Raw genomic sequence first — 81,736 nt, 5'->3', positions numbered from 1 at the left:
CTTTTTGAGCATAAAAAAAAGACTGTCTCACTTTTGAGACAGCCTCTTTTATTTTACCGTTCTAAAGTGTTATTGAAAAGGGTAAGTCTTCAAATGGAACTCTACTTTTGTACAGTTTTTTTCTAATATGAAAATCGAAAAAATAAAATTTGTAGGTGTTAATGGATATAACAGCACAGATTGGTCGGATAAATAAAAATGAAAATAATTTATATATTATTATTTTTTACAATAATAATTTCCTGTAAGGCACAAACAATTTCTTTAGATCAGCTATCACAATGTGAAAACGGTCCAGATTGTCCAGATTATGTATACTTAAAGGATACCAGTAACAGATTAAATAAATTTGTTGGAATTTGGAAAGGAACCTATACCGATGGTAGAACTTATTAACTAAACAATAACTTTAATAATTATTTCAATTATGAGCATATCAGAAATAGCGGGGATCATTTTTATTTTAGCTATTGTTACATTTCCAGCAATCAAAAAATATCTTATTAAAGAGAAAAGTTTGGAAGAGAAAATCAAAGAATTGAAGGAAATATATCCTAATTTTTTTGAAGAGTTTCCCAATCTTAATAATCAAATTGATGCAAGTGGTTTTGAAAAACAAATACTTAGTATTATGAAGATTATAAAAGAAAATCAAAATTTAAAAAAGCATGAACGTGCCTATATAGAATTATCTAAATTAGTTTTTCACTATTAGACTTTTCTTTCAATATTTTAATTAATAAAAAAAACCGCGGAATATTCCGCGGTTTTTCTATTTTTGTGCATCTAATATATTTGAAATGTCTGAAACAGAGAATCAACAATCACAAAATATTAAGAATAATCCGAAGATAATGAAAGCTTGGGCGGTTTATGACTGGGCCAATTCTGTGTATTCTTTGGTTATTACTTCTACTATTTTCCCTATTTATTATTCTATTCTTACCACAGCTTATGAGAAGAAGGAATATGTGGCAGAAACAAAACAGTGGATTGATGTTCCCGTAAGACATTTAATCAAAATCTTCGGAAAAGAATACCAGCCGGATGCAGTATATGGATATTCACTGACGATATCATTCTTTATCGTCGTTTTATTGTCCCCGTTTTTGTCTTCATTGGCAGATACCATCGGAAATAAAAAATCATTCCTGCAGTTTTTCTGCTATCTGGGAGCCACCTCTTGTATGGGGTTGGCGATGTTCACCGGGATGCATAACGTCTTTCTGGGACTGCTCTTCAGTATTACGGCCAGTGTGGGATTCTGGGGGAGTTTGGTATTTTATAATTCATTTTTACCGGATATTGCTACCCGGGATAAGCAGGATGCCCTTTCAGCAAAAGGATATGTTTACGGATATATAGGCTCAGTGGTTTTAGTGGTGATCTGTTTGGTATTGATTCAGGTATTTGCAAAAGGAGCTGCCCAGCAATTATTGTTCACAAGAATCAGCTTCTTGTTGACAGGTGCATGGTGGTTTGGCTTCTCACAATATACCTTCAAGCATTTGCCACAATTTGGGAATGTTAAAGATAAGCTTCCTAAAGACCTTGTTTTATTAAACTATAAGAACATATTTAAAAAGCATGAAGAACAGGGGGGCTTCTTTGAGGTCTTTAAAGACAATATGAGCTTTTATAAAGATATTGCTAAAGAAAGCTTCCATGAATTATTTAAAGTAGGAAATGAGCTGTTTAAAGACAAAAACCTTAAATTTTTCCTTTCCAGTTTCTTCTTTTACAGTGTGGGAATGCAAACCATTTTTCTGATGGCAACTTTATTCGGGAAAAGTGAGATCAACCTTGCCCAGGATAAATTGATTGCCACGCTTTTGGTCATTCAGATTGAAGCGATTATCGGGGCTGTTATATTCTCAAGATTATCCAGAAAAATAGGAAACAAAAACGTGATTTCCATTGCCATTGTATTATGGATTATAGCTTGTCTGTGGGCGTATTTCCTGAACAAAGAAAACCCTACTGTAGAATACCAGTTCTATGGTGTTGCCGCAGTAGTGGGGTTAGTGATGGGTGGTCTTCAGGCGATGTCGAGATCTACCTATTCAAAGCTCTTACCGGAAGATTCTATGGAAAATACAACATTCTTCAGCTTCTACGATGTATTGGAGAAAATAGCTATTATCATAGGAACATTCATTTTTGCTACGCTTATCGAACATTTTAATAATATGCGTATTGCAGCACTTTCAATGACTTTATTTTTTGCGGCAGGATTGATATTGATCCGCTTCCTGAAAGTCAAAGCCCTGAAGGAATAAAAATATTTATGATTTCAGAATCTGACATTAGAGATGCTCTGTTCCTTCTTTTTTTGTTGTCACAAGGTGCTCTCTGCTTCATCTGAGAATCAAACTCTTTACAGAAATCATCAATTTGTACAAAATATTTACAATTTGGTCTTTCAGAATCATAAGTAATAATTCGGATATTTAACCGAATTATTACTTTTTTTATAATTTGATTTCTGTTTTTACCCCAACTCAGGTTAAAATATTTCCATATTCTGCTTTTGGGTCTAGGCTTCAAATTCAATAGAGGAGATATTGGATCATATTTTTTAAATTCTGTTGCTTCCCGTCGCCCATACTTAATGTTATGCGTTTAATGGGAAACCTGTGCCAGTTCTATCAGCTGAATAGGTTCGCTCATCAGTTCATCTATCTGGACTGCAAAATTTTTAAAATGCGTTGTGGCACCGTGCATTTTAAAAGCATTAAGATCTTTAAAGGCTTCCCGCATATAAAAAGTATTGTTTTCAGTTTTATTTTCGAAGAGTATATATTCCAGGCAGCCGTCTTCACTGCGGGTAGGATCTATGAGTTTTAAAAGTTCTTCGAGTAATTTTTCCCGTTTTCCTTCTTTGGCTTTCAATACGGCCATGGTTACATAAATGTTGTTCATCTTTTTTATTATTTACTTTGAATTATAAATGTAAAAGGCGCTTTGCCTTCATCTGTACTGTGCCGGTAAAAGCAGGTTTACCTGAACGCAACACCCTTGGCAAGCGGCTTAAACCTGAAAATGTAAAAGGGTGCTTTGGCCAGATTTTTATCGTTGTTAAAAACAGCACCTAAATGTACCTGTGCCGCCGAAACATACATATAGCCGTCAACAATATTATAACTGATGCCGTCGGGCCAAAGTAAATGATTATCAATGACTATTTTTTGTATGCTTTTGTCTTTCGCAAGGATCACATCCACACTGTTGGTTTCCAATGCTGTCAGATATAGATTACCTGCTGCATCAATGCTCAATCCACCGTTATTGGGCTTGGTAGAATAAGTTTCTATCTTTTGATCCAATTCGGTTAAGGTCAACCTGTTGTTTAGCAGATCATCAATTTTTATACGATATATTTTTTTGCCGTTCAGAGGAGCGTAGTAAAGCCATTCAAAATCTGCATCAGCTGTAATGCCATCACAGCCCACCAAAAGATTTTTCCCTTTTATGGCCAGGGATTTGCCATTGATGACAGTCGGAACATTTTCAGGCAGGGTTGTCCGTGTACCTTCCAGCAACCTGCGGGTAGCACCTGATTTCATATCTACGACAACCAGGGCGGCTGTTCTTCCATCGCCGCCATTCCCAATGCCCTCATCTGCAATTATAAAAACACCGTGTCTGGTATCAACCACCATATCGTTAGGTTGTGAAGTTGATGCAAGCGAAGTTTCGGGTAAGTAATAAATACGTTCCAACTGATTGGTAATTGTATTCCAGCCTACAATTTTTGGGGTAATAGGATTTCTTTGTGCCATATCGAGCATCCATACAATTCCATTTTTATCACTTCTTATTCCCAAAACATTGCTTAAGTAATGGTCGTCTGTAGTACGGGGTGTATTCCACTCTTTATTGGGAAAAGGCTGGGTTGTTTTCGTTTTGGCATCGTATTTTACTACCCGGTGATCGGGGCTGAAAAACGGGTGATGACTATAGATCAGATCGCCCTGACTGGTGTAAGCAATGTTGCCTACGGATTGATTTACCGTTGCATAAACCTCATATTTTACGGTTTGGGAAATAGCGTCTATATTTAACAAAAGGGGCAGTATAATCAGATATTTTTTCATAATGGCAGGTAATTTATTTTTGGCATTTTTCTTTCAGGATATTTCCTGTTATAACTATGGTTTTGTAAGATCAAAAAAAGTATAAATCAAAAAAAATAATTGAAACTATATGTTTGATAGTTACAAAACTAAGTATAGTAAATTAACCTTACAATAACTGTCAAAAACGATAGTATAAAAATGTACTGCATCAACAATTATTTGCCTGTATTTAATTGTTTTGTGGTTTGTTCTGTTTCTATTCCCTATATCATCAAAAATGAATACAGCCTCTTTTTTATTTTAATACCGGTAGGTTAATTGATATTTTTAATAAATTAACAATTTGTGGTGTAAATTTTGAATATATATATGTTTTTATGAATGATAATGTTTGAATTTTATAAATAATTGTAATGTTTAATTACATATTGTTAATTTTTTTTGTTTATTTGTGTTTGGAAAAACAATTCAAATGATAAAAAAAATTCTACTTCTTTGCATTCTGCAATGCTTTTTTATAGGTTTTTCTCAACATTTAAAACCTATACCTCAAAAAATTTCGGAATATCATGATCAGGGCGAAAGCTTTGTCAGATATGATTTATTTGAAATCAATAAAGCTTCAGGGAAAATGGCTGTATACAAAAGAGCAGCAACGGATATTACTGTTCTGAACATCAATCAGACTGAGCTTAAAAAAATCATAAAAGATCAGCCTCATCTTATAGAAATATCATTTCCTTTTGACGGAAATAAGCAGATCACCGTTGAGCTTTATAAGAATCAGATTTTTACAAATGACTTTAAAGTAACCACCAGTAAGGGGCAGATTGTACAATATACTCCGGGAGTTTATTATCAGGGTATTGTAAAAGGAGACCAGAATTCTGTGGTAGCTTTTAGCTTCTTTAATGATGATATTGTAGGAGTGGCTTCCACTCAGGAATTAGGGAATATTGTTTTGGGGAAAGTTAAAAACACGGAAGATTTTGTAAGCTATTCAGAATCAAAATTAACGGGAGCTAATCCGTTTATTTGTGGAGCAGATGAGTTAAAAGAAAATTATGACCAGAAAATACCCTACAATTCTCAGACAGCAGGTAAAACTTTGACACAGAATTGCGTAAGAGTATATTATGAAATTTGTTATCAGCCTTATCTGAATAATAATTCAAATACCAATACAGTCACAAACTGGCTTACAGCAATCCATAATAATATTGCCACCCTTTACAACAATGATGAGATCAGGATAGCGCTGAGTGAGATTTATATATGGACTACCCAGGATCCTTATAATGGAACGCCGGGAGGAAATCTTAACAGTTTCAGAATCAACAGACCTACTTTTAACGGTGACCTTGCCCATTTAGTCAATGCACCTGCTACAACAAGTATTGCTTATCTGAACTCATTATGTACAGGAAATAAATATGCCTATTCAGGAATTTCCCAAACTTATAACAATGTTCCTGTATATTCATGGACTATCCAGGCTATGACTCATGAAATGGGACATAGTTTAGGCTCTCCTCACACGCATTCATGTGCATGGAACGGAAATAATACCCCTATTGATTGGTGTGGCCCAACAGCGATACCTTCTATTATAGTATCTGAAGCGTTGACATGTACAAGCAATGTATTACCTGCTTCGGGGACTATAATGAGTTATTGCCATCTGATGCCCGGTATTGGCATCAATTTTAGTAATGGTTTTGGTCCTCAACCGGCAGCTTTAATTAGAAATACCGTTGATTCTAAAAGTTGTTTGGGAACCAATTGTATTACATCATGTGGAATGCCTGTTACAGCGGTAAATTTTACAAATGCAACTCAAAACTCCATCAATGTAGTTCTTACAGATATTGTTTCAAATGCCTGGAAGTACAAAGTCACTGGCATGGATGGAACGGTCATTACAACAGGAAATACAAATTCACATACTTTTACTATTACAGGACTTCAGCCTGCTACCTACTATAAACTGTATGTTGGAACAAGCTGTTCTTTACCTAATGTCTATCAATCACCAGTATTGTTTCTAACTGATGGGAATTGGTGTGATGGAATTCAATTTACCGATTCAGGAGGAACTTCAACAACCTATGGAAATGGTGAGAATATTGTAAAAACTTTCTATCCGGTTTCTGGTGCAGCTTTGACGCTTACCTTTACAGAGCTGGCCCTGGAGCAAGACTATGACTTTTTGTATGTATATAACGGTCCGTCTACAGCATCTCCGTTATTCAGTAATGGGAGCTTAACAGGAAATACTCTGCCGGGAGCATTCACTTCTACTGATGCCACAGGAGCTGTTACCGTGAAATTTGTTTCCGATCCAGCAATCACTGAGAACGGTTGGAAAGCTAATTTCTCCTGTACTGTTTTAGGAATTGAGGAAGCCGGGACAAAAGATACAACGGTAGGTATTTATCCGAATCCTGCGAAAAATATAATTATAATTTCTTCCGTAGAAAACCTGAAATCATATAAAATCTTTGATGAAGCGGGAAGGCTCGTACTTTCATCATCTTCCCTGAAAGGAAATAAACTTGAGGTGAATCTCTCTTCAATTCAGGCCGGAAATTATGTGGTTTCTATAGAAACTGATAAACAGACGGTAAATAAGAAATTAATAAAACACTAATTCTTCAATTTAAATAAAAGCCTGGTATATTATATCGGGCTTTAATTGAAGTGAAAAAAAATGCAATTCGGCTCGAATTTTGCTTATATTCAGCGGAATAATTTTTAAATTTGTAAAAAGATTTATTGTCAAAATGACGAACCCTCTATTTTATGCGAAAATAATTCTGTTTGGAGAATATGGGATGATAGAAGACTCTCAGGGTCTTGTTGTACCCTATAGCTTCTATAAAGGAACTTTAAAATTTTCTGATCTGGATTCTGAATTTGAATTGAAATCAAATCAGCATCTGCAGAAATATTCAGATTTTCTGGCTGATCTTGATCTTTCCGGTGATTTTAAATTGAATATTGATCGTTTCAAAAATGATATATCAAACGGGCTTTTCTTTGATTCCAACATTCCGCAGGGATATGGGGTAGGAAGTTCCGGAGCTTTGGTAGCAGCAGTTTTTGAAAGATATTCTGTCAAAAAACTTAACCCTGAAAATATTTCAAAAGATAATCTTAAGAAACTAAAGGCCGTTTTTGGTGAAATGGAAAGCTATTTCCATGGTAAAAGCTCAGGAATGGATCCTTTAATCTGCTATATGAACCTGCCTATTCTTATCGAAAATAAAGAAAACCTGGACAGGGTTTCAATACCTCATGGAGAAGAAGGAAAAGGAGCAATTTTCCTGATCGATTCAGGAATGACAGGGGAAACAGGGCCAATGATCCAGATTTTCTTTGAAAAAATGAAGACGGAAGGTTTCCGCAAAACACTCAAAGAAGAATTTATCCGCTACAACAATGCCTGTATAGATTCTTTCCTTAAAAAAGATATGAACCCATTCTTCAGAAATTTAAAAAAGCTTTCCTATTGGGCTTATGAGCATTTCCGTCCAATGATTCCTGAAAGCATTTTCAATGTCTGGAAAAAAGGACTGGATTCCAATGCCTATTATTTAAAACTCTGCGGAAGCGGTGGTGGTGGCTATATTCTGGGATTTACCAAAGATTATGAAAAAGCTGAAAAAATGCTTGACGGTTTCCATAAAGAAGTAATTTACAGATTCTAAAGGGGTTGGGAATGAATTCTGAAAAAGAAACTTTCCAACAGAAAAATTTTATCTCTAAATCTATATTTTACAGATTTTCACAATTCGTGGGCTTTTTACTGGGTGCAAGATTTTTTATAGCCATTCTGCTTACATTTGCTCTCTATGTTTCCACATTTTTCCTTTTCAACCAGGATGAGACATTCCGGAAATTCGTCTTTGATTTCAAAGTTCACGGAATCATTTTCTGTACCGTGTTAACCATTCTTGCCGGTGGTATCATCAACCAGTTTTATGATTTTGAAAAGGATCATATTGTAAAACCTTTCAGAATGAGGCTTCAGAGCTTTATTGCACAAAGATATTTTCTATATGTTTATCTGTTTCTGTGCATTATTTCATTGGGGATAGCATGGCTCATCTCTCATAAAGTTTTTGTCTTTTTTGTGGTTTACCAGTTTTTTATGTGGTTTTACAGCCATAAACTGAGCCGCATCTTAATTCTGAATAATCTTACATTTGTGAGCCTCACTTTATACCCGTTTTTCGGAATGATGGTTTATTACGAGACTTTTTCAAAGAAAGTTTTACTGATGGCGGTCTTTCTCTTCCTTATCCTTTTATGTATTGATATTGTGAAAGATACCCTTACGAAAAGTGTAGATAAAGCATTCGGATATACAACCATTCCTAATTTTTTTAATAATAAAGCAACAAAGGGTATCATTATCTCGCTTCTGATTATTACGATGGCTGTTTCCATGAGACTGATTATGAAAACAGGAATCTCAGGGTTTATGGCCTATTATTTTTCAGGAGGTCTTTTTGTGATGATTCTTTGTGTTTATTTACTTTTAAATTTTTCGAGAAAGAGCAAATTTATAACTCTAAATATTCTGAGATTATGGGTTTTTGTAGGAATTATTGCCATGCTTTTAAACGGGATTGAAAGTAAATTATAAATATTTTTTTAAAAGACATTGGTTATTCTTACCTTTGCGAAACTAAATTTAATAAAAAAGAATGCCCATTTTTAACGATACTAAAGTTGCATTTGCAGATAAATCTGATGCTCAATTAAGAAAGGCGTACTGGATGTTTAAAATGATCGAACAGCCTGCATTGACAAGCCTTGGAACTTCAGTTCTTAATTTCACAGTTCATAATAATTTTCCTTTCGTAACAGGAATTGTAAAAAACACTTTGTTTGAGCAGTTCTGTGGTGGCGAAACCCGTGAAGAAAGCATGAAAGTGGTAAAGCAGCTTTTCAAAAGAGGAGTAGGCAGTATTTTCGATTACTCGATTGAAGGGAAAGAAGATGAAGAAACTTTTGATGCAGTCTGCAAAGAAATTAAAGATATCGTTAAATTTTCAGTAGGAAACCCAGCTATTCCTTTTATTGTATTTAAACCTACAGCTTTTGGAAGAATAGACCTGTATGAAGCAGTGGGGAAAAATGCAGAGCTCACTTCCAGCCAGAAAGAAGAATGGGAAAGGGTGGTAAGGAGATTCGATGAGGTATGTAAACTTTGCCATGAACACGATAAAAAAGTAATGGTAGATGCTGAAGAAACCTGGATGCAGGATGCTGCAGATCATCTTTGTGAAGAAATGATGGAGAAATATAACAGGGAAAAACCTATTGTGTGGAATACCATTCAGATGTACAGAACCGGAAGACTGGAATATATGGAAGGGCATCTTTACAGAGCACGGGAAAAAAACTATTTTATCGGATATAAAATAGTTCGTGGCGCTTACATGGAAAAGGAAAGAGCCAGAGCCGAACAAAAAGGATACACAGACCCGATTCAGCCTGATAAAGAGGCTACCGACAAAAATTACAATGCAGGAATTGATTTTGTGATGAATCATTTAGATAAAGTTTCAGCATTTTTCGGAACCCATAATGAGATCTCTTCAGAGCTTGTAATGGACAAAATGAAAGCAAAATCTCTTGAAACCGGTAATAAGCATGTATATTTCGGCCAGCTTTACGGGATGAGTGATAATATTACGTTCTATTTATCAGATAAAGGCTATAATGTGGCTAAATATCTTCCATATGGGCCTGTAAAAGATGTGGTTCCATACCTTACCAGAAGAGCAAGGGAAAATACTTCTGTTGCCGGACAAACCGGAAGAGAATTGGGGCTTATTAAAAAAGAACTCGACAGAAGAAAAAACAAATAAAATAGTTTTATTCCAAATAATAAAAGCTTCACTCAGTGAGGCTTTTTTTGATCAATCGAACCGATTGTTTATTGTTTTGCAGAATAAAGCTGAATTAACCAGCTTTAAAAATAATTTTTCTTTGCTAACTTTTAAGTTGATTATTGGCTACAGTTTTTAAGGCTCAAAACTTTCAAATTTTCCGTTTTCATAGAACAAAACAATCCTTTTTATTTTATTATATTGATTATCAGTTACTTGATTGATTGTTTGATCGTTGTTTTTTTCTAATCGCTGAGAATCGGTTATTTTTTTCTCAGCCGGACTCTGATCAGGTATAACTGATTCTCCGGCACTTTGTTTTGAAGGAATAATTTGAGTTTCTTCAGCTCCGAAATCTTCATCGGTATTCATCATTGTAAATAAATCCGGAAGCGAGGTAGGTTTGGTTTTTTCTTCTTCAATTTTTTCAGGAATTTCATCGGTTTCCGGTAATTCAGATTTCAGCATTTCACCGTCACCATTGACAAGCCAGTCCCAGAGAATCTCAGGGAAGCGGGATTTTATTTTTATGATAAATTCTAAAGAAGGTTTATTCCTCCCGGAAGTGATGTGTGAAATAGAAGAACGCTGTACATCTATCTCATCTGCAAACTCCGAAGGAGTGAGCCTGGAATATTCTATAACTTTTGAAATTCTCTCATTTAAACTCATAAAAACAAGTTTCATATTGTTTTACAAATGTAAAAATAAAGTTTACAATTGCAAAATACAAAAGTAAACAATTGAAAACTTATCCGATATACAAAAGTAAACAATGCAAATTTGCTGATAAACAAGTATTTATGTTGTTGATAAAATTAAAATTGAATTTTTATTAAACAAATTATCCCCAGAAATTAATTTTTTTGATTCCACTTAAAGTAAAAGATGAGATAAATAATATATTGGTCAATTCAAACGGTACAGGATCAATAAATATCCTATTCATGGTTATTTACATTGTTTTTTACGGATAAAATTCCAAGTATGGAGTAGGAGACAGGTTAAATGACTGATTATACATATTAAATTAAATAAATCTATATGAGAGGGGTGATAATTATTCTTATAAATGGCCATTATAAAGCAGTTTTAACATTAAATTATAAATAGGATTAAGCACTCTATCCGGGATCAGTTTAATGATGAATTACATCTTTTATTTCAAGCTGTATTGAAGCATGATTTGCTGTTAAATTTCTCAGGTAATTAACAATTTACAATTGTATACATGTGTAAATTAACATATCCTTAGCACTTTTCCACGTTTAAGATTATTACACTCATTTGGGGATAAATACGGCTTTTTGTACTTAAAGCAAAGTTAAAAATGTAGTTTAGATATATTATTTAATATATTGATTTATATATAGTTAAATGAAATACTTTGAATTGTTGTTAATCCACAATTTTATTAACAGACATTCTGTCAATTTACAATGTTTAATAAAGTTACAAATGTTAATTTTATTTTCTGCCTGAAAATGATTATTTTTGACTCATGTAAATTATTATCTGATGAATTTTGAACAGATTTATTCTCCCAATCCTAATTTCTCTAATCGCTATATTTCCCCTGAAAAATTATTTTCTTACCTACAGACGAATTTCAGCGATTACATTCAGGAGATCGGAAAATCGTTTCTGGATAAACCTATTTATAAACTGAGTATCGGAAGCGGAAATATCAATGTTCTGGCCTGGTCACAAATGCACGGGAATGAGTCCAATGCTACCCACGCTATGCTTGACCTGTTGACAAGTCTTGATAAAGCTCCTGAAATGCGTGATGATATGTTCACGAAAATCAAACTTGATTTTATCTTTATGTTAAATCCTGACGGATCAGAAAAATGGACCAGACTGAATGCAGCAGATATAGATCTGAACCGGGATTTTCATAATGAATCAAGCAAGGAAATTAGGTTTCTTAAAAATCTGGCTGCTTCCAAAAAATATGATTACGCGCTGAACCTGCATGAGCAGCGGACGATCTTTACAACAGACGGAATTCATCCTGCTACACTCTCCTTTTTAGCACCCTCTGAAAATGTGGAGCGTACCATTACCGAGAACAGGAAAAAATGTATGGCTGTCATTGCTGATGTTTATAATCATTTAAAAGAATTAATTCCCAATCAGATCGGAAGGTATTCTGATGAGTTTTATCCGACTTCTACAGGAGATAATTTCATTAAAGCCGGAATGCCTACGATTCTTTTTGAAGGTGGACATTTTTTGAATGATTATGCCAGAACGGGAACAAGAAAATATTATACAATTGCCCTGTATTATGCACTGAGAGCAATGACTGAATTAAATTCCGGGATTACAGGCTGGGAAATCTATCAGGAAATCCCCGAAAACCAGGAAACCCACTATGATATAGTATACAGAAATGTAAAATTGAACACAGACCATCACTGTATATTGGATATTGCGGTTCAGTACAGGGAAATAAAAGAGGAAGGAAAAGAGGAGATATCATTTATTCCTTTTGTAATGGAAGTGGGAGATGTGAAGAAAAGAAAAGGCTGGCTGGAAATAGACTGTACCGGGAAGAAATTTGTTTGTCCTACTAAATATCCGAAACTGGATGCGGTTGTTGATTTTAAAATAGAGGATTAGAATTTTAGAGAGCTTTTTGCTTGCGATATTCTATTAAAATTTTGCATTTAACATTTTTCAAAATTTAAATGTATAAAAACAAACTGCCCCTGAAAATATAAACTTTCAGGGGCAGCTTTTATAAAGTATCCGGAATTAGTTTACGACTTTAATCCCGTTAGCTACAAATCTGATCTCCTCTTTCGGCTTATTGATCGCATCAATTTCAGACTGAGGCTTTTTAGCATCTTCAGCATAATGTTTCTGCTCATCAATTGAGATTACTTTTCTTTCGGCATTTCCTTCCAGAACTACATTTTTCCCTTTTAAAGCTGTAGGAACGAAGAATGCATAGTCTTTCATTTTTACGAAAAACTGAGAATCATCTTCAGTCTGGATTGTCAGCCAACATCCTTTTTTCTCACAAACATCAGTCACTTTCCCTTTGATGGCTACATTTTCAACTTTTTTATTGTCCTTTTTAAGCTTCTTGCCTAATTTTTCAGCACTGATTGCTTTAGATTCAACAGATGAAGCAACACCTGCTCCATAAGTATCACCAACAATAGCATTTCCTGCGGGTGGGGAAGCTTTTTTCGTTTCTTGTGCAAATGCTAATGTGGAAATACTTACAGCTGCTGCAAATAATATAGCTTTGAATTTCATTTTTAATATTTTTTCCAAAAATACTAATAAAAATTGAATCCAAAACCTATAAATACTTGATAAAAAACAGGTCAATTTCTAAATTTTAAACAAAATTAAAAATCAACTGCATATTTGTTTATATTTGACCACTCTAAAATAATTATGCAGAAAAAACTAAAACTTTGGGATGCCATTATGCTGGTAATGGGCTCTATGATCGGAAGTGGGATATTTATCGTAAGTGCTGATATGATGAGAAACCTAGGTTCAGGATACTGGCTTATCATTGTCTGGGTAATTACGGGAATAATGACCGTTGCCGCAGCGATAAGCTATGGCGAGCTTTCTGCCCTGTTTCCTAAAGCAGGCGGGCAATATACTTACCTGAAAGAGATTTTCGGGAAAAAGATGGGTTTCCTGTACGGATGGGGATTGTTTACCGTGATTCAGACCGGAACAATTGCTGCCGTTGCGATGGCATTCGGAAAATTTACAGCTTATCTGATTCCTTCGCTAAATGATGCAGCTCCGCTTTTTCAAAGTGGTGAATTTAAAATTACCTGGATACAGATTTTAGCTATTGCCATCATTCTGTTACTGACCTATATCAATACAAGAGGAGTAGAAAGTGGAAAACTTTTACAGAATATTTTTACTGGATCTAAAATCATCGCATTATTAGGACTGATTGCTGCAGGATTCATTTTAGTCGACGTTTCCCATCTGACTGGAAATTTTAATTTAGGATTTGAATCTTTTAATAACCTTAAAAAAGACATTAGCGGAAACTTCCTGAAAGAAGGTTGGGAACCTATCGGCGGAATGACTTTATTAGGCGGTATTGCAGCAGCAATGGTAGGTTCGGTTTTCAGTTCGGTAGCCTGGGAAAGTGTAACTTTTGTATCGGGAGAAATTGATAATCCGAAGAAAAATGTTGTAAAATCTATGATCTACGGAACTTCTGCTGTAATGATTCTCTATATAGCCGTAAATTATGTTTATCTGAATGCGTTAGACAGAGATGCCATTGCATTTGCAGCTAATGACAGGGTAGCGGTAGCTGCTTCCCAGAATATTTTCGGGAGTGCAGGAACCATTATTATTGCTTTATTGGTGATGGTTTCGACTTTCGGGTGTAATAACGGACTGATATTAGCCGGAGCAAGAGTATTTCAAACCATGGCAAAAGACGGAATGTTCTTTAAATCTGCTGTTGATAATAATAAAAATGAGGTACCCGGAAATGCTTTATGGATGCAGGGAGTCTGGGCTTCCTTATTATGCTTGAGCGGACAGTACGGAAACCTGCTTGATATGATTTCTTTTGTGATTGTTTTATTCTATATGATTACCGTTTTTGGAGTAATTTACTTAAGGTTCAGACAGCCAAACCTTGAAAGGCCTTATAAAACATGGATGTACCCTATAACTCCGGTTATTTACTTATTGATCGGGTCTGGCTTCTGTATCTTACTTCTGATCTACAAACAGCAGTATACATGGCCCGGATTTGTAATGGTTCTATTGGGACTTCCCGTTTATTATTTCATCAACCGGAACAAAAAAGCGGATGAACAATAACTTGTTTCTCTGACAATGAGAAAAATTTAATACAACTGTATTTTTAAAATAATAATTTACGGCTTTCAAACCAGTTTGAAAGCCGTAAATTTTGAATAATATTTTTTGTGATCCTATAACTTATTATTTCCTGAAAATGTTTAAATTGGTATCTTGTTTTATGCAAAAGAGACCATGAAATAAAATAAAGAAGCTGATCTATGGACACACCAAATTACAGAATGCCTTTTGTACCGTCAACATTAATGTCTGAGGGCGGGAGTATAGATACCTGCGATGTAGGAGAAAGTATTGCCCACAATATTATGTTGCTGATAACCACTAAAAAAGGCGAAAACAGATATGATGATAATTACGGAAACGATGTCTGGAACCTGGAATTCGATAATGGAGTTACCAGTGCTGTCTGGGAAAATGTTTTTATTAAAAGCCTGAAAAGACAAATACAGGAATATGAGCCCAGGATTGTTCAGCCACAAATTGATGCGCATGTACAGCTTGTTGAGCACAGCTATGATACAAAAGAACATACAGAAATCAAGAAGAAAGTAAGAATAGCGATCAATGCTAAACTGGAGGCTACGGGAGAGCGTTTCGGCTTCTCTACAGAATTATTCCTGAGCCCGATGTCAATTGACTAGATATTTAATTGTAATCAGAATTTATGAATTTAGACCAGAATATATATTCCAAAGAATCCGTAAAAGCAAGAATGCTTCAAAACGCAACCAAAGTCTGGGGATTAAAAAGCCCGCAGTCTCTGGATCCGTTTGTTAAATTACTGATTGATGCATTCAGTACGGAGATTTTTAAAGCAAATAATGAAATACAGACGGTAAATGCCCGCATTTTAGAAAAATTGGCTAAACTGCTTACACCTTCTCTTTATACCCATCCCGTTCCGGCACATGCCATAGCCTTCACACAGCCTTATGACTCTTCCGAAGTTCTTCTGGAACATACCGAATTTTTCTTCAGAAAACAGATGACGTCGACGGTAAAATCAGAATCGGATAAACAGCTGAATATTCCTTTTACCCCTGTAGGAAATGTGAGGATCAATAAAATCCAGACTTCCGTAATGTTTGTAGGAAATACCTGCTACAGTATTGATGACAGGCTGAATAAAATCCCCATTGCAAGATTCCAGGGAAAACCTGAAGACTATAGGAAAATTACGATTGGTATTAATGTAAGTAAATATACGAGCGAAAATTTCCCTAAATATTTAAGTATATTTTGTTCAAATCCTGCCTTTGAACATTTGGATTTTGTGTACAAATTATTGCCTTACCTTACCGTTACAAGCAACGGAAACCCATTATTTGTAAGAGAAGGTTTATCTTATCTTAAAAATAACCAGGCGGATGGATATGAGCAGATGTTCCGTGAACAGTCTATCAAAACAAAAACGATTGAAGACATTAAAAGTATTTATCACCATAAATTTATCGAAGTCACAGGAATATCGGGAAGCTTATTTTCTGAACCGGGGAAACTTCCACAGAATCTTGATTTCCTGGGAGGCAGAGAGGATATAGAAAAATATATCGAAGACAAACAATACCTGTGGCTTACTTTTGAATTTCCACCACAGTTTTCGTCAGAAATTTTAGATAACTTCTCATTTGTACTCAATGCTTTTCCGATTTATAACAGAGGCTGGAAAAAAACAGAATACAGCCTTGATATCATGGGAAATAATATTCCGCTGGTTACTGATGAAGGAGAACATTTCCTCTATGTGGATGAGGTTCAGGACGGAGAAGGAAGAAGATATACGGAAATTCCATTTACACCTGCCGATAACCTGAAGAAAGGGTTGTACACGGTAAGAAAAGGAGGAATGGAACGTTTTACAAACAGAAACGCAGTGGATATGATTGCCAATGTTCTTGAACTTACGAGAGACGAAATCGCGGCATTTTCACTTTTAAACAGGGATAATGTAAAAGGGGTCCTGAGTGAGATGTCTGATAAGATGAAGACCATGGTACAGAAAGTGAACAATGCGAAAAGAAATATTAAGCAGGAACTGAATTATGTCATTATGGAACCTGTTGAAAAAACAGATCACACCTATGCTTCTTTCTGGGTTACCCATTGTACTTTGGCCAATCATATGCGTCCGGGAACTGAACTTTCCAATCAGTTGAAATCACAGTCACTCATACTTCTTACCGAAACAATCGGGGGAGCAGAAGAACAAAAAGGAACAGACAGTATTCAGGCTTATAAATATGCTTTAACCACAAGAGATAAAATCATTTCTCTCGAAGACGTTAAAAACTATTGCAGGATGGTTCTTAAAGATGAATTAAAAGAAGTAAGGGTGAAGAGAGGAACGATGATCAGCAACAAACCCAAAGAAGGATTTGTCCGTACCGTTGAGGTGGAAATTATCCCACAAAATTATTCCTTCTACGGAAGAGCATATTGGGAGAACACTGCCAATATCCTTAGAAACCAGATCATACTGAAAGCAATCGACGGAATTGAATATCTCGTGAAAATAAACAATGAGGATACCGATTTTTAAAGAAAAGAAAAAATGATCACCAAAATAAAAAAATATGAAAAAAATTATTGTATTTGTATTGGCCCTTTCATTAACATCGGCCAGTATAAGCTGTAAAAAAGATATAAATAAGCTGGGAAAAACGGTTCTGAATCTTGGCGGTGCAGATGAAGCTAATGCCATTATTGATTTTAACAATAATTTTTTAGATTCCTATAAAAGCACTTCAGGACATGTTGAGGGAATTTTAAAATATGCAGATGCAGCCGTTACTAAATCAAAAGGAGGAGATGTGATGATGATGCCGGTGATTTTGAGTTCTATGGATTATACCCTTCAGAAAATCCAGAAAGTGCCGTCGGGATTTGGAAAAGACCAGGCTTCCATTGAAACAGATTTTAAAAATTATAAGACTCAGAAAGACAATCTTGAAAAAAAATACGAAGAGCTGAAATCTTATATTAATTCTGAAGATTATAAAGATGATAAAGGGGCTAAAGCAGAAACATTAAAAAAAGAGATTGGCGCAGCAGCCCAGACTTTCTTTACTTCAGGAGAAAATATTGTGGCAAAGATCAAACCGGCTACAGATGCTGCAGAGGAAGTTATTCTTAAAGATCATCCGATGAAAGAGTATATTATCTCTTCCAAAAGCCTTATGATCTCACTGGATTCTGTCATGGATGTACTTGATAAACAGGCCGGGGGTCAGTTTAACGAAGCTGAGGCTCAGAAAAAATATGATGAATTTGCGAAAACGGTTGAAAACAATTCAAAATTGGATTTTAATGTTAAAAACCCGCAATACGCTTATAAGAAAACGTTGTTTGAAAATGTCAATAAAAATGCTTCCATATTTTTAGACAGCTACAGAAAGTTGATCCGTGATTCCAAAGCAGCGGGTAAAATACCCGAGAACAATCTCAGGGAAATAGATTCAGCCTATGATTCTGTGCTTAATTCATACAATTCATTTGTAAAATAAAATACTTAATTAAATAAACTATAAAAAGACCGGTAGCTCTGTTACCGGTCTTTTTATTTTCAGGATAAGCAATTCAGTAAAGAATTATTCATATTTATCAGGAATATAGTAATAGACATTTTCCATTCATTTTTTAACACAAAAATTTCATAAAATTCCGTAATTTTGCACATTGTGATTTTCAGGTAAGATCACTTCGAATTATGAGTAAATCAACAGACTATATAGAAGTTTACGGTGCACGCGAGCACAACCTTAAAAATATTAATGTCAAAATTCCACGCAATGAATTGGTCGTTATTACCGGGCTTTCCGGTAGCGGGAAATCTTCACTGGCTTTTGATACAATTTTTGCAGAAGGGCAACGCCGGTATATTGAAACCTTTTCAGCTTATGCACGACAGTTCCTGGGTGGTTTGGAGCGTCCCGATGTAGATAAAATCGAAGGACTCTCCCCCGTAATTGCCATTGAGCAGAAAACAACCAATAAAAACCCACGTTCAACAGTAGGAACAGTGACAGAACTGTATGATTTCCTGCGCCTTTTGTATGCAAGAGTTTCTGATGCCTACTCAATTTCTACAGGGAAAAAACTGGTAAGCTATACGGAAGACCAGATCCTTGATACGATCAAAGAAAACTATAAAGGTGAAAAAATAATGTTACTGGCACCGGTTGTACGTTCCAGGAAAGGACATTATCATGAACTTTTTGTTCAGATGGCTAAAAAAGGTTACGGGCAAGCCCGAATTGACGGCGAATTGCAGGATATTGAGTATGACTTAAAACTGGACCGTTATAAAACCCACGATATTGATATCGTTATCGACCGTTGGATTATCGGTGAAAATGCTTCCGAAAACAGGATGGAGAAATCTCTGAGAACAGCAATGGAAATGGGGGAAGGAATTATAGGAATTCAAAAACTGGGAAGTACAGATATCGAATATTTTTCAAAAAACCTGATGGATGCTGAAACAGGTCATTCACTGGCTTTACCGGAACCGAATACATTCTCATTCAATTCACCGAAAGGAAGTTGCCCGGATTGTAAAGGTTTAGGCACGATAAAAAAAATCAACACCGATTATTTTGTTGATAATCCGAAATTATCGATCAACCAGGGAGCTTTATTGCCGCTGGAAGATATTAAATCCAACAAATGGATTGTAGCACAGATTAAAAATATTCTTGAAATTTTCGGATTAGGTTTAACTACCCCGATGAAGGATATTCCAGAGGAAGCATTGGATTATATTTACAACGGCTGCCATAAAGAGTTCAGTAAAGATCTTAAATATGCAGGAATTACCAAAAAGATAAAGATCAGTTTCGATGGCCTGATTCCTTTTATGGAAGAGATTATTGATGAGAAAGAATCTTATGAAGGTGTTCTGCTGGAAAGACATTTTACGACAGAGGAAACCTGCCCTGAATGTAATGGAACCCGTTTGCAGCCGTCAAGTTTAAGCTTTAAAATTGATGGAAAAAACATTGCTGAGGTTAACGGATTGAGTTTATCTGATCTTAAAGACTGGTTAGTAGATGTAAAAGACAAATTCTCTGAAAAAAATAAAATCATTGCCCACGAGATTTTAAAGGAAATCGAAACCAGGCTTCAGTTTTTATTGGATGTGGGACTTGATTATTTAAGCCTGAGCAGAAGCTCAAAAACACTTTCGGGGGGAGAATCCCAAAGAATCCGTCTGGCTACCCAGATCGGGTCTCAACTGGTGAATGTGTTGTATATCCTTGATGAGCCAAGTATCGGGCTTCATCAGAGAGACAATGAAAGGCTGATCAATTCTTTAAAAAACCTCAGGGATATCGGTAACTCTGTTTTGGTGGTAGAGCATGATAAAGACATGATCCTTGAAGCCGATGAGGTATTGGATATTGGCCCGAGAGCCGGAAAATTCGGTGGTGAAATCCTTTGGCAGGGAAAACCGAAAGACCTGTTGAAAGCAGATACTATAACGGCAGATTACATCAATGGCAAAAGGAAAATCGAAATCCCGGCTGAAAGAAGAGCCGGAAGCGGTAAAAATATACTCTTAAAAGGGGCAACAGGAAATAATCTTAAAAATGTAACCCTTGATATTCCGTTAGGAAAACTGGTGGTAGTAACCGGGATTTCGGGAAGCGGAAAATCTTCTCTGATCAACGGGACTTTATATCCGATCCTTAACAAACATTTTTACAGAGCAGTACAGGAACCTTTACCTTACAAAAAGATCGAAGGCCTTGAAAATATTGATAAAATTGTAGATGTAGACCAGACACCGATCGGAAGAACTCCGCGTTCAAACCCGGCTACCTATACAGGAATGTTTACAGATATCAGAAACCTTTTCGCCGAACTTCCCGAAAGTAAAATCCGTGGTTATAAGCCCGGAAGATTTTCTTTCAACGTAAAAGGTGGCAGATGTGAAACCTGCCAGGGTGGAGGATTGAAAGTCATAGAAATGAACTTCCTTCCGGATGTTTATGTTCATTGCGAAACCTGCAACGGAAAACGTTTCAACAGAGAAACCCTGGAAGTCCGTTATAAAGGGAAATCTATTTCGGATGTATTGGATATGACCATTGATGAAGCGGTAGAATTTTTTCAGCCGATCCCGAAAATCTATAGCAGGGTAAAGACTTTACAGGACGTAGGATTAGGATATATTACGATGGGGCAACAGTCTACTACACTTTCAGGAGGTGAAGCTCAACGGATCAAACTGGCTACAGAGCTGGCAAAAAGGCAAACCGGAAATACTTTATACATCCTTGATGAGCCGACAACAGGGCTTCATTTTGAAGATGTGAAGATCCTGATGGATGCCATTAATCAACTGGTGGAATTAGGAAATTCATTCATTATCATCGAGCATAATATGGATGTAATTAAGCTGGCAGACCATATTATTGATGTAGGCCCTGAAGGCGGAAAGTACGGCGGGCAGATCGTTGCACAGGGAACTCCTGAAGAAATTGTAAAGTCTAAGAAGAGCCTGACCGGGAAGTTTCTGAAAAGAGAGTTATAGAAATTAAAACCGAAATTTTGTCGTTCAGGAAGAATGTAAGCTTTTGCATAATTCTAAGAAGATAAAGATCAAAAAAATAAGGCTGAAAGTAATCATTTCAGCCTTTGTTTTTATCCGTTTCATTTTTAATTTCATCATATATCCTTTCAATATGGTCCCAGTAATCTTTACACATCCATTTGTATATCGAATAATTGGCCTCGACAACAAGATGGGTAAATTGATTTTTTGTGTTGATTCGGGTTGTAATGGTTTCTGTTAACCATTTTTCTTCAAAACCTGTCCATTGGCCGCCGGCTTTCAGTAAATTAGGCTGAAGAACAGAGAAAACTTCATACTTATTGATGATTTTTATTTCTTCCAGCGTATAAGGGCTGTTAAGAAAGATTTCAGCAATATATTTTAAATCCGTTTCCTGCAGTTCCGTATCAAGATAAAATTCAGAAAGTGCCATCCAGATGGGCGCCCGTTCTTCAATAACTAGAGGTGTATGCATACAGACGAGTGGTTATATAGTTTTATCAAAAGTAATCAATTTTTCGGTTGAACGAATAGTAATCTAAAAAGGCTGTTTTAGATGAATATTGCTTGTTTTAACCTTCATTTTTAATTTCCAATGTTAAATTTTCAATTATTTTTTAAATTTATTTATTTGGGAATCAATTATTTATGTTTTAATATTAACTTAATATTAACTCAATGTAAAATTAATATGAATTATTTTATATATCTTTGGTTAAAGAAATAGTAAATAAGTTTAATATAACATTTAAAACCAAATAGTTATGAAAAATAAAATTCAAATATTCGTTGCTTCACTTTTCGTTTTCGGTTGTATGGCTGTTGTTAACACAGCTAAAGCTCAAACTACAAATAATAATACTATTCAGGAGGTACAACTGAATAAGAACGATGCTTTCAGTGAAATAAGGAATCTTCTGATGGCTAATTTTGATTTCACCAATTCTGATTATAAGCAAGGTATTGTAAACTCAGAAGTGAAGTTTGAAATTGCAGAGAACGGGAAAATTGTGAATGTCCATTCCAAAGGAGATTGCAAAAATGTAAGCAAAGAAATTGAAAATGTATTAAGTCATCTTCAATACAAAATAGACGGTAGTAAAATTAATGATAATATGATTGCTTCAACATATGTAATGCCGGTGAGAGTAGATATTAACAACAGGTAATATTCATACAATCTTTTATAACAAAGTCATTCAGATTATTTCTGGGTGGCTTTTATTTTTACACTGTCTGAACTGTAAATAGTGAAAATTTTAAATATTAAACTGTAATAAATTATAATAAAATTCGTTTTATATTTATCAAACCATAAATTAAAACGATATGAAAAATTTAAAGAAGCTAAACAAAGAAGAACTGAAAGCAGTAAACGGTGGAGCACCTAAAAAATACTGTGTATACTGCGAATGGATGAATGCTGTAGTATGCAGTGAAGTTCCGATTTCTCAATGTCCTTAAAAATGTAAAGCTGCCCATTGGCAGCTTTTTTTATTCCTCAGCCCCTGATACAAAATTCTTTAAACTTGTTTTAAGATTACCGGAGCCGTTAATCGTATCAAATTTTATATTGTCAATTCTCCAGCCTTTATCCGGAACATTAATGAGTTGTATGATGTCAGTCCATCGGGTATCAGGAAAATTACTGTTTTCAAGATCAACCGTAACGTTTGCGCTCAACGGTTTACTGTTTTCCTTTACATCAATCGATCTTATCTTGTACGCTGTAAATCCTTCATATAAACCTGTGAAGATTGATCCTTCCAATAGGAGAGGCTTATCTGTCGGATGATCGCTTTTCTTTACCTTTTCAATATCAGCTTTTGAAGTAGCTACAGCTTCCTGAAGTATTTTCTCGAGATCAGCGGAAAACAGGTCTTTTGAGATGGAACTTTCATAAAGTATATCACTGGATTTACCGTAAGTAGTGTAAAATGTTTTTAATTTTTCAGTAATTTCTTCCGAATGATGATCTTTATTTATGCAGCCGGTGAACAGCAAAAAGGCACCTAAATAAATAATTAAATGTTTCATTTTTACACCTATGTTTTTAATCGTAAAATTAATACATTTGATCATATAAATAAACTATTGTGAATCCTATTCTTGATGTAGTTGTTCGCTCACTCTGCGTTTATCTTTTCATGGTAATCGCTATCCGCCTGTTTGGTAAAAATCAACTTTCCCAGCTTAATGCCGGAGATGTGGTTTTGCTGCTGCTTATTTCCAATGCCGTACAGAATGCCATGGTAGGGCCGGATACTTCATTACAGGGTGGGCTTATTGCTGCTTTGGTTCTTTTTGTAGCCAATTTTATTTTAAAAAGACTGATGTTTTCCAACCATGCTTTTGAAACTTTTATGGAAGAAGATCCTGTTATTTTAATCAGGGATGGAGAGGTAGACCAGAAGGCTTTGAATAAAGTGAAAATTACCAGAGATGAGCTGGAAGAAGCCATCAGGGAACACGGCGTTGAAAAGATTGAAAATGTAAAACTATCTGTACTGGAAGTAGATGGGAATATCAGTGTAGTATCCGAAGATGATATAAGTAAGCAAACCCATTATTCAAGAATAAAAAGAAAAAATAAAAGAAAATATCATTAAATACAATGAATTACGAAATAAGAGAAATGCTTCCCGGTGATGAAGCACGCATTCTGGAAATATTCAAACAGGGTATAGATAGTGGAATCGTTACTTTTGAGACTGAGATCCCTAATGCTGAAGCCTGGAATATGGGTTTTTTCAACGATTGCAGATGGGTACTCGAAAATGAAAATAATGAAGTGATCGGATGGAGCGCCCTGAAACCTGTAAGTAAACGGGAGTGTTATAAAGGAGTGGCAGAAGTAAGCATTTATTTCGATAATAATTACCAGGGCTTAGGTTTAGGATCGGTTTTACTTAAAAAGATGATTTTGGATAGTGAAAACCACGGATTCTGGACATTGCAGTCCAATATCTTCCCAGAAAATGAAGCCTCAATAAAATTTCATCAGAAAAACGGATTCAGAACAGTAGGTGTTCGTGAAAAAATTGGAAAACTGAACGGGCTGTGGAAAGATGTCGTTTTGCTCGAAAGAAGAAGTGAAACGGTAATGTGAATTTTTAGTTGAAGAAGGAGGAATTGGGAATTGGGATTTGTGCTATAAATACCAGTTGTTTAACAACATTTTTCCAGCCTCAATCTTCCTGCTTCCTATCTGCGCCCTTAATCTAACTCATGGCTTCTAACCCCTAAATTCTATTTTGGCATCAACCTTGTTTATTCTCATACAGAATTTGAAAAATGAAAATATGAAAGGTTTGATTAAAATGACCGGAGTTATGGTGGTATTGTTGATGATGACATCATGTATAGTTCATGAGCATCATGGAAGAAGGTTGCCGCCGGGCCAGGCTAAAAAAGTGTATGGCGGAAGTGCGAGATATTATGCACCGGGCCAGGTGAAAAAGAGATATTACTATTACGACAAAAGATATGATGATAATCACAGAGGAAAAGGTCATAAAAAACATCACAGAGATTAAAATGCTACAAAAAAGCCCTGACACATTCAGGGCTTTTGCTTTTATAATTTAAAATCTGGATTTTTTCGGATTCAGGAAAGTATTGAAAATCATCACCTTTTGACCGAATCTTTTTTCAATTCTTTCGGCAATATTTACCAGCTCACTTTTAATAAAATCACTTCGGAGTTCTTCATTATCAAAAATTAAAAGCAGGTTATAATTTTTACCTTCCTCAATATAATCACTGTGTACTTCCGAGAGGATATATTTATTTACATCCATCAGGTTATCCGTCATCAGAACCAGGGTTTCATCAATATAATTTTCCCAGTCTTCAATATTGTCTTGGGTGCAGTGGAAAGTTATACTTAATACGCTCATATTTTATGAATTTTTAAGATTTTGTGGATAAATTCTGGGGCAAAAATCGGCAAATTTTTCGTAAATTAGCCCGTTAATAAAAATCAGAAATAAATAATTTTCAGACTCAAAGCTAAAGGTCTGACTATCATTATAATAAAATTTGTTTATGCAAAAAGAAGGAGAAAGACTGATTCCTATCAACATTGTTGATGAAATGAAGTCATCTTATATCGATTATTCGATGTCGGTTATCGTTTCAAGAGCGTTACCTGATGTAAGAGATGGCTTGAAACCCGTTCATAGAAGAGTGCTTTATGGTATGTATGGATTAGGGGTTTTTTCTAATAGAAAATATTTAAAATCTGCGAGAATTGTTGGGGACGTTTTAGGTAAATACCACCCGCACGGAGACTCCTCTGTATATGATGCAATGGTGAGAATGGCCCAGGATTGGAGCTTGCGTTATCCGCAGGTTGATGGTCAGGGGAACTTCGGTTCAATGGATGGTGACCCGCCTGCAGCGATGCGTTATACTGAAGCAAGATTAAAGAAAATTTCTGATGATGTCTTATCAGACCTTGACAAAGAAACAGTAGATTTTCAGAATAACTTTGATGACAGCTTAACAGAACCCACTGTTCTTCCTACAAAAATTCCAAACCTTTTAGTAAACGGAACCTCAGGCATCGCCGTAGGAATGGCGACCAATATGGCGCCGCACAATTTATCGGAAGCGGTAAATGCAATCACTGCCTACATCGATAACAAAGATGTTACGATTGACGAACTGATGCAGCATATCATTGCTCCCGACTTTCCGACAGGAGGTATTATCTATGGATATGACGGGGTAAGGGATGCTTTCCATACCGGAAGAGGTAGAGTAGTTCTCAGAGCTAAAGTCAACTTTGAGGAAATCGGAAACAGGAATGCAATTATTGTTACTGAAATCCCTTATCAGGTTAATAAAGCTGAAATGATTGCCCGAACAGCCGAACTGGTGAAAGATGAGAAAATTCCGGGGATCTATGAAATAAGAGATGAGTCGGATAGAAAAGGTCTTCGTGTTGTTTATGAGCTGAAAAATGATGCAATCCCTAATGTTGTCCTTAATCTATTATACAAATATACATCGCTACAGACTTCTTTTAGCGTTAACAATATCGCTTTGGTACACGGAAGACCTGAGCAGCTGAACCTGAAAGATATTATTCACCACTTTGTAGAGCACAGACACGAAGTCATCATAAGAAGAACTCAGTTTGAGCTTAAAAAAGCGAAAGAAAGAGCTCATATTTTGGAAGGCTTCATGAAAGTGATTGGTACCCAGGATTCTTTAGATAAAGCGATTTCTATTATCCGTCACAGTGCAAATCCACAGGCAGCTAAAGAAGGATTGATTACAGAATTTGATCTTTCTGAAATCCAGGCTCAGGCTATTCTTGATCTTCGTTTGGCTCGTTTAACGGGTATGGAGCTTGATAAGATTCGTGATGAATATGATGCGATCATGAAAGAAATTCAGAATCTGGAAGATATCTTAGCCAATGAAAGCAGAAGATTCCAGATTATTAAAGATGAATTGGCCGAAGTTAAAGAAAAATATGGTGACGAAAGACGAACCGAAATAGACTATTCAGGTGGAGAAATGTCAATTGAAGACATTATTCCGAACGAAGCTGTGGTTCTTACCATTTCTCACGCAGGATATGTTAAGAGAACTTCACTTTCAGAATATAAGATCCAGAGCAGAGGAGGTGTTGGAAACAGAGCGGCTACGACAAGAGATGAAGATTTCCTTGAGTACATCGTTTCAGCGACCAATCACCAGTATATGCTGTTCTTTACAGAAAAAGGAAGATGTTATTGGTTAAGAGTATTCGAAATTCCTGAAGGGTCTAAAACTGCCAAAGGAAGAGCTGTACAAAACCTGATCAATATCGAACCGGATGATAAGATTAAAGCGTATATCAGAACCAACAATTTAAAAGATTCCGAATATGTGAATCAAATGAGTGTTGTGATGGTGACTAAAAACGGTACAATCAAGAAAACATCACTTGAAGCATACTCAAGACCAAGAGTAAATGGAGTAAATGCTATTGAGATCAGAGATAATGACCAATTGTTGGGTGCATACCTTACAAACGGAAGCTCTCATATCATGATTGCTACTAAAAACGGTAAGTGTATCCGTTTCCCTGAAGAGAAAGTAAGAGAAGTAGGTAGAGGATCTATCGGAGTTCGCGGGATCAGCATGGAAGAGAATGACGAGGTAATTGGTATGATTGTTGCGAATGATCTTGAAAACGAAACAGTTTTAGTAGTCTCTGAAAAAGGATATGGTAAGAGAACAGCTGTTTTAGACTATAGAGAAACCAACAGAGGAGGAAAAGGAGTTATTACCCTGAACATTACCGAGAAAACAGGAAATCTGATCGCTATTCAGAACGTAACAGATGAAGACGGATTAATGATTATCAATAAATCCGGAGTAGCGATCCGTATGAATATGGATGAAATGAGAGTAATGGGTAGAAATACCCAGGGAGTAAGAATGATCAACCTTAAGAAAAATGACGAAATTGCAGCCATTGCAAAAGTAGCCATGGATAAAGAGGTAGAAGAAGACTCTGAAGAAATTGAAGAAGGTGCAGAAACTATAGTTGATAACCAGGAAAACAATGCAGTACCTCAGACGGAAAATCAAAATCCGGCAGAAGAAACTGGGAATTCTGATTCAGAAGAATAACATTGTACAATTAATTATAAAATAGTGATTATGAAAAAGCTAATTTTAAGTATAGCGATCATTTCTTCGGCTTTTGTTTTCGGGCAGAATAAAGATGCGAATGCTCAGCTACAAGAAGCTAACAAAGCAGCTATGGATGCATATAATGCAAAAAACTATGCTGTTGCGGCTCCCAAGTTTTTAGAAGTGTATAACTTATTAAAAACAAGCGGACAAGATGAAAAGGTGTATATGTATTATGCAGGTCTTAACTATGCTTTAGCGAATAACGTTGACGAAGCTATTAAAATATATACTGACCTGATCAATTCCGGGTATACAGGAGTTCAGACAAACTATACCGCAAAGGAAAAGAAAACCGGTCAGGTGGCTACTTATGACAAAGCTACCTGGGAAATGCTGAAAAAGTCATCAGATTATTCTGATTTCAAGACAGAACAGACACCAAGCGTAGAGTCGGATCTGTATGAAACCCTTTCTACATTGCTTTTAAATGCTAAAAAGAATGATGAAGCTGTAGCAATTATTGAAAAAGGATTAGCTAAATATCCTAATAACACAAAATTAAAAGAATACCAGAGTACCGCTTATTATCAGTCTGGAAATACAGATAAATTCGTTGCAACTTTAAAAGAGCAGCTGGCTAAAAACCCTAATGATGCTACCAATTGGTATAACCTAGGAGTAATGCAGTCTAAAAACCCTGCAATGGCTGCCGATGCAGAAGCTTCTTTCAAGAAGGCTATCGAATTGAAACCGGATTTTTCCAATGCATACCAGAATTTAGTATATGCAGTAATCGGAGATGATGAAAAAGCCGTTAGCGAAATCAATACCCTTAGAAAAACCAAACCGGATGATGCTACCAAGCTTATTGAAGCAAGAAGAGAAAGATTTAACAAATCTTTGCCTTATGCTGAGCAATGGTATCAGGCTATGCCCAATGATGTGAATGCAGTTTCTATGTTAAAAGAAATCTACAGTATCACTAAAAATACGGCTAAAATGAATGAAATGAAAGCTAAAGAAGCTGAGCTTCAGGCAAAACAACCAAAATAATTTCAGGAAATTGAAATAAATATAGAACCGGAGTATTTGCTTCGGTTTTTTTTATGTCCTGTCAGTTCGGATATTTCTAGTAATAAAATGTGAGAAAATGCTTTGGTATTTGTTGAAATCGACAAAGAAATCCAGTTGAGATATAAGTTATTTTGCCTTTTCTTTCAACGTATTTATAAGAAGGCCTATAGAATTATACATTTTTATTTTGTATTTTTCACAAACAATGTCAACATTCCCTTTTCTCCAGTACCCTTCAGGGCAAACAACTCTCAGTTTCTTTGTTTTAGTGTAAAGCCCGAGCTTCAATAAACTTATTGGACTTTGGGAGGCTGGTGTAAAGTACATAATAATGATATCTGATTTTTCTAGCGCCTCCAGTTCCCATTTTACCTGTTTTCTGAAGTTGGGATCAGTGCTGACAGGTTTCCCAGTCATCTCGTCTCGGATTAAATAATATAATGTTTTTTTCGGATAACTCACTCGCAACTCTGGCCTGCCAGTCTTCAGCTTTACCCATATCAATACTTCCGCCTAAAAATACCTTTAACCTTTTGTCTTTAACGGGTAGGGGCGACGGGGATTTTATAACAGTTACCTTTTGGGCGGATATACTCAGGGATAAAAAAATAAATACCAATGGTAAAAGAATCTGTCTCATCAAAATGTTTTTAAAATATAAATCTTACGTTGTTAAAAGCTAAATTTAATACATCAGCTTTCTTCATTCTAAAATTATAAAAAATATTCAGTACATGATGTTAAGAATGACTTTTCAGAATTAAAAATTACATACCTGTTGATACGCTGTCATTTACATTTTAACCTGTGAAAATTTAAACCGAAAATTCCTGTATATTCTCAGGTTATTATCCTCAAAAATCAATATTAAAATTCTTTGTAATTCCGTATCTTTGAGAAAAATTTTTACAAAAATGATCGAGTGGAAAACTGCCAAAGAATACGAAGATATTACCTATAAAAAATGTAATGGAGTAGCCAGGATTGCTTTCAACAGACCGGAGATCCGTAACGCTTTCAGACCCAAAACGACTTCAGAATTATACGATGCTTTTTATGATGCCTATGAAGATTCTTCAATAGGTGTTGTTTTGTTATCAGGAGAGGGGCCAAGCCCTAAAGACGGTGGCTGGGCTTTCTGTAGCGGAGGTGACCAGAAAGCCAGAGGACATCAGGGGTATGTAGGTGAAGACGGAAGACATCGTTTGAATATTCTGGAAGTTCAGCGCCTGATCCGTTTTATGCCGAAAGTAGTAATCGCGGTAGTTCCGGGTTGGGCTGTAGGTGGCGGACACTCACTTCATGTGGTTTGTGATCTTACTTTAGCAAGTAAGGAGCATGCTATTTTCAAACAGACTGATGCAGATGTTACAAGCTTTGACGGTGGTTATGGTTCCGCTTATCTGGCAAAAATGGTAGGACAGAAGAAGGCCCGTGAAATCTTCTTTTTAGGAAGAAACTATTCTGCTCAGGAAGCTTTGGATATGGGAATGGTAAATGCCGTAATTCCTCACGAAGAATTGGAAGATACTGCTTACGAATGGGCTCAGGAAATTTTAGCAAAATCACCGACTTCAATCAGAATGCTGAAATTTGCAATGAATTTAACCGACGACGGAATGGTAGGGCAGCAGGTATTTGCCGGAGAAGCGACCCGTTTGGCATACATGACGGAAGAAGCAAAAGAAGGAAGAAATGCATTCCTTGAAAAAAGAAAACCTGACTTCGGAGAAAATCAATGGATATCTTAAGATTGTAAAAAGTACAATGTAAAATGTATTCATGATATAACATTACGCTTTTTACATTGTACATCCTACATCCTACATTATACAAAACTATGAAAGATTGGATAAAAGCCGCAAGGCTGAGAACATTGCCGCTTTCTTTAAGCGGAATTATTATGGGGGCTTTTATTGCCAAATGGAGGTTATACGGAGAAGGAGGAATCTGGGACTGGAGAATTTTTGCTTTGGCCCTTCTGGTTACTTTACTGTACCAGATCCTGTCAAACTATGCGAATGATTATGGTGACGGAATAAAAGGTACCGATGCAAAAAGAAGCAGTGAAGCAGAAGCAAGAGCGGTCGCATCAGGGAAAATTACAGCGAAACAAATGAAAAATGCTGTTATTCTTTTTTCAGTACTGTCTTTTGTGGCGACAATTGCTTTACTGTATGTTGCTTTCATTCCGGAATATATGAATGAATTTTATATTTTTATAGGATTGGGAGTAGCAAGTATTTTAGCGGCAATTGGTTATACGGTAGGTAAAAAGCCTTACGGATATATGGGATTGGGAGATCTTTTCGTATTTATTTTCTTTGGCCTGGTTTCAGTATGCGGAAGCTATTTTCTGTTTACGAAAACATTCAGCTGGGATATGTTGCTTCCGGGAACAGCAGTCGGAATGTTGAGTATGGCTGTTCTTAACCTGAACAATATGCGAGACATTGAAAGCGATCGTCTATCAGGAAAAAATAGCTTTGCCCTGAGGTTGGGCTTCAGAAATGCAATGATCTATGAGATGATCCTGTTACAGCTTCCATTAATTCTGATTCTGATATTTTTAGGTTTAAACGGTTTTATACAGTCTCAGAATTATTATGTTTTTATTGTAATGATCCTGTTGATCCCGTTTGCGAAACTGAGAAGAAAAATAATGGCTGTAAAAGAACCCAGAGAATTAGATCCTTTCCTGAAGCAGGTTGGAATCCTTACCTTTATGATGGCGACTCTTACAGCAATCGGGCTTAATTTTTTTAACTAAATCATTTCAATTATGAGTTCTACCATCTATGTTGAAGCGCAAATGCTTATCAGAAAACCGGTTAAAGATGTTTTTGAAGCATTTATCAATCCTGAGATCACAACTAAATTCTGGTTTACAAAATCTACCGGAAAATTAGAAGAAGGCAAAACCGTAACCTGGGAATGGGAAATGTACGGCGTAAAATCTGAGGTAAAGGTTAACAGGATTGTTCCGGATCAGATGATAAAAACAGTATGGGGTGAACCCAAAAGTAATGTAGATTATGAATTCAAAGAAATGGAGAAAGGAACTCTGGTCGTTATTAAAAGCTATGGATTTACCCGGACAGGAGAAGATCTGTTAAAAACAGTAAATGATAACACCGGTGGTTTTACAACGGTTTTGGATGGCTGTAAAGCTTACCTGGAACACGGAATACAATTAAATCTGATCGGAGATAAGTTTCCTTTAAAATAAATCTTCAATGAGAAATACAGTTTATACAATCACTTCTTGTGTATCTGTTATTGTAGCGATATTTCTTATATATGATTTGATTATGGAATTAAACCATGGAATGTCAGTTTTTGAAATTGATCTGATTCCATTTTTAACTGCCTTAATAATAGTTGCAAACGGAGTCATGGCTTCTTTGCTGTTATTGGGAAAAATTAAACCTCGAAGACCATTGTTAATTTTTCAGATCCTGGTTGTAATACCTACGTGCTTATTGTTGTATGATATTGCATTCAACTCAACAGTTTCATGTACTTAAATTAAAATAATAAAATTATGAAAATACAATTCTTGGGACAAAACTGTTTTTTGTTTACCTACAAAGACAAGACTATTTTGTGTGACCCTTTCTACAACTATCAGAAAGAGCAGTCGGGATTTGATATCTCGGCTCAGAAAATTGATTATATCCTGTTGACTCATGCTCACGGGGATCATATTGCTGACGTAGACGAAGTATTGCAGCATTATCCTGACGCTACCGTAATCGGAGTGCCGGAAGTTTGTGCTTATTTTAAAAGTGCAAAAAATAAAGATGATGTGAACTTAGGAGGATCGGCAAAAATCGACGATCTTAAAATTTCCATGGTACCGGCTCATCATACGAGTTCTTTCCCGGATGGAAGCTACGGAGGCGTTCCTGTGGGATATATTTTCAGATTGCCTGAAGGAAAAAACATGTATCTGGCAGGAGATACCGGTGTAATGGCTGATATGGAGCTGTTCCCTAAATTATACGGAAATATTGACCTGTCTATTTTACCGATCGGAAGCCATTATACCATGTGCCCGAGAAAAGCGTCTTTCGCTGCCGCAGAATTATTAAAAACTCCGAAAGTTATCGGATGCCACTTCGATACTTTTCCTGCTATAGAAATCAATCATGAAAGTGCTTTAAAACATTTTGCAGATAAAAATGTAGAACTTATCTTACCTAAGCTGGGTGAAAAGTTTGAATTTTAATTAACGAAAAGGTAATTTGAAAATTAGAATGGATATGTTGAAAAGTATGGAAACAAAAAAAGATAACGATCAAATTACCTTCAATTTTTATCAAAAAAAAATGGCAAGCGATCTACATCACACCGCTACAACCGATTACCTTTGCTGCGTTCCCACCCTGGAGGATTCTCAGGAGCTGGTTGTGTAGGACTTGCCGGTGCAAAGATAGGAATAAATTATAAACTTGAAAATAAAATCAAAGAAAAATAGGCTGAAAAATCCTTTACCAGAGCTAAATTACTGAAATTTAGGCTGATAATTTTTCAAAATTTTTCTAAAAAATTAAATATGACGAAAAGTCCATCCACCTTAGGAATTATACTGTTTATCGCTACTATGATCGTTTTTTTCGTAGTATATTACTTTTTCTCCGGAATCAGTTATTTTGATATATCCCTCAAAATGAATGCATTTGTTCTTCCGGTTTTATATGCGGGCACAGCCTTCTGGTCTGTAAAATCTTATTGGAATACTCATAGAACGGTAAGTTTCAGACAGGCTTTCAAAAGAGCTTTTGTACCCATGTTTATTGGCGGGATCCTTTCAGTTTTCAGCATCTACTCATTTTTAAATTTTGTGGATACCGATGCCAAAAAGTTATTGAATTACCAATATGTTCAGAGACAAAAATCGGAGCTGGATAAAGAATATCAATCCGCCAGAAAAATTTTAAAACATCAAAAAGACATTGATGAATTAGACCAGAAATATAAAGAAAGAGCGGTAAGCTTTTCTCCTGAAGCCGTTAAAGGAAAAGATATGCTTACGGCAAGTCATTTTTCAGGATATTTTGCCGCAATTCTTATATTTTATGTAGTTTTGTCTCTGTTTTTCGGAGCGTTTTTCAGAACGAAAACCATTCATCCGGAAACCATCAATCAAGAATAAATTTTATTAATTTTAAATGAATCTATCTATAATTATTCCGTTGCTTAATGAAGAAGACTCTCTGGAAGAGCTTTTTTCAAGGATCAATACGATCTGCAATACCAGCAATTTATCATACGAAGTCTGGTTTGTAGACGACGGAAGCACGGATTTGTCGTGGAGTATTATCGAAAACCTGAAGATTCAGTATCCTCAGATCCACGGAATCAAATTCTCCAGAAATTACGGAAAATCTCAAGCCTTACATGCTGCTTTTGAAAGAGCAAACGGAGAAGTAATCATCACAATGGATGCTGATTTACAAGACTTCCCTGAAGAAATTCCCGAACTCTACAATATGGTGGTTCAGGATAATTACGATATTGTTTCAGGTTGGAAAAAGAAACGTTTCGACAATGTAATGACGAAAAATGTTCCTTCAAAACTATTCAATGCAGCAGCAAGAAAAGTATCGGGAGTGGAGCTTCACGATTTTAACTGCGGACTGAAAGCTTATAAAAAGCAGGTTGTAAAATCTATTGATGTATATGGAGATATGCACCGATATATTCCGGTTTTGGCTGCCAATGCAGGTTTCAGAAGAATTACCGAAAAAGAGGTGAAGCACCAGGCAAGGCCTTACGGAACTTCAAAATTCGGAACAGAAAGATTTATCCGCGGTTTCCTGGATCTGGTAACCCTTTGGTTTGTAAGTCGTTTTGGCGGAAGACCAATGCATTTCTTCGGAGCAGTGGGAACTCTGATGTTTATTTTCGGTTTTCTGTCTGCTCTTTGGCTGGGCGTTTCAAAACTGATTGACGTTTCAAGAGGAATTTACGGACACCTTATCACCAGTAATCCCTGGTTTTATATTGCTTTAACAATGATGATCATGGGGACGCTACTTTTTATAGCCGGATTTTTAGGCGAAATGATCATCAGAACGAATAGAGAGCATAAGAATTATAATATTGATGAAGTGATTTAATGCTATATGAGTAAAAAGAGCTGTTTAAACTGTGGCCATAAAATCTTCGATGAGTTTTGTCCTCATTGTGGACAAAAATCTGACACGGCAAGAATAACTCCGCACTCTTTGATGACCAGTGATATTTTAGGGTCGATCTGGCATATTGAAGCAAGATTTTTCAGGACGGTAAAGCATATCTTACTGGGTCCCGGGAAAATGGCAATGGATTATATTTCCGGGAAAAGAATTAAATATTATAATCTGTTTTCCCTATTATTGATCCTGTTTGGCTTCAATGTACTGGCATTGCATTTTTACCTGGATCTGGCTTCTATAGATATTAATAAAGAAAACTCGAATGTCATCGGTTTTTTTTCTAAATATTCCAAAGCAAGTTTATTAGGATTAATACCAGTTATGGCTTTAAATGCATGGGCTCTTTTCAAACGGGTTGAATTAAATCTTGCAGAACACATTATTATAGCAACGGTAGGCCTTTGTGGGATTTTAGTGATATTATTGCTGGATGATGCCATTAGTATAATAGGACTCTATCATCCCTTACTGAAACTAACAAATATCATAGACAAAATTTTAGTTTTTAGCCTTATTTTGTTTCCTGCTTTTACCTATTTCAATGCTTTTAAAAGCTCCTATTCCGGATTTGGACTGATCTGGAGAATTGCAGTACATTCTCTGTTAATGCTTATAGAAGTAATATTAATTATTTTAATTTTTTATAAAATATTTTAAATTTCAATGAAAAATATATTATACATATTCATTATTTTTTCGCTTGTTTCCTGTGGTAAAATTTCTCCAAAAGGAAATATTGAAAATAAAGAAGTTCCCGTTGAGAATTTTAAGAATGTATTTTTAAAAGGGAAGTTCCGGGCATTTTTTGTCAGAGGTACCAAAAACCTAGTGAGTGTAGAAACCTATCCTAATATTTATAAAAACCTTCATATTGAAGTAAAGGATGATGGCTTATTTATTACTGAATCACGAGAAACAAAAGGGGTGGATTTTTATAATATTACCATTTATTCAAAATACAGCCCTGAAAAAATAAGTATTTCAGATTCAGCGGAAATGAACATTTCAAGCGAAATAAAAACGGATAATTTTAGACTGAATTTAAAAAATAACGCTACTTTTATGGGATCGATCAATACGAGAAGGGCAGAAATTGAAATGCTGAACCGGAGTAGAGCCAATTTCATAGGGCAAACTAAGGATGCAGTGATCAAAATCTCTGATACAGCAAGCTTAATTGCCCCTTACTGGAAAATTACCAATCTGAATATAGATTCCAGAAATGGGAATTATGCAGAAGTCAATGTTAAAGACTCACTAAAAGGGAAGGTTCAGAATACTGCAAAATTTTTGTATTATAATGATCCGATCCGTGCTTTTAAAATTGATAAAACAACTCATGTTGAGAATAAAAAACTAGACTAGGAAAAGACTGGAAGAGAGAAGCCGGATGATGGAAGGATTAAAAACACATAAATACAATGATGACAAAAATAGTAATCTATGAGTTTCAAATTTGAGAAATTGATTATTTGGCAGAATCAGAAGAAGATTTTAATAAATTATATAGCGAAAGTTATGGTCTTATAAATCAGATTATAGCATTTAGAAACCAAATAAAAGAATAATTAAGCTGGAAGTTTGAAGCTGGAAGACTTCCTGCCCCCATCTTCCAACTTCCGGCCAAGATATAAAATACGAATATGACAACATTAGAAAAAGCAAAACTTTGGTTAAATGATACATTCGATAAGGAAACAAAAGATGCTGTACAGGTATTGATTGACAGCAATTCTCCTGATCTTGAAGATTCTTTCTACAGAGAGCTGGAATTCGGAACAGGCGGGATGCGTGGAATTATGGGTGTCGGAACCAACCGTCTAAATAAATACACTTTAGGCCAGGCTACACAGGGACTTGCGAATTATATGCTGAAGCAGTTTCCGAATGAAGAAATTAAAGTTGCCATTGCTTATGACGTTCGCCACAATTCAAAAGAATTCGGGAAATTAGTGGCTGATGTGTTAACGGCAAACGGAATTAAAGTTCTTCTTTTCAAAGATCACAGGCCAACTCCTGAACTGTCGTTCACTGTTCGTGATAAAAAATGTAATGGCGGAATTGTTTTAACGGCTTCTCATAATCCGCCCGAATACAACGGCTATAAAGTGTATTGGAATGACGGGGCGCAAATTGTACCGCCTCATGATGAAGCGATCATTAATGAAGTATATTCTGTAAAATTTGATGAAATTAAATTTGACGGAAATGATGATCTCATCGAATGGATAGGAGCTGAGCAGGATGATGTGTATATTGATGCCTGTATCGAAAATTCCACTTATCAGAACGTTGGAAAAGAAAATTTAAATATCGTTTTCACTTCAATCCACGGGACAACATATACTACAGTTCCGAAAGCACTGGAGAAAGCCGGGTTCAAAAAAATAGACCTGGTAAAAGAACAGATGATTCCAAGCGGGAACTTCACTACCGTGGAATCTCCAAACCCGGAAGAGCCGGCTGCACTGGAAATGGCCATGGATCTTGCGAAAATTACGAATGCTGATATTGTTATCGGAACCGATCCGGATGGTGACAGGCTGGGAATTGCCGTAAGAAATTTAGATGGAGAAATGCAGTTGCTGAACGGTAATCAAACCAATACAATTCTTACCTATTATATTTTAAATGAATGGAGAAAGCTGGGGAAAATTACCGGAAAAGAATTCATTGGCTCTACGATCGTAACTTCAGATATTTTCTTTGATATTGCCCGGAAATTTGGAGTTGCCTGTAAAGCAGGCCTTACAGGATTCAAATGGATCGGAAAAATGATCCGTGAAGCAGAAGGAAAAGAAAAGTTTGTATGTGGCGGAGAAGAAAGTTTCGGGTTCATGACCGGGGATTTTGTACGCGATAAAGATTCATGTGGAAGTATTGTTTTAGCCTGTGAAATTGCAGCATGGTGTAAAGCCAATGGCAGAACGATGTATCAGTACATGATTGAAATCTACCAGGAAACCGGAATGTATTACGAAGGATTAGTGAATCTTGTCAGAAAAGGAAGAGACGGTGCTGAAGAAATTCAGAATATGATGAAAAACTTCCGTGAAAACCCACCTAAACAATTGGCAGGCTCTTTAGTGGAAGAAGTTAAAGATTTCAAGGAGCAAACCAATTTTGTGGTTTCAAAAAATGAAAAACTGGTTATGAATGATATTCCGAAATCCAATGTATTGATTTATTACACTCGGGACGGAACCAAGGTTTGTGTAAGGCCTTCAGGAACGGAACCTAAAATAAAATTCTATATTTCGGTAAAAGACTCCATAGCATCTGAGGCGGATTTCAGAAGTAAACTGGCATCACTGGATGATAAAATAGAGCAGGTGAAAAATGACCTACAGTTAACATAAAGAAATGGGTCATAACTCATAATTCATAATTCATAACACATAACAACTATAAATAACATAATAAAATAATAAAGTGAAAGTTTCAAAATTAGCGGCGAACCTGATTGGTTCTGAAATTGTAAAAATTGGTAATGAAGTAAATGATTTAAAGGCAAAAGGTGCAGAAATAGCCAATCTTACCATTGGTGATCTGAATTCTAATATCTACCCGATACCTGCAAAGTTAAAGGAAGAGATTCAGAAAGCTTATCAGAATAACCTGACAAATTATCCGCCTGCAAACGGACTTTTATCTTTGAGAAAAGAAGTTTCCAGAGACCTGAAAAACAGATGGAATCTTGATTATGCTGCTAATGATATCTTGATTACGGCAGGTTCAAGACCCTTAATTTATGCAGTTTACAAAACAATCGTAGATGAGGGAGACAAAATAATTTATCCTGTACCATCATGGAATAATAATCACTATGCCTACCTTACTTCAGCCAATGCAATAGAAGTAAAAACTACACCTGAAAATAATTTCCTGCCTACCGCTGCTGATTTAAAACCTCATTTGGATGGAGCCGTTCTTTTAGCGCTTTGTTCACCGTTAAACCCTACTGGAACAATGTTTACAAAAGAGCAGCTTTCAGACATATGCGAACTGATTATAGCTGAAAATAAAAAAAGAGGGGCAGATGAAAAACCGTTATATCTGATGTATGATCAGATTTATTCTAATCTTACTTTCGGAGCCAAACATTTCGATCCGGTTTCTCTTTTCCCTGAAATGAAAGATTATACGATTTATATCGATGGGATCTCTAAATGCCTTGCAGCAACAGGAGTTCGTGTAGGATGGGGATTCGGGCCGGCTCATATTATTGATAAAATGAAAGCCCTTCTTACTCACGTTGGAGCATGGGCACCGAAACCTGAACAGGAAGCAACGGCAAAATTCTTTGAAAATACTGAAAACGTGGATACTTTCGTTGATGATTTTAAAGCAAAACTTGCAGCAAGCTTAAAAGTTCTTCATAAAGGAATCCAGGACCTAAAAGGAAAAGGTTTGGCAGTAGAAAGTATTGAACCGATGGGAGCACTTTATCTTACCATTAAATTAGATTACATCGGAAAAACAAAACCGGACGGAACAGTTATTGAAAACTCTTCAGATCTGGTATTCTACCTGATCAACGATGCCGGAGTAGCATTAGTACCATTCTCAGCTTTCGGAGAAGAAAAATCTGAACCTTGGTTCCGTGCTTCAGTAGGTGGATTAGACATCAACGAAATTGAAGTAATGATGCCGAAACTGGAAAATGCTTTGAATAATCTTAAGTAATACTTTTAAAGTTATAAGTTATTAATTAAGAGTTATGAGTTATGAGTTATGAGTTATGAGTTATGAGTGAAAGTATTGTTGGGAAAAAGAGTTTTGAATTTGCTGTACAAATTGTCAATTTTTATAAAAAATTGAGTGTAGAAAAGAAAGAGTATATTTTATCCAAACAAATTATACGCTCAGGAACCTCTGTAGGTGCTAATGTTAGAGAAGCTTTAAATGCTCAAAGTAGAATGGATTTCATTCATAAACTATCTATTTCTCAAAAAGAATGTGATGAGACGATTTATTGGCTTGAACTTTTATTTGCAACTGATTATATTTCAAAAGAAGAATTTGAAAATTTACAAAAACCAGCAACAGAGATTTTAAAAATAATCCGAAGTATTATTATAACGACCAAGAGTAAAAACTCATAACTCTTAATTAATAACTTACAACTCATAACTATTCTCATTTATGAAAATAATAGCAGTCATTCCTGCCCGTTACGAAGCAAGCCGTTTTCCTGCAAAGCTGATGCAGACGCTGGGAGAAAAAACTGTTATCAGCACTACCTACCAGAATGTTGAGGAAACAGGTTTGTTTGATGAAGTTTTTGTAGCTACGGATTCCGAAATTATTTATGATGAAATTGTCAATAATGGCGGAAAAGCTGTAATGACAGGGCAGCATGAAACCGGAAGCGACAGGATTGCCGAAGCTGTTCAGAATATTGATTGTGATATTGTGATCAATGTTCAGGGTGATGAACCATTCCTGAAGCTGGAACCGTTAAAACAATTGATAGAAGTTTTCAAGGAAGACGACAGTCAGGAAATTTCTTTAGCTTCCTTAAAAATAAAGCTGACGGAAAAAGAAGAGATTGAAAATCCGAATAATGTAAAAGTAATCACTGATAATAACGGATTTGCTTTATATTTCAGCCGTTCCGTTATTCCTTTTAACAGGGACGTTTCCTATGATATAAATTATTTTAAGCATATTGGAGTATATGCATTCCGGAAACATGCTCTATTACAATTTTCAAAACTTGAAATGAAGCCACTCGAAATTTCGGAGAAAATAGAATGTATCCGTTACCTGGAATATGGCATGAAAATCAAGATGATAGAAACCAATTTTATAGGAGTCGGAATTGATACACCGGAAGATCTTGAAAAAGCGAGAAAGCTGATTGGTTAAAAGTACATAAAAACAGTTTTACAATTCAACGATCACCTTTATCGTATTATTAACAAAAGAATTCATTACAAAACCTTATATTTGAATTTATAAATTGATTGAATGAAGAAATTACTTTTAGTGTTCGTCATGGTCTTTTCGCAAATATCTTTTGCACAGACTGCAAAAGAAATTATAGATAAAAATATTGAATTATCCGGAGGATTAACGAATTGGAAGCTTTTAAATTCAGTATTACTTCAAGGAAAAGTAATTCTTGGAATTAAAGATGAATACCCTATAAAAATTTACCAGCAACGCCCGAACCTTACCAAAACAGTTCTTACCATCAACAATAAAGAAACAGCTATTGAAGGATATGACGGAAACAAAGGTTACGGAATGAATTACGGTAACAATAAACTTCAGGAGTATCCTGACTATATTCCGGAAAGCTTTGATAATGATTTTATCGATTGGGAAAATAAAGGCTTTGAGGCTAAATATCTTGGAAAAGAAAAAGTAGGGGACATTTATTGTCATAAAGTTGAGCTTACCAAAAATGTGAATAAAAACCTGTATTACTTCGATACCAAAACTTATATGCTTTTGAAAGAAGTAAAGAAGGATGAAACATTGAATTATTTCGATTACAAAAAAGTAGGAACCCTGGTAATGCCTTTCAGAATAGAATCTGCAAGTCCGAAGAAAGATGGTGATTATGTAATGCTTATCAATAAAATAGATATTAATAAAGTGTTTCCTGCCAATGCATTTAAATTTTAATTGCAGAAATAATCGCGGCAACCCCGCAAATAAAATAGTACTAATGAAAAAGTTTTTTTTACTGCTGCTTTCTCTTATAGCTTTTTTTAACAGCTGTGCCCAAAAGAAAAGTGAATTGTCTAAAGCTAAAACCAAAGAACTTATGGGAAAAACAATATATGATTTCAAAGTGGAAAGCCTTGATGGCAAGGAAATTGACTTTGCAGATTTTAAAGGAAAGAAAATCCTTATTGTAAACACAGCTTCAGAATGTGGTTTTACCCCACAGTATGCGGACCTTGAGAAAGTGTATGAAGAATATAAAGACAAGCTGGTTGTTGTAGGTTTTCCTGCCAATAATTTTGGGGGCCAGGAGCCGGGAACCAATACTGAAATCGGTGCTTTCTGCCAGAAAAATTATGGAGTGACATTTCCTTTGGCGGCTAAAGTTTCTGTAAAAGGAGATGATACAGCGCCTATCTTCAAATATCTGACCGAAAAAGAATTAAACGGAGTGAAAAACACAACGATCCTTTGGAATTTTACTAAATTTTTAATCGACGAAAACGGGAAACTTGTTGATACTTTTGTAAGTACGACAAAACCTACGGATGAAGCAATTACCAAATATCTGAAATAGGAAAAGAGATTAATAAAATTCAACGTTTCGGCTTCATTCAGCAGATATGAATTAGTATTAAAATATCACGCTGAATGAAGCTGAAGTGTTTTTTGACTTCAATTATCAGTTTTTAACCTTCAATTTTCTTCTCTGCAAAGCAGAAAATATTCCCGAGTTTTATACTGGAATAGCCGTAGCTTTTAATTTTTGAAGAGTTAATCATTGCCTTTGCTAATATTTCGGTAGGAAGAGGTTTCTGACTTTCCAGAAGGCCTAGTTTATTGGCAAATTTAATCACTCTGCTCCCTAAAACTTCTCCGGCTCTGTTGGAATCTTTTCTTTCGAGCATACCGGGTTTGAAAATAGTGATTTTATTGAAATGCAGTTGTTTTACGGCCTCTTCCAATTCGCCTTTCATTTTTGAATAAAAGATCTTAGATTTAGGGCTGGCTCCATAAGCAGAAACCAGGATATAATCGTCCACTTCATTTTCTTTGGCAGCTTTTGCAAACTCATACTGATAATCGAAGTCGACCCTTTTCTGCGCTTCTTTACTTCCTGCAGTCTTCAAGGTGGTTCCGAGACAGGAAAAAGCAACATCACCTCTTACAGAATCTTTCCATTCCTCAGGTTTTTCAAAATCCACTATATGAACATTGAGTTTATCATTTTGAATATCCAAAGGTTTTCTCACAAAAATATCTACCTTTTCAAAGTCTTTATCATTAAGTAACTGGTTGACCAGATCTTTACCTGTGGCGCCTGTGGCACCGATTACAAGAGCTTTCATAATAAATGTGATTAGTGTGACGGTTAACTGATGTTTTCCTTTTCTAAATTTACTAAATTTGAAGCTAATGAAAAGGATGTTTTAAAAAGATTAAAAGAATTTGTCTAAACACCAATTATCACCCACAACTCATAACCCATAACCCATAACTCATAACTTATTAAAAAATATGGATGCCAACGAAATACTGGATTATTGTCTTGCAAAAAAAGGAGTTACGGAAAGTTTTCCCTTTGATAATGAAACCCTTGTGATGAAGGTGGGAACAAAAATATTTCTGCTAATGGGGCTCGAAAGGCAGCCTCTTGGTATTAATGTAAAAACCGATCCGGAATGGAGCTCAGAGCTCCGTGAGCAATATCCACAGGTCACGGGAGCATATCATATGAATAAAACCCACTGGAATTCCGTGATTGTAGATGGTTTAAAAAGAGATTTGATCCTGAAAATGATAGATCAGTCGTATGAGCTTGTTTTTAAATCTTTGACAAAAAAGGCGAAAGAGGAAATTGAAAATAGTTAAAATTCAAACCTTTCTGTTAATCTTTTATCTTCATCCAGCCTTTCAATCAGTTTTTCAAGACCTTCAAATTTGATTTCGTCGTGAAGAAAATCTCTGAATTTTACAGTGATGTTTTCGTCATAAATATCTCCGTCGAAATCCAGAATATAGACTTCAACAGTTAAAGATTGTCCATTTACAGTAGGGTTTGTACCTATGCTTAACATCCCTTTATACTGCTGGTCTTTTACATATACTTCAACAATATAGGCACCTTTTTTAGGTAAAAGTTTAATAGAATCTGTTTCTATATTGGCAGTGGGATAACCAATTGTTCTTCCGATTTTCTTTCCGTGAACTACTTTTCCGGAAACAGAGTAGGAGTATCCCAACATCTCATTGGCGTTTATGATATGTCCCGCTAAAAGCGCATTTCTAATCTTCGTAGAGCTGATATTATTTTCGTGAATATTAATCGCTTCCATTTGTTCAACTTCAAAATCCAATTCTTTTGAAAGTTTCTGAAGAAGCTCGAAATTTCCGCTTTTATTTTTTCCGAAAGAATGATCATAACCTATAATAAGATACTTTACATTCAGCTTTTCAATAAGAATCTGACGAACGAACTCTTCTCCCGTAAGGTTTCTGAATTCTTCGTCAAATTCTTTAAGGAATAAATTATGGATGCCATATTTTTCCATCAAAGATTTCTTTTCTTCCAGGGTATTGAGAAGTTTTAAATCTTCATTAGGGTTGAAAACAAACCTTGGATGTGGCCAGAAAGTAAGGACAGCAGTCTCCAGGTTGTTATCTGCACCTACTTTCGTCAATTCATCAATAATACTTTTATGGCCGAGATGTACCCCGTCAAACATTCCTAAAGACAAAGCTAAAGGCGTTTGAGAAGAATAATCATTAAAATTTTTGAAAACTTTCAAAACGGAAAAAATTTTGACTGCAAATATAAAGCCTTTAAAATTATTCATCATAATTTAATTTAAATATTTGTATTATTATGTATATTCAACATATGGTTCATGGTGATGAATTATTTTTAATAAGTATCATTTTATTTTGATTGTTTTTTTATTTTTGAGAAAAACATGATGAATAAAAAATTATTCTTTTGTGCCGTTATTTTAGGAATCAAAATAAGTGCACAGTGCAATTCTGTAAATTTACCTTATACAGAAGATTTTGAAAGTGTTACTACACCAGCATTACCGTCTTGTACTACAATTGAGAATGCCGGATCCGGTACAGATTGGTATACCAATCAAGATACATTTACAGGAATTACCACTAAGGCATTAACGTACAAGAGTAATGAAAATCCTGCTAATACATGGTTTTTTACTCCCGGACTAAATCTTACGGCTGGAGTAGAATATAAAGTAACCTATAAATATTCCGGGACTAATTTTATTTTTCCGGAAAATTTAAAAGTTGCTTACGGAATAAATGCCAATAGTTCTTCCATGACAAACCTGCTGGCAGATCATCCTGATATTGTGAATAACAATATTTCTTCCGGTAATGTAGCGTTTACACCAACTGCAACAGGAGTTTACTATATTGGATTTAATTGTTACTCTAACGGGTACACCTGGCTTTTGACACTTGATGATATTAATGTTACAACTTCTCAATTAAGTACTGCGGAAGTAATCCGCAAAAATGATGCAGTTACAATATATCCAAATCCGTTTGCGGATGTAATCAATATTACTAAAGCAGAGAATATACGGTCTGTTTCAGTTACTGATATTTCTGGAAAAGTAGTGAGAACTATCCATAAACCTTCCTCACAAGTCTATTTAAAGGAATTTATTCCCGGATTATATATGCTGAAAATGGAAATGAAAGATGGTTCGCAAAAAGTGATTAAAGCAATTAAAAAATAATTCCTGCTTTTTTATCGTGATAATATTAAGAATTCAGAACAATCAAAGGAGTTTTTCTTCTTTGGTTCTTTTATGAAAAAGCATGACAAAAATCTTTTTTTTAGCAATTGCGGGTTTATGAAGAATCATTATATTTGCACCAAGAAAAAATTTAGCAATGGCAAACCAAATTAAAGGAAAAATTTCTCAAATTATTGGTCCGGTAATCGACGTAGTATTTACTGATGTGGAAGCAGTTCCAAGTATTTATGACGCGTTGGAAATTACAAAAGGAAACGGTGAAAAAGTAATCTTAGAGGTAGAACAACATATTGGTGAAGATACAGTAAGATGTATCGCAATGGACGCTACAGATGGTCTTACAAGAGGGCAGGAAGTAATCGGATACGGAAATCCTATTACAATGCCAATTGGTGAGGCTGTAAACGGAAGACTTTTCAACGTAGTTGGTGATGCTATCGACGGGCTTCAAAATATTTCTAAGGATGGTGGTCTTCCAATTCACAGACCAGCTCCAAAATTTGATCAACTTTCAACTTCTGCAGAAGTTTTATTTACAGGTATTAAAGTAATCGACTTAGTTGAGCCTTACGCAAAAGGAGGTAAAATTGGTTTGTTCGGTGGTGCCGGTGTAGGTAAAACAGTATTGATTCAGGAGTTGATTAACAATATTGCAAAAGGACACGGAGGTCTTTCGGTTTTTGCCGGAGTAGGTGAAAGAACGAGAGAAGGAAATGACCTTTTAAGAGAGATGCTTGAATCAGGAATTATCAAATATGGTGATGATTTCATGCACTCAATGGAAAACGGAGGTTGGGATCTTTCTAAAGTAGACTTAGAGGCTATGAAAGATTCAAAAGCTGCATTCGTTTTCGGACAGATGAATGAGCCACCTGGTGCAAGAGCGAGAGTAGCACTTTCCGGTCTTACATTAGCTGAATATTATAGAGATGGTGGAGAAAGCGGACAGGGCAGAGACGTACTTTTCTTTGTAGACAACATCTTCCGTTTTACACAGGCCGGTTCTGAGGTATCTGCACTTCTTGGTCGTATGCCATCTGCAGTAGGTTACCAACCGACACTTGCTTCTGAAATGGGGGCAATGCAGGAAAGAATTACTTCAACTAAAAATGGTTCAATTACTTCAGTACAGGCGGTTTACGTACCTGCAGATGACTTAACTGACCCGGCTCCTGCAACTACGTTTGCCCACTTGGATGCAACAACAGTATTGGATAGAAAAATTGCTTCATTAGGTATTTATCCTGCGGTAGATCCATTGGCTTCTACGTCAAGAATCTTAGCTCCGGAAATTATCGGTGAAGAACATTATAACTGTGCTCAAAGAGTGAAAGAAATTCTTCAGAGATACAAAGCGCTTCAGGATATCATCGCGATCCTTGGTATGGAAGAGCTTTCTGAAGAAGATAAATCAGTAGTTTACCGTGCAAGAAAAGTTCAGAGATTCTTATCTCAGCCTTTCCATGTAGCTGAACAGTTTACAGGTATCCCGGGATCATTGGTAGATATCAAAGATACCATCAAAGGATTCAATATGATTATGGACGGTGAATTAGATCACTTACCGGAAGCTGCTTTCAACCTTAAAGGAACTATTGAAGAAGCTATCGCAGCAGGACAGAAAATGTTGGCTGATAACGCTTAATTAAATTAGACATCAAGATATCAGATTATAGACATGAGACTTTAGTGTCTGAAATCTGAAGTCTGAAATCTTTTAATCTAAATTAAAATGAATATAAAAATTTTAACACCAGAATACGTAGTTTTTGAAGGAGAAGTAAACTCTGTATTGTTGCCTGGGAAAAATGGTGAATTTCACATCATGAAAAACCACGCAGGAATTGTTTCTTCTTTAATGGGTGGTAAAGTAAAGCTGTTTGCTAATTCTATTGATGAGGCTTATGCTAAAAATTTTACCAAAGAAAATGAGAAAGACTCAGTTTTTTCTTATCTTATCAAAAGCGGTGTTGTAGAATTTAATCATAATAAAGGAATTATCCTTTGTGAATAATTAAATGAAAAGCTAAATATATTTTCAAAAAGTGTAACTTTGGTTACACTTTTTTTATGTGATGTAGAAATCTGATTTTATGAAGAAAAGTATGATCATGTTGTTTACAGTTTTGGGCATTCTGATCAATGCTCAGAATTTCAAAACCAAAAGAGGTATTGTAAGTCTTGATGGAGTGCACGTAGCCAAAATATCAAATAAGTCGAGTGAATATACCTTTATGGATTTAAAAGAAACTCCCATTTATACCATAGAATTTATAGATAAAAGCATCGTTGATTCTGTAAGAGATAGTTACATAAAGCTCAACAGAGTATACAACCGGGAAAAGTCAATTGAGCTGGATTACATTTCTCCGTCGGCATTTTCCGGGGAGGAAAAATCAGCAGTCTATACCTCCATAAAAGGCCTGAAAATAATCGATAATAAAGGAATCAATATCAAAAATTTAGATGATCTTTTTAAAAATATCCCCAAAAGAAAGCTTGATACCAAGACAAAAGAAGCATATACTACAAGAAGTAAAATTGATAAGCTGAAAATTGAAGTGAATAGTGTCGGGGAAATTCTGAGCAACGGAGTTCCGGTAGGATATTTTACCAATCTGCCGGTAAGTTTCGGCTCAGATGATACCATTGCAGAAAAAACTTTTGTGGATATTGAAATTTATGATGCGAATAGTAAATACATCGGAAAATATATCACAACAACGAAACAATTAAAAACCGCAGGCGGAAAAACTTTTACCCTTTACAGGGAAATGTCAGGAAGGGCCTCTATTCTAAAATTCCCGACTTATAAAGCTATTGCAGAACGAATGGCTATCTTAGATCCGAACTTTATTAAAATTAAAGAAAAAGTAGAAGTTGGTGAAGTGGTAAAAGACGGTGTACAGAAATAAAAATTAAATTTTATCATTAAATCATAAAAACCTCCTGAAATCAATTTCAGGAGGTTTTACTTATAGTTTATTGAATTATTTGTTTTAATTTCCATTTAGTTTTGATTTTCTTGCGTCTTAAAAACAAAAAAGGTTTTCATACATCCTTGCGCCTTTGCGATTAACCTGAGACAGTGATGCAAAACTTTTAGACTGCAACAGCTTTAAAACGCTAGGATTTTTATCGGAGATAAAAATTGATACTGTAATAATGAATAAAACATCTGTTGATCCAGAGCTTTTGTCTCTAAATAATGAATAGTCTGAATGTAATGCTGAGATTCCTACGGAATGACAAAAGTTGTGTGCATATTAAAAAAATTTATAAACTCAAAATAACCCCGTTATCTTTCAGCTGCTGCATAGGTTTTGAGAACCAGAATAATTCAAAATCCTCAAAACTTTCTTCAAACTGAGCCTTAAGTTGTTGAAGGGTAATTTTTTTAGCACTTTCCGTAGAATTTTCTTCAAGTACATCTATCAGCCATTCTGCTTTTTCCTGTTCCAGATCGATCTTGATGATATTTGTTTTTAAATGGAATGTCAATCGTGTATACGGCCATGAGTTTTGTTTTTTTGTTTTTACGTAATTCTCAGCGATTACGTTTTTATCTAAAAAAATCACTTTTGAATTCCCCTTAAAACTAAAATCCTCATTTTCAAAAAGAGCATCATGAATGTAATCGGGATGAATGGTTGTTTTCGGAATTTTAAAATCAAACCAATCCTGTAATGGAATTTCAAAATTAATTCCATGCATATAATTGAAGAGTGATTTCTTCAGTCCAAAACTGAATTGAGTATGGTCGATTCCGGTTTTATCTTTAAAATCGATATCGTTGTTGGCAAACAAAATTTCCTGCTTGATGGGAATAACTCCAAATTCTTCAGGATTTATCCCGACCGGTGAATGGGCTGTCATGGCAAACTGATGCCAGAAACCGCTTTGTAAAATTCCCATTTCAAACATTTGTCTCACCATTTCCAGAGAATCAATAGTTTCCTGAATGGTTTGAGTGGGGTAGCCGTACATCAGGTAGGCGTGAACTATAATTCCTGCTTCGGTGAAATTTCTTGTCACCCGGGCAACCTGTTCTACGGAAACACCTTTATCAATTAATTTTAAAAGCCGGTCACTTGCAACTTCAAGTCCGCCGGAAACGGCAACACAACCGGACAGCTTTAATAAGAAACATAAATCCCGGGAGAAACTTTTTTCAAACCTTATATTGGTCCACCAGGTAACGACTAATTTTCTTCGCAGAATTTCAAGGGCTACTTCCCGCATTAAGGCTGGAGGAGCAGCTTCATCTACAAAATGGAATCCTGTTTCGCCGGTGGTTCTGATAAGTTCTTCCATTCTGTCCACCAGAATTTTTGCGGAAATCGGTTCGTAAATTTTAATATAATCTAAAGAAATATCACAAAAAGTACATTTACCCCAATAGCAACCATGAGCCATGGTAAGCTTATTCCATCTGCCATCGCTCCATAAGCTGTGCATCGGGTTGGCAATTTCAATAACGGAAATATATTGATCCAGATGTAAATCTGTATAATCGGGAGTTCCGATTTCAGCTTGTTTATAATCGTGTTTTTTTGAATTGTTTTTATAAATAACTTTTTGATTTTCAATTAAGAAAGTTCTTTTGTATTCAGCTTCGGCAATACTATTTTGATTGCTGATATTTTCATGAAGTAATTCAATAGGCAATTCGCCGTCATCCAATGTGATGAAGTCGAAAAATTCAAAAACCCTGGAATCCTTAATTTCCCTTAATTCAGTATTTGGAAAACCTCCACCCATTGCTGTTTTTATATCCGGAAAATTTTCTTTGATCAGTTTTGCACATCTGAAAGCAGAATATAAATTTCCGGGAAACGGGATTGAAAAGCAGACCAGTTTGGGATTAACTGTTCCCAGTTTTCCCCGAAGTATTTTTAAGGTGATTCCATCAATAAAAGTTGGCTCACCGGAGATTTTTGAATATAATTCGTTGAAAGAATTTGCACTTTTCCCAAGCCGCTCCGCGTATCTGCTGAAACCGAAATCAGGGTCTATATTTTCAACGATAAAATCGGATAAATCTTCAAGACATAAAGTGGCCAAATGTTTGGCTTTGTCCTGCAGTCCCATATTTCCGAATGCAAATTCCATATCATCCAACTGATTGAAGCGGGAGGCTTCCGGCAAAAAGTTCATACTGCAGATTTGCCTTGCCAGTGTGGGGTTTTTACCCTGCAAAAAAAGAATAACCTGGTCAATGGTTTTTAAGTATTCTTCTCTTAAAGCAAAAATTCTCTGAGCGTTTTCCGAAGTGTTTTTAAGGTCAATTCTATTGTTAAAAACGTCCTGAAGTCCCTCTTTTGAAAATAATTTCAAAATAACCTCAATCCCTAAATCCATCTGGTAGCTGAAAATATTCCGGGTATTTAAAAAACCTTTGATATAAGCAGTTGCAGGATACGGAGTGTTGAGTTGGGTAAAAGGCGGAGTGATAAGAAGCAGATCTTTCAACAGTAAAATTTTTACAAAGTTATCTTAAATTTATGAATGAGCCATCTTTTTACTGCCTGCTAAAACATTCAGAATAACGCCGAAAAGGATTAATGAAATTCCGATGAGTAAATTGAATGTAAATTTTTCATGAAAAATCAAAACGCTTACCATAACAGCAACAACCGGTTCCAGGGCTCCTAAAATTGCCGCCGGAGTTGAACCGATATTTTTAATTGCATATACCAGGCACAGAGTTGAGATGACAGTGGTGAGGAATGCAAAAATGGCAAAGTTGAAAAAGACCGTTATTGATGGAATTTCAAAGGATTCTTTTCCGATGAATGCCTTAATCATAAAAAAAACTGAGGTAAACAACATCGAATAAAAAGAAAGCTTAAAACCGGAAACTTTGATTTTTGATTGGTTGACAATAATAATATAAAGGGCATAGAAAAGTGAGCTTAACATGACAATTCCTAATCCTGTATAATTAATTTCCAATCCTTTTCCCTTTAAGCATAAAACGATTACTCCGGCAAACGCAAGAAGCAATGAGACAACGGAAAGCTTTGTCAGCTTCTCTCTGTAAAAGAAAAACATAATCAATGCTACAATAACGGGATAAATAAAAAGTACGGTAGAAGCGATTCCTGCTGTGAGATAATCATATCCTAAAAACAGGAATTCTGATGAAAGTGCATAGCACATTCCCAGTGTTGCTAAAATTAATCCTTCTTTCTTATTAATGGCAAGATTCTCTTTGGAATACAGTAAATATCCGCCGATCATCAGTGCAGAAAATAAAAACCGATAAAATAAAGTAATGTCTAATGAAAAATGGGCCTGCTTAACGGGTAAGATAAAAATTGGAATCAGACCGTATGAAACCGATGAAATAATTCCTAAAGCATAGCCTTTAAACTTCATTAATATTATTTTATAAAACTTTTAAAACTGATAATAAAAAACCACTGATGGGTTTCAGTGGTTTTTCAAATTTTTATTATTAAATCGGTTTGAAACTTAAACCTTGTTCTTCTAATAATTTTTGTTCCTGCTCTTTATAGTAACCACTTACTAATTTATCGTGAATTGCTTCAAATGCAGAAAGCGTTTCATTAATTTCCGAATCCGTGTGAGACGCGGTAGGAATCAATCTTAATAAAATCATTCCCTTCGGAATTACAGGATAAACAACAACTGATGTAAATATTCTGTAATTTTCTCTTAAATCTTTTACGAGAAGGGTAGCTTCCACCGGGGTTCCCTGCATCATTACCGGAGTTACACAAGTATTGGTGTCACCAATGTTGAATCCCCTTTCTTTAAGTCCGTTCTGCAGTTTATTTACATTTTCCCAAAGTTTTGCTTTGATTTCCGGTCTTGTTCTTAACAATTCCAGTCTTTTCAAGCCACCGATTACCATTGGCATGGTCAAAGATTTCGCGAAGATCTGAGATCTCAGGTTGAATTTCAGATATCTGATAATATCTTTGTCTCCTGCTAAAAATGCTCCAAACCCGGCCATTGATTTTGCAAAAGTTGAGAAATACACGTCAATCTGATCCTGGCATCCCTGCTCTTCTCCGGCTCCGGCCCCAGTTTTACCAAGCGTTCCGAATCCGTGGGCATCATCCACTAAAAGCCTGAAATTATATTTTGATTTAAGCTCACAGATTTCTTTTATTTTCCCCTGCTGGCCTCTCATCCCGAAAACCCCTTCAGTAATTACCAGGATACCGCCTCCTGTTTCTTCAGCAACTTTAGTGGCTCTCTGAAGGTTTTTTTCAAGACTTTCAATATCATTATGTCTGTACGTAAATCTTTTACCGGAGTGTAATCTTACGCCATCTACGATACAAGCGTGGGAATCTACATCATAAACAATCACATCATTTCTGCTTACCAGAGCATCGATGGTAGAAACCATTCCCTGGTATCCGAAATTTAGTAAATATGCTGATTCTTTTTGTACGAAATCCGCCAGTTCCCTTTCAAGCTGTAAGTGCTGTTCTGTTTCTCCGGACATTGCTCTTGCACCCATCGGGTAAAACATTCCGTACTCGGCAGCAGCTTTAGCATCAGCTTCCAAAACTTCAGGATGGTTACACATTCCTAAATAATCATTGGCACTCCAGAAAATTACTTCTCTTCCTTGGAACTGCATTCTGGGACCGATAGGACCTTCCAGTCTTGGGAAAATAAAATAGCCTTCTCCATAATCTGCAAACTGTCCGAGAGGTCCGGGATTTTCTTTTATTCTTTCAAAAATATCCAACATTTTGTATAGTACTTTTTAGTAAAAAAGCCTTTTGTGATCTACAAAAAGGCTTGATTTGTATAAATTTATTTTTTATTTAATGAATTCGGTTTTGAAAACTTCATCATAATTGTGAACGCAATTGTTAACGAAACCTTGCTCAGCCATCCATTGGTCACTGTATACTTTGGTGATATACCTTGAGCCGTGATCCGGATAAATTAAAACAATCACATCATCTTTTGAAAATTCATGAGATTGTGCATATTGTAATAAAGCCTGGGTGACAGCTCCTGTAGTATAGCCACCCATAATAGCTTCTTTCAAAGCAATTTCACGGGTTCTGTAAGCAGACATTTCATCATTTACCCTCACAAATTCATCTACTTTATCAAAAAGGAGAGCGGCAGGAATTAAATTTTTTCCCATTCCTTCAATCTGATAAGGGTGAACGTCTTCCTTGTGTATTTCCCCGGTTTCGTGGTAGCTTTTAAGAATAGAGCCATCAGCATCTACACCGATGATCTTTACGTTCGGATTTTTTTCTTTTAAGAACTTTGCCGATCCGGATAAAGTTCCACCCGTTCCGGTACAGGCAAAAAGATGAGTGATCTTACCTTGTGTCTGTTCCCAGATTTCAGGTCCTGTGGTTTGGTAGTGTGCATCAATATTTAGTTCATTAAAATATTGATTGATGTAAACTGAATTGGGTGTTTCTGAAGCGATTCTTTTGGCAACTTCATAATAAGATCTGGGGTCATCTGCAGGTACATTTGCCGGGCAAATATATACAGTGGCACCGAGAGCTTTTAAATAAGCAATTTTCTCAGGTTTTGTTTTATCACTTACTGCGAGAATACATTTATATCCTTTAATGATACAAACCATTGCAATAGAAAATCCGGTGTTACCGGAAGTAGTTTCTACAACTACAGAATCTTCTTTTAATAAACCTTTTTTTTCAGCGTTATCTATAATATGAAGTGCAATTCTATCTTTAGTGGAGTGTCCAGGATTATATGATTCTAGCTTGGCGTAAACAGTTGCAGGGACATCTTTTGTAACAGTATTTAGCTTTACCATAGGTGTGTTTCCTATCAGGCCAAGGATATTATCATAAACATTACTCATTATTTGTTATTTTTCAATAAAAATCTGACCGCAAAAATACAAAAAAATAAATAATTTCTAAACTTTTGTTTGATTAGTAAGCATTCAATTGAATAAAATTATTTTTTCATTTGCAATCTTAGCCTAACAATATTGACAAATACCACGCCAAATTTTTAAATTTTGTTAAAATCAACATAAAATGAGATAAAAGCCCTATTTTCGCGTAATTGATTTAATACTATGAAAAATTGGACTTTTAGGCAATGGAATACCGCTTTAGGATGGGTGATTTTCATCATTGCATTTTTCACGTACTTATCAACTATCGAGCCGAATTTAAGTTTTTGGGATTGTGGTGAGTATATTTCCTCGGCAGTAAAATTAGAGGTAACGCATGCCCCGGGAGCAGCTTTATTCCAGATTGTGGGTGCTGTGGCAGCCATTTTTGCATTGGGGAAAGGTGAAAATTATTCTATTATAATCAATGCGATGTCTGCATTGTTTAGTGCATTTACCATTTTATTTTTGTTCTGGACGATTACCCATTTTGTAAGAAGGCTGGTGAACAAAGATTTTGAAGAGGTAACTCCGCATCAGGAAATTTCTATCCTTTTTGCGGGAGTAGTCGGAGCTTTGTGTTTCACATTTTCGGATACCTTCTGGTTCTCGGCAGTGGAAGGTGAGGTATATTCGATGGCTTCTATGTTTATTGCCCTTTTAGTCTGGTTAATTACCAAGTGGGAAAATGAATATAAAATGGCAGATAATGAGAGATGGATTATTCTTATTTTCTTCATCCTGGGACTTTCCGTGGGGGTTCACATGATGTGCATGCTGGCGGTTCCTGCAGTTTGTTTAGTATATTATACCAGAAATTATAAATTTACATGGAAAAATTTCATCTGGGCCAACCTTATTACATTAGGTATTTTAATTATTGTATTTAAAATTATCTTCCCGCTGATCATGACGATGTTTGGGAAGCTTGAAATATTCTTTGTGAATGGTTTAGGTCTTCCTTTCCATTCAGGGACTATTGTAGCATTTATATTAATGGTGGTGATCTGCTATTTAATTATAAAATATGCAAGAAGGACTAATAAAAATATATATCAAACGGTTGCCTTGTCCATTGTTTATATGATGATAGGATTTTCATGCTGGATGGTGATTCCGATCAGGGCAAATGCCAATCCACCGATGAACCTTAATGATCCGGATACGGCAATCGGTATGCTGGATTATTACAACAGAGAACAGTACGGAGACTGGCCAACCATTTACGGTCAGAACTATACTGCATTTTTAGATGCCAATGGGATTCAAAAAAATGAAGATGGTAGTTTCAAAACAGAAAAAACCGGAGATATTTACGAAAAAGATGAGAAAACGGGAACGTACAGAAAAACCGGAGACCGTTTTAATTACGTTTTCAGTCAATCCCAGGTAAGCCTGATGCCGAGGATGTTTAATGAAGATAAAGCGGTGATGGCAAACTACATTTCCATGTATGGAGCTCCTGATTTTACTTTCAACTATGGGAATGAAGATGTAGCGGATAATCCTCAGGCCAAACAAATTTTTGATGAATTAAGAAAGAAATATGAAGATAAATCGATTACAGCAGCCGATTATCTCAAAGTAAAACCCTATGACCTGATTAATGTTCAGAAACCCTCTCTGGCCCAAAATATGGATTATTTCATCACGTTCCAGAACGGGTATTATTTTGTAAGATACCTGCTGTGGAATTTCGTGGGAAGACAAAATGACCTTGAAGGAAACATGGAAAACACCAAAGGAAACTGGATTTCAGGATTTTCTTTTATTGATAATGCCCTGTGGGGGAACCAGGATAAAATGCCTGCGAAATTTAAGAACGAAAGTACAGTTGCATTTTACTTTTTACCGCTAATTTTAGGTTTGATTGGATTCTTTTTCCAGTTAAACAGGGATTTCGGAAGATTCTATGCAATATTATCTTTATTTGTAATTACAAGTGTCGGGATTATTTTCTATACAGGTGTGAAACCTTTCGAGCCAAGAGAAAGAGATTACGCCATGGTAGGATCTTTCTATGCTTTTGCCATCTGGATAGGATTGGGAGCAGGTGCTATTTTATGGTTCTTACAGTCAAAAATTAAGTCTAACGCAGCTAATATTTTAGTTGGGGTTATATTATTGGGAGTGCCTTTTATGATGGGATTCCAGAATTATAATGTGCATGACAGGAGTAACAGGTATACGGCTTATGATTATGCCTATTCCGTATTAAAATCGTTGCCGAAAGAAGATATTCTTTTTGTTTATGGGGATAATGATACTTATCCGGTTTGGGCGACACAGGAGACGGAAAGACTGCGTGATGATGTAAAAGTTGTAAACTTCACCCTGTTATCCACCCCCTGGAATATCGATCAGGTGAAAAGAAAAACATACAATGCCAATCCTATTCCGAGCCAATTGACCCATGAGGACTACAGAGATGGGGTAAATGATCAGATCTACCTGATGAAAAAAGAGGACTGGCAGAATATTTTTGATAATCTTCAGCAGCAGGGAGCTCCGGCAACAGAAATGCAGTCATTGAGAAAATATATTACCCAGGATTCCATGACGCTGAAAGAAGCGGTTAATTTCCTTAAAATTAAATCTCCTGAAAAAGATGAAATTTTAAAAATGATTTTCGGGGAAGAGCGTTATGAAAAATACAATTTCCTTCCTGTAAGTAAATTTATCCTTCCTGTTAATAAAGACAATGCTTTAAAAGCCGGAATTATCAATCCTTCTGATCTTCCGAATACTGTCAATCAGATTATGATCGATTATAAAGCGAACACACTTTACAAGAATAATTTAATGATGTTTGATATTCTTGCCAATTTCGACTGGAAGAGACCTATCAACTTTTCTTCCGGAGGGATTTATGACAGTGAGAATATTTTCTATCTTGATGAATATCTCCAGTTCGATGGTTTCAGTTACCGGTTGATTCCTATTCATACACCACCAAGCTCGGATGGAGAAATGGGAAGGGTAGATGCGAATTCTCTATATAATGTGGTGAAAAATTTCAGATGGGGTAATTTCAAGGATTTAAAAGTTCATTTTGATGAAACGGCAACATCTAATATTATCAGCTACAGAAGTTCGGCAAGCAGAGCTGCAGCAGCCCTTTCATTAAGCGGACAAAAAGCTAAAGCCATAGAATTACTGGATCTGGCAGCCAGAGAAATTCCTGCTGAAAAATACAACGATCCTCGCTCATTAAGTTCAATAGTTTACGGATATATTGTAGCCGGGCAAGAACAGAAAGGATTAAAACTGGCGGAAATCCTTAAAAAAGGAATCTTCGAAGAATACGATTACTACTTAAGCCTTGCCCCAGGAGATCAGAGATATTTGAGAAGACAGATGGGAGCAAAACCTATGGAGTATTCTTTAGTGGTATCTGCAGTTACAGATGCCTATACAAAAATCGGTCAGAAAGATAAAGCCTATGATTATCTTGTAAAATCGATTGAGCCTATTGATAAGAAATTTAATGTATTTGTAAAAGACCTTCAGCAAATGGGGAAAGAAAAAGCAATGGCTGAGTCTGAAAATGTACAGAAGATCACACCATTCTACCAATACTTATTTGATATTATGGAACCTTTTGATTCTACATATTCAAAGGAAAAAGAAAATCAGATTACGACAGCAATTATCAAAGCAACGCAGTAAAAAGCAACAACATATTAAGAAAACGGAACTTCGGTTCCGTTTTTTTATTATTGCATTCATCAATTTTAAGATTATCTTTGCGTAACAACATGAAGAAAACAAATGGCTGAAACAAATAACCATAAACTCCCGATGTATGCCGTCATCTTTACGGTGATTTTCAAGCTCTTATTTTTATTGACCCATCATATCCAGGAAGATGCATTTATTACCTGGAGGGTTGCCCAGAATGTAATGGATTATGGAGTAATAGGTTTCAATGGTGATATTAAAATTTCAGCATCTACCACTCATCTTTATGTATTTGTTTCCTATCTGTTCAACCTTATTTTCGGGAAAGAATATTTTGTTGAGCCTATCCTTATTTTTAATTCCATCCTTTTTACAATAGGAAGCCTGTTTCTGTCTCATTTATTACTCAAAAATCCTTGGCATAAAGCGATTTTTATTTTTTTATTCGGAATTTTGCCACCTTCCATCAAGATTTCCATTTTGGGAATGGAATACGGGCTTCTCTTCTTTTTAGAAATGGCTTTACTGTATTATGGGTTTAAAAAAGAGAAAAAGTGGGCTCTTATTGTTTTTCCGATACTGATTTTATTTACAAGAATCGATACTGTAATTTTCCTGGGAATTGTATTTCTGGTAGATATTTTCTGGAATAAAAGACTGCGCTGGAATTATATTTTAGGTGGAGTATTGGGGATCTGCTTTGCACTTGCCTTCAACTGGCTGTATTTTGGTGAAGTGGTGAATAATACGATTACCGCTAAAAAGCTTTTGTATGATAAAAATTTCACACTCAGTCAGGATATTGAATATTTCAGGTTAAACTACGGAAACTTCTGGGGAATGCTGAAAGTTCCCGGAGATTTTAACCCTTTTACAATCCTTGTTCTTATTTTTGAACTGTTGTGTTTCGTATTCCTGATCAGGCAGCAGGAGAAAAGAAACTATTTTCTCTGGATGATTTTCCTTTTTGCATGGGCAAAACAATTGATCTTTCTTTCCCAGAAGAGCCTTTTCGACTGGTATTACTGGGTTCCGCAGATCTTACTTTTTGTTCCGGTACTCATTTTTGTTTTAGAGCAGAAAGTGAAAAGAAACCTGTGGCTGTCTCTATTGATTGTATTTTATATCATCCCAATGGTAGCTTTTCAAACCATTCACTCAATCGCAACAGGAAACGGAGAATGGAATTATCGAAGATCAATAGGTATATTTTTAAACAGCTACGAAAAAGACAAAAACCAATGGATCTTGCTTGAACCGGCAGGATATGTCCCTTATTTTTCCGGATTAAAAACGATTGATGAAGTTGGATTGGTTGACAGGAAAATTCAGGATGAGATCAGGAAAGATAAAAAACATTACTGGATCAATACTGTAAAAGACAGAAAACCTAAATACCTGCTTTCTTACAATGATTTATTTGCAGGGGAAGATGGCGGATATTACAGAACCCACTATCAGCTGCTGAAAGAATACAGGATTAAAGACCATTTAAAAAGTGATCACAAAATTCTGGAAAAGATCTATAAACTGAAACCTTCGGGAACAGATTATAATTTGTATATAAGAATAAGATAATTTAGAGTTATGAGTTATAAGTTATGAGTTATGAGTTATGAGCTGGAAGTTTTAAAGTGGAGGCTGGAAGTTATGAAGGTTTTTTATTGCTCATTATTCATTACCAATTACTATAATCCATAATTCATAACTTATAACTCATAACCCATCATTAATATTATGAAATACTGTGCATTTCTTCGTGGTGTCAACGTAAAAGGAACCAATATGAAAATGGCAGATGTATGCCAGGTTTTTAAAGAAGCCGGAATGCAGGATGTAAGCTCAGTGCTGGCTTCCGGAAATATTGTATTTTCTTCTGATAAAAAAGCGGAAGATTTAAAAAAAATACTGGAAAAAGCAATGTCAGATCATTTCTCGTATGAGGCATTTCTATTCGTAAAAACCCAAAAAGAAACGGAAGCTTTCTGGAACAGCAATCCGTTTGAGAAGAACGATGATTTCCATACTTATGCCTTTGTAGGAAGTATGGAAGTGGAAAATGTTTTGATGAAAGAATTTGATGCCGCCTCTAAAGTCGACCATGAAAAAGGAGAAATCACCAACAATATTTTTTACTGGCAGGTTCCGAAAGGAAATACCCTGGATTCCTCTTTTGGAAAAATATTGGGAAAGAAAAGCCTGAAAGATCAGCTGACCAGCAGGAATATCAACACATTTGAAAAGATCCTGAAAAAAATGAATTAAAATTAAAGTATTTCAGCCTGATTGAATCCATAATAATTTCCGATTGTGAAACTTTATAAGTATTTTTACTGAACTTTTTAATTATAATAAAATGATTCAGTATTTAGATAATATTCAGCACAAAGATTCAAAAAACTTTTTTCTTATTGCCGGGCCTTGTATTATTGAAGGAGAAGATATGGCATTGAGAATTGCTGAAAAAGTAATTGAGCTTACCAACAAATACAATATTCCGTATATATTCAAAGGAAGCTTTAAAAAAGCCAACCGGAGCAGGGTAGATTCTTTCACATCAATTGGGGAAGAAAAATCTCTGGAAATCCTTAAAAAAGTAGGTGATACCTTCAATATCCCGACTACAACTGATATTCATGAAAATGAGCATGCCGCTTTAGCTGCTCAATATGTGGATGTATTACAGATTCCTGCATTCCTGGTACGTCAGACCGATTTATTAGTGGCTGCTGCTAAAACAGGGAAATGCGTTACTTTGAAAAAAGGACAATTCCTTTCTCCGGAATCAATGAAATTTGCCGTACAGAAAGTAACCGATTCAGATAATCAGAAAGTAGCGATTATTGAAAGAGGAAATTCTTTCGGATATACAGATCTTATTGTAGATTACAGAGGAATTCCTACCATGAGAGAATACGCGCCTGTAATCCTTGATGTAACGCATTCTTTACAACAACCCAACCAAAGCTCGGGAGTAACAGGTGGAAGGCCTGATCTTATTGAAACCGTAGCCAAAGCAGGAATTGCGGTAGGAGCAGACGGAATTTTTATAGAAACACATCCTACACCGGAAACAGCTTTATCTGATGGAGCCAACATGCTAAGATTAGATTTATTAGAAGATTTGTTACAAAAATTGACAAGAATTAGAGAATCGATTTTGTAGTTGTTAAAAAATACTTAATTTTAGAAATTCTTAAAACATTTCTTTTGAAAAAACTAGTTTTACCACTAAGCCTTATGGTTCCCATGCTTGTATTCTCTCAAAATAAAAAAAGAGATACAACAACGAAAGTTACAGATATTGAGGAAGTTGTATTCCAGAAAAAAGTGACGGGAAAAACAAGCGACATCACCACTGTAAAAATTTCAGCTAAAGATGCTAAAAATGTAGCAAGCATTTCCGGAGGTATTGAGGGAATTCTTAAAACCCTGCCTTCCGTAAACTCCAATACAGAGCTTTCTTCACAGTATATGGTTCGTGGTGGAAACTATGATGAAAACCTTATTTATATTAATGATATAGAAATTTACAGGCCTTTTCTGATCAGAAATTCTCAGCAGGAAGGGTTGAGCATCATTAATCCCGATATGGTTTCAACAGTCAACTTCTCAGCCGGAGGTTTTGAACCGAGATATGGTGATAAAATGTCTTCGGCTTTAAATATTTATTATCGTGAGCCTGAAAAATCTGAACTTTCAGGAGAAGCAAGCTTAATAGGCGGAAGGTTAACAGCCGGCTTAGCTTCCAAAAATAAAAAACTGACGGCATTATTTTCCGGAAGATACAGGAATACCAATCTGGTTCTTAATACATTAAAAGAAGATACGGATTTCAATCCTGTATACTGGGATTTCCAGTCTTATATCAACTATCATATCAGTGAAAAGTTCAGCCTTTCATTTATAGGCTATTATTCCAAGAACGATTATGAAATGGTGCCGAAAGAAAGAAGTGTTGATTTCGGTAGCCTTCAGAGACCGCTTAATCTTACCGTATTTTACAACGGTAGAGAAGATGATAAGTATAAAAACATGATGGGAACTTTGTCGATGAATTTTAAACCATCAGACAAATGGAGATTCACCTTAGACAGTTTTGCTTATCAGAATCGTGAAAGAGAATATTACTCTATTGCATCTGCGTATATTTTACAGACCTTTGATCCTATTACGGGAGCACCTGTAACTTCTTATGATACGGGAGGCCAGATAGAGCATGCAAGAAACGATCTGTTTGTAAGAACGTATGGTGCACAGTTCAGAGGGCGTTTTTCACCCAATGTGAATACAGATATTGAATTAGGATTTAAATACGAAAAAGAAAATCTGCAGGACCTTACCAACGAATGGAAGCTGGTAGATTCTGCGGGCTACAGTACTCCAAGGCCTCTTGATGATCCCAGATTCGGAACTCCGGGTGATCTTAATTTATTTTACAGAATTGCAGGAGCTAATCATATTGAACCAACGAGAATGTCGGCATATGCACAATATTCTCAGAAATTTTATTGGGGAAGCAATAAAGTATTTGTAAACGCAGGAGCAAGGGTTTCTCACTGGAGCTTTAATGATGAAACGATTTTTTCACCAAGGGCACAGTTTGCCATTAAGCCGGATTGGGATACCGATATGTTGTTCAGGCTTTCCGGAGGAATATATTATCAGTCTCCTTTTTATAAGGAAATTAAGGATTTAGACGGGAATTTCAATAAAAATATAAAATCTCAGCGTTCCATTCAGGCTATTCTGGCTAATGATTATGAATTCCAGATGTATGACAGGCCGTTTAAGTTAACTACTGAAGCCTATTACAAGAAAATGGATGATCTTATTCCTTATTATATGGATAATGTAAGAATCCGCTATTCCGGTAAGAATAATGCATCAGGTTATGCTTACGGAATTGATACCAGGCTATTCGGAGAATTTGTTCCGGGAGTAGATTCCTGGTTATCGGCAAGTTATGCCAGAGTTTATGAAAATATTGACGGAAGAGGAAATATCCCGAGACCAACAGACCAGAGATTCAGATTTGCATTGTTCTACCAGGATTATATGCCTAAATTTCCTTCAATGAGGGTAAATCTTACTTTAGTGTATGCAATGGGACTGCCAACAGGATCGCCCATTATACTAGATCAAAATGGTGCACCTGATATATATTCTGCTTATCAGTACCAAAGGACATTGCCTTCATACAAAAGAGTGGATATCGGACTTTCCAAAGTTTTTATAGATCCAAAAAGTAAAAATAAAGCATATGGTTTCTGGGGGAATTTTGAAGAACTTACTTTGGGAGTACAGGTTTTTAATGCATTCAATATCAGAAATACCGTTGCCAACCAATGGATTACAGATGCCAATACCAACTTTATGTATCCGGTTCCTGTACGTCTTACAGGAAGATTCTTCAATGTAAAGCTTGAGTTTAAGATTAAATAGAAGCTAGAAGCCGGAGGTTGGAAGTAAATAATAGCCGGAAAATTAAATCTGCTTCAACAGCCTATCTGTGGGATAAAAAATATAAGCTTCTGAAAATATCAGGAGCTTTTTATATATTGTTTTCCGAATTTTGTAACAACATCACAAAATTTTATAACATTCATCTCAGAGATATTTATAACTTTGCTTCAGCATATGAAAAAGATTCTTGCCATAGTATTTTCTATTTTCTACTTCGGGTTTTCTTCCGGAGCAGTTTTTAGGATCCATTACTGTATGCAGGAAATGGTCTCTGTAAGCCAAAAAACAGATGATTTATGCAGTAAATGCGGAGTAAAAACAAAAAAAGACTGCTGTAAAACAGAAATCAAAATTGTAAAAGTTGATGATTTGCAAAAATCAGATTTCCTGAAAATTGATTTTCTGAAACAGATTGCAGAGTTTAAAACGCATGAGTTTTTCTTTACAGACCAATCTTTTTCGACGGCAAAATTTACACAGACCAGAATTAATGGGCCTCCGGAAATCACTTCAGTTCCCATTTTCATTACTCATTGTAACTTCAGAATTTAGAATTAATTTTCGTTTGATTTCTTATCATAACAAATGACAAATCTTATCACAAAAGGTGATTTCAATATCATTTCTTATCAAAAATTATTTTAATTCTAAATTTTAAAACAATGAAAAAATATATTATTACAGCAGTATTCAGCGTATTTTCAATACTTTCTTTATCAGCACAATCTAAAACAGATGCCCGGGTTTCAAAACTGTATCAGAATTATATTTCTATTAAAGCGGCTTTAAGTGCCGACGATGCAGATAAAGCTTCAAAAGCAGCAGCAGAATTTATTAAAACAGCATCAGCTATTGATTATAAAGTATTGTCTGAAGGTAATCTGAACATTTTAAGAAAAGATGCCAGTATCATTTCTGAAGCAAGAACCGTTGACGCACAAAGAGAGACTTTCTTTAATCTTTCAGATAATATGATTGCTTTAACAAAACAGTTTAAACTTTCCGATAAACCGGTATTTGTCCAGTATTGCCCGATGGCCGACGGAAGCTGGCTGAGCAACGAAAAGCAAATTGTAAATCCTTATTACGGAAGCAAAATGCTTTCATGCGGAAGTGTAAAGTCGGAGATTAAATAATTACCGTAATTATTTTAAATATAATAAGTTGGATAACCTGATTTAACATTAAATTTAATTGAATAAATTAGGTTGTCTAACTTGAAAAAATCGAAATATTATGAAAAAAATAATAATGTTTCTGATCCTCTTATTCTCTGTTTTCAACTTTGCACAAACTACAAAGACTTATTATACTTGCCCGATGCATCCGGAAGTCGCTTCCCCAAAACCGGGAGACTGCCCGAAATGCGGAATGACCCTGGTTAAAAAGACTGTAGTAATCAAACCAAAAACTGTTTCAAAACCTGAAGCAAAACCGGTTGTAAGACAAGAAATAAAGGTTCAGAATATAAAGAAAAATGAAAATATCAAAAGTAAGACTAAGGTAAAAGCTGAGTCAAAAACAAGCCCGAAATCAGAAATTAAAAATAATAAAAAAGGAGCTGTTAAAACTGAACCTAAAGTTAATATTCTAAAAAATTCTGACTCTCAAATTCAAAAGACTTATGTTTGTCCGATGCATCCCGAAGTTATTTCAGATCAACCCGGAAAATGCCCTAAATGTGGAATGGAGTTGGTAGAAAAGGAAAATCAGCAGGTTGCTGAAAATAAAGCTGAGCAAAATTCAGGATTAAAAAGAAATTCTGAGAACGGCAAAGTAACTTTTGGAGGTAAAACGGTTCGTTATGATTTGTATGTAAAAGACACCATTGTAAATTTTACGGGAAAAAGCCGTCGGGCAATTGCTGTCAACGGAAAATTACAGGCTCCGACCCTTTATTTCACGGAAGGAGATACCGCGGAAATTTACCTTCACAATATGCTGAAAGAAAACACAGGCTTCCACTGGCATGGTGTTATTCTTCCCAATGAACATGACGGAGTTCCTTATCTTACGACAAAACCTGTAAAACCCGGAGAAACCCATTTGTACAAGTTTAAAATTTCTCAGAACGGAACATATTGGTATCATTCCCATGAAAGCCTTCAGGAGCAGATCGGAATGAATGGTATCCTGGTTTTCCAGAAAAGAGAGAGTGAACCTAAAACGGAATATACAAAGGAGATTCCGGTGCTTTTAGGCGATTGGAGTGATGATGATCCTATGCAGATCGCGAGAAGGCTTCATATGGCCAATACAGATTGGTATGCGATTAAGAAAAATGCGGTCCAAAGTTATTGGGAAGCTATAAAATCCGGAAACTTCGGAACAAAGGTTCTGAATGAATGGAAGAGGATGGAAGCAATGGATGTGAGTGATGTCTATTATGATAAATTTCTCATCAACGGAATCCCAAGTTCAGAATATTCAAATCTAAAAGCCGGAGATAAAGTAAGGCTTCGGGTAGCCAATGGAGGATCTTCCACTTACTTTTGGCTCAACTATGGTGGTGGAAAAATAAAAGTTATTGGAAATGATGGAAATGATGTGGTTCCGGTAGAAGTAGACCGTCTGATTGTCGGTGTTTCTGAAACTTATGATATTGAAGTGACTATTCCTGAGAATAAAAGTTTTGAGTTCCGTGCAACTTCCGAAGACCGGGTTGGGCATGCTTCCCTTTGGCTGGGTTCCGGAGAGAAAACAAATGCTCCTGATATTCCACGGCTGATGCTTTTTGAAGGAATGAAAATGATGAACGGGATGATGGAGATGAGCGGAAACATGAAGCCGATGAATATGACGATGGGAAATCAGATGATGGATATGAATGAAGTGATGTATCCTGAAATCCCGGAAAGCCAACGGAAAATGACGATGAAACACATGAATGAAATGATGGGAGTTAAAACCAAAGAAGATAAGAAAGAAGAAGACCATTCTCAACATTCAGGAATGGAGATGAAAGAGGAAAAATCGATTAAAAGACTGACTTACAACATTCTTAAATCCCCTGAAAAAACAATTCTTCCAGCAGAAGGAGTGAGAGAATTGAAGTTTACACTGGAAGGAAATATGAATCATTATCTGTGGACCCTGGATAATAAAACAGTCACGGAAACCGATAAAATTCTGGTTAAGAAAGGGGAGATCCTTAGAATTACCATGTACAACAATTCAATGATGCGCCATCCGATGCATTTGCATGGCCATGATTTCAGGCTGATCAATTCAAAAGGAGAATATTCGCCATTGAAAAATGTAGTGGACATTATGCCAATGGAAACCAATACGATTGAATTTGCAGCCAATCAGGATGGAGACTGGTTTTTCCACTGCCATATCCTGTATCACATGATGGCCGGAATGGGAAGGGTTTTCAGCTATGAGAACTCAAAACCCAATCCCCAGCTTCCAGACAGAAAATTAGCGTGGAAAGACTTTCTGAAAGATAACAGAATGATTAGTTCAATGGCTATGCTTGATATCGCCAGTAATAAGATGCATGCTGAAACGATGACGATGTTCGGGCCAAGATGGGCTAATTTAAATGAATTTCACTCCAACTGGAACTTTGATCATTTTGAAGGAAGTGCAAAAGTAGGAAGATTCTTAGGGAAATTTCAATGGGCGTTACCATATGCAGGTTTCAGGGTCCAGAAAAATCATGAGATCATGGAAAGGCAGATGGCTGAAGATATGGGAATGACGTATCAGGGCAAAAAAAACTGGTTTGGACAGCAAACGGCATCAAAAGACAGGTATGCATTTATAATTGGAATGCAGTATCTTTTACCAATGCTGATTACAGCAGATGCAAGCGTAGACCAGAACGGAAAAGTATTGTTAGAGCTAAGCAGGGAAGATATTCCTGTCTCCAGAAGGATCAGAGGGAACTTTAGCCTTAATTCTGACGGAGAATTTACAACCGGATTAAGATATATTGTTCAAAAATGGTTCTCAGTTTCCGGGAATTATGACAATGAAATGGGGTGGGGAGCTGGAATAACCCTGACCTACTAAAGAAAAGGCTGTCTTAAATGACAGTCTTTTTTATTGATTTTCGTCTACAGCATTATTCACAGATGATTGTGTTTAAATAGAATTGTGTGATCCTACATTTCCAGTTGTATAATTTTTTCAACCAGTTTTTGATTGGCGCTTTTAGGAATTAATCTCAAGGAAAAATTTCGTAAAGAATTTCCTTTTTCCCATTGGGAAACTTGTCCAATTTTCCAACTTGTACTGACAATATAATCTACTTTTTTCCTTCTGATGTTTTGGAACTTCTCAAAAACAGAATTAAAGTCTTTATTACTTTCTAAAAGTTTTCCGATAATATAAGCATCTTCTATTGCCTGACAGGCGCCTTGTCCCATATTCGGTGTTGTTGCATGGGCAGAATCTCCGATCAGGCAAAGGTTCTCAGCATACCACTTCGGGATGGGAGACAGGTCGGTAATATCATTCAGAATAATATTTTCATTCGGAGTTGCTTCGAGAATTTTTATAATTAACGGGTGAAAACCTTGAAAATTTTCAGCTAAAGTAGGGTAACGTTTATACTTTCCTTCATTAATCAAAGCATACCAATATACTTTTTTATCTGAAATCTTTACAAAACCAAAACGTTTTGCTTTTCCCCAGGCTTCAAATGCTTCGCGGTGAAATTCTTCCGGCAGATCAAATTCTACCAATCCCCGCCAGCACATTTGTTGTGCATTTCGGATTTTGCCGGCTTCTATTATTTGATCGCGTACTTTTGATTTTATTCCGTCTGCTCCGAAAACGATTTTACTTTCAATTTCATCTCCATTTTCAAAATTGAGGATATAATTTTCTTTTTTATGAATTTTGCTTAAAGAATGATTCAGCTTAATATTTTCAAAGCTTATATTTTCAGCTAAAGTTTTCTGCAATTCAGCCCTGTGAATGGTAACGTTGCAGGAATTGTATTTCTTTTCGAGCTCAAGAGCATTGGTTTTAGAAATTGGTTTTAATTTTTCATCAGTTATAGAAATGCCGTGAACTTTATTTCCTACATTTTCTATTTTTTCTTTTAAACCTAGTCTGTCGAAAATCTGCATTGCATTGATTGCCATCATGATTCCGGCTCCAACAGGTTTTATTTCCGGTGCTGATTCATAAACTGTGAAATCCAGATTATGTTGTTTCAGAATATTTCCAAGGGTCAGCCCGCCAATTCCGGCTCCGATTATTGAGATTGAATCCATTATTTTAAATTTTTCAATTCATTCAGTAATTGGTTCTGCTTATTGATGAAATGAGTAAGGCTGTCTGTTTTTAAAGGATGTGCCTTTTGATACTTTTCAATTTCTGGAATTGTTTTTCTGATTTTGAAAGCTGTATATAAATTATTGGTTTTCTCCTGATTTTTATTGGCCAGAGAAATCAGGGCTTTTATGTTTTTAACTTTTATATCATATTGATCAGAGCTTATTTTAATCTGATCGATAACTTCTTTTTTCATCAGAGAGTCGGTTATTGTACCTGCCTGATAATTAGCATTCTGGTAATAAGACCGGGATTTGGAAAGAATTTCATCATAGCCGGAAATCACCTTATTGAACTTTTCCTCCGTCTTGCTTATTTTATCATCAAGAGCTTTAAGCTTTTTATCATTTTTAATGAGTTCAAAATAAATCTGATCTACCATATCTTCTTTACGGTAACTTTTTAATGAACCGGAGACAGATGATTCAGCATTGTCAACGGCATTTTCTACAGCCCCACCATTTCTGGATTTGTTTTCTGTACAGGAAAGCAGTGATAAGGCTAAAACGGATGCGAAAAGTATTTTTTTCATAATTTCAGATTGGGTTTTATTCTTTATTAGTTGAAGATAATCTTAAAATTGTTACAACTGTATTTTAAAGTTTATTTCTCCTGTTTCAGTATTGCTTTTGAAAATATAAATCTTATTCTGTTGAAGTTTGAGAATGATTTACCTGACTGTTTTTATCGCAAGGATAGACAAAGGCGCAAATGCTTAGCTGGGAAATACAACGAATTTATCCTGTATTACCTTCATAAGTGAAACACCCTTGTCTATCCTTGTGATAAAAACATAAGTTTCCAGATGGAAATGGTTGATTTAAATAGATTCATAAAAAAACGGAGCCTGAAAACAGGCTCCGCTACATTGTTTTATGCTAAAATTATTTACCTAAATAAGATTTCAAAATCTTACTTCTGGTATTATGTTTCAGTCTCTTGATCGCTTTTTCTTTGATCTGACGAACTCTTTCTCTTGTCAGATCGAAAGTTTCACCGATTTCTTCTAAAGTCATCGGATGTTTTCCGTTTAGTCCGAAGTATAATCTTACCAGATCAGCCTCTCTTGGAGTTAAAGTATTCAATGCTCTTTCGATCTCAATCTGAAGAGATTCAAGCATTAAATCTTTATCCGGGCTTGGAGATTCTCCTGAACGTAATACATCATAAAGATTCGAATCTTCACCTTCTACTAAAGGGGCATCCATAGACAGGTGTCTACCGGAGTTTTTCATAGATTCTTTGATATCTTCCTCGCTCATGTCAAGAACTTCAGCCAATTCTTCCGGAGAAGGTGGTCTTTCATTTTCCTGCTCAAGGTGAGCGTATGCTTTATTAATTTTGTTGATTGAACCAATTTTGTTTAATGGCAATCTTACAATTCTTGACTGTTCTGCCAAAGCCTGTAAAATTGACTGACGAATCCACCAAACTGCATAAGAGATAAATTTGAAACCTCTGGTCTCATCATATCTTTTTGCAGCTTTCATAAGTCCCAGGTTACCTTCATTAATTAAATCGGGCAAAGAAAGACCTTGGTTTTGGTACTGTTTAGATACGGAAACTACGAAACGAAGGTTGGCCTTGATTAATTTTTCCAGTGCTGCTCTGTCGCCTGCACGTATTCTTTGTGCCAATTCTACTTCCTCGTCCGCAGTGATTAGTTCCACTTTACCAATTTCCTGCAAATACTTGTCTAATGAAGCAGTTTCCCTGTTGGTTACCTGCTTGGTAATTTTTAATTGTCTCATTTATTTTATCCTCAAAAATAGAGTTACTATATATTATACGCTTAAGAGGGTGAAAAGGTTACACCAATTTTAATTATTTTTTAATTTTTTGGGATATTAGGCGGCAGACATCAGATATAAGATTTCAGGTATGTGTACCTTTTTCAATGGTTTCAAAAAATGGAAAGAGATCTGATCTCCAAGACAAATAAGCATTATCTTGAAGTATTCATATCCATAAAATAGCACCTGTCATTTCTGAAGGTGCTGAAATAAAATATTTACTTACACTTAATCGTGATAAAAATGTATTTATAGTTTCTGAATTTTCAAAACTTGTGATACAGTACCGTTTTCCTTAATCTTCAAATAATAGAATCCTGCTGCCAGATCGGTAATATCTATCTGCATTTGTTTTCCTTTAAAATGCATTTGTTTGATGAGCTTTCCGCTTATATCCACCAGATCAATTGCTGCGGTGGCATTATTCGATTTGTTTTGAATAGTGATTTTATTACTTGCAGGAACGGGACTTACCACCCAGTTATTTTTTAAAGTACTTGTTTCATTTATATTTAAACTGGTGGGTGTAGGATCATATATTTCATAAATTTTATCAATCTTGTTGTTCACACTGTTTGAGTTGCTGGTACTGACATAAATTTTTCCATTAGGTGCAGCCAGCACATCCCTTATTCTTCCAAAACTTATCTCAGGTATATCCACTTGCGAAATTACAGTATTTTGACTAGTATTGAAAGTTAGTACATATAAGGCCTGATTTTTCAGTGAAGCCAGGAGTAATTTATTTTGCCACTGAGGGAAGAGCGGATGAGTATAAAAATCAATACCGCATACCGCAATCGTTGGTGTCCAGGATTTGGCAGGTTCATAAACATTATTGGCATTGCAAAAAGTGATTTCTGAAGATAAATTGCAATAGCCTTCTACGTTGGGCCAGCCATAATTCCTGCCGGCTTCTATTATGTTTATCTCGTCGTCGTTGCTGGGACCATGCTCACTGCTAACAAGTTTAGTGCCCATTACCGCTAGTCCTTGCGGATTGCGATGTCCAAAACTCCATACTGCTGAGCCGGGTATAGGGTTGTCGCTCGGGATAGTCCCGTCAAGGTTATAGCGGAGAATTTTACCGTTCAGTGATGATGTATTCTGAGGAAAGCTCAGATCATTTGCATCACCTGTAGTCATATACAATTTATTATTGCTAATGAGCAAACGGCTGCCATTGTGAATGACGTTAGCCTCGATACCATCTTTTATCAATCTTTGAAAGGTAAGTACATCTGTAGTCGGATTATATTCATATACCACTAATTTTTGACGATAATCATTCCCATTCAGCAAATAATTGTAAGAGCAGAATACTTCGGGGGTATTAGGGAAATCAGGATGCAGGGCCAAACCAAGCATTCCTCCTTCACCGTTATTGATAGACACATCCTGTTCAAAGATAAGCTGCTTTAGTTCACCGGTAACCGGGTTGAGTCTCGAAATAGTACCATGCCTTTGCGTGAACCAAATACTGCCATCAGGCGCACTAACCATTTCCCAAGGAATATATAATCCACTTTTAACTTCTCTTACAGAATAGTCGTTTGTTTGTGCAAAAAGTTGAACATTAATAAATGCAGCAATAGCGAGGGTAAAAATTTTTATCATTACTTTAAGTATTTATTATTTCAAATTTAGATAAAAAACATATACAAAAAAGGCTGCTGTGTTTATTTAATTACTGATTTACAGTTAGTTATGTATTTTATTCTATTGCTTTTTTGAAAGTGAGAATTTTTATTTATAAAAACCTCATTTTTTTATATTTATTTAATTGATTTTTCTTTTTTATTTAATTTAATTTTTTTAGGGAAACGTAGATAAATAAAAAAAACGAAACCGAAGTCCCGCTTATATTATTGGCAAATTTATTAGTGCACCAGCTATTAAAACAATTCATTCAATAGCTTAGCCAGCCTTAAACCTCCGTATAGAAGCTGTCTTTCAAGAGTACCATTGAATTTATACTGGTAATCATAGGACAGTTTTGAATCGTCGGGAGTCTGTGCATAAATTTTATTGGCAATTTTATGAGAATCATACAACCAGTCTTCCAATGTCCCGGACTGGATTTGTTTTACTTCATCATTAGATTTGATATCCAGAAGTTTTGAATATTCTGTATAGCTGTATTTTTGAGAATCTACTAATTTTCCGTCCCATACAGAATGTAAATTGGTTTTGTCTCCGAAATAGGTTACATTGATTTTATTTCCTCCTAAGTCTTCGGCTCTTCCTATATGTAATGGCTGAGAAAGATCACCCATAATATGGATCAGGAATATCAAAGCAATTTTTCTGTCTTTTTCAGAAGTTTTTTCGTCTTTTACCTGAGCAGATAAAGTTTTTACCTGCGTATAGAGGTTGGGGCCTGTCTGTGCAATCAGGTTTTGTTCGAATGCTTTAAAATCAGCCTGCGGGTCTATATTTACATAATGCCATGCTGAAGCCTGTTTCCAGACTCCTGTAGTATCAGATTTAATGAAATCCGGCCAGTTTGCCCAGTAAGCAAGGCGTTCTTTGCCCATGATTTTTCTGATTTCTCTCCTTGCTTTTCCGGAAAGATGATTTTCTGCAATTTCTGCAATAATTCTGTGCCCCGTTAATCCCCATGCATAAGAATAAAGAGAAGAGGTTATGAATGCTAAAATTAGAATTTTAGAATAAATACTTTTCATTGTAAATAACATTTTCAGTCTGCAAAGATAGAGCAGCTTTTTCTAATTCGTATTAAATAATATTAATTTCTATGATAAAGACAGTTAATAAAATTTAATCTCAATAGAAATAGGCGGGATATTTATCATTTTAATTTTTTTTACTACAAAAGACATTTAATATCAAGGATATATCTTTCAATGAAAATCTTTGATTTCCTGCGTTTTCAGAATATTATAATTATTAGAAAATAAAACTTTGCGTCTTTGCGATTAACTTTGAACCACATTGAGAAGTTAGCTGCAAAAGTTTCCGATACATTTTTTCTCCTTTTCATGGCGAAAAGCATCCGAACAGACAGGTGACGGAATTTTAATTATATTTTATGTACATCATAACTTATTCTGAATTTTATTCATTTATGGTTCGATTCAATATGAAAAATTTATACTTTTACTAGGATAATAATAAGATAATCTCTGAATTCTAAAAATTGTCACCTAATTTTTTTTTCAATAAAAAGAGATATATTATCTTTACAAGTCATAATCACAGGAAACACTATGTATGAGAATAATATTGTAGATATGGATTACAATAAGCTGCAGACAGATTTCAGAGCTGAAGCTGTAGCAGTAAACCTTTTGAAATACCACAGGACAGTAAGCAATATTTTCGTTGAGCGTATCGGCATCAATGACAGGGCCTATTTAAAGGATATCAAAAGTATTTCAAGCAATTATCTCGGATTTGATGAAGAGGTATTTACTATAGAAACTTACCGGGAAGGGATTTATGATTATCTTCCGGAAGGTTTGTTTCATCCGCCATCGCTCAGCACTTCAAGGAAAAATGTTGAAAGTGTCGTTAAAGAAATCCGCAAACAGAAAAGGGTAGAGGAGGATGCCCGGAAATTTTTCCGGCCGTTTGAACTGGAGATATTCTTTACTGAGATCAGTGCATTGCTTAAAGAATTTGATTTTGATATTTCAAGCGATACAGATACCTTATATGAAACGGTGAGCGAGCTGTGGCCGCTTATTAAATCACTCGATCAACAGAATGCCTATATATTTATTCATATTTTACCGTTCTTTCACCAGATCCGTGGAGATAAAAGATGGTTTGAAAGATGCATGACCGCTTTTTTGCAGGTCCCTGTAGAAGTAACTTTCACTCCGAATATTATTGATGATATAGAAGAAAATGATGATTCTATGTTACTGGGAAATTCCAGACTTGGGGTTACCTATATTCCAAGTGGAAGACATATGGACGGACAGAGAAACTGGGTAGTGAATATCGGTCCTATTCCTTATGGCAATATGAAAAAATATATCCCCGGAAGCCCGTTCAGAAAAGTACTTCAGGGATTATATGATTATTTTCTTCCCGTAACGGTAGATGTGGAAGAGAATTTTATCACAGAAAAAAAGGAATATTCTTTCATGCTGGAAGATGACGAAAGAAATGCAAACCGCCTTGGATACTCTACTTTTCTGTAAAATATTTTGCTATATTTACAAGCCCAACAGAATATAAAATTGAAAAAAAACCAATGGAAATCTCTTCAGTAAAAGGAATCTTCTTAAGATATATTTTAATGCCTCTGGTAGCGGTTATTATGATGATTATACTAGGTGTAATCAGAAGAAATAAGCCTGCGATCAAAATTAAAGTTATTGTCATTTACTTCCTGCTATGCAGCTTGTGTCTGGCATTGCCCGGGTTTTTCGGATTTGCCAGAAATTTATTTAATCCGTACTGGTACCTTATTGCACAGATTATTTATCTGATTTTTGGGATCATTCATGTTAATTTATTGGATAAATACTTTAAAAAGCATATTGAGTCTTTATCGATGAGTATATTATTTGAATCTATACTTTCTCTGACCTGCATGGCTTTCGGAGGTTATCTTTTTGTTCTTATCTTCAACTGGATGAGCAAAGGGCTCGGTTATCCTATCATGTCTGCAACAAGTGCGATTGCATTTCTTGTTCCGATGGTATTTCATTACTGCTATGTTCAGTTTATCAGTATTCCGGTTGATATCTATAAAACATGGAGGTATTCACCGGATCAGAGGCTTCCCGATTTTGAAGGCGCGGATTTTGATAGATTAATGGTATTGAATGTAGAGCTGAGTAAAAATCTCGAAGATGCCAACAGATTCAGGATTAAAGCAAAAACATTACCCACGGGAGTGACTTTTGGAGACTGGTTTTACAGGGTAGTAGACGATTACAACCATAAAAATCCAAAATCTATTATTCATCTTTCGGATGAACAGAGAGAACCTTATTATTGGATCTTTTACACAAAAAAATCGTTTTTCAGTTTTAGAAAATATATTGACTTCGACCAGGATATTACATCAAATAGCATTTCAGAGAATGAAGTAGTTATTTGTAAGCGCGTTATTCAGCACGAAGAAGAAGGAGTAGCGAGAAGAGCATAATTACAACAAACACACAAATTTTAAAAGTATTTAATATGATACAGCCTAATAAACATTTTGCCATCAATTGGGTAGACGGGATGAAAGTTTCCCAGAGACACCTTAATGATCAGGATAATTTTTTAATTGATACGATAAGAGATGCCAATTCATTGGCTATCACTACATATAATTACGGACTTTTACCTATTTCAAACGAGTTTACAGACAAAACCATCTTCGACGTTCACAATACGGCTACGAATGATGTTCAGCTGGTAATAAAACGTTGCAGCGCTGTTACCCTTGCCGGATACAGAATTGAGCTGAATGACAGAAGAGTAAGCGTAAAATCTTTGGCCAAATCGATGAATGAAGAGCAGGTTGATGGTGAATATTATATTCTGATCTCTGTAAATCCTTTTGATAAGGTACCTTTCGGGGATATTGATCCGGAAGAGATTCCGCCGCGTCACCCGAATGCACAGCCTAATTATCATATTGAACTGCTTCCGGTAACTTCCCTGAACAGCAGCTTTTCCGGTGGAAATTATCTGGTAGTAGGGAAAGTAGACCTTAAAGGAAACATTGCGCAGGTAGATTCCAATTTTATTCCGCCTTGTACCTCTATTCAGAGCCACCCGGTTTTAATAGATTATTACAATAGCTTTGCAAAATCCATTGGAAACCTGCAACAGTATTCTTTTAAGATTATTCAGAAAGCTTCCCATAAAAATCAGAATACAGCCTTAGCACAGAATGTGAAATTCTTGTGTAATACCCTGGTGAATACTTTTGGAGACATGTATTTCCAGTTCAGAAACATTATTCCATGGCAGCCGCCGGTGTTCTTAATTGAAACCTTTGCAAAACTAGCCCTTCGTATGTACAATTCCACTCAGGTATTGGTTCCCGCAGAATTGGAAGAAATGCTGAATTATAGCTTGGAATGGAGCGAAATTGCCCCTCATACCTTATTAAACCAGCTATCTATCGTAGCTGAAACCAATTACGATCACCACAACTGTGGCGAACCGCTTTTATATATCCAGCAGATGCTGAGAAGCCTGGAAATTATTTTCTCTAAATTAAGTGAACTTGATTACATCGGTCAGAGAAAAGAAAATATCATCGTTAACGAACAGGAGGTTTCTTCAAACACCAATCCGAAACGAGGCTGGAGTGTGTTAGATTAAATTTAAAATAACTTTCTTTCAATATAAATCCCGGTTTTCCGGGATTTTTTACTGGGTAATGGCAAGGAATTGTAATTAAACCACCTTTGCCTTTCTGATAATCTTTGCCAGCAGGGACGGAAAAAATCTTTTAAGAAATATTCCCATAACTTCCCGGCCTCCTATGGCTGCCTGGTATTTTTTCTTTTCAATGGCATTTAGCATTTTTCCGGCAAAAACCTGAACGGGCATTCCTTTTTGGGTAGCATCATCCATTGTTCCCTGTGGTGATCCGTCTCCTGTTATTGCATTCATTGAAATTCTGGTTTGTATAAATCCTGGGCATATAACGGTTATCAGAATGTTCTCCTTGTACAATTCAGCCCGGAGAGCATCGAAAAATCCATGTAAAGCATGCTTAGCTCCTGCATATCCACTGCGCATCGGAGCTCCGAATATGCCCATAAGGCTGGATACCACGGCAATTTGCCCGCCGCCACTTTTGATCATATAAGGTATTGTCGCTTTAGTGAGTGCTATTGTTCCCATATAATCGATATCCATTAAACGTTTGTCTACTTCAATATCTGTTTCCATAGCTAAGGAACGTTGGGATAAGCCTGCATTATTGATCAGGATATCAATTCTTCCAAATTTTGCAACTGCTTTTGCTGCAATATCCGTCATATTTTTATACTCATAAAGATCTAATGGCAAAACAGCATAACGATTCTGCGCAAGTCCCGCTTTTTGTGCAATGGTCTCCAGCTGATCTTCTTTTCTTGATGACAGAATAATTTTAGCAGTGGTTTTTGTTGCTAATTCCATGACAAGCGCTTTTCCTATTCCGGATGATGCGCCTGTAATCCATACTGTTTTATCATTAAAATAGGTGCTCATATCGTAAATATTGATTTCATATTTTATTTCAGTCCGCCAATATATTTCCCGGCTTTCATTCCGGAAAAAAGACATCCACTCAGGAAAGTTCCTTCCAAAGCACGATAGCCATGCATACCGCCGCCGCCAAACCCTGCGACCTCGCCTGCAGCATATAAGCCTTCAAGGACAGTTCCGTCTTCCTTCAGGACCTGGCTGTTAAGATTGGTTTTGATTCCACCTAATGTTTTACGGGTTAAAATATTAAGCTTTACAGCAATGAGCGGTCCGTTTTCAGGATCGAGTATTTTGTGTGGTGTTGCAACCCTGCCCAATTTATCCCCGATATATTTTCTAGTACTCCGGATATAGTTGACCTGGGTATCCTTTGAAAATTGATTATCCAGTTCCCGGTCTCTCGATTCGATCTGGGATTTTATTTTTTCATATTCTAAAAGATGATCTCCTGAAAGTTTGTTCATTCTCTGCACAAGATCCTGGAGATTATCAGAAACAATAAAATCTTTTCCATGTTCTTTAAAAGCTTCTACAGGTCCGGGTGCTTTTTTACCGAAAATTCTTTTTAAAAACAGTACATAATCTTTATTCGTTATATCAGGGTTTTGCTCAGAGCCGGAAAGGGCAAATTCTTTCTTGATAATTTTCTGTGTCAGAATAAACCATGAATAGGAAAAGCCGGTATCCTGTATGTATTTCAGAGTCCCTAAAGTATCGAACCCCGGCAGAAAAGGAACGGGAAGGCGGTTACCATTGGCATCAAACCATAGGGAGGATGGACCGGGGAGTATTCTTATACCGTGGTGAGGCCAGATAGGATTCCAGTTCTGAATGCCTTCTGTGTAATGCCACATCCGGTCGCGGTTGATAATATGAGCGCCTGCATTTTCAGCAATACCAATCATTTTTCCATCTACGTAAGCAGGTACTCCGCATACCATATTTTCCGGGGCTTTGCCTAATCTTTCCGGCCAGTTTTTACGAACGAGCCCGTGATTGGCCCCGATTCCTCCGGATGCAATAACAATATGGGGGGCATGGTATTTAAATTGTGAGACAACAGTTCTGTTGGTTTCCTGTCCTCTCTCTTTATGGTCATCTTCTAAAATATCGCCTGCAATACCGGTTACTTTGCCATTTTCCAGTAATAAATCGGTAACGCGGTGCCTGAATTTCATCTGAAGCAGTCCCTTCTCTTTGGCCTCATAGGCTTTTTCTACAAAAGGTTTGATTACTCCCGTACCGGTACCCCAGCTGACATGAAAGCGCGGAACTGAATTTCCATGTCCATCCGCTAATCCATCTCCTCTCTCGGCCCATCCGACAATAAACATCAATTTGATTCCCATTTCAGAAATATAATTGTATTTTTCATTGGCAGCGAATTTCAGATAAGCTTCAGCCCATTGTTTAGGCCATTCATCTTCTTCACGGTCAAAGCCTGCTGTGCCCATCCAGTCCTGCCTGGCCAGCTCATAAGAATCCTTTATGCCCAATCTACGCTGTTGTGGCGAATTGATCAGGAAAAGCCCCCCAAAGGACCAGAATGCCTGACCTCCTATATTTTCTTCAGTCTCCTGGTCGATCAGTAATACTTTTTTCCCGGCATTGGTGATTTCCATGGCAGCAGTGAGCCCCGCTAATCCGGTACCAATGATGATAGCGTCAGGTTGAAATGCGTTGTCCATTTTTATAGTTTATCGGCTAAACTAAGATAGTAGATTTTAGGAGTATAATACAATGGTTTCTATTTCTTCAGGTGAATTTTTTGGTAATATTCAATTAACAGCTGTATATATAAAACTATTATCCTGAATTTACAAAATAAATAAGATGGCTAAGTTTCCGAGCAACTATTTGTTCCTATTTCTTGACCAGTATTTTTTCAGTAGCTTTTTTACTGAGAATTTCTTTTTTATTTCCGATCTCGATAGTCATTGATTTATCAAAATCTTCCACTTTTATTACTTTTATTTTCGTATTCAAAAGAAGCTTCCTTTCATTCAGATAGCTTAAAAAAGCGTCGTCGGACAGGGTAACGGAAGCGAAAATAACTTTTTCACCTACTTCGCAGCTGCTTAATTTATGCAGATTGAGAGCAATGATATTACCGTCTTTGTCCGGGATCGGCTCGCCGTGTGGATCAAACTTAGGAAAATCTAAAATTTCGTCCATTTTATCAAAGAAAACCTGGGAGTGAACATGTTCCAGCTGTTCTGCAATTTCGTGTACATTTTCCCAGCCGAAATTCATTTTTTTAACGAGAAACATTTCTGTAAGCCTGTGTTTGCGTACTACCAAAGCAGCTTCTCTTTTCCCCATCTCGGTTACTCTTAAGGGTTTATAGGTTTCATAGATCACCCAGCTTTTTTCGGCAAATTTCTTCATCATATTGTTAACGCTCGGCATTTTCACATTTAAGAATTTGCTGAGTTCATTAATCGTTACCTTTCCTTCCTGATCAACCAAATGAAACAAGGCTTTGAGATAATTTTCTTCTGTAAGTGTTGTTTTCAAAATGTTAGATGGTTTTATATACAAATCTAACAAAATATTTATGAAATTTTATCCTTTCTGGATAAACTTTTTTAATTTTGCTCTATGAAATTTTCATTTAAAAACGATTATTCAGAGGGCTGCCATCCTAATATTCTGCAGGCTCTTCTACAATATAATCTCGATCAGCAGGCAGGATATGGAGAAGACGAATATTCTTTACAGGCTAAAGAATTAATCAGGAAAAAAATCAATAATCAACATTCTGATATTTACTTTGTTTCGGGCGGAACACAAGCCAATCTTATTGTCATTTCTTCTGTTCTGAAACCTTATCAGTGTGTTATTTCTGCGTCTACGGGGCATATTTTAAACAATGAAACGGGTGCCATTGAAGCGACAGGGCATAAGGTTTTAAGCATTGAAACTGAAGATGGGAAATTGAGGACATCAGATATCATTTCGGTGCTGGAAAATCATAGTAATGTTCCGCATCAGGTAATGCCGAAATTGGTGTATATCTCAAACTCTACAGAATTGGGAACGGTTTATACGGCCAGCGAACTGGAAGAGCTTTCAGGTTTTTGTAAAAAAAACAATCTTTATCTGTTCATGGACGGAGCAAGAATGGGGCATGGGATTATGGCTGAAAAAAGTGATCTGACCCTTGAAAAAGTAGCGGCATTAACTGATATTTTTTATTTGGGTGGAACAAAAAACGGAGCACTGATAGGAGAGGCCATTGTGATTAATAATCCTTCTCTTCAGGAAGATTTTGCGTTTAATATTAAGCAGAAAGGTGCTTTACTGGCTAAAGGAAGATTGCTGGGAATTCAGTTTTTGGAACTGATGAAGGATGATCTGTACTTTGATCTGGCTAAACATGCGAATGAACAGGCCATGAAGATTAAAAATACCCTGAAGGAAAGGGGAGTGGAGTTTCTTTCAGATACCTATACCAACCAGATTTTCCCTATTCTGAATAATGACCTGATCAAGATTTTACTGGAAAAATTTGAATTTTATGTCTGGAAAAAAACTGATGAAAATTTCTCTGCAGTACGTCTTATCACCTCCTGGAATACAGGTGACGAAGCCGTAGACGATTTTATTGAAATCATTAAAAAAGAGTTACCATAAAATAAGAAGAGGCTGTCTCAAAAGGGGCAGTCTTTTTTCTGTCTCAAAATTTGTAGTTTAC

General features: G+C 35.9%; 74 protein-coding genes, 1 other RNA gene and 1 pseudogene. 51 read left to right on the top strand and 25 right to left on the bottom strand.

The window, feature by feature from the left end:
- Positions 1–198 precede the first annotated feature (198 nt).
- From PMI13_RS21820 to PMI13_RS20410, 3 genes are all read left to right on the top strand, one after another.
- Positions 199–396, top strand: coding sequence for a DUF6705 family protein (locus PMI13_RS21820; RefSeq protein WP_394330404.1), 198 nt, complete (start codon positions 199–201; stop codon positions 394–396).
- Between the two features lie 31 nt (positions 397–427).
- Positions 428–715: a hypothetical protein gene (locus tag PMI13_RS20415; RefSeq protein ID WP_007847562.1), complete on the top strand. Its 288-nt coding sequence runs from the start codon at positions 428–430 to the stop codon at positions 713–715.
- A gap of 85 nt (positions 716–800) precedes the next feature.
- Complete coding sequence (locus tag PMI13_RS20410; RefSeq protein WP_007847558.1) at positions 801–2,279, top strand: MFS transporter; 1,479 nt, start codon at positions 801–803, stop codon at positions 2,277–2,279.
- Here PMI13_RS20410 and PMI13_RS21865 read toward each other — a convergent pair.
- From PMI13_RS21865 to PMI13_RS20395, 3 genes and pseudogenes are all read right to left on the bottom strand, one after another.
- Positions 2,275–2,432, bottom strand: a pseudogene (locus PMI13_RS21865) (IS982 family transposase); the annotation flags it as partial. The gene PMI13_RS20410 and the pseudogene PMI13_RS21865 sit on opposite strands and share 5 nt — an antisense overlap.
- Before the next feature lie 190 nt (positions 2,433–2,622).
- Positions 2,623–2,922: a putative quinol monooxygenase gene (locus PMI13_RS20400; protein ID WP_007847557.1), complete on the bottom strand. Its 300-nt coding sequence runs from the start codon at positions 2,920–2,922 to the stop codon at positions 2,623–2,625.
- Positions 2,923–2,999: 77 nt separating this feature from the next.
- Positions 3,000–4,097 carry an SMP-30/gluconolactonase/LRE family protein gene (locus tag PMI13_RS20395; RefSeq protein ID WP_007847554.1) on the bottom strand — a complete coding sequence of 366 codons (1,098 nt, stop codon included), beginning with the start codon at positions 4,095–4,097 and terminating at the stop codon, positions 3,000–3,002.
- Positions 4,098–4,551: 454 nt separating this feature from the next.
- On the opposite strand from PMI13_RS20395, the gene PMI13_RS20390 reads away from it, so the two are divergent.
- From PMI13_RS20390 to PMI13_RS20375, 4 genes are all read left to right on the top strand, one after another.
- Entirely contained in the window at positions 4,552–6,729 is a 2,178-nt protein-coding gene (locus tag PMI13_RS20390) for a T9SS type A sorting domain-containing protein (protein WP_007847552.1), read from the top strand.
- A 133-nt stretch (positions 6,730–6,862) separates the two neighbouring features.
- Positions 6,863–7,789 (top strand): mevalonate kinase family protein, encoded by a 927-nt coding sequence (locus PMI13_RS20385; RefSeq protein ID WP_007847550.1) that lies wholly within the window; start codon positions 6,863–6,865, stop codon positions 7,787–7,789.
- Positions 7,790–7,800: 11 nt separating this feature from the next.
- Positions 7,801–8,730 carry a UbiA family prenyltransferase gene (locus tag PMI13_RS20380; RefSeq protein WP_007847549.1) on the top strand — a complete coding sequence of 310 codons (930 nt, stop codon included), beginning with the start codon at positions 7,801–7,803 and terminating at the stop codon, positions 8,728–8,730.
- Positions 8,731–8,791: 61 nt separating this feature from the next.
- Positions 8,792–9,961, top strand: a complete 1,170-nt coding sequence (locus PMI13_RS20375; RefSeq protein ID WP_007847547.1) for a proline dehydrogenase family protein — start codon at positions 8,792–8,794, stop codon at positions 9,959–9,961.
- A gap of 156 nt (positions 9,962–10,117) precedes the next feature.
- On the opposite strand, the gene PMI13_RS20370 is transcribed toward PMI13_RS20375, so the two are convergent.
- Positions 10,118–10,654, bottom strand: a complete 537-nt coding sequence (locus PMI13_RS20370) for a helix-turn-helix domain-containing protein (RefSeq protein ID WP_034669877.1) — start codon at positions 10,652–10,654, stop codon at positions 10,118–10,120.
- Positions 10,655–11,500: 846 nt separating this feature from the next.
- Between PMI13_RS20370 and PMI13_RS20365 the strand changes: the two genes are divergently transcribed.
- Complete coding sequence (locus tag PMI13_RS20365; RefSeq protein ID WP_007847525.1) at positions 11,501–12,610, top strand: M14 family zinc carboxypeptidase; 1,110 nt, start codon at positions 11,501–11,503, stop codon at positions 12,608–12,610.
- Positions 12,611–12,745: 135 nt separating this feature from the next.
- Here the strand turns inward: PMI13_RS20365 and PMI13_RS20360 are convergent, their stop codons facing one another.
- On the bottom strand, positions 12,746–13,255 hold the full coding sequence (locus PMI13_RS20360) for a DUF4920 domain-containing protein (RefSeq protein ID WP_007847523.1): 510 nt from the start codon (positions 13,253–13,255) through the stop codon (positions 12,746–12,748).
- 144 nt (positions 13,256–13,399) lie between these two features.
- On the opposite strand from PMI13_RS20360, the gene PMI13_RS20355 reads away from it, so the two are divergent.
- The 5 genes from PMI13_RS20355 (at position 13,400) to uvrA (ending at position 21,353) form a co-directional block, all read left to right on the top strand.
- Positions 13,400–14,818 (top strand): APC family permease, encoded by a 1,419-nt coding sequence (locus PMI13_RS20355; RefSeq protein ID WP_007847522.1) that lies wholly within the window; start codon positions 13,400–13,402, stop codon positions 14,816–14,818.
- Positions 14,819–15,018: 200 nt separating this feature from the next.
- The gene (locus PMI13_RS20350; RefSeq protein ID WP_007847519.1) at positions 15,019–15,459 is read left to right on the top strand and encodes a GPW/gp25 family protein; all 441 of its coding nucleotides are present in this window, start codon (positions 15,019–15,021) and stop codon (positions 15,457–15,459) included.
- Between the two features lie 23 nt (positions 15,460–15,482).
- Positions 15,483–17,357, top strand: a complete 1,875-nt coding sequence (locus PMI13_RS20345) for a type VI secretion system baseplate subunit TssF (protein ID WP_007847516.1) — start codon at positions 15,483–15,485, stop codon at positions 17,355–17,357.
- A gap of 34 nt (positions 17,358–17,391) precedes the next feature.
- Positions 17,392–18,321, top strand: coding sequence for a DUF3829 domain-containing protein (locus tag PMI13_RS20340; protein ID WP_007847513.1), 930 nt, complete (start codon positions 17,392–17,394; stop codon positions 18,319–18,321).
- Positions 18,322–18,524: 203 nt separating this feature from the next.
- A complete protein-coding gene (gene uvrA, locus PMI13_RS20335) occupies positions 18,525–21,353 on the top strand; it encodes an excinuclease ABC subunit UvrA (RefSeq protein ID WP_007847510.1) in 2,829 nt (942 codons plus the stop codon).
- A 97-nt stretch (positions 21,354–21,450) separates the two neighbouring features.
- On the opposite strand, the gene PMI13_RS20810 is transcribed toward uvrA, so the two are convergent.
- The gene (locus PMI13_RS20810) at positions 21,451–21,849 is read right to left on the bottom strand and encodes a DUF7079 family protein (protein ID WP_007847507.1); all 399 of its coding nucleotides are present in this window, start codon (positions 21,847–21,849) and stop codon (positions 21,451–21,453) included.
- Positions 21,850–22,138: 289 nt separating this feature from the next.
- Here PMI13_RS20810 and PMI13_RS20325 point away from each other — a divergent pair, with 289 nt between their 5' ends.
- Both PMI13_RS20325 and PMI13_RS20320 read left to right on the top strand, forming a co-directional pair.
- Positions 22,139–22,543 carry a hypothetical protein gene (locus PMI13_RS20325; RefSeq protein WP_007847502.1) on the top strand — a complete coding sequence of 135 codons (405 nt, stop codon included), beginning with the start codon at positions 22,139–22,141 and terminating at the stop codon, positions 22,541–22,543.
- A 160-nt stretch (positions 22,544–22,703) separates the two neighbouring features.
- Positions 22,704–22,838: a bacteriocin-like protein gene (locus PMI13_RS20320; RefSeq protein WP_007847497.1), complete on the top strand. Its 135-nt coding sequence runs from the start codon at positions 22,704–22,706 to the stop codon at positions 22,836–22,838.
- Positions 22,839–22,868: 30 nt separating this feature from the next.
- Here PMI13_RS20320 and PMI13_RS20805 read toward each other — a convergent pair whose 3' ends face one another.
- Positions 22,869–23,411, bottom strand: a complete 543-nt coding sequence (locus tag PMI13_RS20805; protein WP_007847494.1) for a hypothetical protein — start codon at positions 23,409–23,411, stop codon at positions 22,869–22,871.
- A gap of 59 nt (positions 23,412–23,470) precedes the next feature.
- Here PMI13_RS20805 and PMI13_RS20310 point away from each other — a divergent pair, with 59 nt between their 5' ends.
- The 3 genes from PMI13_RS20310 (at position 23,471) to PMI13_RS20300 (ending at position 24,910) form a co-directional block, all read left to right on the top strand.
- Positions 23,471–23,983 carry a DUF421 domain-containing protein gene (locus PMI13_RS20310; RefSeq protein ID WP_007847492.1) on the top strand — a complete coding sequence of 171 codons (513 nt, stop codon included), beginning with the start codon at positions 23,471–23,473 and terminating at the stop codon, positions 23,981–23,983.
- Between the two features lie 5 nt (positions 23,984–23,988).
- Positions 23,989–24,483 carry a GNAT family N-acetyltransferase gene (locus PMI13_RS20305; protein WP_007847490.1) on the top strand — a complete coding sequence of 165 codons (495 nt, stop codon included), beginning with the start codon at positions 23,989–23,991 and terminating at the stop codon, positions 24,481–24,483.
- Between the two features lie 193 nt (positions 24,484–24,676).
- Positions 24,677–24,910 carry a hypothetical protein gene (locus PMI13_RS20300; RefSeq protein WP_007847488.1) on the top strand — a complete coding sequence of 78 codons (234 nt, stop codon included), beginning with the start codon at positions 24,677–24,679 and terminating at the stop codon, positions 24,908–24,910.
- A gap of 48 nt (positions 24,911–24,958) precedes the next feature.
- Here PMI13_RS20300 and PMI13_RS20295 read toward each other — a convergent pair whose 3' ends face one another.
- Positions 24,959–25,273, bottom strand: a complete 315-nt coding sequence (locus tag PMI13_RS20295) for a DUF4286 family protein (RefSeq protein WP_007847486.1) — start codon at positions 25,271–25,273, stop codon at positions 24,959–24,961.
- A 148-nt stretch (positions 25,274–25,421) separates the two neighbouring features.
- Between PMI13_RS20295 and gyrA the strand changes: the two genes are divergently transcribed.
- Both gyrA and PMI13_RS20285 read left to right on the top strand, forming a co-directional pair.
- Positions 25,422–28,007 (top strand): DNA gyrase subunit A, encoded by a 2,586-nt coding sequence (gyrA, locus tag PMI13_RS20290; protein ID WP_007847483.1) that lies wholly within the window; start codon positions 25,422–25,424, stop codon positions 28,005–28,007.
- 30 nt (positions 28,008–28,037) lie between these two features.
- A complete protein-coding gene (locus tag PMI13_RS20285; RefSeq protein WP_007847480.1) occupies positions 28,038–29,066 on the top strand; it encodes a tetratricopeptide repeat protein in 1,029 nt (342 codons plus the stop codon).
- Positions 29,067–29,213: 147 nt separating this feature from the next.
- Here PMI13_RS20285 and PMI13_RS21445 read toward each other — a convergent pair whose 3' ends face one another.
- Positions 29,214–29,504, bottom strand: coding sequence for a nucleoside 2-deoxyribosyltransferase domain-containing protein (locus PMI13_RS21445; protein WP_007847477.1), 291 nt, complete (start codon positions 29,502–29,504; stop codon positions 29,214–29,216).
- Positions 29,479–29,727: a nucleoside 2-deoxyribosyltransferase domain-containing protein gene (locus tag PMI13_RS21710; protein ID WP_007847475.1), complete on the bottom strand. Its 249-nt coding sequence runs from the start codon at positions 29,725–29,727 to the stop codon at positions 29,479–29,481. The genes PMI13_RS21445 and PMI13_RS21710 overlap by 26 nt, the downstream gene beginning before the upstream one ends.
- Before the next feature lie 274 nt (positions 29,728–30,001).
- On the opposite strand from PMI13_RS21710, the gene PMI13_RS20275 reads away from it, so the two are divergent.
- The 4 genes from PMI13_RS20275 to PMI13_RS20260 all read left to right on the top strand — a co-directional run bounded on the left by PMI13_RS20275 (position 30,002) and on the right by PMI13_RS20260 (position 33,318).
- Complete coding sequence (locus tag PMI13_RS20275) at positions 30,002–30,838, top strand: 1,4-dihydroxy-2-naphthoyl-CoA synthase (protein ID WP_007847474.1); 837 nt, start codon at positions 30,002–30,004, stop codon at positions 30,836–30,838.
- Positions 30,839–30,927: 89 nt separating this feature from the next.
- Complete coding sequence (gene menA, locus PMI13_RS20270) at positions 30,928–31,857, top strand: 1,4-dihydroxy-2-naphthoate octaprenyltransferase (RefSeq protein ID WP_007847473.1); 930 nt, start codon at positions 30,928–30,930, stop codon at positions 31,855–31,857.
- 12 nt (positions 31,858–31,869) lie between these two features.
- On the top strand, positions 31,870–32,316 hold the full coding sequence (locus PMI13_RS20265; RefSeq protein ID WP_007847472.1) for an SRPBCC family protein: 447 nt from the start codon (positions 31,870–31,872) through the stop codon (positions 32,314–32,316).
- Positions 32,317–32,631: 315 nt separating this feature from the next.
- Positions 32,632–33,318, top strand: coding sequence for a metal-dependent hydrolase (locus PMI13_RS20260; RefSeq protein WP_007847469.1), 687 nt, complete (start codon positions 32,632–32,634; stop codon positions 33,316–33,318).
- A gap of 98 nt (positions 33,319–33,416) precedes the next feature.
- Here PMI13_RS20260 and ffs read toward each other — a convergent pair.
- Positions 33,417–33,514, bottom strand: an RNA gene (gene ffs / locus PMI13_RS21000) — signal recognition particle sRNA small type.
- Positions 33,515–33,645: 131 nt separating this feature from the next.
- Between ffs and PMI13_RS20255 the strand changes: the two genes are divergently transcribed.
- The 10 genes from PMI13_RS20255 to PMI13_RS20210 all read left to right on the top strand — a co-directional run bounded on the left by PMI13_RS20255 (position 33,646) and on the right by PMI13_RS20210 (position 42,545).
- Entirely contained in the window at positions 33,646–34,245 is a 600-nt protein-coding gene (locus PMI13_RS20255) for a DUF4199 domain-containing protein (RefSeq protein WP_007847467.1), read from the top strand.
- A 16-nt stretch (positions 34,246–34,261) separates the two neighbouring features.
- Positions 34,262–35,212, top strand: coding sequence for a glycosyltransferase family 2 protein (locus tag PMI13_RS20250; protein WP_007847464.1), 951 nt, complete (start codon positions 34,262–34,264; stop codon positions 35,210–35,212).
- A 6-nt stretch (positions 35,213–35,218) separates the two neighbouring features.
- The gene (locus PMI13_RS20245; RefSeq protein WP_007847462.1) at positions 35,219–35,947 is read left to right on the top strand and encodes a DUF3667 domain-containing protein; all 729 of its coding nucleotides are present in this window, start codon (positions 35,219–35,221) and stop codon (positions 35,945–35,947) included.
- A gap of 6 nt (positions 35,948–35,953) precedes the next feature.
- Entirely contained in the window at positions 35,954–36,655 is a 702-nt protein-coding gene (locus PMI13_RS20240; protein WP_007847453.1) for a GIN domain-containing protein, read from the top strand.
- 278 nt (positions 36,656–36,933) lie between these two features.
- The gene (locus PMI13_RS20235; RefSeq protein WP_007847449.1) at positions 36,934–38,649 is read left to right on the top strand and encodes a phospho-sugar mutase; all 1,716 of its coding nucleotides are present in this window, start codon (positions 36,934–36,936) and stop codon (positions 38,647–38,649) included.
- A 73-nt stretch (positions 38,650–38,722) separates the two neighbouring features.
- Complete coding sequence (locus PMI13_RS20230) at positions 38,723–39,976, top strand: pyridoxal phosphate-dependent aminotransferase (RefSeq protein ID WP_007847447.1); 1,254 nt, start codon at positions 38,723–38,725, stop codon at positions 39,974–39,976.
- A 62-nt stretch (positions 39,977–40,038) separates the two neighbouring features.
- Entirely contained in the window at positions 40,039–40,395 is a 357-nt protein-coding gene (locus PMI13_RS20225) for a four helix bundle protein (RefSeq protein ID WP_007847442.1), read from the top strand.
- A gap of 40 nt (positions 40,396–40,435) precedes the next feature.
- Positions 40,436–41,161, top strand: coding sequence for a 3-deoxy-manno-octulosonate cytidylyltransferase (gene kdsB, locus PMI13_RS20220; protein WP_007847438.1), 726 nt, complete (start codon positions 40,436–40,438; stop codon positions 41,159–41,161).
- Positions 41,162–41,263: 102 nt separating this feature from the next.
- A complete protein-coding gene (locus PMI13_RS20215) occupies positions 41,264–41,926 on the top strand; it encodes a LolA-like protein (RefSeq protein WP_007847436.1) in 663 nt (220 codons plus the stop codon).
- Between the two features lie 43 nt (positions 41,927–41,969).
- A complete protein-coding gene (locus PMI13_RS20210; protein WP_034669873.1) occupies positions 41,970–42,545 on the top strand; it encodes a glutathione peroxidase in 576 nt (191 codons plus the stop codon).
- Between the two features lie 112 nt (positions 42,546–42,657).
- Here the strand turns inward: PMI13_RS20210 and PMI13_RS20205 are convergent, their stop codons facing one another.
- Entirely contained in the window at positions 42,658–43,317 is a 660-nt protein-coding gene (locus tag PMI13_RS20205; protein WP_007847433.1) for an NAD(P)H-binding protein, read from the bottom strand.
- 169 nt (positions 43,318–43,486) lie between these two features.
- Between PMI13_RS20205 and PMI13_RS20200 the strand changes: the two genes are divergently transcribed.
- Positions 43,487–43,840: an MmcQ/YjbR family DNA-binding protein gene (locus PMI13_RS20200; RefSeq protein WP_007847431.1), complete on the top strand. Its 354-nt coding sequence runs from the start codon at positions 43,487–43,489 to the stop codon at positions 43,838–43,840.
- On the opposite strand, the gene PMI13_RS20195 is transcribed toward PMI13_RS20200, so the two are convergent.
- Positions 43,837–44,808 (bottom strand): bifunctional riboflavin kinase/FAD synthetase, encoded by a 972-nt coding sequence (locus tag PMI13_RS20195; RefSeq protein WP_007847429.1) that lies wholly within the window; start codon positions 44,806–44,808, stop codon positions 43,837–43,839. The two genes, PMI13_RS20200 and PMI13_RS20195, sit on opposite strands and share 4 nt — an antisense overlap.
- A gap of 114 nt (positions 44,809–44,922) precedes the next feature.
- Between PMI13_RS20195 and PMI13_RS20190 the strand changes: the two genes are divergently transcribed.
- From PMI13_RS20190 to PMI13_RS20175, 4 genes are all read left to right on the top strand, one after another.
- Positions 44,923–45,723 carry a T9SS type A sorting domain-containing protein gene (locus PMI13_RS20190; RefSeq protein WP_034669856.1) on the top strand — a complete coding sequence of 267 codons (801 nt, stop codon included), beginning with the start codon at positions 44,923–44,925 and terminating at the stop codon, positions 45,721–45,723.
- Between the two features lie 157 nt (positions 45,724–45,880).
- Entirely contained in the window at positions 45,881–47,389 is a 1,509-nt protein-coding gene (atpD, locus tag PMI13_RS20185) for a F0F1 ATP synthase subunit beta (protein ID WP_007847425.1), read from the top strand.
- Positions 47,390–47,476: 87 nt separating this feature from the next.
- Complete coding sequence (locus PMI13_RS20180) at positions 47,477–47,758, top strand: FoF1 ATP synthase subunit delta/epsilon (protein WP_007847423.1); 282 nt, start codon at positions 47,477–47,479, stop codon at positions 47,756–47,758.
- A 79-nt stretch (positions 47,759–47,837) separates the two neighbouring features.
- Positions 47,838–48,659, top strand: a complete 822-nt coding sequence (locus PMI13_RS20175) for a hypothetical protein (protein ID WP_007847422.1) — start codon at positions 47,838–47,840, stop codon at positions 48,657–48,659.
- Positions 48,660–49,020: 361 nt separating this feature from the next.
- Here PMI13_RS20175 and PMI13_RS20170 read toward each other — a convergent pair whose 3' ends face one another.
- The 4 genes from PMI13_RS20170 to PMI13_RS20155 all read right to left on the bottom strand — a co-directional run bounded on the left by PMI13_RS20170 (position 49,021) and on the right by PMI13_RS20155 (position 54,589).
- Positions 49,021–51,216: a B12-binding domain-containing radical SAM protein gene (locus PMI13_RS20170; protein ID WP_007847421.1), complete on the bottom strand. Its 2,196-nt coding sequence runs from the start codon at positions 51,214–51,216 to the stop codon at positions 49,021–49,023.
- Positions 51,217–51,246: 30 nt separating this feature from the next.
- Positions 51,247–52,125, bottom strand: a complete 879-nt coding sequence (locus PMI13_RS20165; protein WP_007847420.1) for a DMT family transporter — start codon at positions 52,123–52,125, stop codon at positions 51,247–51,249.
- Between the two features lie 79 nt (positions 52,126–52,204).
- Entirely contained in the window at positions 52,205–53,476 is a 1,272-nt protein-coding gene (locus PMI13_RS20160) for an aminotransferase class I/II-fold pyridoxal phosphate-dependent enzyme (protein WP_185096113.1), read from the bottom strand.
- A gap of 75 nt (positions 53,477–53,551) precedes the next feature.
- Positions 53,552–54,589, bottom strand: a complete 1,038-nt coding sequence (locus PMI13_RS20155) for a PLP-dependent cysteine synthase family protein (RefSeq protein ID WP_007847418.1) — start codon at positions 54,587–54,589, stop codon at positions 53,552–53,554.
- A 222-nt stretch (positions 54,590–54,811) separates the two neighbouring features.
- Here PMI13_RS20155 and PMI13_RS20150 point away from each other — a divergent pair, with 222 nt between their 5' ends.
- The 8 genes from PMI13_RS20150 to PMI13_RS20115 all read left to right on the top strand — a co-directional run bounded on the left by PMI13_RS20150 (position 54,812) and on the right by PMI13_RS20115 (position 67,795).
- Positions 54,812–58,297 (top strand): glycosyltransferase family 117 protein, encoded by a 3,486-nt coding sequence (locus PMI13_RS20150; protein WP_007847416.1) that lies wholly within the window; start codon positions 54,812–54,814, stop codon positions 58,295–58,297.
- A gap of 102 nt (positions 58,298–58,399) precedes the next feature.
- The gene (locus PMI13_RS20145; protein ID WP_007847412.1) at positions 58,400–59,887 is read left to right on the top strand and encodes an LTA synthase family protein; all 1,488 of its coding nucleotides are present in this window, start codon (positions 58,400–58,402) and stop codon (positions 59,885–59,887) included.
- 159 nt (positions 59,888–60,046) lie between these two features.
- Positions 60,047–60,574: a DUF1697 domain-containing protein gene (locus PMI13_RS20140; RefSeq protein ID WP_007847409.1), complete on the top strand. Its 528-nt coding sequence runs from the start codon at positions 60,047–60,049 to the stop codon at positions 60,572–60,574.
- Positions 60,575–60,665: 91 nt separating this feature from the next.
- Positions 60,666–61,475 (top strand): 3-deoxy-8-phosphooctulonate synthase, encoded by an 810-nt coding sequence (kdsA, locus tag PMI13_RS20135; RefSeq protein ID WP_007847406.1) that lies wholly within the window; start codon positions 60,666–60,668, stop codon positions 61,473–61,475.
- Between the two features lie 44 nt (positions 61,476–61,519).
- On the top strand, positions 61,520–63,754 hold the full coding sequence (locus tag PMI13_RS20130; protein WP_007847404.1) for a TonB-dependent receptor plug domain-containing protein: 2,235 nt from the start codon (positions 61,520–61,522) through the stop codon (positions 63,752–63,754).
- Between the two features lie 195 nt (positions 63,755–63,949).
- The gene (locus PMI13_RS20125; RefSeq protein ID WP_007847402.1) at positions 63,950–64,327 is read left to right on the top strand and encodes an HYC_CC_PP family protein; all 378 of its coding nucleotides are present in this window, start codon (positions 63,950–63,952) and stop codon (positions 64,325–64,327) included.
- Between the two features lie 110 nt (positions 64,328–64,437).
- Complete coding sequence (locus PMI13_RS20120; RefSeq protein ID WP_007847400.1) at positions 64,438–64,911, top strand: DUF3347 domain-containing protein; 474 nt, start codon at positions 64,438–64,440, stop codon at positions 64,909–64,911.
- A 100-nt stretch (positions 64,912–65,011) separates the two neighbouring features.
- Positions 65,012–67,795, top strand: a complete 2,784-nt coding sequence (locus tag PMI13_RS20115; protein WP_034669854.1) for a multicopper oxidase domain-containing protein — start codon at positions 65,012–65,014, stop codon at positions 67,793–67,795.
- Positions 67,796–67,887: 92 nt separating this feature from the next.
- On the opposite strand, the gene PMI13_RS20110 is transcribed toward PMI13_RS20115, so the two are convergent.
- From PMI13_RS20110 to PMI13_RS20090, 5 genes are all read right to left on the bottom strand, one after another.
- Positions 67,888–69,006: an FAD-dependent monooxygenase gene (locus PMI13_RS20110; protein ID WP_007847395.1), complete on the bottom strand. Its 1,119-nt coding sequence runs from the start codon at positions 69,004–69,006 to the stop codon at positions 67,888–67,890.
- The gene (locus tag PMI13_RS20105; RefSeq protein WP_007847391.1) at positions 69,006–69,599 is read right to left on the bottom strand and encodes a hypothetical protein; all 594 of its coding nucleotides are present in this window, start codon (positions 69,597–69,599) and stop codon (positions 69,006–69,008) included. The genes PMI13_RS20110 and PMI13_RS20105 overlap by 1 nt, the downstream gene beginning before the upstream one ends.
- Positions 69,600–69,951: 352 nt before the next feature.
- Complete coding sequence (locus PMI13_RS20100; RefSeq protein WP_002979276.1) at positions 69,952–70,818, bottom strand: sigma-70 family RNA polymerase sigma factor; 867 nt, start codon at positions 70,816–70,818, stop codon at positions 69,952–69,954.
- A 291-nt stretch (positions 70,819–71,109) separates the two neighbouring features.
- Positions 71,110–72,363 carry a PQQ-dependent sugar dehydrogenase gene (locus PMI13_RS20095; RefSeq protein ID WP_162129632.1) on the bottom strand — a complete coding sequence of 418 codons (1,254 nt, stop codon included), beginning with the start codon at positions 72,361–72,363 and terminating at the stop codon, positions 71,110–71,112.
- A gap of 392 nt (positions 72,364–72,755) precedes the next feature.
- Positions 72,756–73,547 carry a S1/P1 nuclease gene (locus PMI13_RS20090; protein ID WP_007847380.1) on the bottom strand — a complete coding sequence of 264 codons (792 nt, stop codon included), beginning with the start codon at positions 73,545–73,547 and terminating at the stop codon, positions 72,756–72,758.
- A gap of 543 nt (positions 73,548–74,090) precedes the next feature.
- Between PMI13_RS20090 and PMI13_RS20085 the strand changes: the two genes are divergently transcribed.
- The 3 genes from PMI13_RS20085 to PMI13_RS20075 are packed head-to-tail and all read left to right on the top strand — an operon-like array spanning position 74,091 to position 77,163.
- Entirely contained in the window at positions 74,091–75,032 is a 942-nt protein-coding gene (locus PMI13_RS20085; protein WP_007847378.1) for a type VI secretion system baseplate subunit TssG, read from the top strand.
- A 53-nt stretch (positions 75,033–75,085) separates the two neighbouring features.
- Entirely contained in the window at positions 75,086–75,988 is a 903-nt protein-coding gene (locus PMI13_RS20080) for a TssN family type VI secretion system protein (RefSeq protein WP_007847377.1), read from the top strand.
- Positions 75,989–76,023: 35 nt separating this feature from the next.
- Positions 76,024–77,163 carry a hypothetical protein gene (locus PMI13_RS20075; RefSeq protein ID WP_007847375.1) on the top strand — a complete coding sequence of 380 codons (1,140 nt, stop codon included), beginning with the start codon at positions 76,024–76,026 and terminating at the stop codon, positions 77,161–77,163.
- Positions 77,164–77,238: 75 nt separating this feature from the next.
- On the opposite strand, the gene PMI13_RS20070 is transcribed toward PMI13_RS20075, so the two are convergent.
- The 3 genes from PMI13_RS20070 to PMI13_RS20060 all read right to left on the bottom strand — a co-directional run bounded on the left by PMI13_RS20070 (position 77,239) and on the right by PMI13_RS20060 (position 80,556).
- Positions 77,239–78,042: an SDR family oxidoreductase gene (locus tag PMI13_RS20070; RefSeq protein WP_007847374.1), complete on the bottom strand. Its 804-nt coding sequence runs from the start codon at positions 78,040–78,042 to the stop codon at positions 77,239–77,241.
- A 23-nt stretch (positions 78,043–78,065) separates the two neighbouring features.
- Positions 78,066–79,727: an FAD-binding dehydrogenase gene (locus PMI13_RS20065; RefSeq protein ID WP_007847372.1), complete on the bottom strand. Its 1,662-nt coding sequence runs from the start codon at positions 79,725–79,727 to the stop codon at positions 78,066–78,068.
- A gap of 175 nt (positions 79,728–79,902) precedes the next feature.
- Positions 79,903–80,556: a metal-dependent transcriptional regulator gene (locus PMI13_RS20060; protein ID WP_007847370.1), complete on the bottom strand. Its 654-nt coding sequence runs from the start codon at positions 80,554–80,556 to the stop codon at positions 79,903–79,905.
- Between the two features lie 84 nt (positions 80,557–80,640).
- Here PMI13_RS20060 and PMI13_RS20055 point away from each other — a divergent pair, with 84 nt between their 5' ends.
- On the top strand, positions 80,641–81,675 hold the full coding sequence (locus PMI13_RS20055; RefSeq protein WP_007847367.1) for a threonine aldolase family protein: 1,035 nt from the start codon (positions 80,641–80,643) through the stop codon (positions 81,673–81,675).
- Positions 81,676–81,736: the final 61 nt, after the last annotated feature.

This window comes from Chryseobacterium populi (genome assembly GCF_000282115.1).
GTDB lineage: Bacteria > Bacteroidota > Bacteroidia > Flavobacteriales > Weeksellaceae > Chryseobacterium > Chryseobacterium populi.
The sequence above is the reverse complement of the archived record's forward strand: the minus strand, read 5'-3'. Positions and strand labels throughout refer to the sequence as shown.

What these genes read in the sequence shown, in the direction of transcription:
- kdsA (WP_007847406.1), top strand. Translation starts at nt 60,666, where the DNA reads ATGATTCAGTATTTAGATAATATTCAGCACAAAGATTCAAAAAACTTT.
- PMI13_RS21445 (WP_007847477.1), bottom strand. Translation starts at nt 29,504, where the DNA reads ATGACTGGGAAACCTGTCAGCACTGATCCCAACTTCAGAAAACAGGTA.
- PMI13_RS20180 (WP_007847423.1), top strand. Translation starts at nt 47,477, where the DNA reads ATGAATATAAAAATTTTAACACCAGAATACGTAGTTTTTGAAGGAGAA.
- PMI13_RS20415 (WP_007847562.1), top strand. Translation starts at nt 428, where the DNA reads ATGAGCATATCAGAAATAGCGGGGATCATTTTTATTTTAGCTATTGTT.
- PMI13_RS20320 (WP_007847497.1), top strand. Translation starts at nt 22,704, where the DNA reads ATGAAAAATTTAAAGAAGCTAAACAAAGAAGAACTGAAAGCAGTAAAC.
- PMI13_RS20155 (WP_007847418.1), bottom strand. Translation starts at nt 54,589, where the DNA reads ATGAGTAATGTTTATGATAATATCCTTGGCCTGATAGGAAACACACCT.
- PMI13_RS20175 (WP_007847422.1), top strand. Translation starts at nt 47,838, where the DNA reads ATGAAGAAAAGTATGATCATGTTGTTTACAGTTTTGGGCATTCTGATC.
- PMI13_RS20215 (WP_007847436.1), top strand. Translation starts at nt 41,264, where the DNA reads ATGAAGAAATTACTTTTAGTGTTCGTCATGGTCTTTTCGCAAATATCT.
- PMI13_RS20275 (WP_007847474.1), top strand. Translation starts at nt 30,002, where the DNA reads ATGATCGAGTGGAAAACTGCCAAAGAATACGAAGATATTACCTATAAA.
- PMI13_RS20395 (WP_007847554.1), bottom strand. Translation starts at nt 4,097, where the DNA reads ATGAAAAAATATCTGATTATACTGCCCCTTTTGTTAAATATAGACGCT.
- PMI13_RS20370 (WP_034669877.1), bottom strand. Translation starts at nt 10,654, where the DNA reads ATGAGTTTAAATGAGAGAATTTCAAAAGTTATAGAATATTCCAGGCTC.
- PMI13_RS20105 (WP_007847391.1), bottom strand. Translation starts at nt 69,599, where the DNA reads ATGAAAAAAATACTTTTCGCATCCGTTTTAGCCTTATCACTGCTTTCC.
- PMI13_RS20090 (WP_007847380.1), bottom strand. Translation starts at nt 73,547, where the DNA reads ATGAAAAGTATTTATTCTAAAATTCTAATTTTAGCATTCATAACCTCT.
- PMI13_RS20075 (WP_007847375.1), top strand. Translation starts at nt 76,024, where the DNA reads ATGATACAGCCTAATAAACATTTTGCCATCAATTGGGTAGACGGGATG.
- PMI13_RS20355 (WP_007847522.1), top strand. Translation starts at nt 13,400, where the DNA reads ATGCAGAAAAAACTAAAACTTTGGGATGCCATTATGCTGGTAATGGGC.
- PMI13_RS20110 (WP_007847395.1), bottom strand. Translation starts at nt 69,006, where the DNA reads ATGGATTCAATCTCAATAATCGGAGCCGGAATTGGCGGGCTGACCCTT.
- PMI13_RS20260 (WP_007847469.1), top strand. Translation starts at nt 32,632, where the DNA reads ATGAAAATACAATTCTTGGGACAAAACTGTTTTTTGTTTACCTACAAA.
- PMI13_RS20285 (WP_007847480.1), top strand. Translation starts at nt 28,038, where the DNA reads ATGAAAAAGCTAATTTTAAGTATAGCGATCATTTCTTCGGCTTTTGTT.
- PMI13_RS20085 (WP_007847378.1), top strand. Translation starts at nt 74,091, where the DNA reads ATGTATGAGAATAATATTGTAGATATGGATTACAATAAGCTGCAGACA.
- PMI13_RS20805 (WP_007847494.1), bottom strand. Translation starts at nt 23,411, where the DNA reads ATGAAACATTTAATTATTTATTTAGGTGCCTTTTTGCTGTTCACCGGC.
- PMI13_RS20410 (WP_007847558.1), top strand. Translation starts at nt 801, where the DNA reads ATGTCTGAAACAGAGAATCAACAATCACAAAATATTAAGAATAATCCG.
- atpD (WP_007847425.1), top strand. Translation starts at nt 45,881, where the DNA reads ATGGCAAACCAAATTAAAGGAAAAATTTCTCAAATTATTGGTCCGGTA.
- PMI13_RS20250 (WP_007847464.1), top strand. Translation starts at nt 34,262, where the DNA reads ATGAATCTATCTATAATTATTCCGTTGCTTAATGAAGAAGACTCTCTG.
- PMI13_RS21710 (WP_007847475.1), bottom strand. Translation starts at nt 29,727, where the DNA reads ATGAGACAGATTCTTTTACCATTGGTATTTATTTTTTTATCCCTGAGT.
- PMI13_RS20380 (WP_007847549.1), top strand. Translation starts at nt 7,801, where the DNA reads ATGAATTCTGAAAAAGAAACTTTCCAACAGAAAAATTTTATCTCTAAA.
- PMI13_RS20165 (WP_007847420.1), bottom strand. Translation starts at nt 52,125, where the DNA reads ATGAAGTTTAAAGGCTATGCTTTAGGAATTATTTCATCGGTTTCATAC.
- PMI13_RS20340 (WP_007847513.1), top strand. Translation starts at nt 17,392, where the DNA reads ATGAAAAAAATTATTGTATTTGTATTGGCCCTTTCATTAACATCGGCC.
- PMI13_RS20080 (WP_007847377.1), top strand. Translation starts at nt 75,086, where the DNA reads ATGGAAATCTCTTCAGTAAAAGGAATCTTCTTAAGATATATTTTAATG.
- PMI13_RS20235 (WP_007847449.1), top strand. Translation starts at nt 36,934, where the DNA reads ATGACAACATTAGAAAAAGCAAAACTTTGGTTAAATGATACATTCGAT.
- PMI13_RS20195 (WP_007847429.1), bottom strand. Translation starts at nt 44,808, where the DNA reads ATGATGAATAATTTTAAAGGCTTTATATTTGCAGTCAAAATTTTTTCC.
- PMI13_RS20365 (WP_007847525.1), top strand. Translation starts at nt 11,501, where the DNA reads ATGAATTTTGAACAGATTTATTCTCCCAATCCTAATTTCTCTAATCGC.
- PMI13_RS20325 (WP_007847502.1), top strand. Translation starts at nt 22,139, where the DNA reads ATGAAAAATAAAATTCAAATATTCGTTGCTTCACTTTTCGTTTTCGGT.
- PMI13_RS20145 (WP_007847412.1), top strand. Translation starts at nt 58,400, where the DNA reads ATGGCTGAAACAAATAACCATAAACTCCCGATGTATGCCGTCATCTTT.
- PMI13_RS20070 (WP_007847374.1), bottom strand. Translation starts at nt 78,042, where the DNA reads ATGAGCACCTATTTTAATGATAAAACAGTATGGATTACAGGCGCATCA.
- PMI13_RS20115 (WP_034669854.1), top strand. Translation starts at nt 65,012, where the DNA reads ATGAAAAAAATAATAATGTTTCTGATCCTCTTATTCTCTGTTTTCAAC.
- PMI13_RS20305 (WP_007847490.1), top strand. Translation starts at nt 23,989, where the DNA reads ATGAATTACGAAATAAGAGAAATGCTTCCCGGTGATGAAGCACGCATT.
- PMI13_RS21820 (WP_394330404.1), top strand. Translation starts at nt 199, where the DNA reads ATGAAAATAATTTATATATTATTATTTTTTACAATAATAATTTCCTGT.
- PMI13_RS20350 (WP_007847519.1), top strand. Translation starts at nt 15,019, where the DNA reads ATGGACACACCAAATTACAGAATGCCTTTTGTACCGTCAACATTAATG.
- PMI13_RS20190 (WP_034669856.1), top strand. Translation starts at nt 44,923, where the DNA reads ATGATGAATAAAAAATTATTCTTTTGTGCCGTTATTTTAGGAATCAAA.
- PMI13_RS20095 (WP_162129632.1), bottom strand. Translation starts at nt 72,363, where the DNA reads ATGGTTAGTGCGCCTGATGGCAGTATTTGGTTCACGCAAAGGCATGGT.
- PMI13_RS20360 (WP_007847523.1), bottom strand. Translation starts at nt 13,255, where the DNA reads ATGAAATTCAAAGCTATATTATTTGCAGCAGCTGTAAGTATTTCCACA.
- PMI13_RS20150 (WP_007847416.1), top strand. Translation starts at nt 54,812, where the DNA reads ATGAAAAATTGGACTTTTAGGCAATGGAATACCGCTTTAGGATGGGTG.
- kdsB (WP_007847438.1), top strand. Translation starts at nt 40,436, where the DNA reads ATGAAAATAATAGCAGTCATTCCTGCCCGTTACGAAGCAAGCCGTTTT.
- PMI13_RS20300 (WP_007847488.1), top strand. Translation starts at nt 24,677, where the DNA reads ATGAAAGGTTTGATTAAAATGACCGGAGTTATGGTGGTATTGTTGATG.
- gyrA (WP_007847483.1), top strand. Translation starts at nt 25,422, where the DNA reads ATGCAAAAAGAAGGAGAAAGACTGATTCCTATCAACATTGTTGATGAA.
- PMI13_RS20390 (WP_007847552.1), top strand. Translation starts at nt 4,552, where the DNA reads ATGATAAAAAAAATTCTACTTCTTTGCATTCTGCAATGCTTTTTTATA.
- PMI13_RS20065 (WP_007847372.1), bottom strand. Translation starts at nt 79,727, where the DNA reads ATGGACAACGCATTTCAACCTGACGCTATCATCATTGGTACCGGATTA.
- PMI13_RS20055 (WP_007847367.1), top strand. Translation starts at nt 80,641, where the DNA reads ATGAAATTTTCATTTAAAAACGATTATTCAGAGGGCTGCCATCCTAAT.
- PMI13_RS20385 (WP_007847550.1), top strand. Translation starts at nt 6,863, where the DNA reads ATGACGAACCCTCTATTTTATGCGAAAATAATTCTGTTTGGAGAATAT.
- menA (WP_007847473.1), top strand. Translation starts at nt 30,928, where the DNA reads ATGAAAGATTGGATAAAAGCCGCAAGGCTGAGAACATTGCCGCTTTCT.
- PMI13_RS20255 (WP_007847467.1), top strand. Translation starts at nt 33,646, where the DNA reads ATGACGAAAAGTCCATCCACCTTAGGAATTATACTGTTTATCGCTACT.
- PMI13_RS20810 (WP_007847507.1), bottom strand. Translation starts at nt 21,849, where the DNA reads ATGCATACACCTCTAGTTATTGAAGAACGGGCGCCCATCTGGATGGCA.
- PMI13_RS20125 (WP_007847402.1), top strand. Translation starts at nt 63,950, where the DNA reads ATGAAAAAGATTCTTGCCATAGTATTTTCTATTTTCTACTTCGGGTTT.
- PMI13_RS20200 (WP_007847431.1), top strand. Translation starts at nt 43,487, where the DNA reads ATGGATGCCAACGAAATACTGGATTATTGTCTTGCAAAAAAAGGAGTT.
- PMI13_RS20240 (WP_007847453.1), top strand. Translation starts at nt 35,954, where the DNA reads ATGAAAAATATATTATACATATTCATTATTTTTTCGCTTGTTTCCTGT.
- uvrA (WP_007847510.1), top strand. Translation starts at nt 18,525, where the DNA reads ATGAGTAAATCAACAGACTATATAGAAGTTTACGGTGCACGCGAGCAC.
- PMI13_RS20295 (WP_007847486.1), bottom strand. Translation starts at nt 25,273, where the DNA reads ATGAGCGTATTAAGTATAACTTTCCACTGCACCCAAGACAATATTGAA.
- PMI13_RS20210 (WP_034669873.1), top strand. Translation starts at nt 41,970, where the DNA reads ATGAAAAAGTTTTTTTTACTGCTGCTTTCTCTTATAGCTTTTTTTAAC.
- PMI13_RS20345 (WP_007847516.1), top strand. Translation starts at nt 15,483, where the DNA reads ATGAATTTAGACCAGAATATATATTCCAAAGAATCCGTAAAAGCAAGA.
- PMI13_RS20265 (WP_007847472.1), top strand. Translation starts at nt 31,870, where the DNA reads ATGAGTTCTACCATCTATGTTGAAGCGCAAATGCTTATCAGAAAACCG.
- PMI13_RS20100 (WP_002979276.1), bottom strand. Translation starts at nt 70,818, where the DNA reads ATGAGACAATTAAAAATTACCAAGCAGGTAACCAACAGGGAAACTGCT.
- PMI13_RS20140 (WP_007847409.1), top strand. Translation starts at nt 60,047, where the DNA reads ATGAAATACTGTGCATTTCTTCGTGGTGTCAACGTAAAAGGAACCAAT.
- PMI13_RS20375 (WP_007847547.1), top strand. Translation starts at nt 8,792, where the DNA reads ATGCCCATTTTTAACGATACTAAAGTTGCATTTGCAGATAAATCTGAT.
- PMI13_RS20120 (WP_007847400.1), top strand. Translation starts at nt 64,438, where the DNA reads ATGAAAAAATATATTATTACAGCAGTATTCAGCGTATTTTCAATACTT.
- PMI13_RS20245 (WP_007847462.1), top strand. Translation starts at nt 35,219, where the DNA reads ATGAGTAAAAAGAGCTGTTTAAACTGTGGCCATAAAATCTTCGATGAG.
- PMI13_RS20400 (WP_007847557.1), bottom strand. Translation starts at nt 2,922, where the DNA reads ATGAACAACATTTATGTAACCATGGCCGTATTGAAAGCCAAAGAAGGA.
- PMI13_RS20205 (WP_007847433.1), bottom strand. Translation starts at nt 43,317, where the DNA reads ATGAAAGCTCTTGTAATCGGTGCCACAGGCGCCACAGGTAAAGATCTG.
- PMI13_RS20225 (WP_007847442.1), top strand. Translation starts at nt 40,039, where the DNA reads ATGAGTGAAAGTATTGTTGGGAAAAAGAGTTTTGAATTTGCTGTACAA.